At 40.8% G+C, this 114,226-nt stretch carries 124 protein-coding genes and 1 pseudogene (2 of these 125 running past the window's edge); 54 read left to right on the forward strand and 71 right to left on the reverse strand.

The annotated features are described in order from the left end of the window. Window positions 1–918 carry the 3' portion of an esterase-like activity of phytase family protein gene (locus TRESU_RS08330; RefSeq protein WP_013701809.1) on the forward strand. Its footprint begins 396 nt before the window's first position, so the window shows 918 of its 1,314 coding nt (coding positions 397–1,314); the start codon falls outside the window, past its left edge; it ends in the stop codon at window positions 916–918. A gap of 178 nt (window positions 919–1,096) precedes the next feature. Here TRESU_RS08330 and TRESU_RS08335 read toward each other — a convergent pair whose 3' ends face one another. From TRESU_RS08335 to TRESU_RS08410, 18 genes are all read right to left on the reverse strand, one after another. Then, window positions 1,097–2,074 (reverse strand): NYN domain-containing protein, encoded by a 978-nt coding sequence (locus TRESU_RS08335; protein ID WP_013701810.1) that lies wholly within the window; start codon window positions 2,072–2,074, stop codon window positions 1,097–1,099. A 93-nt stretch (window positions 2,075–2,167) separates the two neighbouring features. Continuing rightward, window positions 2,168–2,386, reverse strand: coding sequence for a hypothetical protein (locus tag TRESU_RS08340; RefSeq protein WP_013701811.1), 219 nt, complete (start codon window positions 2,384–2,386; stop codon window positions 2,168–2,170). Then, window positions 2,373–2,552: a DUF3990 domain-containing protein gene (locus TRESU_RS08345; protein ID WP_013701812.1), complete on the reverse strand. Its 180-nt coding sequence runs from the start codon at window positions 2,550–2,552 to the stop codon at window positions 2,373–2,375. Before TRESU_RS08345 ends, TRESU_RS08340 begins: the two co-directional genes overlap by 14 nt. Continuing rightward, entirely contained in the window at window positions 2,549–2,773 is a 225-nt protein-coding gene (locus tag TRESU_RS08350; protein WP_013701813.1) for a DUF3791 domain-containing protein, read from the reverse strand. The genes TRESU_RS08345 and TRESU_RS08350 overlap by 4 nt, the downstream gene beginning before the upstream one ends. A 12-nt stretch (window positions 2,774–2,785) precedes the next feature. Beyond that, the gene (locus tag TRESU_RS08355) at window positions 2,786–3,556 is read right to left on the reverse strand and encodes a DUF1829 domain-containing protein (RefSeq protein ID WP_013701814.1); all 771 of its coding nucleotides are present in this window, start codon (window positions 3,554–3,556) and stop codon (window positions 2,786–2,788) included. Next, entirely contained in the window at window positions 3,553–3,996 is a 444-nt protein-coding gene (locus TRESU_RS08360; RefSeq protein WP_041612341.1) for a DUF6978 family protein, read from the reverse strand. The genes TRESU_RS08355 and TRESU_RS08360 overlap by 4 nt, the downstream gene beginning before the upstream one ends. 68 nt (window positions 3,997–4,064) lie before the next feature. After that, window positions 4,065–5,114 carry a sigma-70 family RNA polymerase sigma factor gene (locus TRESU_RS08365; protein WP_013701816.1) on the reverse strand — a complete coding sequence of 350 codons (1,050 nt, stop codon included), beginning with the start codon at window positions 5,112–5,114 and terminating at the stop codon, window positions 4,065–4,067. A 9-nt stretch (window positions 5,115–5,123) separates the two neighbouring features. Further along, window positions 5,124–5,660 (reverse strand): hypothetical protein, encoded by a 537-nt coding sequence (locus TRESU_RS08370; protein WP_013701817.1) that lies wholly within the window; start codon window positions 5,658–5,660, stop codon window positions 5,124–5,126. A 2-nt stretch (window positions 5,661–5,662) separates the two neighbouring features. After that, the gene (locus TRESU_RS08375) at window positions 5,663–7,663 is read right to left on the reverse strand and encodes an AAA family ATPase (RefSeq protein WP_013701818.1); all 2,001 of its coding nucleotides are present in this window, start codon (window positions 7,661–7,663) and stop codon (window positions 5,663–5,665) included. Then, the gene (locus TRESU_RS15155) at window positions 7,654–7,830 is read right to left on the reverse strand and encodes a hypothetical protein (RefSeq protein WP_013701819.1); all 177 of its coding nucleotides are present in this window, start codon (window positions 7,828–7,830) and stop codon (window positions 7,654–7,656) included. The genes TRESU_RS08375 and TRESU_RS15155 overlap by 10 nt, the downstream gene beginning before the upstream one ends. Further along, on the reverse strand, window positions 7,820–10,054 hold the full coding sequence (locus TRESU_RS08380; protein ID WP_013701820.1) for a DEAD/DEAH box helicase family protein: 2,235 nt from the start codon (window positions 10,052–10,054) through the stop codon (window positions 7,820–7,822). Before TRESU_RS08380 ends, TRESU_RS15155 begins: the two co-directional genes overlap by 11 nt. A gap of 11 nt (window positions 10,055–10,065) precedes the next feature. Beyond that, window positions 10,066–11,226, reverse strand: coding sequence for an aminotransferase class V-fold PLP-dependent enzyme (locus TRESU_RS08385; RefSeq protein ID WP_013701821.1), 1,161 nt, complete (start codon window positions 11,224–11,226; stop codon window positions 10,066–10,068). A gap of 10 nt (window positions 11,227–11,236) precedes the next feature. Continuing rightward, entirely contained in the window at window positions 11,237–15,085 is a 3,849-nt protein-coding gene (locus TRESU_RS08390; RefSeq protein ID WP_013701822.1) for a hypothetical protein, read from the reverse strand. Beyond that, window positions 15,082–16,011: a DUF4007 family protein gene (locus TRESU_RS08395; protein WP_013701823.1), complete on the reverse strand. Its 930-nt coding sequence runs from the start codon at window positions 16,009–16,011 to the stop codon at window positions 15,082–15,084. Before TRESU_RS08395 ends, TRESU_RS08390 begins: the two co-directional genes overlap by 4 nt. Window positions 16,012–16,162: 151 nt before the next feature. Further along, window positions 16,163–17,872, reverse strand: coding sequence for a phosphoadenosine phosphosulfate reductase domain-containing protein (locus TRESU_RS08400; protein WP_013701824.1), 1,710 nt, complete (start codon window positions 17,870–17,872; stop codon window positions 16,163–16,165). Further along, window positions 17,869–17,991, reverse strand: a complete 123-nt coding sequence (locus TRESU_RS15815) for a hypothetical protein (protein ID WP_013701825.1) — start codon at window positions 17,989–17,991, stop codon at window positions 17,869–17,871. Before TRESU_RS15815 ends, TRESU_RS08400 begins: the two co-directional genes overlap by 4 nt. A 67-nt stretch (window positions 17,992–18,058) precedes the next feature. Next, complete coding sequence (locus TRESU_RS08405; RefSeq protein ID WP_013701826.1) at window positions 18,059–18,343, reverse strand: BrnA antitoxin family protein; 285 nt, start codon at window positions 18,341–18,343, stop codon at window positions 18,059–18,061. Next, complete coding sequence (locus tag TRESU_RS08410; RefSeq protein ID WP_013701827.1) at window positions 18,294–18,605, reverse strand: BrnT family toxin; 312 nt, start codon at window positions 18,603–18,605, stop codon at window positions 18,294–18,296. The genes TRESU_RS08405 and TRESU_RS08410 overlap by 50 nt, the downstream gene beginning before the upstream one ends. A gap of 111 nt (window positions 18,606–18,716) precedes the next feature. Between TRESU_RS08410 and TRESU_RS08415 the strand changes: the two genes are divergently transcribed. After that, entirely contained in the window at window positions 18,717–21,323 is a 2,607-nt protein-coding gene (locus TRESU_RS08415) for a DEAD/DEAH box helicase (protein WP_169309752.1), read from the forward strand. Window position 21,324: 1 nt separating this feature from the next. Further along, window positions 21,325–22,020 (forward strand): class I SAM-dependent methyltransferase, encoded by a 696-nt coding sequence (locus TRESU_RS08420; protein WP_013701829.1) that lies wholly within the window; start codon window positions 21,325–21,327, stop codon window positions 22,018–22,020. Here the strand turns inward: TRESU_RS08420 and TRESU_RS08425 are convergent. Both TRESU_RS08425 and TRESU_RS08430 read right to left on the reverse strand, forming a co-directional pair. After that, window positions 21,945–22,628, reverse strand: a complete 684-nt coding sequence (locus TRESU_RS08425) for a DNA-3-methyladenine glycosylase I (protein ID WP_013701830.1) — start codon at window positions 22,626–22,628, stop codon at window positions 21,945–21,947. The genes TRESU_RS08420 and TRESU_RS08425 overlap by 76 nt on opposite strands. After that, on the reverse strand, window positions 22,625–22,981 hold the full coding sequence (locus TRESU_RS08430; protein WP_013701831.1) for an arsenate reductase family protein: 357 nt from the start codon (window positions 22,979–22,981) through the stop codon (window positions 22,625–22,627). Before TRESU_RS08430 ends, TRESU_RS08425 begins: the two co-directional genes overlap by 4 nt. Before the next feature lie 79 nt (window positions 22,982–23,060). On the opposite strand from TRESU_RS08430, the gene TRESU_RS15820 reads away from it, so the two are divergent. Together TRESU_RS15820 and TRESU_RS15825 are read left to right on the forward strand one after the other, a co-directional pair. Next, a complete protein-coding gene (locus TRESU_RS15820; RefSeq protein ID WP_215904930.1) occupies window positions 23,061–23,273 on the forward strand; it encodes a GNAT family N-acetyltransferase in 213 nt (70 codons plus the stop codon). Continuing rightward, the gene (locus TRESU_RS15825; RefSeq protein WP_215904931.1) at window positions 23,270–23,608 is read left to right on the forward strand and encodes a GNAT family N-acetyltransferase; all 339 of its coding nucleotides are present in this window, start codon (window positions 23,270–23,272) and stop codon (window positions 23,606–23,608) included. The genes TRESU_RS15820 and TRESU_RS15825 overlap by 4 nt, the downstream gene beginning before the upstream one ends. A 64-nt stretch (window positions 23,609–23,672) precedes the next feature. On the opposite strand, the gene TRESU_RS08440 is transcribed toward TRESU_RS15825, so the two are convergent. From TRESU_RS08440 to TRESU_RS08460, 5 genes are all read right to left on the reverse strand, one after another. Further along, window positions 23,673–23,903, reverse strand: coding sequence for a hypothetical protein (locus TRESU_RS08440; RefSeq protein ID WP_013701832.1), 231 nt, complete (start codon window positions 23,901–23,903; stop codon window positions 23,673–23,675). Continuing rightward, the gene (locus TRESU_RS08445) at window positions 23,896–24,405 is read right to left on the reverse strand and encodes a DUF3990 domain-containing protein (RefSeq protein ID WP_013701833.1); all 510 of its coding nucleotides are present in this window, start codon (window positions 24,403–24,405) and stop codon (window positions 23,896–23,898) included. The genes TRESU_RS08440 and TRESU_RS08445 overlap by 8 nt, the downstream gene beginning before the upstream one ends. Then, complete coding sequence (locus TRESU_RS08450) at window positions 24,402–24,626, reverse strand: DUF3791 domain-containing protein (RefSeq protein ID WP_013701834.1); 225 nt, start codon at window positions 24,624–24,626, stop codon at window positions 24,402–24,404. Before TRESU_RS08450 ends, TRESU_RS08445 begins: the two co-directional genes overlap by 4 nt. 122 nt (window positions 24,627–24,748) lie before the next feature. Further along, window positions 24,749–24,964 (reverse strand): type I restriction-modification system subunit M, encoded by a 216-nt coding sequence (locus tag TRESU_RS08455; RefSeq protein ID WP_041612033.1) that lies wholly within the window; start codon window positions 24,962–24,964, stop codon window positions 24,749–24,751. A gap of 301 nt (window positions 24,965–25,265) precedes the next feature. Further along, the gene (locus TRESU_RS08460) at window positions 25,266–26,003 is read right to left on the reverse strand and encodes a TatD family hydrolase (RefSeq protein WP_013701835.1); all 738 of its coding nucleotides are present in this window, start codon (window positions 26,001–26,003) and stop codon (window positions 25,266–25,268) included. Window positions 26,004–26,125: 122 nt separating this feature from the next. Here TRESU_RS08460 and TRESU_RS08465 point away from each other — a divergent pair, with 122 nt between their 5' ends. Then, entirely contained in the window at window positions 26,126–26,347 is a 222-nt protein-coding gene (locus TRESU_RS08465) for a hypothetical protein (protein WP_013701836.1), read from the forward strand. Here TRESU_RS08465 and miaA read toward each other — a convergent pair. From miaA to TRESU_RS14280, 11 genes are all read right to left on the reverse strand, one after another. Further along, complete coding sequence (miaA, locus tag TRESU_RS08470) at window positions 26,344–27,300, reverse strand: tRNA (adenosine(37)-N6)-dimethylallyltransferase MiaA (RefSeq protein WP_013701837.1); 957 nt, start codon at window positions 27,298–27,300, stop codon at window positions 26,344–26,346. The two genes, TRESU_RS08465 and miaA, sit on opposite strands and share 4 nt — an antisense overlap. 4 nt (window positions 27,301–27,304) lie before the next feature. After that, window positions 27,305–28,552 carry a class I SAM-dependent rRNA methyltransferase gene (locus TRESU_RS08475; RefSeq protein ID WP_013701838.1) on the reverse strand — a complete coding sequence of 416 codons (1,248 nt, stop codon included), beginning with the start codon at window positions 28,550–28,552 and terminating at the stop codon, window positions 27,305–27,307. 113 nt (window positions 28,553–28,665) lie between these two features. Further along, window positions 28,666–29,937: a phosphoglycerate kinase gene (locus tag TRESU_RS08480; RefSeq protein ID WP_013701839.1), complete on the reverse strand. Its 1,272-nt coding sequence runs from the start codon at window positions 29,935–29,937 to the stop codon at window positions 28,666–28,668. Window positions 29,938–30,031: 94 nt separating this feature from the next. Further along, a complete protein-coding gene (locus tag TRESU_RS08485) occupies window positions 30,032–32,167 on the reverse strand; it encodes a tetratricopeptide repeat protein (protein WP_013701840.1) in 2,136 nt (711 codons plus the stop codon). Between the two features lie 30 nt (window positions 32,168–32,197). Next, a complete protein-coding gene (locus TRESU_RS08490) occupies window positions 32,198–32,980 on the reverse strand; it encodes a hemolysin family protein (RefSeq protein WP_013701841.1) in 783 nt (260 codons plus the stop codon). 8 nt (window positions 32,981–32,988) lie between these two features. Next, window positions 32,989–33,483 (reverse strand): rRNA maturation RNase YbeY, encoded by a 495-nt coding sequence (ybeY, locus tag TRESU_RS08495; RefSeq protein ID WP_013701842.1) that lies wholly within the window; start codon window positions 33,481–33,483, stop codon window positions 32,989–32,991. Then, window positions 33,483–35,291: an HDIG domain-containing metalloprotein gene (locus TRESU_RS08500; protein WP_148228281.1), complete on the reverse strand. Its 1,809-nt coding sequence runs from the start codon at window positions 35,289–35,291 to the stop codon at window positions 33,483–33,485. Before TRESU_RS08500 ends, ybeY begins: the two co-directional genes overlap by 1 nt. Then, window positions 35,272–36,204, reverse strand: a complete 933-nt coding sequence (locus tag TRESU_RS08505) for a PhoH family protein (protein ID WP_013701844.1) — start codon at window positions 36,202–36,204, stop codon at window positions 35,272–35,274. Before TRESU_RS08505 ends, TRESU_RS08500 begins: the two co-directional genes overlap by 20 nt. 69 nt (window positions 36,205–36,273) lie before the next feature. Continuing rightward, entirely contained in the window at window positions 36,274–36,876 is a 603-nt protein-coding gene (locus tag TRESU_RS08510; RefSeq protein ID WP_148228326.1) for a hypothetical protein, read from the reverse strand. 57 nt (window positions 36,877–36,933) lie between these two features. Continuing rightward, complete coding sequence (locus tag TRESU_RS08515) at window positions 36,934–39,672, reverse strand: valine--tRNA ligase (RefSeq protein WP_013701846.1); 2,739 nt, start codon at window positions 39,670–39,672, stop codon at window positions 36,934–36,936. Window positions 39,673–40,621: 949 nt separating this feature from the next. Continuing rightward, window positions 40,622–41,581: a formylglycine-generating enzyme family protein gene (locus tag TRESU_RS14280; protein WP_013701847.1), complete on the reverse strand. Its 960-nt coding sequence runs from the start codon at window positions 41,579–41,581 to the stop codon at window positions 40,622–40,624. A gap of 308 nt (window positions 41,582–41,889) precedes the next feature. On the opposite strand from TRESU_RS14280, the gene TRESU_RS08525 reads away from it, so the two are divergent. The 3 genes from TRESU_RS08525 (at window position 41,890) to TRESU_RS08535 (ending at window position 45,112) form a co-directional block, all read left to right on the forward strand. Further along, entirely contained in the window at window positions 41,890–43,674 is a 1,785-nt protein-coding gene (locus TRESU_RS08525; protein ID WP_052299560.1) for a DUF3427 domain-containing protein, read from the forward strand. A gap of 24 nt (window positions 43,675–43,698) precedes the next feature. Further along, window positions 43,699–44,151 (forward strand): (deoxy)nucleoside triphosphate pyrophosphohydrolase, encoded by a 453-nt coding sequence (locus TRESU_RS08530; RefSeq protein WP_013701849.1) that lies wholly within the window; start codon window positions 43,699–43,701, stop codon window positions 44,149–44,151. A gap of 262 nt (window positions 44,152–44,413) precedes the next feature. Further along, on the forward strand, window positions 44,414–45,112 hold the full coding sequence (locus TRESU_RS08535; RefSeq protein WP_013701850.1) for an SIMPL domain-containing protein: 699 nt from the start codon (window positions 44,414–44,416) through the stop codon (window positions 45,110–45,112). A gap of 116 nt (window positions 45,113–45,228) precedes the next feature. Here TRESU_RS08535 and TRESU_RS08540 read toward each other — a convergent pair whose 3' ends face one another. Beyond that, window positions 45,229–45,585 (reverse strand): arsenate reductase family protein, encoded by a 357-nt coding sequence (locus tag TRESU_RS08540; protein ID WP_013701851.1) that lies wholly within the window; start codon window positions 45,583–45,585, stop codon window positions 45,229–45,231. A gap of 124 nt (window positions 45,586–45,709) precedes the next feature. Here TRESU_RS08540 and TRESU_RS08545 point away from each other — a divergent pair, with 124 nt between their 5' ends. From TRESU_RS08545 to TRESU_RS08560, 4 genes are all read left to right on the forward strand, one after another. Then, a complete protein-coding gene (locus tag TRESU_RS08545; protein ID WP_013701852.1) occupies window positions 45,710–46,930 on the forward strand; it encodes an ATP-binding protein in 1,221 nt (406 codons plus the stop codon). Window positions 46,931–47,002: 72 nt separating this feature from the next. Then, window positions 47,003–47,587: a TIGR01440 family protein gene (locus tag TRESU_RS08550; RefSeq protein WP_013701853.1), complete on the forward strand. Its 585-nt coding sequence runs from the start codon at window positions 47,003–47,005 to the stop codon at window positions 47,585–47,587. 227 nt (window positions 47,588–47,814) lie between these two features. Beyond that, window positions 47,815–49,110 (forward strand): HlyC/CorC family transporter, encoded by a 1,296-nt coding sequence (locus TRESU_RS08555; RefSeq protein ID WP_013701854.1) that lies wholly within the window; start codon window positions 47,815–47,817, stop codon window positions 49,108–49,110. 191 nt (window positions 49,111–49,301) lie between these two features. After that, window positions 49,302–49,718, forward strand: coding sequence for a hypothetical protein (locus TRESU_RS08560; RefSeq protein WP_013701855.1), 417 nt, complete (start codon window positions 49,302–49,304; stop codon window positions 49,716–49,718). Window positions 49,719–49,981: 263 nt separating this feature from the next. Here the strand turns inward: TRESU_RS08560 and TRESU_RS15370 are convergent. The 4 genes and pseudogenes from TRESU_RS15370 to TRESU_RS08580 all read right to left on the reverse strand — a co-directional run. Next, window positions 49,982–50,644 (reverse strand): annotated as a pseudogene (locus tag TRESU_RS15370) (HaeIII family restriction endonuclease); the annotation flags it as partial. Window positions 50,645–50,656: 12 nt separating this feature from the next. Continuing rightward, window positions 50,657–51,163: a hypothetical protein gene (locus TRESU_RS08570; protein WP_013701856.1), complete on the reverse strand. Its 507-nt coding sequence runs from the start codon at window positions 51,161–51,163 to the stop codon at window positions 50,657–50,659. Beyond that, window positions 51,160–51,402 (reverse strand): hypothetical protein, encoded by a 243-nt coding sequence (locus TRESU_RS08575; RefSeq protein WP_013701857.1) that lies wholly within the window; start codon window positions 51,400–51,402, stop codon window positions 51,160–51,162. Before TRESU_RS08575 ends, TRESU_RS08570 begins: the two co-directional genes overlap by 4 nt. Then, on the reverse strand, window positions 51,396–51,785 hold the full coding sequence (locus TRESU_RS08580) for a DNA cytosine methyltransferase (RefSeq protein WP_013701858.1): 390 nt from the start codon (window positions 51,783–51,785) through the stop codon (window positions 51,396–51,398). The genes TRESU_RS08575 and TRESU_RS08580 overlap by 7 nt, the downstream gene beginning before the upstream one ends. A gap of 486 nt (window positions 51,786–52,271) precedes the next feature. On the opposite strand from TRESU_RS08580, the gene TRESU_RS08585 reads away from it, so the two are divergent. Next, on the forward strand, window positions 52,272–52,982 hold the full coding sequence (locus TRESU_RS08585) for a DUF6261 family protein (protein WP_013701859.1): 711 nt from the start codon (window positions 52,272–52,274) through the stop codon (window positions 52,980–52,982). 111 nt (window positions 52,983–53,093) lie between these two features. On the opposite strand, the gene TRESU_RS15160 is transcribed toward TRESU_RS08585, so the two are convergent. Further along, on the reverse strand, window positions 53,094–53,252 hold the full coding sequence (locus tag TRESU_RS15160) for a hypothetical protein (protein ID WP_169309753.1): 159 nt from the start codon (window positions 53,250–53,252) through the stop codon (window positions 53,094–53,096). A gap of 198 nt (window positions 53,253–53,450) precedes the next feature. Here TRESU_RS15160 and TRESU_RS08590 point away from each other — a divergent pair, with 198 nt between their 5' ends. From TRESU_RS08590 to TRESU_RS08600, 3 genes are all read left to right on the forward strand, one after another. Further along, on the forward strand, window positions 53,451–54,104 hold the full coding sequence (locus tag TRESU_RS08590; protein WP_013701860.1) for a class I SAM-dependent methyltransferase: 654 nt from the start codon (window positions 53,451–53,453) through the stop codon (window positions 54,102–54,104). A 143-nt stretch (window positions 54,105–54,247) separates the two neighbouring features. Then, the gene (locus TRESU_RS08595; RefSeq protein WP_013701861.1) at window positions 54,248–55,033 is read left to right on the forward strand and encodes a type II restriction endonuclease; all 786 of its coding nucleotides are present in this window, start codon (window positions 54,248–54,250) and stop codon (window positions 55,031–55,033) included. Window positions 55,034–55,046: 13 nt separating this feature from the next. Further along, window positions 55,047–56,237 carry a site-specific DNA-methyltransferase gene (locus TRESU_RS08600; protein WP_013701862.1) on the forward strand — a complete coding sequence of 397 codons (1,191 nt, stop codon included), beginning with the start codon at window positions 55,047–55,049 and terminating at the stop codon, window positions 56,235–56,237. Window positions 56,238–56,257: 20 nt separating this feature from the next. Here TRESU_RS08600 and TRESU_RS08605 read toward each other — a convergent pair whose 3' ends face one another. From TRESU_RS08605 to larE, 16 genes are all read right to left on the reverse strand, one after another. Further along, complete coding sequence (locus TRESU_RS08605; RefSeq protein WP_013701863.1) at window positions 56,258–57,616, reverse strand: sensor histidine kinase; 1,359 nt, start codon at window positions 57,614–57,616, stop codon at window positions 56,258–56,260. Between the two features lie 3 nt (window positions 57,617–57,619). Next, a complete protein-coding gene (locus TRESU_RS08610; RefSeq protein WP_013701864.1) occupies window positions 57,620–58,321 on the reverse strand; it encodes a response regulator transcription factor in 702 nt (233 codons plus the stop codon). Between the two features lie 3 nt (window positions 58,322–58,324). Further along, complete coding sequence (locus TRESU_RS08615; protein WP_013701865.1) at window positions 58,325–59,239, reverse strand: hypothetical protein; 915 nt, start codon at window positions 59,237–59,239, stop codon at window positions 58,325–58,327. 73 nt (window positions 59,240–59,312) lie between these two features. Continuing rightward, window positions 59,313–60,191: a DNA-methyltransferase gene (locus tag TRESU_RS08620; protein ID WP_013701866.1), complete on the reverse strand. Its 879-nt coding sequence runs from the start codon at window positions 60,189–60,191 to the stop codon at window positions 59,313–59,315. Window position 60,192: 1 nt separating this feature from the next. Beyond that, a complete protein-coding gene (locus TRESU_RS08625; RefSeq protein ID WP_013701867.1) occupies window positions 60,193–60,723 on the reverse strand; it encodes a hypothetical protein in 531 nt (176 codons plus the stop codon). Window positions 60,724–60,731: 8 nt separating this feature from the next. Further along, window positions 60,732–61,202 carry a restriction endonuclease gene (locus tag TRESU_RS08630; RefSeq protein ID WP_013701868.1) on the reverse strand — a complete coding sequence of 157 codons (471 nt, stop codon included), beginning with the start codon at window positions 61,200–61,202 and terminating at the stop codon, window positions 60,732–60,734. Between the two features lie 21 nt (window positions 61,203–61,223). Continuing rightward, window positions 61,224–62,084, reverse strand: coding sequence for a type II restriction endonuclease (locus TRESU_RS08635; protein WP_013701869.1), 861 nt, complete (start codon window positions 62,082–62,084; stop codon window positions 61,224–61,226). Between the two features lie 10 nt (window positions 62,085–62,094). Then, window positions 62,095–62,634, reverse strand: coding sequence for a hypothetical protein (locus TRESU_RS08640; RefSeq protein WP_013701870.1), 540 nt, complete (start codon window positions 62,632–62,634; stop codon window positions 62,095–62,097). A 12-nt stretch (window positions 62,635–62,646) separates the two neighbouring features. Beyond that, the gene (locus TRESU_RS08645) at window positions 62,647–63,543 is read right to left on the reverse strand and encodes a DNA adenine methylase (protein ID WP_013701871.1); all 897 of its coding nucleotides are present in this window, start codon (window positions 63,541–63,543) and stop codon (window positions 62,647–62,649) included. A 323-nt stretch (window positions 63,544–63,866) separates the two neighbouring features. Further along, window positions 63,867–64,142 carry a hypothetical protein gene (locus TRESU_RS08650; RefSeq protein ID WP_013701872.1) on the reverse strand — a complete coding sequence of 92 codons (276 nt, stop codon included), beginning with the start codon at window positions 64,140–64,142 and terminating at the stop codon, window positions 63,867–63,869. A gap of 98 nt (window positions 64,143–64,240) precedes the next feature. Continuing rightward, a complete protein-coding gene (locus tag TRESU_RS08655) occupies window positions 64,241–64,783 on the reverse strand; it encodes a fasciclin domain-containing protein (RefSeq protein WP_013701873.1) in 543 nt (180 codons plus the stop codon). 387 nt (window positions 64,784–65,170) lie between these two features. Beyond that, window positions 65,171–65,485 carry a hypothetical protein gene (locus tag TRESU_RS08660; protein WP_013701874.1) on the reverse strand — a complete coding sequence of 105 codons (315 nt, stop codon included), beginning with the start codon at window positions 65,483–65,485 and terminating at the stop codon, window positions 65,171–65,173. After that, on the reverse strand, window positions 65,485–65,901 hold the full coding sequence (locus TRESU_RS08665) for a hypothetical protein (RefSeq protein WP_013701875.1): 417 nt from the start codon (window positions 65,899–65,901) through the stop codon (window positions 65,485–65,487). The genes TRESU_RS08660 and TRESU_RS08665 overlap by 1 nt, the downstream gene beginning before the upstream one ends. A gap of 205 nt (window positions 65,902–66,106) precedes the next feature. Next, entirely contained in the window at window positions 66,107–67,486 is a 1,380-nt protein-coding gene (larC, locus tag TRESU_RS08670; RefSeq protein WP_013701876.1) for a nickel pincer cofactor biosynthesis protein LarC, read from the reverse strand. Continuing rightward, window positions 67,483–68,184: a nickel pincer cofactor biosynthesis protein LarB gene (gene larB / locus TRESU_RS08675; protein WP_013701877.1), complete on the reverse strand. Its 702-nt coding sequence runs from the start codon at window positions 68,182–68,184 to the stop codon at window positions 67,483–67,485. The genes larC and larB overlap by 4 nt, the downstream gene beginning before the upstream one ends. Next, window positions 68,181–69,329 carry an ATP-dependent sacrificial sulfur transferase LarE gene (gene larE, locus TRESU_RS08680; protein WP_013701878.1) on the reverse strand — a complete coding sequence of 383 codons (1,149 nt, stop codon included), beginning with the start codon at window positions 69,327–69,329 and terminating at the stop codon, window positions 68,181–68,183. Before larE ends, larB begins: the two co-directional genes overlap by 4 nt. Before the next feature lie 438 nt (window positions 69,330–69,767). Between larE and TRESU_RS08685 the strand changes: the two genes are divergently transcribed. The 32 genes from TRESU_RS08685 (at window position 69,768) to TRESU_RS08825 (ending at window position 87,463) form a co-directional block, all read left to right on the forward strand. Beyond that, window positions 69,768–69,986 carry a hypothetical protein gene (locus tag TRESU_RS08685; RefSeq protein WP_041612035.1) on the forward strand — a complete coding sequence of 73 codons (219 nt, stop codon included), beginning with the start codon at window positions 69,768–69,770 and terminating at the stop codon, window positions 69,984–69,986. A 165-nt stretch (window positions 69,987–70,151) separates the two neighbouring features. After that, on the forward strand, window positions 70,152–71,063 hold the full coding sequence (locus TRESU_RS08690) for an MATE family efflux transporter (protein WP_013701879.1): 912 nt from the start codon (window positions 70,152–70,154) through the stop codon (window positions 71,061–71,063). Between the two features lie 318 nt (window positions 71,064–71,381). Next, a complete protein-coding gene (locus TRESU_RS08695) occupies window positions 71,382–73,244 on the forward strand; it encodes a methyl-accepting chemotaxis protein (RefSeq protein ID WP_013701880.1) in 1,863 nt (620 codons plus the stop codon). Window positions 73,245–73,423: 179 nt separating this feature from the next. Further along, complete coding sequence (locus TRESU_RS15585; protein WP_245535658.1) at window positions 73,424–74,005, forward strand: ISAs1 family transposase; 582 nt, start codon at window positions 73,424–73,426, stop codon at window positions 74,003–74,005. Between the two features lie 29 nt (window positions 74,006–74,034). Continuing rightward, window positions 74,035–74,232, forward strand: coding sequence for a hypothetical protein (locus TRESU_RS15590; protein WP_052299563.1), 198 nt, complete (start codon window positions 74,035–74,037; stop codon window positions 74,230–74,232). Next, window positions 74,213–74,584: an ISAs1 family transposase gene (locus TRESU_RS15595; protein ID WP_052299565.1), complete on the forward strand. Its 372-nt coding sequence runs from the start codon at window positions 74,213–74,215 to the stop codon at window positions 74,582–74,584. The genes TRESU_RS15590 and TRESU_RS15595 overlap by 20 nt, the downstream gene beginning before the upstream one ends. An 82-nt stretch (window positions 74,585–74,666) precedes the next feature. Then, a complete protein-coding gene (locus tag TRESU_RS14705) occupies window positions 74,667–74,873 on the forward strand; it encodes a hypothetical protein (RefSeq protein ID WP_013701881.1) in 207 nt (68 codons plus the stop codon). A 109-nt stretch (window positions 74,874–74,982) separates the two neighbouring features. Beyond that, a complete protein-coding gene (locus TRESU_RS08710) occupies window positions 74,983–75,261 on the forward strand; it encodes a hypothetical protein (RefSeq protein WP_013701882.1) in 279 nt (92 codons plus the stop codon). A gap of 388 nt (window positions 75,262–75,649) precedes the next feature. Further along, a complete protein-coding gene (locus TRESU_RS08720) occupies window positions 75,650–76,423 on the forward strand; it encodes a ParA family protein (RefSeq protein WP_013701883.1) in 774 nt (257 codons plus the stop codon). Window positions 76,424–76,462: 39 nt separating this feature from the next. After that, window positions 76,463–77,608, forward strand: coding sequence for a ParB/Srx family N-terminal domain-containing protein (locus TRESU_RS08725; protein ID WP_013701884.1), 1,146 nt, complete (start codon window positions 76,463–76,465; stop codon window positions 77,606–77,608). Beyond that, window positions 77,605–77,997 carry a hypothetical protein gene (locus TRESU_RS08730; protein ID WP_013701885.1) on the forward strand — a complete coding sequence of 131 codons (393 nt, stop codon included), beginning with the start codon at window positions 77,605–77,607 and terminating at the stop codon, window positions 77,995–77,997. The genes TRESU_RS08725 and TRESU_RS08730 overlap by 4 nt, the downstream gene beginning before the upstream one ends. A 4-nt stretch (window positions 77,998–78,001) precedes the next feature. Further along, window positions 78,002–78,346, forward strand: a complete 345-nt coding sequence (locus tag TRESU_RS08735; RefSeq protein WP_013701886.1) for a hypothetical protein — start codon at window positions 78,002–78,004, stop codon at window positions 78,344–78,346. Between the two features lie 14 nt (window positions 78,347–78,360). Beyond that, entirely contained in the window at window positions 78,361–78,510 is a 150-nt protein-coding gene (locus TRESU_RS15165; protein ID WP_013701887.1) for a hypothetical protein, read from the forward strand. Next, on the forward strand, window positions 78,507–78,698 hold the full coding sequence (locus TRESU_RS08740; RefSeq protein WP_013701888.1) for a hypothetical protein: 192 nt from the start codon (window positions 78,507–78,509) through the stop codon (window positions 78,696–78,698). Before TRESU_RS15165 ends, TRESU_RS08740 begins: the two co-directional genes overlap by 4 nt. Window positions 78,699–78,786: 88 nt before the next feature. Beyond that, a complete protein-coding gene (locus TRESU_RS15170; protein WP_013701889.1) occupies window positions 78,787–78,927 on the forward strand; it encodes a hypothetical protein in 141 nt (46 codons plus the stop codon). A 3-nt stretch (window positions 78,928–78,930) separates the two neighbouring features. After that, entirely contained in the window at window positions 78,931–79,713 is a 783-nt protein-coding gene (locus tag TRESU_RS08745; protein ID WP_013701890.1) for a hypothetical protein, read from the forward strand. Window positions 79,714–79,726: 13 nt separating this feature from the next. Beyond that, window positions 79,727–79,951, forward strand: a complete 225-nt coding sequence (locus TRESU_RS08750) for a hypothetical protein (RefSeq protein ID WP_013701891.1) — start codon at window positions 79,727–79,729, stop codon at window positions 79,949–79,951. Beyond that, window positions 79,948–80,331, forward strand: a complete 384-nt coding sequence (locus tag TRESU_RS08755; protein WP_013701892.1) for a hypothetical protein — start codon at window positions 79,948–79,950, stop codon at window positions 80,329–80,331. The genes TRESU_RS08750 and TRESU_RS08755 overlap by 4 nt, the downstream gene beginning before the upstream one ends. Continuing rightward, window positions 80,328–80,645, forward strand: a complete 318-nt coding sequence (locus TRESU_RS08760; RefSeq protein ID WP_013701893.1) for a hypothetical protein — start codon at window positions 80,328–80,330, stop codon at window positions 80,643–80,645. The genes TRESU_RS08755 and TRESU_RS08760 overlap by 4 nt, the downstream gene beginning before the upstream one ends. Window positions 80,646–80,667: 22 nt before the next feature. Further along, window positions 80,668–80,904, forward strand: coding sequence for a hypothetical protein (locus TRESU_RS08765; protein WP_013701894.1), 237 nt, complete (start codon window positions 80,668–80,670; stop codon window positions 80,902–80,904). Window positions 80,905–80,937: 33 nt separating this feature from the next. Next, window positions 80,938–81,174: a hypothetical protein gene (locus TRESU_RS08770; RefSeq protein WP_013701895.1), complete on the forward strand. Its 237-nt coding sequence runs from the start codon at window positions 80,938–80,940 to the stop codon at window positions 81,172–81,174. After that, window positions 81,171–82,364, forward strand: coding sequence for a hypothetical protein (locus TRESU_RS08775; protein ID WP_013701896.1), 1,194 nt, complete (start codon window positions 81,171–81,173; stop codon window positions 82,362–82,364). The genes TRESU_RS08770 and TRESU_RS08775 overlap by 4 nt, the downstream gene beginning before the upstream one ends. Continuing rightward, window positions 82,361–82,597 carry a hypothetical protein gene (locus TRESU_RS08780; protein WP_013701897.1) on the forward strand — a complete coding sequence of 79 codons (237 nt, stop codon included), beginning with the start codon at window positions 82,361–82,363 and terminating at the stop codon, window positions 82,595–82,597. Before TRESU_RS08775 ends, TRESU_RS08780 begins: the two co-directional genes overlap by 4 nt. 29 nt (window positions 82,598–82,626) lie before the next feature. Beyond that, window positions 82,627–83,097 (forward strand): single-stranded DNA-binding protein, encoded by a 471-nt coding sequence (locus TRESU_RS08785; protein ID WP_013701898.1) that lies wholly within the window; start codon window positions 82,627–82,629, stop codon window positions 83,095–83,097. A 2-nt stretch (window positions 83,098–83,099) separates the two neighbouring features. After that, window positions 83,100–83,378, forward strand: a complete 279-nt coding sequence (locus TRESU_RS14930; RefSeq protein WP_041612039.1) for a hypothetical protein — start codon at window positions 83,100–83,102, stop codon at window positions 83,376–83,378. Then, the gene (locus tag TRESU_RS08795; RefSeq protein WP_041612040.1) at window positions 83,375–83,719 is read left to right on the forward strand and encodes a single-stranded DNA-binding protein; all 345 of its coding nucleotides are present in this window, start codon (window positions 83,375–83,377) and stop codon (window positions 83,717–83,719) included. Before TRESU_RS14930 ends, TRESU_RS08795 begins: the two co-directional genes overlap by 4 nt. Then, window positions 83,716–83,949: a hypothetical protein gene (locus TRESU_RS08800; protein WP_013701899.1), complete on the forward strand. Its 234-nt coding sequence runs from the start codon at window positions 83,716–83,718 to the stop codon at window positions 83,947–83,949. Before TRESU_RS08795 ends, TRESU_RS08800 begins: the two co-directional genes overlap by 4 nt. Next, a complete protein-coding gene (locus tag TRESU_RS08805) occupies window positions 83,950–84,246 on the forward strand; it encodes a hypothetical protein (RefSeq protein ID WP_013701900.1) in 297 nt (98 codons plus the stop codon). A 13-nt stretch (window positions 84,247–84,259) separates the two neighbouring features. Next, complete coding sequence (locus TRESU_RS08810) at window positions 84,260–84,625, forward strand: hypothetical protein (RefSeq protein ID WP_013701901.1); 366 nt, start codon at window positions 84,260–84,262, stop codon at window positions 84,623–84,625. A gap of 38 nt (window positions 84,626–84,663) precedes the next feature. After that, window positions 84,664–85,521: a hypothetical protein gene (locus TRESU_RS08815; RefSeq protein WP_013701902.1), complete on the forward strand. Its 858-nt coding sequence runs from the start codon at window positions 84,664–84,666 to the stop codon at window positions 85,519–85,521. Between the two features lie 185 nt (window positions 85,522–85,706). Further along, window positions 85,707–86,981 carry an AAA family ATPase gene (locus tag TRESU_RS08820; protein WP_013701904.1) on the forward strand — a complete coding sequence of 425 codons (1,275 nt, stop codon included), beginning with the start codon at window positions 85,707–85,709 and terminating at the stop codon, window positions 86,979–86,981. Next, window positions 86,969–87,463 carry a hypothetical protein gene (locus tag TRESU_RS08825; protein ID WP_013701905.1) on the forward strand — a complete coding sequence of 165 codons (495 nt, stop codon included), beginning with the start codon at window positions 86,969–86,971 and terminating at the stop codon, window positions 87,461–87,463. Before TRESU_RS08820 ends, TRESU_RS08825 begins: the two co-directional genes overlap by 13 nt. A 223-nt stretch (window positions 87,464–87,686) precedes the next feature. Here the strand turns inward: TRESU_RS08825 and TRESU_RS08830 are convergent, their stop codons facing one another. The 5 genes from TRESU_RS08830 to TRESU_RS08850 all read right to left on the reverse strand — a co-directional run bounded on the left by TRESU_RS08830 (window position 87,687) and on the right by TRESU_RS08850 (window position 102,177). Next, window positions 87,687–90,506, reverse strand: a complete 2,820-nt coding sequence (locus TRESU_RS08830) for a hypothetical protein (RefSeq protein WP_013701907.1) — start codon at window positions 90,504–90,506, stop codon at window positions 87,687–87,689. Between the two features lie 22 nt (window positions 90,507–90,528). After that, a complete protein-coding gene (locus TRESU_RS08835) occupies window positions 90,529–99,234 on the reverse strand; it encodes a MuF-C-terminal domain-containing protein (RefSeq protein WP_013701908.1) in 8,706 nt (2,901 codons plus the stop codon). A gap of 39 nt (window positions 99,235–99,273) precedes the next feature. Continuing rightward, a complete protein-coding gene (locus tag TRESU_RS08840) occupies window positions 99,274–100,206 on the reverse strand; it encodes a hypothetical protein (RefSeq protein WP_013701909.1) in 933 nt (310 codons plus the stop codon). Between the two features lie 4 nt (window positions 100,207–100,210). Then, on the reverse strand, window positions 100,211–101,320 hold the full coding sequence (locus tag TRESU_RS08845) for a hypothetical protein (protein WP_013701910.1): 1,110 nt from the start codon (window positions 101,318–101,320) through the stop codon (window positions 100,211–100,213). 110 nt (window positions 101,321–101,430) lie between these two features. Next, window positions 101,431–102,177 carry an ArdC-like ssDNA-binding domain-containing protein gene (locus TRESU_RS08850; RefSeq protein WP_013701911.1) on the reverse strand — a complete coding sequence of 249 codons (747 nt, stop codon included), beginning with the start codon at window positions 102,175–102,177 and terminating at the stop codon, window positions 101,431–101,433. A 224-nt stretch (window positions 102,178–102,401) separates the two neighbouring features. Between TRESU_RS08850 and TRESU_RS08860 the strand changes: the two genes are divergently transcribed. The 5 genes from TRESU_RS08860 (at window position 102,402) to TRESU_RS08880 (ending at window position 105,755) form a co-directional block, all read left to right on the forward strand. After that, window positions 102,402–102,863, forward strand: coding sequence for a hypothetical protein (locus TRESU_RS08860; RefSeq protein WP_013701912.1), 462 nt, complete (start codon window positions 102,402–102,404; stop codon window positions 102,861–102,863). Next, on the forward strand, window positions 102,860–103,567 hold the full coding sequence (locus TRESU_RS08865; protein ID WP_013701913.1) for a PilZ domain-containing protein: 708 nt from the start codon (window positions 102,860–102,862) through the stop codon (window positions 103,565–103,567). Before TRESU_RS08860 ends, TRESU_RS08865 begins: the two co-directional genes overlap by 4 nt. A gap of 65 nt (window positions 103,568–103,632) precedes the next feature. Next, a complete protein-coding gene (locus TRESU_RS08870; protein WP_013701914.1) occupies window positions 103,633–104,373 on the forward strand; it encodes a hypothetical protein in 741 nt (246 codons plus the stop codon). 28 nt (window positions 104,374–104,401) lie between these two features. Beyond that, window positions 104,402–104,659, forward strand: coding sequence for a hypothetical protein (locus TRESU_RS08875; protein ID WP_013701915.1), 258 nt, complete (start codon window positions 104,402–104,404; stop codon window positions 104,657–104,659). Window positions 104,660–104,864: 205 nt separating this feature from the next. Beyond that, entirely contained in the window at window positions 104,865–105,755 is an 891-nt protein-coding gene (locus tag TRESU_RS08880; RefSeq protein ID WP_013701916.1) for a hypothetical protein, read from the forward strand. 61 nt (window positions 105,756–105,816) lie between these two features. Here TRESU_RS08880 and TRESU_RS08885 read toward each other — a convergent pair whose 3' ends face one another. The 8 genes from TRESU_RS08885 to TRESU_RS08920 form a co-directional block, all read right to left on the reverse strand. After that, entirely contained in the window at window positions 105,817–107,772 is a 1,956-nt protein-coding gene (locus TRESU_RS08885; RefSeq protein ID WP_013701917.1) for a type IV secretion system protein, read from the reverse strand. A 20-nt stretch (window positions 107,773–107,792) separates the two neighbouring features. Then, window positions 107,793–108,758: a hypothetical protein gene (locus tag TRESU_RS08890; RefSeq protein ID WP_013701918.1), complete on the reverse strand. Its 966-nt coding sequence runs from the start codon at window positions 108,756–108,758 to the stop codon at window positions 107,793–107,795. 26 nt (window positions 108,759–108,784) lie between these two features. Beyond that, window positions 108,785–111,358 carry a TraG/VirB4 family ATPase gene (locus tag TRESU_RS08895; protein WP_013701919.1) on the reverse strand — a complete coding sequence of 858 codons (2,574 nt, stop codon included), beginning with the start codon at window positions 111,356–111,358 and terminating at the stop codon, window positions 108,785–108,787. Next, the gene (locus TRESU_RS08900; protein WP_013701920.1) at window positions 111,358–111,624 is read right to left on the reverse strand and encodes a VirB3 family type IV secretion system protein; all 267 of its coding nucleotides are present in this window, start codon (window positions 111,622–111,624) and stop codon (window positions 111,358–111,360) included. Before TRESU_RS08900 ends, TRESU_RS08895 begins: the two co-directional genes overlap by 1 nt. A gap of 71 nt (window positions 111,625–111,695) precedes the next feature. Continuing rightward, window positions 111,696–112,121, reverse strand: a complete 426-nt coding sequence (locus TRESU_RS08905) for a TrbC/VirB2 family protein (protein WP_013701921.1) — start codon at window positions 112,119–112,121, stop codon at window positions 111,696–111,698. 161 nt (window positions 112,122–112,282) lie between these two features. Beyond that, the gene (locus TRESU_RS08910) at window positions 112,283–113,260 is read right to left on the reverse strand and encodes an ATPase, T2SS/T4P/T4SS family (protein WP_013701922.1); all 978 of its coding nucleotides are present in this window, start codon (window positions 113,258–113,260) and stop codon (window positions 112,283–112,285) included. Continuing rightward, complete coding sequence (locus tag TRESU_RS08915; RefSeq protein WP_013701923.1) at window positions 113,257–113,697, reverse strand: hypothetical protein; 441 nt, start codon at window positions 113,695–113,697, stop codon at window positions 113,257–113,259. The genes TRESU_RS08910 and TRESU_RS08915 overlap by 4 nt, the downstream gene beginning before the upstream one ends. Beyond that, window positions 113,694–114,226 carry the 3' portion of a putative barnase/colicin E5 family endoribonuclease gene (locus TRESU_RS08920; protein WP_013701924.1) on the reverse strand. It continues 412 nt past the right edge of the window, so only the last 533 of its 945 coding nucleotides appear in the window; its start codon lies off the right edge, out of view; it ends in the stop codon at window positions 113,694–113,696. The genes TRESU_RS08915 and TRESU_RS08920 overlap by 4 nt, the downstream gene beginning before the upstream one ends.

The raw sequence follows: 114,226 nt of genomic DNA on the forward strand, positions 1-114,226 counted from the left end.
AAAGAAATAACCGGTCTTCCAAACCCAAACGGAAAAGGCGCGACTGGAGAAATTGCCTACGACCTTGACGGAAACATTCTTGGAACAGACGAATACGGGCTTGACAGCGAGGGAATCGTTGCGATGAAAGACGGAACTTTCTGGATTTCTGATGAATACGGTCCGCACATTGTCCACTACAACGCAGAAGGAAAGCAGATTGAAAGAATAAGCCCGTTCGGAATGGACACAGGAAAAAGGCATCTTCCGGCAGTTCTTGCGCGCCGCCGTGCAAACCGCGGAATGGAAGGTCTTGCAATAACTCCGGACGAAAAAACTCTTGTAGGAATCATGCAGTCCATGCTTTTCAATCCTTCAAAGAAAGAAATTTCAAACAAGCAGCTTGTTCGCATTGTAACTTTTGACATTAAAACTGGCAGCACAAAGCAGTACGCTTATATTCAAAACAAGGAGACAGATTCCACCTGCGGAATTACGGCGCTTTCGAACACAGAATTTGTCGTAATTGAACGCGACGGAAAGTTTTCCGGCGAAAAAGAAGCCCATAAGTATCTTTTCAAAATTGACCTTAAAGACGCGACAGACATAACAGGAGAAAATCCTGAATCGAAGGACGGACTTCTAATAAACGGAAAAACTCTTGAGCAGTGCACAACAGAAGAGATTGAGGCCGCTGAAATTAAGCCTGTAAAAAAAGAATTCCTTGTTGACCTTGTGGAATATCTTCCGAACAAATATCCGCACGACAAGCTTGAAGGTCTTTGGATTTTGGACAGCAATACAATCGCCGTGGCAAACGACAACGACTTTGCAATCAATGTTGAAAATAACCAGCTTGTGCAGAAAAAACTCCCGGGAACAGGCAGAATTGATAACGATGTGATTTACGTAATAAAACTTCCAAGGAGCTTGAGGTAAGGCTTTTAGAAAGATATTTGCTCTGGCTGCGGGCTACTTGGTTTTTGCAAAAACCGAGCTTGCAGCTGGAGATGACATAAAATGGTAATATACCTAGTCCGTTGGGTAAATATAGTGACTTTATTTTGGGAACTTAGTTACTTTATTTTTTATGATTTTCTAGACAAAAGGTGCGATTTTAGCCAATAACTTTGACATCTGTCGCCCGGCCGTTTTTATTTTCAGAATCACTGGCTTTTGGAATATCAACAACTTGGAAATCAACTTTCGTGCCTTTGTCCAATTTATTACTTTTAAACCTAGGATTTATCTCACCCATGTAGAAGAAATAGTCTCCACTTTTATCGTCAGCTGAGATAATCCTGTAGTTCTTTATTCTTCGTTTTATAACTCCAGTTTTCCGAATTTCATTTTCTTTTAAATCTGTTTTTTCCACGAAAAATGTTCTTTGTGGCTTGCCGTCATCTGTCAATTTGAATTTTGAATTCAGTTTTAGAATTAACTCTCTTGGGGATTTTACTCCATAATCTTTTACATTAAAATCAGATTTTTGACGGTAAATCGTTTCCCAAATTTGCGAAAGCAGTTTTGTGTTTGTTCCATTATAAAATGGAGTGGACTCAAACGCAGTTTCAATAAATTTTTCCAGTGAAAAATCCTTTAGATTTACATCCTCATCATTTTCGTTTTTTTCACTCAAAAGAATATCTTCATCTTTTTCATCTAAGTCTTCCAAATATGAAAATTCATTACAAGATTTTATCCAGATTGGGTTGCACTTCGCCTTTTCACCGATTCCAATAACACGTTTTCCTAGCTCACGCAATCGTAATGCCAATGAATGATAACCATTATCAGAAGCAATAATCGCAAACAAATTTATATCTGCGTGGTTTATCGCCATCTCAATAGCATCCATCATTATAAGTTTATCAACGGCCTGTTTTTCGTTATGATGGAATTGCTGAATAGCTGTAATTGGCGTTTTATTCAGCTGGTCTTTCCATGATTTTGTATTGGAAACAGACCAGTCCGCATACGCACGCTGAAAAAGAATATCACCTTTTCCAGAAAGATAATCAATTATCAAGGGAACTTTATCAGCCGGAACATTCTCAGAATCAAAAAACACAGCTATTTTAAATATTTCTTCCATAGGTATCTTCTCCTTACAAATAATTTATCTGCAATTTTCGCAAAACTTTGAAATACACTGAGTCAGATTGCATTTTTTCTGTCTCCTGGTTATTTAAATTTCCTGCTGAATGATTCGGCCGTTTTCTTTTTCTGATTTATAAATACCATAAACATAAGAAGGACTTTCAAGATACAAGCCTGTTTCAATATTTTCTGATGTGTAAAGCCACTGTATTGCCTCAATAATCGGAATTTTAAAATCTTCCATTATAAAAGAAACCAGATCGTCCGTGATGTATTCAATCAACTGTTCCTGCTTAGAGATTTTCAACTCCGGTTTTTAAAAGATATGGCAACGATTTTTCTGTATGAAACGAATACTGGTTTGTCAGTTTTTTGAATTCCATTTCTTTTACCAAGTTTTCAACATAAATAAGCCCGTCGGAAAACTGCCTGAAAAGTGGAATATCAACATTTGAACCGTGATAAAGCGTCATTGAACCTTGCCTCCGTTTTTCTGGCAAATCTGCGTCATATCAGAAACCGCGTCGTCAAAAGAAAGCGTATGCTCAACATCATAAAATTCCGTAAGAAAATCCAATGCTTTGTGCTCCAGCAGATACAAAAATGCCTGAGTTTTTGAAAGCGACTTAGCCCGTGCAAATTCATTTACACACGCGACCGTATACCGGATTTGATTTTGTTCCTGATTTGACATAAGCAGATTCTTTTATGAAGCCAACTTTTCAACAAACTTTTCTTTTTCAGACCAAGGAACAACATTTATTCCATAGTTTGAAAACGCCTCATTAACCTGAGAAGCAATAGCTTTCTCAGAATCATTTAACATTGCAAATAGAACTGACTCTGCCGGCCGCTCATCTTTTGTATCAATCCACTTAAAAACAAGATTCATAGAATTTTCTTTTGATGGATTCGTTATAGTCTGCACAAGCCTTTCTGAATATTTTCTTGACTTTGGTATGCTAAAATCAAACATATTGTCAAAACCAGTTTTCCCTGAAAATTTTACTTTCTGCACATAACGAATATCATTTTTATCAAACCAAGCGACAACATCATCAAAAAACAGATTCTGCACTTGAGGCTTAGAAAGATAAAATAAATCATTGACAGCAAGCATAGCCTGAATCAAGTCATGCTTTTTCTGAGGAAAATTTTCTGCTAAAGTTTTTACAATCAACTGATTGTCATCCAGCAGAACACCAAAACCACGAAGAGTTGTATTCAAAATTTCTTTTCGTCTAGGAGAATCCAAATAGCAGCCACAAGTTTTCAAATCATCGATAATATAACCGTCATCTGAAAGAATAATCTTATCGCCTTCTTTTTTGGCATAAATCTGAAGGCAATCATTGTGCCTGTCTAAATACGGTGTTGTTATTTCAGACCAAGTATCATTTATGATTTTTGAAGAAGTATTTTCTTTCAGCCATTTAAAATAACTATCAATAAGAGTATCTATTTCTGTTTTTTTCATACAAATAAATCCTCCTCGATTATTGGCTTTTTTATAATATGGCAATAATCCATAAACTTTTCAAGAAAATCTCCCGGACTTTTACAATCCGTAAACTCGCCTGGTAAGGAATACGCAAATTTATCATTATAACCTTCTTTATAAATATGAAGATGTGTTCCGGCCAGCTGCTCCCCATCAGGATTTTTATGTGGTGCAGAATTAATATCAAGTCTTACAAGCGGAATCGTATTTCTAGCTCGATTTTGAAATTTTGTTCTTGTCAAATCAATATGAGAACGCCAAACATCTAACAAAAAGTCTTCCTTCTTATCGGTTGATGATAATTCAATCTCTATTTTTCCGCCTAAACTTGGAAAAATGTATTTTTGTGAAGATTTACAATTCTTTTCAAGGTTAAGAAGATATTCAATTTCTGCTTTTGAAATTTTATCTGACATATTTATATTATAAACCATTAGATTTTAAGTGTATATAAAGGAATTTGCTAAACAGAAAAAAATCATTTTTAATAATCTATATAATCTCTAAGTCCGCTTGCTCGATGAGGATGCCGCAATCTTCTAAGAGCTTTTTTTTCTATCTGGCGGATTCTTTCTCTTGAAACATTGTAATATTTTCCAACCTCTTCAAGCGTCATCTGTTTTAAATTATTAAGTCCGAACCGCATTTCTAACACTTTCCGTTCCCGCTCTGGCAATGTATGTAAAACTTCATTCAATTGCTCTTTTAATGATTCATAAATAATATCATCTTCAATATGGATATCAAAAGCAAAATTTTCATACGAAATAGCGTCTAAATCAAGATAAGGCAAAAAATACATTTTTAATTTTGGATTGATTTCTAGGTAAAAATCGTCAGATATAATCCCAATGCTTTCTTCTGGAGTTTTTCCTTTTGCAAGATATTTTGAAATTATTCCTAAAAATTCAAAGGTCTTTTGTGAAAAATGAACTGGTAAATCAAAAAAAGAGTTTTTTACGCTATACTTCCGCTGCATCTCACTTAATACTGAAAGAGAATAATAACTAGCAAATGAGTTTGGACTTGTTACATCAAAGTTTTTTATTGCCCGGATTAAACCTATTGTGCCGTTTTGAAAGGCCTCCTCAAAATCACAATAATTTTCCTTTGCAAAGTTATAAGAAATGCGTAAAACCCCTCGCAAATACATTTCTGTCATTCTGTTAAAAGCATAAACGTTTCCGCTTTGAGCTTCATAAATAAGATTTTTCCATTCGCGATGCTGCGGAGGTTTTATGCTTTTTATATGTGCCACGATAATTTTAAAGTCTGGATATTCAGTTAAAACCGTATCAAAAAATTCATCATAATCAATTTGAGCTTTATCATAAATGTCTTCTTCCTCATAAATGATTTCACCTTTTTTCTCTGAAAACAAAACTTTCTTATCTATAAGGAACTGCATGACTTCGTCAGTTTCAAAGAAATCTAGATTATTGCAAATACAGCAATCTGTAATTTCATTCTCAGACAAAAAGCCTTTATTTCGATATTGAGAAAAAAGAGAATTTTGAATTTCTGAAACAGTCATTTTATGATGTTACTCTCTGGCGATTTGTTCCAGTTTTGCCAAAAAGTCTTGGCTTGAATCTTGTTCAGCCTTGTAACGTTCGTGAATTTCTGCAAGAAAATTATTGAGATTGCTAATATAATCATCTTCAGAAGACGGATTATCCTGCTCAATCAGCTTCTCATAAAGAACGTCAATTCCGCCAAGAAGATATTTTTCAAAGATTTCAAAATCTTCTTCCGCTGTTCCTTGCACTTCTCCATTGAAGGCTTTATTAACTCGTTCATTTAGAGAATATTTTTCCTTTTGTGCTGCGAGCATTACAAGTCTGTATGTAAAATACACATCATTATGGTGATTTGTAAATTGACCAGGAAATATTTTCGTAGTTTCATTTCCAGAGTCACTATTTGACATTCTGTTGTAAAGTATTCCTACAATTGGAGCCAAAACAAAAACATCGATGTTGCGTTTAAACAGGCTGTTTCCAGACTGAGGAAATTTTGCTGTAAGTTTATTAACTTTTACTGCATGAGCTCCCTTGAATGAATATTCATTATCAAACATATCTACCTCGCTTCAATTCTAGTTTCCAGTTCATTTATTTTTATGAACTCGTATCTTTTTCCAATTTTTGCACTCATATTTTCTTCTGCGACTTCTGCATCTTTGTCATAGGAAAAGAAAATAACTTGCTCTGCAATTTTAGGAAGAGTTTCGCAAACGTTTTTTACACGTTTCTTGTCAAAATTTGAAAGGGGGGCATCCATTACAAGTGGATATGGTTCTGATTGTAAAGACATATCAGAATTTCTATTTTTTGCATTTTCACGAGCCATTTTTATAACACCTGCAATAAAAGCAAAAATGACAGACATACTTTGCGCCGTTGAAGTTTCAATCATGCCGTTGTAACTTGCAAATTCATCAAGTCCAACTTTTATATTGTATTTTTCATCTACTTGCAATGAAAGTTTTCCGTTGTAGATATTCTTGAATATCTCATTGATATTTTCCTGAAGCCGTTCCCTTACTTCCTTTTCCCGTTTTGAATAGTCATCTTTTAACAACTGATACATATATATTGCATAGGCTTTATACACTGCAATTTTCTTATTGCTGTCACTTTTTAAAGCCTGCTCATCAAGAGAAGATTGAGCTCTGCTTTGCTGTTCTGTTTTTGCGCCTTTTTCTTCAAGCAAAGAAGACTTTTCCCCATTAAGCTCTACAATCTTTCTTTTGTTTTCTTCAAATTTTAGTTGCAAATCTGCCGAAGACTTAATATTTTTAAGCCGTTTTTCAATTTCTGAAATTTCCGAATTCAATTCTTCTAGTCCAGAATCTTTTTCTCTGATTTCTCTGTACTTTTTAACAATGGAATCTTCATAAAAATTTTCAGAGTCAGCAAGGCGCTGCTTTGCGCTTCCGCTAAAATCTGAAATAAAATTTCCAAGACTTTTAGGCGGAATAAATTTCAATAATTCATCAAATGCTTCAAGTTCTTTTGAGTTTTCTTTTAAGCAAGTTCCGCAGATACAAAAGCCTCTTTGCTTTAGATAATCTATTGTTTTCGCAGTAATGTCAGGAATTCCTTTATCAAGACTATCCGTCTCAGCAAGTTCTGTTAAAACATCTCTGATAATTTTCCTTGAAAACCAAGATAAACCTTTGCTATTGAAAATGTCAACAAAACTAGAAATCGTATCACTTTTTTCTTTTTTTAATTTTTCAATAGAAACTTCATAACAATTTTTCTCTTTTATAAGGTTTTCAGAATCTTTGTTTGCTTCCATTTCTTTAGAAAGTTCTTCCTGCTGTTTTTCAAGATTTGATACATCAGCATCGATTTCTCTGCTTCTTTCATCAATTCTATCAAGTTCTTTATTCAAAAAATCAATCTTATCTTGTAAATCTGCAATCTGGGAATTTGCTTTTGAATCAAAGTCTCTGTTGTAACTTTTTATCACAGAAGAACTTGAACGTCCATTTAAATGGTCGAGAGTGATTGTAAAGGCGGAAAGCCCCAATAATCGTTCTACAGCATCTTTGAATTCAGCACTCTTTCCATCATTTATTTCTTTGCTCATATTTTGTATTCGTTCACCGTCAAAGAAAAAATAATTAGAAAGCTCGGAAGGAAGTATTTCCTTTATTCTTAAATCAACTTCTCTTTGTTCAACAAATTTAGTATTTCCCTGTGGATTTCTATACTTGATTTTCAATTCAGAACTGTTCGGCGTATTCAGTTCTCCTGTCGCATTCGTTGTGTATTTTTGTTCCCGAGTTATTTCATATTGCGTATTGTTATGTATAAGCTGTAGTGAAACTCTTACAAAAGATTCTTTGTTTGGGCCTAGATTTTGAGAAATTTCCTTATTCAGCAAAATAGAATCTGTAAAAGTTGTTTTTCCATACAAACACCATCTGAATGCTTGAGCAAAAGTTGTTTTTCCGGCGCCATTTTCACCAAGAATAATCGTGATATTTTTCACATTGTCTTCTGAAAATTCTACAGACTGAAGGCCTTTAAACTGTCTAAAATTTTCGAGCGTGATTTTTTTTATAAGCATGCCACTTCCTCCGCAATTTTCTTTTTTATATCCTTAATCATTTCTAAATCGCCTTTTTCTTTTGTGGAAATATTCTTCTTTTCTGCAACCAAAATGGATGTAAGAATGTTTCTTGCCTTCTTAACATCAATTTCAATTCCGTCCTCTACAACTTTATCACTGCTCATTTTCAAAATCCTCCTTAAATATTAAATCCTTATCTGTAAGTTCATACAGTTTTTTTATTTCTTCAATTCTTTTCATTGCTGAAATCTCTGTCATGGAAAGACGTGCAAATTCTATTGCCCTAACCAGTTCATTTATAACCAAAGTCCTTCCTTTCTTTTTCTGTTCTTCTGTTTCGTAAATAACTTCTGTTAAAGGACGAGGAAGCGTTATAAAGTCATAAATTTCTGCAAAATCTTTTCCGTCTGATTTTCTTAACACACGTCCACGCCGCTGAATGTACTCTTTCGGATTTGTTGTGCTTGCTAGAATGAAAGCTGTTTTTATAGCAGGAATATTCACTCCTTCGTCGAGACATTTTATTGCTATAAGCGCCTGTAGATTTTTTCCTTCTGAAAATTCTTGTTTTATAACTGCGCGTTCCTGCATATTTTCTTTTGAAGTAAACTGAGCTACTTTCATTCCAAGAAGATTTCCAAGCAAATCTGTAACAACTTCTATTTGCCTTTTTCCTTCTGAAATTTCATCATCGTTAGAATCATCAAGTCCAGAATTTTCATCGAAAACTTTTGTAGCTCCGCAGTAAACAAGAATGTGATTATCATTTATATAAGGCATTATCTGTTCTTTTAAAGCGCCAATTTTATTTGCCGCTCCTGCGACAAGTCTTGCCCGTTGCAATGCAATTCGCTTGCCTTTTTCATTCAGCTTTAATTTTCCATTTTTTCCTTTTACAACGCACTTTGAAATTTCACGGGAATATTGTTCATAATAAACAAATTCATCATCTGTTAGTGAAACAACAACCGGATAGTATTTATATCTTGTGAGCTTTTTCTCTTTGATGGCTCGCTCAAGACCATATTCAATGCACTTTTTTCCAAAATAATCATAAAGTGATTGAGTCCCTTCTTTATCGCCATGCCGTTCCAATGTAGCGGAAAGTGCAAGACGATAAGAAAATTTATTGCTCAAAAGTTTTCTCAAATATTCCGCACCGAAATTATGAGCTTCATCAACAACAAGCAATGCGTTTCCATGCAGTTTAGAGATTTGGTTTTGAACAAATTCGGAAGAAAATGTAGCGTTTGTAGAAATAAAGCAAAAAAACGTTTTATTTTTTATCTCTAGATTAAAATCTTCAACAGCATATTTTAGCAATGATTTCCAGTTTTTCTGTTCTGAAGAACTATAGCCGATAATTGGTTTCATTCCGAATTTTTCAATATCTTCAACCCATTGTTCAACTAAATGCTGATAAGGACAAACTATGAAAACTGCAAGCCTGTCATTTAAAACTTCGCTCAACTTTGAAACCGCACCTAAACCTGTGAGCGTTTTGCCAGTTCCTGTTGCCATATCAAAGATGCCTTTGTAATTTTGTTTTTCCCATTCTGAAATCGCCTCGTTTTGATAATCAAAAAGAGTTATATCTAAAGGAATCCTTGGAATATTCATTTTGTTTTCAATTTCCCCATTCTTTATTTTTTCAATCTGTAATTTTTTATTTTCTGAAATGAACTTGTTTTCGATCCCTTTTGAGAACGAACGACAGCCTATATTTGTCTTTAAAACTGTATAAATAAAGATTTTTCCCCAAGACTTACTGTTCTTCCATTTTTCATCAAACCAGAAGATATGACCTTTTACAGAAGTTCCGTTTTCAGGACGCACGACGACATTAGAAGAATTCATTTCTAAGTAATTCAACTCTGAATTATCTTCAAGTCCTTTCTTTGTAAAATTGGAACTTCCTACAATCGCGCAGGAATCATTTTTGCCCTTGAATATGTAGCACTTTGCATGAAGAAAGCTAGAGTGATTAGAATCTTGATAAGTATGAATTTCAAACTTTGGATTTTCTCCGATACAATAGTTTAAAAGTAAAGAAATCGCATCCTCATAATCAGCAACAACAGGAATATTGTCCAAATGATACTTGATGTAACTAGCCGGATAATCATTTAAGTCAATTTCATCAGCATGGCTCAATTGATAATTCTGAACTTCTGGGTCTTTACCAAGCAGAAGTTTTATTTTTGTATCTGGCCGTTCAAGAAAATTATTGAGTTCCTCAAAAATAAGTGCAACAGATGGAATATCCCAATAACCGGTCGCTATATAAAACTCATTATAATTTTCATCTAGCAACAAAGTTTTTATATATGAGCTAAGCTTGTAATTTTGAGAATTATCAATTAAAGGATTTTTGAATTTCTGTAACATTGATTTCTTCCTCACCTATTTTCCTCTATATACCCCATCGCCTTTTCCAGAGCGCAAAAGTCTTCTTCGCCTGTAAAATATCCCACGCTGAAGCGCACTGTGCCTGCCGGAAATGTTCCCAAGAATTTGTGTGCGAGCGGAGAGCATTGAAGTCCTGTGCGCACGGCGATTTCCATTTCATCAAAAACGTTTCCGATGTCTTCCGCCGCATAGCCGTCAAAAACGGTGGAGACAACGCCGATGCATTTTGTTTTTTCTGAAAATCTGTCCGCCGGACCTGCTATCTTCACAAAGTCATACTGCCGCAGAATCTCTAAAAGCCTGCGGTGATTTTTTTCTTCGGCAGCGCGGATTTCGTCCTGATTCTGCAAGAACCATTGTGCCGCCGCATGAAGTCCTGCCACCGCGCAGATGTTCTGGCTTCCCATCTCGTAGCGGCCCGGAATATTTTCGGGCATTTCCTGGTTCGCCGAATCAACGCCTGTTCCGCCAAAAAGGACCGGCTCCAGCGCAACATTACGGTTTTTTGCAAATCCGCCGATTCCGAACGGTCCGTACAACGTCTTGTGCCCGGCAAAAACCGCAAAGTCAACCAGGTCGTTCGCCACATCCAAAGGGACAAGCCCTGCCGTCTGCGCTATGTCGGTCACGGTAAGCGCGCCATACTTTTTCGCAGCGGCAAAAATTTCAAGAACCGGTGCGACAAGCCCTATCACGTTGCTTGCATGGCTTACAATCACAATGTCCGGCGGAATTTCTGCAAACTGTGCGTTGATTTTTTCAATGTCGTATTCAAAATCAGGAGAGACAAAAAGTTGCCTTACACAAATCTTTCCGACCTTTTCAAAATGATGCAGAACGCGCGTTACCGAATTGTGCTCAAACGGCGAAATGTAAACGGTTTTCTTCTTTTCATCCGCAAGCAGCCCCTGAATCACCATGTTCAGCGCAACAGTCGCGCTCGGAGCAAAAATCACGTCCTTGTTCGGAGAGCAAAGAATCTTCTGGATAAAACCACGTGTTTCAAAAATTATCTTCGATGATTCTGCCGCCAATTTGTACTGGCCGCGCCCCGCATTTCCTCCGTGCTTTCTGTAAAAAGAATCCATAGAAGAGTAAACACATTCAGGCTTCGGAAAGGTTGTTGCCGCATTGTCAAAATAAAAACTCATTTATTCTCCCCTAGCACAGTTTCTCCAGCAGGCTCACCAGAACCTGCCGCTTTTCTGCGTCCGTTACGGACTGCCCCATTTCCTCGATTGTCCGCCAGATTTCCTCTTCGAGTAACACCGCCCGGCGGGAACATTCGATCTTCTTGAAGGACTTTGATTTTGCGTTTTCTGTTCCGCTCTGGGCAAATCGGATCTCGTAATTGGCAGCGGAATTGTATTCACCAGCCGCTCCGTCAACGTTTGCAGCCGCTGGGTTTTCAGTATTATCAGCCAGGTACTGAGCCTGCCGAAGCGCCGACATATTTCTTTTATCCACTGAACGGTTATCAAAATCAAGAAGCGTTCCGTTCAGTTCTGAAAGCCGTTCAAAAAACATAGTCACGCTCTCATCGTTCCAGTCGTCAATAGAAAGGCCTGTAAGAACTTTTGACATTTCCATCACGATTTTTTTCTCATCGTTTCCGGCGGACTTGTAAATCCTCAAAAGCGAATGTGCTCCGTTTTCAAAAACGTGATTTTCCGTCTGAAGGTTCAATTTCTGGCAAAAATCCGCAATAAGATTTTTAAGCGACCTTTCTGCGTTCGTATCAAAAACATTTTTTATTTCTTCAACTATTTTTGATTCAAAATTATCCAGCACAGAATCAAAAAAAATTTTTGCATTTGCCACATTTTCAAAAAAATCAAAATCTTCCGCACTCTGCCCGTTGCCGAACGCAAAAGGCAGCTTTTCAAAAAGAATTTCATTTGCCCCAAATCCTCCTGAGCGCAAAATGTTCAGGAACGCGGAATATTCTTTCTGAATGGCGGCAAATTTTATTTCAGCAAGCCCTGAGCCACCGCAATAAACCTTTTTCATCTGCTTTGTGTATTTTGGAAGCGAGCGGTACCAGCGGAGCATCGCATTTATCAGGTACGAATATCCGTTCGCTTTTTTTTCCTCATCAATTACAAAGTCAGAAAAAAGTTTTTCCAATGCAAGAATATAATTTTCTTTTTCGTCGTTCCATTTTTGAATCCGAATTGTAAAGTCAGAAGGAGTTTCCGCAATTTCCGCCAAGTTCTGAGCATTCACAGGAACTTCAATTCCGCGTTTTTTTAGGACGATATTCTTTACACGCTCACAAACCGCGGCCACAATGTAAACAGGAATCACACCACGCCTAAGTCCAATTCCATTCTCAGGTTTTACAAGAAGGTCAAAAAGCTTTTCAAAACTGGCTTCTGTTTTTTCCGCATTGGAAAGAAAACCGTTCATCATGCAAAAAAGATTCTTAAAGTTTTCGTCATTTTTTGTGTCTCCGGTCTTTGGCGACAGATTGACGAATTTCTTTTCGGAATTTTTTTCAAGAATTCCCGTGTGGACAAGCGCGCTTTGCATAAACGAAACTTCCTGTCCGCTTCCGGAAAATCCCAGGTTGTTGAGCGGAAAATTCAGCATCGCATCCATAAGTTTTGCACGGCTTTTTGTGGCCGCTCCGGTAAGGCAATTTTTGTTCAGCATCTCATTGTTTATGACCGGCGTTCTGTAAAAAATCTCTCCACAGATTTGGGAAACCAGATTTGTAAGATCGGATTTTCTGTAAAGTTTCTTTTCCGCTCCAAGCGAGACGTAAAGAGCCAGTTTCCGCTCCGGCTGAATATACGAATGGACAATCTGTTTTACAACCTCGTACAAATCCTGATAAATTATGTCGTACTCGTCAAAGAGAAAAGAATCAGAAGTATCATCAAAAGAAGAAAGAAGCTCGTTTCTCAAAAAGGCGACAGAATCAAACCGGCGGAGCCTTTCAGAGAATTTTTCAACCGACTTTGAAAATATAAAGACAAGATTTTTTGTTTCGGAAGAGATTTTGCACGCCTTTTCTACAAGATTTTTTTTATCGTCCTGATTTTTTTCCGCGCTTTCAGAATCGTTAAAAACTGCAAAAACACAGCCGTCGGAATTGAAATTTTCAGCGGCATTTTTCCAATCCCCGCGTTCCATAAAATCGTTTTCAGAAATAAACGCAAAACGAAAGTAACGCGTCATCTTATTTTTAACGTTGTACGAAGTTGGATAAATAAATTTTTCCGTGTTGAAATTGTTCAGAATATCGACAATGCGAACCGACCTCCGCCGTTTTTCAACGCAGTCAGAAATCAAAGCTGGAATATTTGCGCCGGAATTAGCCTTGAGTTGAATATAATTGTTGTGAATGTTCAGATAAACGAAACCTTTTTCAGAAAGAGTCTTCACTGCGCCACGGATTTCTTCACGGGAATAACCTGCGTCATCATAAAGCTCAAAAAGAAAATTCAAATCCGGAGAAAGACGCTCAAACTGGTTAAGGCAGTAAATCAGCGAAAGAGTTTTTATGATTTTTGATTCAAGCGATTTTTTATCAAGCTGCCGCAGAATCGAAAGCGCCATAAAATAATGCTTTTTAATTTCGCTTGTGTAAGGCTCGTTCTGCATTTGGTTTTCAAAATAGTCAAAAAGAACGTCCGGCGTAAAAAGAATTATTTTTCCATCCGAAAGAAATTCATCCTCCGTCTTTTTAATCAGAGAAGCAAATCCGTTCTTGTCATTTCCGGAAAGAAAAGTAAAAAGAGTCCTCTCGTTCTGCGCAACTTTTTCAGAAAGCCGCGGCAAAATGTAGCTTGTGACCGGATGCAGCGGATAACAGCCAAAAAGAATCGTCTGTCCCGCATCGCAATCAAGATTTGAAAAAAGCCGGAAGCTGCTTCCAAACCAAATATTCTTCAAATTTTCAAACTGAGCTTTGTTATTTGAACAGAATTTTTCCCATTCATCAGGATTTTTTATAATCGCCGCACGAATCAGGCTGTAGACTTCCGAATAATTATTGTAAAGGTGAATATGCCTGAACCGCTCAGAAACGCCTTTCCAGCCGTCAACTTTCTGCTTAGGAAGAATATCTATGTAGTTTTCAATTTCCTTGTGGCAAATCAAAAGCAAGTGAAGCTGATTTTTTCCGCTGCGGTCGCAACGCTCGGCAAAGTCCTGAAGAAGTTTTGTATCTTTTACTGTCGCCTGCGCAATGCTTGATTCAAGATATTTCCCGAATTCATCATAAACTACAAAAATGCCATCGTAATTTCCGGTCTCGCAAAGTTTTTTGCAAACTTTTTCGTAGACTTCAACAACATCAAGACCGCTGAACGGATTAAATTCGCTGCCCGAAGTAAGCGACGGATAAAGTTTTTCAAATTCCGCAAAAAAATCCGAATTATATGTTAAAAGCTGCCGCTTGAATTCCCCGGATTTTACGGAAGCCAGATTATTGAATTTTTCAAGAGTTTCAGGATATTCGTTTTCCCATTTTTCAATCATTTTTACCGCAGACTCAAAATGGGTTTCCGGCATAAGATTTTCAAATTCCTTATTTTTTAAAGTCAGATGAAGCGCATACAAAAACGACTGGGCAAGGCTCTGAGAATTTCCGTTTATCACAACAGGAAGAAGCCGTGTACCGCTTTTTACATACTGGCGCACATTTTCCGCCGTATCAGGATTTTTTTCCGCGATTTTTTTCGCAAGCGACTCAAAGACATTCTTCAAATCTGGATTATTATATAGAAGAGAAAGTGTTTCCAGCACAATGTACGACTTTCCTTTTCCGTAAGGACCGATTAAAATTCCTGCACGGTTTAAGGAATCGTTTTTTTCAGAAGTTTTTTCTTCCGTCTGATTTATGTTTCTTGCGCTTAGAACAGCCTCGTCTATAAACTTTATAGCTTCAGAAGTCGGAATAAAATCCGCAAGTTTCTGCGCATTGTCAAAATCAAACGCAATATTCACTGAAGTTTGAAAATTCTTTGAAGCGGCTATCATCCTGTTTTTTTGCAAACTCATATTTTCAGTTCCTTGTAATATTCTTCAACGCATTTCTTGTAAGATTCGCTTTCGTCCAAATCTTTCCAGGCAAAAAGCCGGACAACATCAAGTCCTGCCGTACGAACAACTTTCACAAAATCACGGCTTTCAAGCTCGCTCAGAATATCCATAAGCGTAATCACATCAAGATTAAAAAGTTTGCCGGCCCCATTTTTCCTGTTCTGAATGTCTGAAAGCGGAATTTCAAGATTTTTGTACGCATATCCGTCATTTGTGCTTTTTTCGCACATACGATAAAGCACTGCAAGAAAAACAAGCGACGGAATATTCTGCTTAGGAGGGATAACCTTCCGGTACATTTTCCGTTCGCCGCCCATAAAATCAACAAGTCCAAGCTCTGCAAACGGAGACTCAATATTGTCTTCCGGATCAATTTCCGACGCATTTTTAAAGCGGGAAACATAAGTACCCACAATACATTCAAAGTCGCTTTCAAATGAACTGCGCGCAGTTGAACCACCGCTGCTTTTGTCAAATTTAAAAAGCTCGGACACAAAATCATCCTTGCTAAATTCCGTCATATTGAATTCATTAAAGAAAAAATACCAGGAAGTCGCAAAATCCTTGTTTGAGGCAAGTTCCGCCTGCAAAAGCCAGAGCGATCCAGTTTCCTCAACATAAGGGTCGTGCTTGTATATAATTTTTCCAAGAGTCGAAAATACAGTTTCAGTTTTTCTTGTCTTCTCTCCTTTTTTTTCTTCCGTAAGACCAACCGCCTTCATCCAGTATCGCAGCGAAACAACCATATTCCGTCCAATCCCCAGTTCTTCCATAGGCTCCAGTGTTTTGTCCGTAAAAATTCCCGGATTTTTTTGAACCGCCTCAATCCCTTTCGCAAGCCAGTCTTTGCGGATTGAAAATGTCTCGTGTCCTCTGTATTTCATTTTATATTCCTTTTTATTCGGGCGTTTCCCTTCGCTTTCGCTCCGGGCCAGGCTTTGCGGGGTTCCGCTTTCGCTTCATTGCTTTGTTCTGGTTTCGACAAGCTCAACCGCCACAAAACAACGCTTCGCGCCCCTCCAATCCCTAACGCACTTATAAATCCTTTGTCCTTAAATATTTTTCCATCATGCAGCCGCCGGTCAGATATTTTTCTGTGACGCATTTTTTGCAATGAACGCATTTTTCCGGATTTATGTAATACTTATTTCCAGCAAGAGAAATCGCTCCAGAGCGGCAGACGGACTCACATTTCAGGCACTTTCGGCATGCGTTAAATTTCCTAACCTGATAGCCAATCATGCGCTGAAGGTCGTCGTGCTTTTCCACATTCATTGTTCGCACTTTTACGGCGTGCTCAAAACCGCTCTGGTTGAACGGCTGAACGGAAATTATTGGAACTTTTGTCTTTACGTCCAGAATCAGCGTTTCGTGAATCAACTTTCGGCCAAGCTCGGGAGCAAGGATTCCAAACGGAACAAGCATATTCAAAAAACTGTCGTCAAAAGCGCGTGTAAGCTGGTAGATTTTTGAGTGCTCTTCGCTCGTGCAGTTCGTAAATTTGAGTTTTACGTCTCCGGCAGCAGCAACTCCATTTCCCCCCTGACGCGCCTTCCATTTGCCTGAATCCACATATTCTTCCGCGTCGGGCTTTCCAATCTGCCGGGCAAAACCAACAAGAAAACTTCGCCAATTTTCGCTCCGTTCGCTCATGTAAATGCGTGAAAGAAACTGGGCGCGCAGATTGTTGTTCGGGCAGCACCAGCAGCCGACGCGGTCGTAGCCAAGCCGGTAAGCGTCGTTGAAGTCAACTTTTTCAGAAAGAAGATAAAGCCACACGTCCAAATCTTTCCATTCAAAAATCGGAGAAGCGACGGTCTGTTTCTGGATTTTTACAGTCTCGGTGTTTTCTGTAACGCGGCTATATTTTGAGCGGCTCACAGACTCGTTTTTTCGGATTCCGTAGAACGTAAGAATCTGCTTGTCGCCGAATTTTCGGTTCAGGACACGCGTAATCGGTCCTGTCTTGAACATCGAGCAGCACCATCTCATCATTCTTGCAGGCGGTCCGATTTCCTTGCAGACTTCATAAAAATTCTGGTCAGTGTTCTTCGCAATTCTGAATTCCGCCAACGGATGATTTTTTCTGTAGCGTTCTGCATACTCTATCGTCATAGGAAATTCTAGCGTGGTATTTCCAAAAAGATGCGTTATTTTCGGATTTGCAAGCGCTTTTATAACAACATCCGCAGTCGCAGTGGAATCCTTTCCTCCACTGAACGAAACAATCATGCGGTTTTCTGAGCCTGCTCCGTTTTTCTGGACAAACTTCTCCGCCTCGTCTTGAACAAAGTCAAAAGCATCGTCCTTTATGGAATCAAACCTGCTTTTATTCGCCTGAATAAATTTCTGTACTGTTGAATCGAAATATTTTTTTGAAACTTCAAGATTTTCTGCTGAATATTCGTTCAATTTTTCGCGGAGGAAATTGCAGTCGGCATTTCTAAAAACTGAAGACGAAATTGCAACAGATTTTCCGTCAATATAGTAACGGTTCGCAGAGTTCCACACCGAAGACGAAGCCAAACTGAACGGCTCTTTTTCAAGCAGCAGCTCAAGCAAAAGCCGCTCCTCCGGAAAAACAGGCCGCAAATCGCTGGAAAGATATTCAGTTTTTCCATGGCAAAGCGGACACTTGCAAACCGCACCGACAGAATTATTCTCATCAAAAACAGGAATTCTGCACGAAGCGCACCAATTAAGCTGCGCAGAAAAACGGTCGTTTTTTGTGACAGGCTCAGTCATTTTGCAAGTTCTCTGTATGCTTCAAGATTTTGTTTTATAAGGGCATCTGAAATTTTATGCACTTCATCATCTAGTGCAAAAACAAGATTTTCTTTGACATATTCAACTGCTGTAAACATAAACACCTCGATTTTGAGCCGAAATAATCTTTAGAATTATATCACATTTTTTAAATTCTGTTAATTTTCAGTTGAAAATCGCCTTTCTTAAAGCTGCGTTTATTTTTGTCTGATAGCCTTTTCCCAGTCTTTTGAATGCCTCGATGACATCTGCGTCAAGTTTCAGTGTAATCTGCTGTTTTTTAGGCTTATAGTATGCAGGATTTGCCGGAACGAACTCTGAAAGTTCCTTTTTTGACAATTTTGGAGCATCTTCATAGTTTATTTCGTGATTTTTTGCGGCTTCAATTTCCTTAATTGCATCAAATGTTGGCTGGTCGCCAATCTTGATTTCTTTTTTTACTATTTCCATAATAAAGCCTCCTTTCTTCTGCATCTGCTAACCGTGCCGAAATAATTCGATATGATTCAAATCTTTCTGTATAAACAACGAATAAAACATCTTCGACTTTTCCGATTGTCTGGAAAGAGTCTTCCTCACGGACATTGTTTTCCGAGTGATCGTAGCGTTCAAGTCTGAATGGGTCTGCAAAAACATAGCTTGCTGTCTCAAAACTTATGTGATGTTTCTGCTTGTTTTGCTGATTTTTATTTTCATCCCATTCGACATTCATAGGAAAAGTATATACTGAAAAGAAGTTACTGTAAACAAAAAATTCTGTCACAAAAAACGACCGTTATTAGTAGCAAAAATTATGGTAGAATCTTCATTTTTTAATCACTTAATGCCAAAAGAAACTGTGTGGTATTCAAACGGCGGCAAAAGTGATTTTTATGTCTTAAATAACAAAGTTGTCATAATTGACAGCGGAATCTGCCGGACAAATTCAAAAAATCTTATCGACATAAATTATTCGCTTTTGACGGACAAACAAAATTCATACATGAAAGAATTTTCAGAAGTCTATAGATTTTTGAAAGAAGATGAGGAATCCGCAAGAGACTTTTTATTTTCCGACAAAAACAAACACAGTGAAAATCCGGAAATAAAAAACGAAAGACAAAAAACGGCAGCAAGCCGCGAAGATTTTGCAGAAAGTTCTCCTCTGGAATTTTATTTTGAAGAAGAATTCTCAAAAGTCTACGGCGAATCCAGTTTAAGTTTTCTTAACAAAGAATATTCCATCACAGATGAAAACGGAGACACGTTTTTTCTTGATTATTTAGTACACACAGACGACGGCGACATCGCAGTTGAGGAAAACGGCATAAATTATCATCATCCGCAGATTATCGGAACAGAAAAATACAGAAAGCAGCTTGCAAAACAAAACGAATGCACAAAATGGGGAATAAAACTTTACAGGTTTTCAACAGAAGATTGCAAATTTGAGGAAAAAATTCAGGACGACATAAAACGCTTTTTTGGCTCAGATACAAAAAAATTCAATCAATCTGGAATTATTGCAAGCCGGGCGATAAAACTTTACGAGCATCAGAAACTGACGCTTGAAGACATTCAAAAATCACGGAAAAACGGAGTCAGCACATTTTTAGTCGTTCTTCCGACAGCCGCAGGAAAATCAAAAATAATCGAAGAAGATTTAAAGCATTTTTCAAAACAAACAAAAGATTTCAAAGCTCTGATTCTTGCGCCTAACAAAGACATAATTGAAGACTGGAAAAAACGCATATCAAAAAATCTCCCTGCTCTCACACAAAAAATCGACATAAAAACATATTCCTTTCTTGCAAGAAACTACAGAAAATTTTCCGCGAACGAATATTCATACATCGTTGCAGATGAGGCACACCATGCAGTTGCACCGACCTACAAACGCGTGATTCAATATTTTTTGCCGGACTTTCTAATCGGACTTACCGCGACCGACCAGAGGCCAGACAAAAAAAAGCTAGAATCAATTTTTGGAGCCTATAAAACTCAGCTTTCTCTTTCCGAGGCGATGAGAAGAGGAATTGTCGCCCAGGCGAATGTCTACAGAATAGAAACAAATGTTGATTTAAGCAAAATCAGGTTCAATGGAAAAGATTATGTTAATGCGGACTTGGAAAAATCAATCCGTGTAACTTCCCGAAACAAATTGATTGCGGAAATCTTAAAAAAATATTTTTCCTCGGGTAAATTTCAAAATGAGCAAGGCCTGATTTTTTGTGTGAACACAAACCATTCAAAAGAAATGGCAAAAATCTTAAATTCCTATGGAATTTCCGCTGCTTCCTACACAAGCAGAGACCTAGACGCCGAAAAGACGATGAAAGATTTTTCAGATGAAAAAATCCGCTTTTTATGCACCTGTAATATGATTAGCGAAGGCTGGGATTATCCGTCCTTAAAAATTATTGTGATGGCCCGTCCGACACTTTCAAAAGTCATGTACTTGCAGCAAATCGGTCGCGGACTTAGAAAAACTTCCACAAAAGAAAACGTTTTTATCATCGATGTAGTAGACGAATACGGCGCGATGGTTCAGCCTTGCACAATGCATTCAATTTTCGCAAATCCTTATTATGTTCCGTTCGGACTTATAACAAAAAACGATTACAAGCAAGGCGAAATGCTAACAGTTGACGGACTTTCAGAAAGGATTGAGCGTATTGTAAAAGTTGACATTGACGATTTTTCCGAAAAATACAAAGATTTTTTAAGCATTGAGCAGCTTGCAAGAGAATTTTTTGTAAGCACAGGAACAATAACTTTCTGGATAAAAGCAAAGAAAATCATTCCAGACGCAGTTTTTCCGTTCGGAACGAAAAAAATATTTATGTTCAGTCCGCAAAATATGGAAAACATCAGAAAAAAATTGAATATTCCTGAACACAATGAAAAAACTCTCCACAAGGATTTTTTTGATTTCCTTGACCAGCGAGACTATACACTTTCCTACAAAATGCCGTTTCTGCTTTCACTTCTAAAAAACGCAAATTCAATCGGCGAAGCAAAAATTGATTATGTACTGAAAGATTACATTCAGTTTTATAAGGACAGGTTAAATCTAAATCTTCCAGTTGATAAAAAATCTTGTCCGTACACAAGCGAATTTTTGAAAAACGAAAAACTCTGCAAAGAAAATATGATTACAAATCCTTTTGAAAAATTTGAGCGGAAACGGTTTATGTTCATTTCAAAAGACCTGGGAATTATCGCGATAAACTCTGCACTGTGGGATTCATTTTCAAAAAATGATATTCTAAAAATAAAAACACAGCTTCTTGAAGATTTAAGAAATTACTACAAAAATCTAGGAAACATAATAGAAGAAAATCAACTTGTAAACTTTGCAAAGGGTTATATTTATGCAACAAAGGTTGTTCAAAAAGAACCAGAACTTCTTGTCGCGGACAGCACGAATCTCAATTCTGGAGAAAACTAAAATGAAGCATAAAAAAGACTACAAAGAAAAAACTCTTGAATATTACAACCAGAATAATAAAGTTTTTATAGACGGAACCTTGAATGTGGATTTTTCTGAAACACAGGATAAATTTCTTTCATTCTTAAAACCCGGCGACAAGATTTTAGACTTCGGCTGCGGCTCCGGACGTGACACAAAATATTTTTTAGAAAAAGGATTTGAAGTGAGTGCAATTGACGGCTCTAAGAAAATGTGCGAATTTGCAAGCCAGTTTACAGGAATAAATATAACTCAACTTGATTTTTTAGATTTTTACGAAAAAGAGCGTTACAACGGGATTTGGGCATGCTCTTCAATTTTGCATTTGAATTCAAAAGAACTTTTACGCGTACTAAAAAATATTTCTGCAGCGCTAAAACCGGACGGAATCTTCTACACATCATTTAAATATGGAACTTTTGAAGGTGAACGCAACGGAAGATTTTTTAATGATATGACCCAAACCAAATTTTCAGAATTGCTAAAAAAAATCCGCTTTTTAGAAGTTTTGGAAAACTGGGTAACCGAAGATGTCCGCACCGGCCACAAAAATGAAAAATGGTTCAATGTTATCTGCAAAAAACTTTTCCTAGAAAGCTTTTATCTTTCAATTCCAAACAAAAAGCAGCCTTCCTCATGCGAAAAAATCACGCCGATTGCCTGCAAGAATGAGTAGACAATCGTGCTGCCCATGAATTTCATTCCGCGTTTTTTTAGTTCCGCGGAGATTGCGTCTGAAAGGCCGTTCGTTGACCTGCCTGTTTCGTGAATTATTTTTATGCCGGAAAGAGCGTTTTTTTCCGCAATGTTCCCTGCATTTTCCATGCCGCGGCTTTCTGCACAGGCGTTTTTACACAAATATTCGTCCAGAAACTTTCTTATAAAATTAAAGAAACTTCCGTACTCAAGGCAAACCGCCCTGAAAATTCTTGCGTTTGAAATGCTTGCCTTTATTTTCAAGCGGTTTCTAACGATTTTGGGATTCGCCAAAAGCTCAGCGATTTTTTCTTCACCGTAGTCGCAGACTTTTTCAAGGTCGAACCCATCGTATGCAGAACGGAAATAGTTACGCTTGTTCAAGACACATTCCCAGGAAAGCCCGGCCTGAAAACTTTCGAGCGTCAGCATTTCAAAAAGATATTTGTCGTCCGTGCTCTTTTCAGAAAATTTTCCCCATTCATTGTCGTGGTAGGCGACATATTCTGGATTTTTCAGGTTGCACCAGTTGCAGCGCGGAAGATTCTTGTCAAAAACTTTTTCCGGTCCGAAGTTTCCGGGCGTCATTTCCACCCTTCCCAGATTTTCACTTCAAGACCGCAGGTGGCGGCATTTTTTCCGTTGCGGCAAACAGGAAGTTTCAGAAGAAGCTGGCTTTCAAAAAGTTTTTCTTCCTTGTCATAGTCATCAAGATACGCGAACGATGCGTAATCCTTTGAGTTTTTGTCCGCCAAAAGTTCAACCGCCTCTGCCCTGGAGCCGGCCGCACGCGAAACCGATTCCACTACGCTTTCAAATTCGCCGCGGCTCATCTCTTTTTCCTTTAAATCCACAAACTGAAAAGGAATCCTCCGCTCCTTGAACCACATCTGCGCTTTTTTTGTGTCAAAATTTTTCGTTGTTCCAAAAATCTGAATCATGCGGACATTATAGCAAAAAATCGGGATTTTGGCTAAAAAAATTGACAGGCATCTCTAAACTTTATTAATATGAGCATAAATGGAAAAAACAAAAATCCTTACCGAACGCCTTATAATCCGCAATTACGAAGAAAAAGACCTTAACGACCTTTATGAATACCATTCAGATGAAGAGGTCGTGCGCTTTGAACCTTACACAGCAATGAATCTTGACGATGTAAAGAAAAACCTTGAATGGCGAATTTCTTCCGATGAAATATTCGCGCTTGAGCTAAAAGAAAACAAAAAATGATTGGCAATATTTTTCTTGGAAAAAGAGAATGTGAGACTCTGGAACTTGGCTACGTGCTGAACAGTAATTTCTGGGGCAATGGCTACGCATTTGAAGCGTGCAGCGCAATGTGCGGCAACGTTTTTTCAAAAGGCATTCACCGCCTAGAAGCGAACTGCGACCCAAATAATGCCGCCTCGTGGAAGCTCCTTGAACGGCTCGGCTTCGTTCGGGAAGGTCATCTGCGCAAAGACATCTACTTTAGAAAAGGCAAAAACGGAAACCCGATTTGGAAAGACACATTTATATATTCAAAGCTAAATGATAGAGAGCGACAGAATAATATCTGGCTATAAATGAAACAAGAGTTTTTTGAACCAAAGATTTAAGCCGGATTGCATTTGACTGTCTCAGGTTTATTTAAATTTCCTGCTGAATGATCCGGCCGTTTTCTTTTTCGGATTTATAAATATCATAAACATAAGCGGAACTTTCAAGATACAAGCCTGTTTCAACATTGTTCAGCTTTGAAAAAGTTTCTGATGTGTAAAGCCGTTGCATTGCCTCAAGAACCGGAACTTTGAAATCTTCCATTATAAAAGAAACGATGTCATCCGTGATATATTCAATCAGTTGTTCCTGCCTAGACATTTTCAACTCCAGTTTTTAAAAGATAGGACAACGCTTTTTCAGTATAAAACGAATACTGGTCTGTCAATTTCTTGAATTCCATTTCATTTACCAAAGTTTCAACAGAAATAAGCCCGTCAGAAAACTGCCTGAAAAGCAGAGCCAAATCATCATTTGCAATCGGTCCGCAGACAATATCATAGCGGCTATCAAAATTATTATCGCCTTCAACTGTTTCAATTCTCTTGTAATTCCGGTTTGTGATTACAAACTTCGCCCATTCTTCAGATGGCTTTTCAAAAATCCTGACATTCAAGTTTCCTCCGAAAAGAACTTTTTCATTAAAAGAATAAATATTTACAAAAGGAGTCCTGCCGTACATTTTGGAGACACGCAAAGCCATGCGTTCAGCCTGCTCTTTTATACTCGTAAGATAAAATCCTTTTCCAAAGTCCTTGTTCGGTCTGCATTTTGAAAGCTCGATTTTCTGAATATCAACATTTGAACCGTGATAAAGCCTCATTGAATTTTGCCTCCGTTTTTCTGGCAAATCATTGTCATATCAGAAACCGCGTCATCAAAAGAAAGCGTATGCTCAACATCATAAAATTCCGTAAGAAAATCCAATGCCTTGTGCTCCAGCAGATACAAAAATGCCTGAGTTTTGGAAAGCGACTTAGCACGCGCAAATTCATTCACACATGCAACTGTATATCGGATTTGGTTTTGTTCTTGATTTGACATAAGCAGATTCCTACAGAAAAATTATAACACACTTTGTGGTATTGGAAAATAATGCGAATTATTTTGTCTGGTAAATTACAATACCGCCCTTGTTCTCATTTTCCATAATCATCCCCTACAGATTAATCTCGTAGCCCAAATTCTTGAACACACTGAGCAAGGCAAGTTTTTTTTTCTTGATTGAGCAAATCTGCAAGTTCTGATTGGAGATTTTTCATTGTTGTGTCAAAATCCAGAGTTTCATCTCGGTCTTCAAATTCAATGTATCGACTTGGAACAAGGTTGTAGCCTTTTTCTGCGATTTTTTTTTGTTGCGCTGTAGCAGAATTCCGGCACATTTTTATAAGTTTTGTCTTTATCTATTTGCAGCCAGGCATGAAAATAAGAACCACATGCTTATATTCTGCCGGCTCAACCGTTCCTTCGCGCAAACTTTACTTAAATTATTTATAATGCGTTTGCCCTGCCCCAATCCGTTGAGTAAATATAGTAACTATGTTTTAAAATAAAGTAACTAAATTTGGAAATATAGTTACTTTGTTCGGGGAACTTAGTTACTTTATTGGTCAATGAAATTTTTTAAGTCCTTGCAAACTTTTATACATTACAAATACTCCTGATAAATAAAGCTATGTATTGCTAGAAAATATTACCCGCAATGCCAAACGCATTAAAAAAATTCTTCAGCACGCAATTTTCAAGTTCTTCCATATTCATGCCGCGGATTTCGCAAGTCTTTTCATAAACCTGCTTGATTTGAAGCGGGGAAGTTTTTTCTTCTCCTTTTGAAGTCTGGTATGGAGCGTCTGTTTCTAAAAGAATTCTTTCTAGCGGAAGTTCTTTTACACACCCAATTGATTTTTTATTTCCGTTCATCAAAGGCTTTCCAAAAGAAAAGTATGCGTTTATTCCATGGTTCAAAATTGAAACAGCATCTCTTGCAGTAAAAGCGAATGAATGAAAAACAACTGAAGTGCATTTTTTCAGAGCGGAAGAATAAAAGAACACAAGATCCAGCGCCTTTCTGTCATGGATTACAAGAGAAACTTTATGCTCCGTGGCAAGTTCAAGGCACATTTCAAATGCCTTTTTCTGCTGAACTTCGCAAGATTTTAATTCCGGCGTAAAAAAGTCAAAACCAGTTTCTCCAACTGCAAGAATTCTTTTTTGAACCAGAAGGCTTTCCAAAAAATCAATATTTTCAAGCAAAGTTTTCTGCGGATGAAGACCAAATGCACATAAAACTTTTCCACCGCTTTTTAAAGCAATTTCTTCCTGAATAAAAAATTCTTCTTTTGAATGAGCGCATGAACAGCAAAAATGCGCCGGAACAAAATCTTCACATTCAGCGATGTGCAAATGGGAATCGCAAAACATTAAAGCCTCCAAATAAATAAAAAGCTAAACACATTCATTAAAAAACCGAAAATATAATAAAGCTAAGGAATTTTTCCGTATTCAAGCAGCATTGCTTATAATACCAAAGCGAGGTGCAATTTATGGCATACTACACACTTAAAACCATAGCAAAGACAAATGATTACATGGCAGTCCTAAGAGAAACAGAAGATGGATACGTTGTGCGCATTGTAAGAGATAAAGACGGATACGATGAAATAACAACAGACTTCATCTCCCGCACATTGTTCGAATCTTGCCTTAGAACCGGTTATCTTACAAAAATTGAAGAGCCTGTTGCAAAGATGGCAGTAAACGCCTAAAATTCAGGCACATACTTTTCAATTAATTCAACAGCTGAAAAATACCTAGCTTCCTTGCTTGTTTCGCGGGGAAGCCAATGTATTTTTACGCCTTTACGCTCCATTCCGCGGAACCAAGTTTCCTGCCGTTTCGCAAAATGACGTATAGAAGCGCACAGCTGGCTTTCCATTTCTTCTTTTGAACTGATTTTTCCCTCCAGATAGAAACTTACCAATCTGTACTCAAGCCCGAGTTTTTCAAGGCGTTCCCATGAATATTGCTTGTGAAGATTTTCAACTTCATCTATCATGCCTTCTTGAATTCTCTGGCGCAGGCGGATTTCAATATTTTTATAAAGCTCATCCCTGTTTAAAGTTGTGCCGATTACAAGAGGCTCAATTTTAGGGCGGCTCAAAAGCTCACTTCTTGCCTTTATTCCTTCTGGACTTGTTTTGAAAAGTTCAATCTGCAAAGCCTTTACCACACGTTCCTTTATAGCAAGATCGCTTTTATTGTGCAGTTCAGGCTTAAGAGACAAAAGCATAGCTCCAAGCTCTTCAAGAGATTTTTCTTCAAGTTCCTTTTTTTGCTCAAAGTTTTCTGGAACGGTAAGAAGATTGTAGCCACGCACAACGGAATCAAGATACATTCCAGTTCCGCCTGCAACAAACGCAAATTTTCCCTGAGCCTTAAGAGAATTGAAAGTCCTATAAAAATCCTGCTGAAAACAAAAGACATTGTATTCAGAGTCCAAAGTCACAATGTCTATAAGATGATACGGAATCTGCCTTCCATTCACGAAATATTCAGACAAATCTTTTCCACTTCCAAGATCAAGACCTTTATACACTTGCCTTGAATCCGCGGAAATTACATCCCAGCCGAATTTGTCTGCAAGGCGCACCGCAATGGCAGTTTTTCCCACGGCGGTAGGTCCAAGCAGAACTACGCAGTTTACATTTTTTTCCTGCATCAAATTAAATCACCCGGCACACAGCGCATTTAAGATATTCGCTCTTAGAATAGCCAAGAAGAATTGGATGGTCAGGAGCCGCTCCAAGTTTTTCCAAAACCTGAACACGTTTATGACTATCCATCGCTGAATGCATTAGCATTGAATAAAATGTATTTTCATCAAAATAATGAGAGCAAGAGCAAGAAACAAGAATTCCACCTTCATTAAGAATTCTCATGGCACGCAAATTTATTTCTTTATATCCGCCGTAAGCCTTTTCAATTTTTCCAGCTTTCTTGGTAAATGCCGGAGGATCAAGAATAATCACATCGAACTTTTCGCCGCTAGCTTCATACTGCTTAAGAAGATCAAACACATCAGCGCAAACAGCCTTCATCTTTTCTTCAGCACCATTAAGCGAAATGTTTTTTTCAACCATGTCCACGGCTTCCTGCGAAATATCCACGCTTACAACTTCGCGCGCGCCAGCCTTTACAGCATTAAGACCAAACGCTCCTGTATGCGTAAAAGTGTCCAGAACTTTTTTTCCGTGGCAGAACTTTTTAATTTTTTCCCGGTTGAATTTCTGATCAAGGAAGTAGCCGGTTTTTTGTCCATGGGCAATGTCAACAAGCAAAAGCACACCGTTTTCTTCTATTTCAATTACTTCCTGTCCTGTCTTGCCAATCCAGCCTGCTTTTTCTGCAAGCCCTTCTTTTTCCCTAACAGCGGCATCGCTTCTTTCATAAATAAAATCAGGCTTTACAAAATCTTTGAGCGAGCTAAGAATTTCATTTCTGAACTTTTCACACGCAAGAGCCAAAAACTGGACAACAAGATACAGTTTGCCTTTTGAAACATACTTTTCCACGATAAGCCCAGGAATAAAATCAGCCTCGCCAAAAACAAGACGGCAGCTGTCATCGCTTTTAAAGCTAAGATTTCTGATATTAACAGCATCCCGGATTTTCTTTGCCCAAAAGCTTTTCATGTTTTCCAAAATTTTATCCGCATGCAATGAAGAAATCATGCGCACAGTAATTTTTGACTTTTTGTTTATTACTCCGCTGCCAAGAAATCCACCGGCATTAGAATAGACTTCAACAATAGTTCCGTCCTCTACAGCGCATTCTTCAAGAGACGAAGTTTTCATGCCTTCTTCAAGCGGAAACTTTACAGTTGAAATTTCATTATCGTAAACCCATGGAAATCCCTGAGAAATCTCACGGTCTTCTTTAGGCTTTAACATAATTCTTACAATTTTATTCATTTTTTATATCCCTTAAAAAAAAGCCCTGCGGCTTGCGCAGAGCTTTACTTTTTCTGCCGGATTCCCCTGTCATGAAGGAGAATGACATTATGTTTTTAAACGGAATTCCGCAATTACTTTGTAGCCAAAATAGCTATACCTGGCAATGTCTTTCCTTCGAGAAGTTCGAGTGAAGCGCCGCCGCCTGTTGAGACGTGGCTCATCTTGTCCGCAAGGTGGAACTTGTTTACAGCGGCAACAGAATCTCCGCCGCCTACAACTGTCATCGCGCCGCGTCCTGTGGCTTCCGCAACAAGATGTGCGACTGCTTCAGTTCCCTTTGCGAACGCGTCGAATTCAAATACTCCGACAGGTCCGTTCCAAACGATTGACTTTGCCTCGCCGATTGCCTTCTTGTATTCCTCGACAGTCTTAGGTCCGACATCCATCGCCATGAGGTCAGACGGAATGTCAACTCCGTCAACTGCGACAGGTTTTGCATCCGCGCTGAATTCAGTTGCTCCCACGTGGTCAACAGGAAGAAGAATCTTCACGCCCTTTGCGTCAGCGTCTGCAAGAAGCTTCTTTGCCGTGTCGATAAAGTCGTCCTCAACAAGAGATTTTCCGACATTGTGTCCCTGTGCCTTGAGGAAGGTGTATGCCATTCCGCCGCCGATAACAAGATACTTTGCGTTTTTGAGGAGTGATTCCAGAACGGCGATTTTTGAGGAAACCTTTGCGCCGCCGATAATGGCAACCATTGGCTTTGGAGGATTTGTAACCATCGGCTCAAGATACTTAACTTCTTTTTCCATGAGGAATCCGCCGACAGGCTGCTCTTTCATGAATTTTGCGATTGTAGCTGTGGAAGCCTGATCGCGGTGTGCTGTTCCGAAAGCGTCGTTTACGAAAATATCGCCGTAAGTCGCAAGTTCTTTTGCCATTGTCTCGCGTTCAGCCGCATCCTTGGAAGTCTCTTCCTTGTGGAAGCGCACGTTCTCAAGCATTGCGACAGCTCCTTCTGGAAGCGCGTCGATTGCAGCCTTCTGTCCGAGTGCGTCAGGAAGGAATGCAACTTCTTTTCCGAGCTTTTCAGAAAAATATTTTACGACTGGAGCCATGCGGTTCTTGCCGTTGATGAATTTTTCCGAGTCAGCGTCAGTCCAAGTCTTTCCGGCTTTCTCTGCCTTTTCCTGAGCCTTCTTGACATCCTTTTTAGGATCTCCGAGGTGGCTCATAAGAACAAGCGAGCGCGGATTCTGCTCAAGAATATATTTGATTGTAGGAAGAGCCGCCATGATACGTGTATCGTCCTGAACAACTCCGTCCTTCATAGGAACGTTGAAATCAACGCGCATGATGATGCGTTTGCCTTTAAGATCAACATCTTTTACTGTCTTAATCATATAAAATATCCTCCATGGAATTTTGTACTTAGGTTGCAAAAATAATATAACAAATCCGCAATTGTTTCAACTTTTCAATATGAAGAAACTCATGCTAAATAATCGTTCTTATCAAGTGAATCAAATCGCTCTCTCTTGAAGCCGGACGAAGCGATTCTTTTAAAGATTCAAGTTCAGCTTTTCTTGCTTCTTCTGTGGCAGGCTCTCCGCTTACATTTGCAGCCGGCCGGTTATCCAACGCAGAAGTTTCTTTTTTTTCAGGATTCTTTGTAAGAACAATCTCATCACCAACATTCAGCGTGTCATAAAATCCGTTTTTCTTATAAACACCTTCTGAAATTTCCTCATCCGAATTTTCAACCTTGAATGTTCCAAGAAAATCTTTTTTGTTATATGAAACTCCAGATCCTGAATCTTTTGTAATAACACATCCCTTGCGGACAATATCGAACTCTGAATCCTTTGAAACTCCGTCATTTTTTCCAAGATCAACAAGAAGCTGACCATGAACATTTCGCAAAACTTTTCCTCGGATTGGAAGAATATCCAAAACACCCTGCCGGAATCTTTGCAAAGCGCGCGCCATGCAGTCGTTCCCAGTTCTGTAAACGTGAACTTCGGAAGTCTTCGTTCCTGTTCTAGCCGAATAAATAACGGCATCAAGCGAATATGTACGTTCAGTTTCAGAAGCAGTAAAAATAACAAAATAGTCGCGCCCGGAATTTCTTGCAAGCCGGAACGCCTCGCCGTAACCGCTAACTGGCTCAGATTGAACATCAACATAAGCGGAAGGAACTCCGTTAAAAACATCTTTTGCAGCTAGCGCGGAAATTTCCTCTAAGTCAGTATGGAACAGCTGGACTGGCTTTTTTGTATAATAAATTCCTATGTTCCATCTTGTCTTATCCAAATAAAACGGATCCACATTCCAGCGGGAAGCAATGTTATTCCGCAAAAGACTTTCATAAACTTCAATCGCATCATCATTCTTTATCTGCTCACGCGTTCTTTTTGCCGCAGGTGAATTTTCGTTTGTCTGAATTTCTGATTCTGCGGAAGTTTCATTTTCTCTTATGAATTTCAGCTGCTGAAGATAAAGCTCGTAGTGTCCGTCGCGCTCAAGCATATCGGCAAACGACTGCCTGATTTTATTGTTAAGCGGAGCAACTGAAAGCGCCTTTTGATACTCGTAGCGTTCTGCAATTCCATCAAAGTTGCGACCATATTCTTCTGCCTTTGCCGAATGAAAAACAGCCCAGATGTTCCGCCTTGAATCTTCAATTGAAAGATAGCTTCCTGCAAGCTGCTCAAGAGCATTCCGCATAACTTCATCTTGCGGCGCAATTGAAAGTCCAGTTTCGTAAGTTTCAATCGCATCTTCGTTTTTGCCAAGTTTTTGAAGTGAAAGACCCTTTAAATACCAAGCGTCAACAGAATCTCTGTTCCGTCCGATTCTAAAATCACAAATATCAATTACTTCATTGTATCGTTTCTGCGCATAAAGAATTCCAGCCAAAATAGAATATGCCTTGTCAAAGTTTCCGTTTATAAGAACTGCGCTTCTTGCACGTTGCTCTGCTGTTTTGTAGTCGCCGTTTTTTGCAGAAAGGTAAGCCGCCATGTAATGAACTTCCGGCTCTCCGCTGTAAAAAGAAAGCGCCTGCCTTATATAGTTTTCAGAAACTTCTGGCTTTCCCATTTCCGCGCTTACAAGAGCAAGACTTAAAAGAGCTTTTCTATTCGAAGCGTCGCGTTTTAAAGCATCCTGATAACGGCTTTCCGCAACAGTAAGACGACCGTCAAGCAAATCTAGCTCGGCAAGACCGAATCTCGCGTTCACATCGTTTGGATATTTTTTTAAAATCTGACTGAAAACATCTTTTGCCTCGTTCACTCTTCCAAGCGAAATCAAAGACAAGCCTTTTAAATTCTGAATATCGCTGAAGTTGCGCGCATATTTAGAAGCCTCATCCGCATACTGAACGGAAAGATCATAGCTTCCAAGCGCATAATGGCAAAGCGCAAGATTGTAAAGAGCGTCTCCGTACTGTGGATTCAGCAAAAGAGCTTCCTGATAAAGGTCAACTGCGTCAAACCACCTGCTCTGCTGCTGAAGTTCCTGCGCCTGATTAAAAAGCTCCAGGGCAGATTTCTTTTGGGCGCATAGAGGATATGCAAAAATCAAAAGCAGAAAAGCAAGCGTAAAACTATGAAAAATATTTCTTTTCATTTTAACTCCGTGGAAACTCTTAAAAATAATTTAGTCTTCTTTTTTCCGCATTATTTTTATTGTGTCAACCTTGTGTCCTTCCATTTCCTGAATAATAAAATCCCACTGGTTCCATGAAATTTTTTCAAACTTTACAGGAATTTTTCCGAATAAATCGAACACAAATCCGCCTAAAGTATCAAAGTCCTCTGTAGGAAAGTCCGAGCCGATTTCTTCGTTTAAAGTGTCAAGGTCAACACGCGCATCGCAAATCCAGGCATTTTCAGAAAGCGAAATTATGTCCTCATGCTCATTATCAAATTCGTCCTGAATGTCACCAACAATTTCTTCTATAATGTCTTCCATGCAGACAATCCCAGAAACTCCGCCGTACTCGTCAATACTAACAGCAATATGAACGTGCCGTCTTTTAAATTCACGCAAAAGGCTGTCGATGTGCTTGCTTTCTGGAACAAAATAAGGCTTGCGGATTATTTTTTCCAAGTCAATTGGAAGTTTTTCCGCAAGAGTTTTTATCAAGTCCTTTACATAGAGAATTCCAACAACATTATCTATTGAGCCGGAATAAACCGGAATGCGTGAATGCCCGCTTTCTGTAACTTTCTTTAAAAGCTCTTCTTCTGGAGTTTCCATTGAAATAAAATCAACATCGATTCTAGGAACCATTACTTCCTTTACAGTCGTTACCGCAAGCTCTTCAACTCCCTGAATCATATCGTTTTTTTCTTCAGCTAAAATTTCCTGCTGGGCTTCTTCTGCGGCAGAGATTTTCTGTTCGTTTTTCTTTGAATTTTCTTTTTTAAGTCCAAACATACAATTTCCTATTTTTCAGTTTCTTCTATTAAAATTTCCTGCTCAAAGTCTTTCATCAGTTTTTTTTGAAAAACAAGCATTTCGCATTTTGGCTCCACGTTTTTTTCAACGTGTTCTTCTCCGTGGTCATATCCGTTCAAATGAAGAATTCCGTGGATTATAAGCCGCTTTAATTCCTCATTCTGGCTCACTGCAAAATACTCTGAATTTTTGGGCAAAGTATCAACGCTTATCGCAATATCGCCAGCCTGAAGCCAAACAACATTGTCTTCGTCAGTATATTTTTCGCCGTTTTCAAAGCTCAAGACATCAGTAGGGTTATCTATATTTCGGTAAGTTTTATTTAAATACTGAATATATTCATCGGAACAAAAAAGAATAGAAAACTCCTCGCAGTCCCACCCGCATTTCTGCATGACTTTTTGCGCAAAAGGCTCAATTTTGTCTATCCAGACAGGAGAATTTTTTCCGTCTTCCATGCCCACAAAAATCTGGTTTCCCATTACTTTTTTTCCTTTATGATTTTTTCAGCCTTGTCTTTTAAAGACTTCTTGGAATTTTTTTCTTCCTTCACGCTTTTATCTTTTTCTGCGGAATCTGAATTCCCCTGATGCTGAACTTGCGTCTGAGGAGGAAGCGGAATCTGATGAACTTCGTTTGTATCAGGGTCTTTCTGGTCAGGATACTTTGTGCGGCTGTGATAGTAGCCTGCAAGAATCTGGACAAAAGCATCGTGAATTTTTGTAATATCTCTAAATGTAAGATTGCAGTTTTCAAGCTGCTTATGCTCGATTTTTCCGTAAATCAATGTAGTTATAAATTTTTCAAGGCGCGGAACAGAAGGTTTTTCCAAACTGCGGCAGGCGGCTTCAACAGTATCGGCAAGCATGACAATCGCGCTTTCTCTTGTTGTAGGCGGATTTCCAGTGTAAGAATAATCTTCCGGGTTTGCATCCGGGTCAATCGCTTTTGCTTCATTGTAAAAATACGCAATAACCTGATTTCCATGGTGTTCGCTTATTATGTCGATTATATGCTTTGGAAGACGCAACGCACGTGCCTTTTCAACACCGCGCTTAACATGGCTTCTGATTATACTTACAGAAAGCGACGGATTTATTTCCGTATGAATATTTTCTCCGGCAGTCTGATTTTCCACAAAATACTCAGGGTTATCAAGTTTTCCAATGTCGTGGTAATATGCGCCGACTCTGGCAAGAAGAGGGTTCGCCCCCACCTCATTGCACGCAGCTTCCGCAAGGCTGGCAACCATAAGCGAATGGTTATAAGTTCCGCTCGCAGTAACAAGCATTTTTTTCATCGTAGGATTATTCAAGTCGCTCAAATCCATAAGGCGGAAAAGAGAAGCCGAGTTAAGCAAAAGCTCCAAAGGCGTAAGAAGTCCAAGGCAAAGAATGCCGGAAAAAAATCCGTTCAGGGCAACACCAACTATCGCGCCAAGCCCGTCATACAAAGAATCGCTGAAAATAATCTTGAAAATCATCAGGAAAACAACATTCAGCAAAGACTGAAGCACAGAAACCAAAACCATGTCTGTTCTTCTGTTGATTTTTCTTACAAGACGCGCGGAAGCAAAAGAAGTTGAAAGCACAAACAAGAACGGAACAATCTGATAAGAAGACGCATTTAAAACTGAAAGCGAAATAATCAGCGAAAAGAAAACCGCATTGAGCTGCCCGAACAAAATCGCCACAAGAAACACGCAAACAGAAGACGGAATAACAGCGCAGATTGCATAAGGAGATGCAAAGTAAATGGACTTGGAGCCAAAAATCACGGAGCTAAAAATTATAATATAAAAGCAGCATTCGGTAACAAGCTCCTTGAATTCAATCATCTTGGCTTTAAAATAAATTTTACTGCAGCAAACGAAAAACAATGCGCACATCAATATATGGTAAATTACAGAATTCGCAAAAGCCCTGTAGTCAACGTAAACGGCAGACTCCGACATTTTCTTTAGCTTTGCATAGCCTTCTTCAGTAATCGGAAATCCTTTTCTTATGACTTTTTCGCCAGCTAGAACTTCAACTGGATTTTCATAGTCAGAAGGAAGCGACTTTACAGCCTTTATTGTAACATCGGAAATTTGCCCGATTTCATAGTCGTTTATATTAAAAGAAGAAACTGTCGAGGATGTGGAAATCTTTACAAAGACAAGTGCAACTGTAATAAGAAAAGTCACAAGGGTCAAAACAACCATCGGATAATTCTTCTTAAGATATTTTGAAAACGCTCCTGTTAAAACAGAAAAAAAAGTCTGTGTATTTTCATCTTTCTTCATTTTCATAAGCCTGTATAATTTTTTTAACCAACCCGTTTCTTAAAACGTCTTCCGAAGTCAGCTCAGCAACCGAAATTCCTTCCACGCCTCTAAGAAGATTCAAGGCATGAAGAAAACCAGAAGGAGTCCTTTTGGGCAAGTCAACCTGCGAAGGATCTCCTGTTACAAAAACTTTAGAATTCTCTCCCATTCTAGTTAAAAACATTTTCATCTGCTCAGAAGTTGTGTTCTGGGCTTCATCAAGAATTATAACGCTATTGCTTAAAGTCCGTCCACGCATATAGGCAAGCGGCGCAATTTCTATTATACCGTTTTCTGTAAGTCTTTTTATAGTATCTGAAGGTAAAACCGCATTTATTGAATCAAACAGAGGCCTTATATACGGATTTATTTTATCCTGCAAATCTCCCGGAAGAAAACCAAGACTTTCGCCGGCTTCAACAACAGGACGCGTCAAAACTATGGAATTTACTTTGTGGGAAAGCAAAAGACGCAAAGCTTCCGCAACTGCAAGAAAAGTCTTTCCAGAGCCTGCAGGACCACTTGCAAAAACCAAATCAAAAGTACGCATCTTTAAAATCAATGAAGACTGGCCTTTTGTACGCGGAAAAACTTTTTTTGTTCCGCCCGGAATAGAAATAGACAAATCCAAAGCAGCGTCATTATTCAAGACAGACTGAATCAATTCTGAATCGGAAACATTTTGGCTTGCCGCAGAAAATTCATCAAGAATGCGGTCAACTGCAAAACGGAACTGCTGCTCAATGTAAGAATCTCCGCAGTCAATAGAAAGCTCGTTTCCTCTGGCAAAAACAGGAACTCCAAGAAAAGATTCCATGAGTTTTAGGTTGCTGTCATTTGTTCCGCAGATACGGGCAAGATAGGATGAATCTGGAACAATAATCGTATACGAGGACACTGCGCAAAAATCTCCGTTTTCTATTTAAAAAATTGTAGCATAAGAATTTGGAGAGCGCAAACAAAAGGACTACTCATCCCTTTCTTCTTTCCTGTCGAAATAGCCGGACTTTTCAAGATGCTCGCGGCGGCTTACAACAAGACTTATAAGCTCCTGGTACATATTGAAATCAACTTCAACGGCAATAGGAAGAATAAAATATTCAGTTTCATCGCAATAGCGTTCAATAAATTCATTGCTCGTTACAAAGCCAAGGCTTATCATGTTGGAAATTCTGTCGGCGCATTTTAGAATTTTTGCGCGCTGGCTACCATTGTCTATAATCGACTTTAAATATTCGCTCTTTAGCTGCCCCGGCCTCTTTGTAACTTCCTTTACAAGCTCAAGAACTTCAGGACCGTCAGAATCCGCATTGCGGATAAGATTCTCATCAAATCCAGGAATGTCTTCTATTGTATCATGCACACAGCTTGCCTTCAAAAGGATATTGTCGATGTAGCCGTAGTCAATGAGAATGCTCATTGTATCAAGCTGATGGCGGAACATATTTCCCCCTGCGAACCTTGCCTTGCCAATCAAAGCCGTGGCAATCTGCATATAAGGCGCAAGATAGATGTTCTTAAGCTGAAGCATGTGCTCGTTGTCCATCTGCTGTGGCTTTTCCACCGCCATTTCGTATTTTCTTTTCATAAGAATCCTCCTGAAGGCAAATCTTTTGAAAAAGTTCCGCTACAAATTCTTCAAGTACGAATTAAGCTTTTCTATGCGGCGCTGGGCTTCTTCCATGCGGTTTCTTTCTTCCTGAACAACTTCGGCTGGAGCGTGCTCGGCAAATTTTCCGTTCAGCTTGTTTGTGCTTCTGCGGACATTTTCCGTTTCGTATTCAATGTCGCGTGTAAACTTCTGCCTTAGCTGCTCTTTGTTCACACTTTCGTCAACCAAAAGAAACGCTTCGAATCCTTTTCCTACAGCGCCGATTGATTTTTCAGGGTTCGACTCCACAAAGTCAACCTTGCTGATTCCTGCCAAAAGGCAAACCATGTCTGTCTTTTCTTTTATTACTTCCGCGCTTGAGCCTTTGGAAATTTTTACGGCAATATGGAGCTTGCTTGCAGGATCAATTCCGCATTCAACACGAAGTCCGCGCAAAGTTCTGATAAGTTCCTTTAAAGTTTCAAAACGCTCTGTGATTTCTTTGTTTATGCGGCTTGATTTTTCCTCTGGATACGGAGCTGTAACAAGAAGTCCTGTGTATTCTTCGCAAGGAAGAATTTTCTGCCCGCCGGCTTTCTTGCGGTTTTCTACAATCTGAGCCAAAGGCAGCTTGGAATAAATTTCTTCTGTAACGAAAGGAATATACGGATGAAGCAAACGAAGGCTCTCTTCAAGAACATTAAGCAGAACAGAAACCGCCCGGTCTTTTTCGTGGTCATCGCCATTCTTAAACGAAAGTTTTGTAGCTTCAACATACCAGTCGCAGAAATCGTTCCAGAAATATTCATAAATTGCAGAAGCTCCATCGTTGTAACGGTAGCTTTCAAAAGCAGCCCTTGCATTTTTTACGGCATTGTCAAGGCAAGTATAAATCCACTTGTCAAGCTCGTTAAGGTCTGAGTCAGCAACAGGAATAAGTGTTCTGTCTTCAAGATTGCCAAGAATATAGCGGCTTGCGTTCCATACTTTGTTGCAGAAGCGGCTTCCCATCTTGAATGAATCCTTGTCTACAAGAACATCCTGTCCCTGCGCACACATATAGCTCAAAGTGAATTTAAGGGCATCCGCGCCGTAAAGGTCGATAATCTCAAGCGGGTCGATTCCGTTTCCAAGCGACTTGGACATTTTTCTGCCCTGCTTGTCGCGAACAAGTCCGTGAATATAAATGTCATGGAACGGAGATTTTCCTGTAAACTCAAGGCCTGCCATAATCATGCGGCTAACCCAGAAGAAAATAATATCATAAGCTGTAACAATAGCTGTAGTTGGATAAAAATGCTCAAGGTCGGAAGTTTTTTCAGGCCAGCCAAGAGTACTGAACGGCCAAAGCCATGAAGAGAACCAAGTGTCAAGAACATCAGGATCCTGCTTTAAATGGGAAGCATCCGCGCCGCACTTAGGACATTTTACCGGGTCTTCACGGCTGACAATTGTTTCTCCGCACTCGCAGTACCATACAGGAATTCTGTGTCCCCACCAAAGCTGACGGCTTATGCACCAGTCGCGGATATTTTCCATCCAGTGAGTAAATGTGTTTTCCCATTTGCGCGGATAAAAAACAAATTCCTCATTCTTCCAGGCGGCAAGAGCTTTATCTGCAAGCGGCTTCATTTTTACAAACCACTGGTCGCTCAAATACGGCTCTACGACAGTTGAACATCTGTAGCAATGGCCAACTGAATGCTTGATTTTTTCCTCGCCCTTGTAAAGTCCAAGCTCCTTTAAATCTTCTATAATAAGCTTGCGTGCTTCTGGGCATTTTAATCCGCGGTATTTTTCCGGGCAGTTATTGTTTAAAGTTCCGTCTGGATTTAAAATGTTTATAACTTCAAGATTGTTTCTTTTTCCAACTTCCCAGTCGTTAGGATCGTGCGCCGGAGTGATTTTTACCATTCCAGTTCCAAATTCCTTGTCAACATAAGAATCTGCAATCAAGCTGATTACACGGCCGGTAAGCGGAAGCTTAAGTTTTTTTCCAACGACAGACTTGTAACGCTCATCTTCTGGATTTACAGCAACCGCAGTATCGCCAAGCAAAGTTTCCGGACGGGTTGTGGCAATTTCAATTTTTCCAGAGCCGTCTTCAAATTCATAATAAATGTGATACATGAAGCCGTCTGTGTCTGTGTGCTCAACTTCATCATCAGCAAGAGCAGTTCCGCAGCGAGGACACCAGTTTACAAGATAGTGTCCTTTATAGATAAGGCCGCGCTCATAAAGAGTAACAAAAACATTGCGAACAGCCTTAGAAAGACCTTCGTCCATTGTAAAACGCTCGCGGTTCCAGTCAACGGAATTTCCAAGCTTGCGCTGCTGCTTAACAATTGTGTTATGATGGTCTTCCTTTACCTTCCAAGTGCGCTCAAGGAATTTTTCACGTCCAAGGTCATTGCGGGTCTTTCCCTCTTTTTTAAGCTGCTTTTCAACAACATTCTGAGTGGCAATTCCTGCATGGTCAGTTCCAGGAATCCAAAGAGTGTCGTCGCCTTTCATTCTGTGGTAGCGCACAACAATATCCTGCAATGTATTGTTCAGCCCGTGTCCCATGTGAAGAACACCTGTAACATTTGGCGGAGGAATTACGACCGTATACTTTGAAACAGAAGATTTTTTAGACTTGTTCAAGTAACATTCATGCACCGGAGAATCCTTGTCGGACGCAGGCTTAAAGCATCCTGTCTGAACCCATTCAGCATAAATTCTATCTTCAAAATCTTTTGGATTGTAGGATTTTTCAAGTTCAATAGCTTTCATCGTAACCTCTATCTACACACAGACTTGTGCAATTTTTTTATAGGGCAAAATTATAATATTTTTTTTTGATGTTTGCAATGAAAAGATAAAGATGAGAACAGGGCAAACGCATTATAAATGTATTCAGCATAAAACTGGCTCCCAGACACGGTTTTATGGTTCAAAATCGCGCAATAATGCGCCACACGCTGATTGTTGCAAAGTAACTATAGAATTGAGCGCTCACGCGGTCGCAGCAATCAGCGTGTTTTTGCCCCAGAAACCGTTCCTTCGCGCAAACTTTACTTAAATTATTTATAATGCGTTTGCCCTGAAAGATGAGACAGAACCTCAATACAACAAAGAATCAAAAAGAGCAAAAAGTTTTGTGAATGAATATCAAAAAATGACAGAAAGGCTTCCTGTAAGCCAAAACCTGATTTTTGGAACACAGGATAAAGATATCGCAGAAAAACTGCATTTATTGTACAAATAAAACACTTGATTTTTCTGACTTTCTTTTGTAATCTTATAAATGAATTGAGTTAGGATGTCTTCGGACACTTAGCTGTGGGGGCAGAATTATTCGGTCCCTTCATTTTTTTAAATCAACTCCTGCCTATTTTTTATAATATTCAACTGCTCAACCAAATGACGTTCAGCCATAGAATCATTCATGTTATAAAACCAGTTATGATTAAACCAGTTCATTGTTTCTTGATTTCCGCCTGAACCGATTACAAGACTAAAAAAATCTGTATTTGGTCGAATGTCGAGTTTTTATAAAAACAGCTACTAAACAGTTATTCCTATGCTAACAAGGCTGTCATTCCCGTGCTTGTTTGTATGTCATTCCCGCACTCGTTGCGGGAATCTATCTTTTTTTTTACAACAGCGCCTGCTCGCTGCCAGTATTACTTGCCTGTTCCGCTACGGCTTAACGCCTGCCCTGCACCGCAGTAGCTCGCCATTACTTGCCTGTGGAGCGGACAATGCGGAAGCCCAAGTTGTTGCTGGTGATATTGGCGTTGAGCCAGTACTTGTAGTCCACCTCGCAGCCGTAGGCGTTGCTGCACCAGCTGCCGCCGCAGTTGCAGCGGTACTCGCTGATGTTGGGGTTGGAATCCCAGCACCATTCCCAAACGTTACCGCTCATGTCGTACAGACCGTAGTCGTTAGGCTTTTTCTGTGCAACTGGATGTGTCTTTTTTCCACTGTTTTCGCTATACCAGCCCACTTCGTCTAAGTTATCGCTTCCGCTATACTTGTAGTCCTGTCCGCCCTTTGCCGCATACTGCCATTCTTCCATTGTAGGCAGGCGGTAGCCGTTTGCGTTTTCATCTTGGCTTACGGTTCCTGTTATTATATTTCCTTTGTGAGGAGCATAGCTCCATTTTTCTACATCAGGTTCACCATCAACAGCATAGACTGGAGTCAAACCGAACATATCACTTAATTTGTTGCAAAAATAAACTGCGTCATACCAACTCACCTGTTCCACTGGAAGATTCTTTTCTTCCTTGAAGTTGCTAGGATTCTCACCCATTACAGACTTATTAAGCTCCTGTGTAACCTCAGTTGCAAGAATAGAAAATTCCTTTCCTGGAACAGCGATCATAAGCTTGTCAACATTTTCATACGTAACGCCCTCTGCCAAGGCAGCCTTGACAGGCTCTGGCTTTGTTTCGCCAGAATTTGAATCATCCTTGCCATCATTTGGTTTTATTTCACCGGAATTGTTCTTGTCAACATCCGCCCCCCCCTCAAGGGTTGCCCCAACAGTTGAATCTCCATTGTCGTCTTCTGAGTCAGAGCATGAAATCTGCAAGGGAACTGCAAACAGTATAATTGCGCAGATAGCAAAAGTTGAAAAAGACAGCCCGCTCTTGCGGCCGCCAGCCAAGCTAAAACATTTTTTCAAGGTTTTCATTTTTTACCCCCGTATAATCTTTTGAAGCCACCATTTAGATGTAATATGATTTCTGTATTGATTGTCTCTGTCATTGTGGCAACATTTTCAGCAACTGCTTCAAAACTCATTTTGCGCCTCCTGACAAAAGGATACTATACAAATTTTACAGTGTCAAGAAAAATAAAATAATCCGCTTGAATTTTAACAAGAGCTTTATAAATTAAAAAGCATTTCATGCATTCCATAAGATAAGAGTCTTTATATCCGGCTAAGGGACGCGCTTTCGCATGATTTAGTCTGCCCTTTTCACTATTTTGGGCTTACAGATGCGGAAGGAATCGACTATTCAAAAATTAAGGCCGAGCCAGGAACAAGCAAATATTATAGAAGAAATTGCAAATATGCTCATGGTGAACCGCCGCGTTGATTACATCATTGAAAGAATGAATTTCTACGGACACGATGGCGAAAAGACAAAAGCTCTTGGATTCTGCGCGACTGTAAAGCATGCTAAATACATGGCGGAAGAATTTAACAAAAGACTTTCAAAAAATAATGGACAAGTTGCGGTTGCTCTTTCAGGAGATGACAGCGTTGAAGTCCGCGAAAAATATGCACGTCTTTTGGAAGATGACAATTCTCCGCTTCAATACATTTTTTCAGTCGATATTTTTAACGAAGGAATTGATATTCCATCAGTAAACACAGTCTTGCTGCTGCGTCCTACTGACTCTTCAATAATTTTTATTCAGCAGCTTGGACGAGGCTTGCGCAAACTGGGCGGCAAAGAATTCGTAACAGTTCTGGACTTTATCAGAAACTACAAAAAGTCTTTCTTGATGGCGATTGCCCTGAACGGAAAGCAGGATTACGACCGCGATTCATTGAAGCTTGAAGTTGCAAATGATTTTGCGGACTTGCCGAACGGAACTTACATTCACATGGACAAAATCACAAAGGAACAGATTCTGCGCCAGCTTGAAAATGAAAAATTCATGTCGCTTAAATATATGAAAGAATCATATTTTTCGTTTAAGCATGTATGCGGCGGAAAAGTCCCGTTTCTTGTTGATTACTTAAAGCATGACGGAAGCACTGATCCTGTGCGGTTTACGGTTTTCAGCCCGAACTACAAGACGTATTTCGATTTTGCCGCATACATTGAAAAAGAATCGCATCCTGAATTTTCTCTGATTAACGAAGACGAATCTTTCAGGCAGATTATGCAGCTTCTAAGTTTTTATTCGCCTGCAAGACGCGCGGAAGAATGGATTATCGCAGAAACAATTTTTAATTCAGAAAATTACTTTGCTTCTGTTGATGAAATTGCAGAAAAGGCAAGAAAATACCTTTCTTTTGTGAATAAAACTTCTATCGTTCATGCCTGCCAGACGCTTAGCGGAACATATTTTGACACAAGCGAAAAAACACGGTACGAAAAGGCGATTTTTAATTTTGACGGAACTTCAGTTTCATTCAATAAAAACACGGTCGATTCCCTTGAAAATTCAAGATTTTCCGCACAAAAGAAGCTTTGGGTAGAAGACTTGATTCAATACAATCTTTTGCGTTACCAAAACGAATTCGGCTCAGATGATTATTCTGAAAACGGAACTTTGCCGTTTTTAAAGCTTTACCAAAAATACACGATGCGCGACGCGGCTCTTTTATGCGACTATACAAAAATCCATTCTTCGTTCCGCGGACAAGGACTTATAACTTCCGCAAAGCCAGATTATTTTCTATTTGTGAACCTGCACAAGGATGCGGACATAAAAGATTCAATAAATTATGCTGACAGATTCATAACGCCGGACCATTTTCAGTGGCAGTCGCCAAACAGCACAACGCAAAATTCTGAAGTCGGACAGAACTTAATCCGCAACATCGAAAGAAAAATCCGACTTCATCTTTTTGTACGCAAATTTGAAAAAGTAGAAAACATAACCCAGCCGTTCATTTATCTTGGTCAGGTTTCAACTTTTCCGGGCAGCGCGGAAGGCAACAAGCCAATCACAATGAAATTCGCGCTTCATAGCCGTGTTCCTGACGAGCTTTTCAACGACTTTATAACACGCACCGACAAAATGGGAAAAAACAGCGATAATTGACTTTACAAAAAAAGGACTGAAAAAATGAACAACGCAAATATAACAAAAAACGATTGTAAAACCCAAACTACACCGCTCAAGCAAATCCACGTTTCTGCGGCGGTAATTTTCCGTACTGTGGCTGGCGGCGAAAAGCTGGTTTTTGCGACGCAGCGTGGCTACGGAGAATGGAAGGACTGGTGGGAGTTTCCGGGCGGAAAGATTGAAGATGGAGAAAGCGCGGAACAGGCGGTTGTGCGGGAAATACGCGAGGAGCTTGCGACGGAAATCCGGGCAGAACGAAAACTCTGCACGGTTGAATACGACTACCCCGCTTTTCATCTGACAATGGAATGTTTTTTGTGCTCAATTGTTTCCGGGAAGCTTACTCTGCTTGAGCACGAGAACGCGGCATGGCTTTCCGAAGAAAAGCTTAAAAGCGTAAAATGGCTTCCTGCGGATGTGGAAGTTCTAGAAAATCTAAAGGAACTTTTTTAGGCGGATGCGGTAGCGCTGGGAGCAATGCCGGAGGCAGTCCGAACAAAGTGAGGACCGCGTGCAGCAAGTTGCGGACATAGCGACAGTCAAGAGTCTTAGGCTCTTGACTGACCGCCCATAAACATTCTGTTAAAAAACTGTCGCAACCTTTTTCACGCGAAGTTGTTCAATAGACATAATCCAAAAAATTTTATATTTACGTTTCATGGTGATTTTTTAGATTCAATTTATTATATTTTTAGAAAAACATTCGGAGGAAAAAATGAAAGAACTAAAGGCATTAATTCTGGCGGTATCGGTTTCGCTTGTCGTGTCGGCGGCGATTGTTTCCGTGGGGCTTTCAAAAATAGCAAGGCCTGACAGGACAGTTACGGTGCGCGGACTTGCGGAAAAAGAAGTTGATGCCGACCTTGCGCTCTGGCCGCTCACATTCACGCTTGGAGCAAACAGCCTTACGCAGCTCCAGAAAGACATTCTTGCAAAAACTCAGACCGTAAAGGAATATCTTGCGGACCACGGACTTTCAGAAGAAGACTACACGGTTCAGTCGCCAAGCATAACGGACAACACAATCAATCCGTATATGGACCGGGACAAAATTCTCTACACTTACCTTGCGCAGACGGTGATCCTCGTGCGCTCGTCAAAAGTCGCTGAAGTGAAAAAAGCGCAGGACGATTCCCTTGACCTGATGAGCAGCGGAATCGCAGTCTCAAAGGACTACAACAGCAAGATTTCATTTGAATTCACAAAGCTGAATGACATAAAACCGCAGATGATTGCGGAGGCGACAAAAAACGCACGCACAGCAGCAGAGCAGTTTGCACATGACTCCGGAAGCAAAGTCGGAAAAATCAAAACCGCAACTCAGGGATTTTTCAGCATAGAAAATGCCGCCGAAGACCTTCAGGAAAAGAAGACAATCCGCGTGGTAACCACAGTCGAATATCTTTTAAAATAGAAACAGACTGACCGGTCTGGAAAATCGGAATCCGCCTAGGAAGAACACACTGCGGCGGATTATTTTTTTTCAATCACCCCCTGAACAAAAAGCAGCCTTACAGCACTTCAAGAAATCTACTTCCACCCTTCCCAGATTTTCACTTCAAGACCGCAGGTGGCGGCGTTTTTTCCGTTGCGGCAAACAGGAAGTTTCAGAAGAAGCTGGTTTTCAAAAAGTTTTTCTTCCTTGTCAGAGTCATCAAGATACGCGAACGATGCGTAATCCTTTGAGTTTTTATCCGCCAAAAGCTCAATCGCCTCTGCCCTGGAGCCGGCCGCACGCGAAACCGATTCCACTACGCTTTCAAATTCGCCGCGGCTCATCTCTTTTTCCTTTAAATCCACAAACTGAAAAGGAATCCTCCGCTCCTTGAACCACATCTGCGCTTTTTTTGTGTCAAAATTTTTTGTTGTTCCAAAAATTTGAATCATGCAGACATTATAGCAAAAAACCGGAGAAAATTATAGACAGGACAAAGCAAACTTCGCAGATTTTTCAAAATAAACTTTGAAACAACATTGACTTACAGGATTTTTCAAAGTACACTTTGAATAAATGACAAGAAACACATATTTTCAAAGTATAGAAGCATTCAAAGACAAGCAGGTCATAAAAGTTCTGACAGGAATACGCCGCTGCGGAAAATCCGTGCTCATGGAACAATTCATGCAGAGCCTTTTGGAAAGAGGCGTTTCAGAGAGGCAGATTACTTACATCAGGCTTGACGACTTGGACAACGAGCTTTTACTGGAATATCACAATCTTTATGCGTTTATAAAATCCGCGCTTTTGGAAGACAGGATGAACTATGTTTTTATTGACGAGGTTCAATTGTGCAAGGATTTTCAGAAGCCGGTAGAAACACTTTTCAACTGCAAAAACGTGGATCTGTATCTTACAGGCTCGAACGCGGACTTGCTGTCTGGTGAACTTGCCACTCTTTTAAGCGGAAGATACGTTACGATTGACATGCTTCCGTTTTCATTTTGCGAATACCTTGAATGCATAAAGGAAAATAATTTTCCGGCTCAGACGACCGAAGAAAACTATTACGACTACGTAAAATTCGGAAGCATGCCGTTCACAGTCCAGCTCAAAAAGAACACAGAAAGCGTATATCAGTACCTGAACGGAGTTTACAACACGATAATCGTAAAGGACATAGCAAGGCGGCATCAGATAAAGGACGTCGCGGTTCTTGAAGCCGTAATAAAATTCATGTTCCAGAACTGCGGAAATTTCTGCACCTCAAAAAAAATCAGCGACACACTTACAAGCTCCGGAAGAAAAACAAGCCAGCCCACAGTCGAAAACTATATGCGCTTTCTTGAGGAATGTTTTCTAGTCTACAGGGTCGAACGCTACGATGTGCGCGGAAAGGAGCTTCTGAAAAACATCTCAAAATACTACATCGCCGACACAGGACTGCGGAACATGCTTTTGGGCTACAGAAATATCGACATGGGACACATCCTTGAAAACCAGATTTTTCTTGAGCTTAAGCGGCAGCATTTTACGATTTACACAGGAAGAAACCTCGACGCCGAAATAGACTTTGTGGCAAAAAACCAGACCTCACTCTTCTACATCCAGGTCGCAGAAACCGTAAAGGACGAGGAGACGCTGAAACGCGAACTTGCCGCCTTCAAAAACATTCCGGACTCGTACCCAAGAATTCTTATCACGATGGACAGAAACCTGAATTCAGACTTCAACGGAATCCGAAACATAAACGCGCTCGATTTTCTTACAGGAAAGGAGAAGCTTGTTTTTTAGAAGCAGGAAGGGAAAAAACTCTCTGCACAAAAATAAAAATTGTGATACCATTCTGCCCATAAGGACAAAATTATGAATCAGAACGAAAATAAAACGACAACGGCGGAATCCCTTTCTGAAATTTCCGCTCAGCTTGAAAAGATAATTACAGAACTGCTCGATTCGCATCCGCAGAAAAAAGGCTCGGTTTTTGTAATCGGCTGCTCGACGAGCGAAGTTACCGGCGGCTCAATCGGAAAAAATTCCAGCGAGGAAACAGGAAAAATAATTTTTGAGACAGCGAACCGGGTTCTTTCTTCAAAAGGAATTTTTCTTGCCTGCCAGTGCTGCGAGCACTTGAACCGCGCGCTTGTTGTTGAGCGTGAGTGCGCCGAAAAATTCGGTCTTGAAGAAGTTTGCGTTGTGCCGTGGATTCACGGAGGAGGCTCGTTTGCGACGGCGGCATACTACGGCTTTAAGGAGCCTGTTGTGGTTGAGCACGTAAAGGCTACAGCAGGACTTGACATCGGAAGCACGCTGATTGGAATGCATATAAAAGAAGTCGCAGTTCCTGTCCACCCGGAACAGAAATTTATTGGAAAAGCTTACATTACGGCGGCATACTCAAGACCAAAACTGATTGGCGGAGAGCGGGCAAGATACACGGCAGAAAGATAATTGAAGCGTTAGGGATTGAAGCACCTGCGGAGCAGTTCCGAAACGAAGTGAAGGAATGAGCGGATAGCGAAGTGCGAAAAGCCCGGCTTTACGACCTTTGCATCGAAGTGGAAAAGGACTGTCAGTTTGAGAACATATCCTGTCAGATATTTGACCAACCACCCGAAATATTATACTCTTCGGAATAGGGGACGCACGTTCCCGCATTTTATTTTTTGGGGGATTTTATGCCCGACGGGTCGATACCCTTACTTGTTTCTCTTTTTGTTTTGATTGCTTTTTCCGCTTTTTTTTCTGCAACGGAAACTGCATACACCAGCGCCAGCAGAATCCGGCTCAAGTCGCTTGCAACGGGCGGCAACAGAAGGGCTGAAAAAGTTCTTGCGCTCTGCGAAAATTCCTACGACAAGCTTCTAAGCACAATTCTGATTGGCAACAACATCGTGAACCTTTCGGCTTCAACAATAAGCGCGCTTTTTTTTGCAAAGATTCTTTTTGGAAGCCGGCTGAATCCGTCCATAGTTTCAACCGCGGCGATTACGGTTGTTGTGCTGATTTTCGGCGAGATTACGCCAAAGTACATCGGCAAATTCTGCGCGGAAAAACTTGCGATGGCGGTCTATCCTTTTATTTCAATTCTGATTTTTTTATTTTATCCGCTGAACATTGTGTTTTCCGGCTGGAAGAAGCTGATTGTCAGGATTTTCCGCTTTAAGGCTAAGGATGTGATTACCGAAGAGGAAATTATAACCATGGTTGAGGAGGCCGAGGAAGACGGCACGATTAAAAAGGAAGAAACGAACCTTATCCGCTCGGTGATTGAATTTGACGACCTTGATGCGAAGGACGTTCTTGTTCCGCGCGTGAATATCTGCGCGGTTGAGGCCGGCAGCGTGCCGGAAGAAATCATGAGGAAATTTGAGGAGAGCGGGTTTTCAAGGATTCCGGTTTACGAAGGCGACATCGACACAATCATCGGAATAATCCACGAGAAAGATTTTTTCAGAGCGTTTCAGGCGGATGAGAAAAACAACTCAAAAGACAGCGAAAAATCCAGCGGCCTGTTTATAAAGTCAATTATGCAGAAACCGTTCTTTGCCATTGAAACAACAAAAATTTCCCTGCTTTTACGAAAAATGCAGAAAGAGCGGAACCACATGGCGATTGTGATAGACGAATACGGCGGAACTTCGGGTCTTATTACAATGGAAGACATTCTTGAGGAGCTTGTAGGCGAAATTTACGATGAGCACGACAGCGACAGCGATTCCGGCTGCATAAAGCCCTGCGGTGAAAATGCTTTTATTGTAAGCGGCGAAACTTCAGTGAGCAAGATGATGAAATATTTTGAGCTTGACGAGGACGAAACCAGCGGCTCTACCACGGTCAGCGGCTGGATAACAGAAAAACTGGGAGACTTTCCGGAAGAAGGAAAAAAACTCCGCTGGCAGGACAAGATTGAAATAGAAGTCCTTAAAACCGACAAGAACACAATCCGAAGCCTAAAGGTTGTAAAACTGTAAGCCCGACACGGTGGCGGTCGGAGTACAACTAATTGAAATGAAGACCGCTGCCGAAGCCCCGAAAAAAGGGACAAACATTATATTCATACTTGATTCAGGTCAAAGCAAAGAAAAAGTTTTACTTGACAATTTCCATGAAAAGAAATAACAATAGAGGCGTAAACCAATCTAATATTTTTTCGGAGCTTATTATGTGTTTATCAAAAAAATCAAAGATTGCATTGATTTTGATTATGATTACAGCATCTGCTTGTTTTGCCCAGAAATGGAAAGGTATTGTAAAAGGAATTGAAAGCAGAACCGGCGGAAATAACAACTCTCAAGCAATAGAAAAAAATGAACCGAAAGAAACGAACAATGCCAAGAAAAATACTGCAAAACTCTCAAACAATCCTCAAGTCCAGAAAAAAGCCGCTTACCTTACAAAGGCCGAAGTCGCACTAAATTCAAAAGATTACAATACAGCCGCAGAAAACTACAACAAAGCTGCAAAAACAAAACTTCCGTCGAACGTTGACAAATCTGACGCCGACATACTTAACACCTGGACTAAAGAAATTTATGCAAGGCTTCAGTACCAAAATATCAAAAGTTTAAAAAATAGATAGCATTCAGCTCCCGGCTTTACACAATGTAAACCGGGATTTTTTTGCGTTCCCTGCCTCACGGCAGGTCGGGCTTTCCGCACTTCGCCGACTAACCGCGGCTCATTCCACCACTTCGTTCCGGAACTGCTCCGCAGGTGCTACAATCCCTAACGCTTTAGCGTTAAGACGTACGCCCAAGCGTACACGCCAGATAAACGAGTTTTGCGCCAGCAAAATCTCGCAGCAAACCGTAGGTTTACAAATCCCTAACGAAAAATGCTACATCACAGCCAATAACTGTTGATAGTAATAATACTTGCAGGCATTCCAATAATCTGAATATCAAACTTCAGGCTTGATTCGACTTTTGTTGATGCATTATGAATTCTGAAACTGAACTGCCAGCCGTTATCAAGGTACATTTCCAATGTATTTGAAGAACCTGTTTTAAAATCAAAGGCTACAATTTTTGTCGGCAAAGTTGAAATCGGAACAATCTTTTTAGGCTTTTGCTTTTTTGCAGGTTTATTTAAAGTTCCGTGCATATTATACGTCTGCAATTGCGTCATCTGCTGGCTGTCAACACTTATAACTTTATAGAAATCATATTCACCTAACAGATATTCAACGAGTTTTTTAGGAAGATTTTTATCTTTTAAATAAGCATTTTTTATTTCCGTCTCGAACGCATTCAAAAGAGGAACGTAAACTTTGCTATCTTTCTATTCCATCTCTCGCCATAACATTCCAGTTTTCTTACATTCGTCAAGATAATCAAAAATCGGATTTACAGTCTGCCAATATTCATCTGAGCATTTGTCACTGTACCATTTATGTCCAAAATCAATAGTCCTGCTTAATCTGCTGTGTTTTACTGCAAAATGGTTGTGTTTAATGCTAAGTCCGATTTCCCATTTTATACCGCTCCGGATAATCAGAATATCTCTGACATCGCCCTTTTAATATCCGATAAGTAATATACCCTTTAATGGTAATTTTATTCTGTTTGATATATACATAGTTTCAAGGAAAGTATGAATTATTTCAAAATCTGCGTGACTCCTATAAACATTCCTGACAGCAAGAACTAAATACTCAACGTCAAACATCATACACGCTTCAAAAATATCTTTTAAAAATTGATTATTTTCTGTAGCCCTTCCAGCTTCAACTTCTATTACAATCCTACCGTCATTACTTAAAGCATCTGCATAAAAAGATTTATCAACATTGTTATTTTTTCCGAAAAGAACTGGAACATCAATTTTTTCACTTTTACCTTTTCCGGTTTCTACAGTGAAATTATTCTTTTCAAGTAAAGGTCGTACTTTTTTCAAAACATCATTAGATTTTAATTCATTTAAAGTTGAATCAATTTCTTTTTCAACTGACAAAAAAGATTTTATTACTGCTTGAATTTCCGATGTTATTCCTTGAGATCTTGGAAAAAACTGATATTGTATCAAATTGATTCTCCTATAAACTTTGAAATATACTCATCGTCCATCAAAAAAATTTCCTTTGGAACATAAAAAAAAATCTTTTCATCAATTTCCATTGCTGTTTTTGAATGATAAGTTTCTCCGTCTGGCAATAATTGCGATTCAAAATCCTCAGTTGCAATTATATAATTACAATTAAAATTACTAAAATAAACAGTTTTATATGGATATTTATGATTTTTATATTCAAAAAAATCTAGCATAAGCCTCTCTTTGCCTCCGAATGCCGCTTTGCCAACATTCCGCTCACATTTTCCGCAAGGAAAAATTTCGGTCTTTTGTTTTTTAGGATTCTGATATATTCATAAAAAAGTTTTCCGCGAGGATCATCAATTCCGCGCAAAGAACCAGCTTCTGACCAGGACTGACAAGGCGGACCTCCGATAATTCCATCAATCTCATCTGGAAAATCTTCTTCCTTTATATTTCTGATGTCGCCACGGATAAGTTTTGTATTCGGATGATTTTTTTCAAAAGTTGCCCAAATTGACGAGTCAAACTCATTTGCAATCGGAATTTCAAATCCCGCTTTTTCAAATCCCAAATCAAGACCGCCACAGCCACTGAAAAGACTTATTACTTTCATCTGGATTCTCCAACAAAAAAAGTTAATTTATTGTAACAATTTTTATGGCTTTTTGCATTAACAAAAATTTCATTTCTACCCCAACGCACTTTCTGCTCGTTCGAAAATCTTTACACACCGCCCAACGCAATTGTTAGTCATTCGAAAACTTTAACGCTTCGCCCAGCGCACTTTCAGTTCATTCGAGGACTTTAACGCGTTGCCCAGCACATTTTCAGCTTGTGCGAAAACTTTAACGTGCTTCCCAACGAAATTTCAGCTTATTCGAAAATTTTTATTCACGGCCCAAGCCGTTTTTGGTTTATAAAATTTTTGGAAAATGGCTGTCTGCTTGTTGTCGGTCTAGGCATTTTCCCTGTATCATTTTCATACAGAGTTTAATTCCAATTCATTGTAGAAACGGAGGAAACTATCGGGATTGTACATTTTGGCTTCTTTCAAAATGACCAATCAAATTCTTAGCCATTTTTTTTCATAGGAGTCAAAATGAAAAAAATCAATTCTAATATGCGTGTCGCAGAATTGGACACGCTTTCTGACGTTCTTATACGTATGTACAAGGATTCTTCCGCTGCTGAAAACGCGCTTTCCAAGGACACGAACCTTTCGCTCATCATGGCGGAAGTTGAAAAGCTTTCTGCGGACATCACCACGGCAATCAAAAGCGACCGTGTCTCAAGCACTCTTGACGAGGCGGACATTGCGCGCGACGGGATTATCAGGAATCTGGGCGACGCTCTCACAGGCTACTCGGCGATTCCTGTCGCGGCGAAAAAGGATTCCGCCCAGAATCTTCTTGCGGTTTTCAGCAAGTATGGAAAGCAGATTACACAGAAAAACTTTGCGGAAGAATCGTCTTTGATTGAAAGCATGCTTGAGGACTTTGGCGCGGAAAATCTTTCTTCTGACATCGCGGCTTTGGACGGCGTGGGAGAGCTGGTTTCGGAATTGCGGACGGCTCAAGACAGCTTCAACAAGGCGAACGATGAGTACACAAAAGCGAGCGTGAACAGGGGCGAAAGCGCGACTTCGGTAAAGAAGAGCCTGATTTCCGCCCTGAACGACAAGTTCGTGCCGTACCTTTCTGCGGTTGCGCCTCTTGCGGACTACAAGGACTTCGCCACAAAGTGCGAAGCTGAAATCATAAAGGCAAACGCGACTGTCAGCGGAAGAAAAAAGACTGATAAGGCTAAGTAGATTTTTGTGATACAGCTAAACATTAAAATTAGCTAGCGAACGGCGGAATTTCATGCCGGATTGAGCTTTTACAGAAAGTTCATCTTGAGTTGGAATTCCGCTTTTGTTTCTTTAAATCTCCACCGCAAAGCACACGCACGCATCGCCCCTTTCGTTCGTCGCGTTTTGCACTTCGATTTTTCCGCCGTGTAGGATTGCGATTGCCTGCGCGATTGAAAGACCAAGTCCTGAGCCTGCCGTGCAGATGATTTTTATCCGGGTGTTCGTCAAGTTTTTTTCGGCTTCAGTTCAGTTACGACTTTCGCCTCCCCTCCTGCGCTACGCTTCGGAACACGCCTATGGCGTGCCCCAACAATCCTTAACGCAAAAAGTGTTTTATTAAAAAAAAGTATTTACAGAGCCTTTGTTCATCCGCTCTGCCAGATGTGATATACTCAGCTCAGCAAATCAACTTTTGGAGTAAATCGCATGGCAGATAAAATACAGGACGCTTACGAATCGTCAAAAAATATATATGACGGTGTCCTTACGCAGGGGAATTTTTTCAGCAGGATGTATATCAAGCTGTTCTGGAGCGGAACGGATGACAATGAAATCGCGCGGAAAGTCTTGTCATACATTCCTGATGATTTTTCAGGAAAACTTCTTGATGTTCCGGTCGGAACTGCCGTGTTCACGCAGCGCAAATGGTCGACCCTGAAAAATGCACACATCACTTGCCTTGATTACAGCACGGATATGCTTGAGCAGGCAAAGAGGAGGCTTGACGGCAAGGCGCATATCAATTTCATTCAGGGCGATGTGGGAAACCTGCAAATGGACGATGAATCTTTTGACATCGTTCTAAGCATGAACGGTTTCCATGCGTTTCCAGACAAACAGAAAGCATTCCGCGAAACCTTCCGCGTACTTAAATCCGGCGGTGATTTTATCGCCTGCTTCTATATCAGGGGAAAATCCAAAAGGACGGACTGGCTTGTAAAAAACATTCTCGCAAAGAAAGGCTGGTTCACTCCTCCGTTTCAGACTGAAGAAGAACTGAAAAATACTTTGCAGAAAATGTACAAAGAAGTCGAACTTCACGTTGACGGCTCTATGGCGTATTTTCACTGCGTAAAATAGCTTTGACTTGAACAGACAGCAAAGTTTCGTCACAAAATTGCTTCATTAAAAAAACTCCGGCAAGGCAAAACCACTATGGAAGTTTTGGCAGAAATTGTGTATAGTAATTTTGCAAGCAGTAATTATTTTGGGAGAATAAAATCATGAACATTTGGATTCAACGAAGCATTGAACTTGCAAATAACAAAAACTATCTTGACAAACTTTTTGATGTTTACCCGATGATTCCAAATAAAATAAGAAAAATAGATGAAACATACTGGGACAGTATAGTCCAGGCGTTTAACAATAAAGACGATATCTGCTTAATAAAATATCTTCTTTATCTTGATTTGTTTCCAATAAAAGATTCTTATATTCCTTTTCTAAGAAGAGACACAGCAAATGCGCTCAAAAATAATCCAGAAACTGTAAAACGTCTTTGCAATAGACTTTATAAAATGGGACTAGATAAAATCCGTGAAAAATGCACAGAACCAAAAGAAACAAACAGGCAGATTGGACCTCTTTTTAAAAAATGGTGCAAAAATAGCTTCGATAAAACAAAACTCCTCTCAGTAACAGATTTTGAAAAAACAAATGAAAATGCAATTTTAGATGCCACTGACAAAGAAATGATGGATTGGGCTTTTAGGACAGTTAATTACAAACGAAATAAAGGCTTGGACTTTGCAGGTCGTTTTAATGGTAAATACTTAATTGGAGAAGCAAAATTTTTATCTGATTTTGGTGGTCATCAAGACGCACAATTAGAAGATGCTGTTCTTACCCTAACAGCTCCAAATGTAAAGGCTACAAAAATAGCAATTCTCGATGGTGTCTGCTGGTTAAAAACTAACAACAAAATGTACAAAGCAATAACCGAAGAATACTGTGAAGAAAATATAATGTCTGCTTTGCTTTTGAAAGATTTTATAAAAAGTCTGTAAGGAGGCAAAAAAAATGGAACTTACTTACAACGGCAAAAAATCGAAAAAAGAAATCCTGGGAATTCTTCCAACATCATACTTTTCAAAGCCGATTTCAGAAAAAGAAAATATTTTGATTAACGGCGACAATTTGGAAGCATTGCGGATTCTCGTTCACAATTCAAACTTAAAAGGCAAGATTGACCTAATTTATATTGACCCGCCTTTTGCAACCAACGGAACTTTTACAATCAGTGAGGAACGCGCAAGCACAATAAGCTCTAGCAAGAAAGATGAAATTGCTTATACGGATAATCTTCTTGGCGAAAAATTTTTAGAATTTTTGAGGGAGCGTCTTATTTTAGCACGTGAACTTTTAAGCGAGCGCGGTTCTATTTATCTTCATATTGATTACAAAATCGGGCATTATGTGAAAATCATTATGGATGAAATTTTCGGAACTAAAAATTTTAGGAACGACATAACAAGGATAAAATGCAATCCGAAAAATTTTTCACGCAAGGCTTACGGAAACATAAAAGACTTAATTCTTTTTTACTCAAAGGCAAGCAATCCTATTTGGAATGAGCCATTTATTCCATTTTCAGACGAAGATAAAACTCGTCTTTACAAAAAAATTGATGAACAGGGCAAATTTTACACAACAGTTCCACTTCACGCTCCAGGCGAGACAAAAGACGGAGTTACAGGCGGAACTTTCAGGGGAATGTTGCCACCAAAAGGCAGACACTGGCGCACATCCCCTGCAGAGCTTGAAAAACTAGACGAGCAGGGATTGATTGAATGGTCAAAAAACGGAGTTCCACGCAGAAAAATCTTTGCGGATGAACAGAAGGGAAAAAAACTACAGGACATTTGGGATTTCAAGGATTACCAATATCCAGTTTATCCAACAGAAAAAAATCTTGACCTTTTAAAGCTTATTGTTCAGACTTCCTCAAATCCTGAAAGTTTGGTCATGGACTTTTTCTGCGGTTCAGGAACAACTTTGATTGCAGCCCAAGAACTTGGCAGAAATTGGATTGGAATAGACAAATCCGAAAAGGCGATAGAAGTTACAAGAAAAAAAATAACCAAAGAAAATTCTTCTCTTTCCAAAGCAGATTTTGAATCAGTTAATCTTTTAGAAAAACAAGACCAGAATTCGCATAATGAAAATATTCTTGTTATGCAGAAAACTCCAAAAGTGTTAGTAACTGCATAATTTCCCGCCAACCTCTCTCCTTACACCATCACCGCAAAGCACACGCACGCCTCTCCCTTTTCGTTCATCGCATTTTGCACTTCGATTTTTCCGCCGTGGAGGATTGCGATTGCCTGCGCGATTGAAAGGCCAAGCCCTGAGCCTGCCGTGCTTCTTGAGCGGTCGCCGCGGTAAAGGCGGTCGAAAACGTGGGGAATGTCCTCCCCGCTGATTGCGCCGGTGTTCAGCACGGAGATTTTTATGCGGTCCTCCTCAAGTTTTTCCGTGCAGAGCGTAACCTCGCCGCCTTCCGCCGTGTACTGGAACGCGTTCTGCAGAAGGTTCGAGACGCATCTCATGAGCAGGAGCGGGTCCGCCTTAAAGTTAAAATCCTCCGCGCATTTCTTCTCCACGCTGAATTTTATTTTTTTCTTTTCCGCAAGAAGCGCGAACCGGGCGGAAACATCGTCGGCAAATTTCCAGGCGTTCACGTCCGTAAGCGCAATTTTCATTTCCGGGGACTCAAAGCGGCTCAAGTCCTGAAGATTCCACACAAGTTTTTCTATTATCGTAAGCTCGGAATAAAGGGCCGCAAAACGCTCAGCCGTCGCCTCAAGGACTCCGTCGTTCATTCCCTCGACCTGCATTTTTACCGCAGTAAGCGGAGTGCGCAAATCGTGCGAGATGTCCTGCATCCACTGACGGCGCAAAGTCTCCTCGTGCAGAAGCCGGTTTTTCAGCTTTTTTACCGAATCCAGAATCCTGTCGAACTCGTTCACACCGAGAGCCGGCATATTTTTTTTCATCAGGTCCGGAGACGAAATGTAGTCCGCCAGCGAGCGCGCCTTTTTTGAAAGCACTGTCGAAATAAAAAGCGAAAGCGCAAGCGTGATTGAAACCGCGATTGCGATTCCGGCGAAAAGCCCTTTTTCCATAGTCGAAACAAAAATTCTGTTCGCCTTGTACGCCAGAAACCCAACGTTGTCCGCGCAAAGATAGCCGATTGTCTTGCCGCCGTCTTTTATCTGGACCGGAGAATTAAGAGCCATAAAAGTCGAAAGCGAGCCGACCGATTTTTCAACATCTTCCTGCGTGCTGACCTTTCCTTTTTCAAGAAGCAGAACCGGTTTTTTGTTTCCGTCAAAAATATAGATGTAAAGCGAATCTGTCGTGTAAGGCATCACCGCGTTTTCAAGAGAAGATGAAGAAAGGCTTCCTTCAAGTCTGTATGTCTTTGAGATTGCCGGAAGAATAAGGGCCACAAAGTCGTTTCTTTTTCCAGCATTCCACTCGTTTATGGAACGGCTTACCGCCACCGTAAAAATCCCGGACATTGCGGCAATCAATGCAAACGAAACGGCAACAAAACCTGTAAGAATTCGTACAAAAATTGACTTCATTTTTTACTTTTTTGAATCCGCCTTTATTCCGCTGAACCTGTAGCCGAATCCCCTTACTGTTGAAATCCACTGCTGCCCGATTTTTGAGCGCAGGTTCGCCATGTGGGTATCTATCGTCCGCTCCGAGCCCTCAAAAAAATAGTTCAGGCATTCGCCCAAAAGCTGCTCGCGCGAGACAACCTGCCCGGTGTTCGACGCAAGATACAAAAGAATCTTCCATTCTGTAGACGTAAGTTCAATCGGATTTCCGTCAACGCTAACGCTGTGCCTGCCTTCATCTATAAAAACCGCAGAATTTCCGCTCTGCCATTCGCCCGAAGCCGCGCTTTTTCCGCCGTCAGATTTGCCGGTTCGTCTTAAAAGCGCGTGAACACGAAGAACAAGTTCCTTTGCAGAAAAAGGCTTGCAGATGTAGTCGTCAGCGCCAAGCTCAAAGCCCAGAATCCTGTCAGACTCAGAGTCCTTCGCGGTCAGAAAAATCAGCGGAATGTCACTCGCAGCCCTGATTTCCTTTGCAAGCGCAAAACCGCTTCCATCCGGCAGCATGACGTCAAGAATCGCAAGGTCGCAAGTCTCCCTTTTTACCGCGTCAAGCACTCCTGAAACTCCGCCAAACTCAAGCGTCTTGTAACCGTCAAGCTTAAGGTAGCCGGAAACCGCATCGCGAATCAGAGAGTTGTCCTCAACAATTATCACGCAAGCCATTTTTCAGTTTTCCTTTTTTTCCGCCGCATCAGGCGCGCCATATTGAAAATTCCTAAGGATGATTCCAGAAGAATTCTTCTCCAGCGCAATATTTCCGTTCCAGTCGTAAAAGAATTCTTTTTCAGAAACAACTTTTCCTTCCGCATTTTTAAGCACGGAGCGGATTAAATTGTCCGCAGAAAAAGTCCTTGTCTCCTCGGTTTTAAGGCTTCCGTCCGCGCCCAGCGTCCTTACAGAAACCGCCTTTCCCTTTGAATACGAATAATTCACGCTTTCGTAAAAACCACTTGCGTCATAATTTTTTTCCTGCGCCAAAGAGGAATCCGCATTGTAAAAATACTCAACACGCTTAAAAAGTTTCCCATCCGCATAGAACGAAGAATAATCCTTTATGCGTCCGTCCTCGGTGTAAATGTATTTTTCCGTAAAGTTCAGAGCGCCCGCTGCTGAATAAGTCTTGCATTCAGAAACTTTTGACTTCGCGTTATACGAATATTCCGCGCGCCACTCAACCTCGCCGCTTCCAGAATAAGAAGTTTCAGTTGCCAGAAGCCCCTTTTCGCTGTAGCCGTATGAATAACGCCACTTTACGTTTTTTGAAGAATCAATCCCTGAAATTTCAGAAATTCTTCCGTCGTTCAGAAATTTTCTTTCAACAGAAGTTTTTTCAGAACCGTCGTCGCCAAACTGTTTTTCCCTTAAAATCCGTCCGTCCGCAAATTCAAGAACACTGAACTTTTTAAGACTGTCCGGCGAATTTCCCCTGAATTCCGTAACCACAACCGGCGAGCCATTAAATTTTGAAGATTCCACCAAAGCATTTTTTGAAACTGAAACTGTGCTCTGCGAAAAAACTTTTGCGGCTCCAGCAATAAACACAGAAGCAACCGTAAAATAAAAAAGACGAGATGATTTCATTTTAATCCTCATTGCGTGATTTTCTTCTATTATATAAATGCTGAAAAACGCTTTCAAGATACAAAAAAAAATCCTAAAACGGCAGGTCTACACCAAAGTACGGAGTGTCCTCGCGAATCTCCACAATTCCACGAATCGGCTTGTCGGAATATTTCAGAATTTTATCGCGGTAGTTCTGCCGAATCTGCGGATTTTCAATTTCCTCGCGCCGCGCCTTTGAAAGTTCCAGAAATTCAGTTTCACGGTCGATTCCCAAAAAACGGCGGTTCAAAAGAGAGGCGGCAATTCCTGTTGTGGAGCTTCCTGTAAACGGATCTAAAATCCAGACATTTTCTTTTGTGGAGGCAAGAATAATCCGCGCAAGGAGCGGAAGCGGTTTTTGGGTCGGATGTTTTCCGCAGGATTTTTCCCACTTCGCAATTGCAGGCAGAATCCACAAGTCGCGCATCTGAGTTCCACCGTTGATTTCCTTCATAAGCTCGTAGTTGAAATAATGCGGAACTTTTTTGCTTTTTCTAGCCCACAAGATAAACTCAGTTGAATGAGTGAAAAAACGGCACGAAAGATTCGGCGGCGGATTCGTCTTCGCCCAGGTGACGCAATTCAAAATGCGGAAATCCAGTTCATTCAGCATCAGCGCAACCGAAAAAATGTTGTGGTAAGTGCCCGAAATCCAGATTGTGCCGTCGTCCTTCAAATGCGAGCGACAGGCAGAAAGCCATTTTCGATTGAACTCATTGTCCTTTTCAAAACCGTGAGATTTGTCCCAGCCGCCCTTGTTCACGCTCACCTGCTTTCCAGATTGAACAGAAATTCCTCCATTGGAAAGAAAATAAGGCGGGTCGGCGAAAATCATATCGAACTTGAAATCAAACTGATTTAAAAGCTCAACGCAGTCGCCTTGAAGAAGTGTAAAGTCGCGATTCAGGGATTTGTATAAGGAATGGAGCATTTTATGCTAAATCTTCTTTTTTCAAATCATTCATGAACATATTGCGTCCAGACCAGTTCCAATATGAAATATCTTCTGATATAAAAAGCCATTTTATAGCTAATAGAATAATTATTATTGGGTGTTTATTACCTTCAAAATCTTTGAATTGCACATTTTTTAGTTTTGAAAAATTATAAGTATCAACATTGAAAATTTTATTTATTTCATCTTTTACAAATGGATAATCATCTGGAAAATGCTTTTTTGCATAATGTAAAGCATTTTCTATGTCATCAAAACTAGGATTTATATATCTTCTATTCTTTTTGAAATAAAGACCTCTTATATTAACTGTGAAATCAAATCCTTTTTTAAAAACTCCTGGTCGTTTTAAGACTATTTTATAATCACCATATTTTTCAACATTATATTCATACCTTGAAGTTTCTTCTGATGAACCAGCCGATTCTTTTAGAAATTCGATAACAACTTTTTTTCTAATATCAGCTCTACTTTGAGCCATTATTTCATATAAATCTATTATGTTCATAAAATTTCCTAATTTATGTTTTTAAAACGTGAAAAATCATCTGCTAAGTATTTGTTAAACTTGTCTTTTGGATATTCTTTTTTTTCTCCATTTTCATCAGTTTTGCACCCATTAAACCAAATGCTTCTCTTTCCAGAATTTTTTCCAGCTTTGTTTGTTACACATTCTTTTAAGAATTCTTCTGATGACATAATCCACTTTTTTTGTAAACGCTCAGAATAAAAAACAAAAAAATAATTTTCTCTTTTTTCATGCTCCAATGCAGCGAATAAAGCAGCGTCTCCCATTTTTACATCATTTGATCTAGCTTTTATTTGAACTTCAATGAAATGTCCATTATCTTGACGTATTACACAATCAATTCCATCATCATCAACTAAAGGAACATAACAATCTAAACCTTCCTTTAACATTAAACCTATTATGTAATATTCTATTCGCTTTCCAAAACCCGCACTATGTCTAAATGTAAATGACATCTTATTAAACTTCCTCCCCTTTTATCCAAACACTTTTCCAACCACACCGTTTTCCATGTCTTTTATGCAGTAGATATTCTCCATCACATCGAATGTTTCCTCAAGGTTATGCCGTGCGCTTTGCCAGCCGTTTCCGTCTGTAAACCAGACAAAAGTTACTCCGCTTATCGTGTCAATTTCGCCTGATAAAGTTTTGTAGCTTCTTGCAGTTTCATTCAGTTTTGAGCCGCCACTTCCGTAGAAATTCGTTTCAACAACATAAATTTGTTTTTCAGTCTTTACAACAAAATCGAACCGTTTTTCCATTTTTCCATGATTTGAGATTGCGGATAAATCAACATTCCATTTTTCCGTGATTTCATGAATATACATTTCTTTAAAATAATTTTTATCCTTTTCAAATCCAGCTTTTTTTATATAGCTTTCAACTAAGTCTTCCATAAGATGGCCGCCGCGATTTTTTCTGCCATTTGAATCAAGTCCGGTTTCAACGCCTGTAACATAATCAACGAGATTATTCACAAGATGGTTCTGTAAAAGGTCAAAGAGTCCGGACTTTTTCATAAAATCAGAATATTCAGAAACAGTTTGCTTTGAAGTCGAAAAATCAAAAACAAAGCTTCCATTTTCATCAGAAACTGAAATTTCAGAATTGCGGACGGCCAAAAGAATTGGAATGCACTTCAAAGTCTCTGGATATTTTGAAAGAATATTTTCAAAGTCTTTTTCAATTGACTTTGAGCCAATCAGAGAATTTAAAATATTCAGCTCAATTTTTATATTCTCAACATTTCCATAAACTTTTCCAAAGTCGATATAATAGGAATAAGTTGCAATGCTGTCTCGAAAAGTTGAAAGCCACTCTGTGAAATTTCGTTTCATAAAACCTCTCTTAATTAAAAAAGTTTGACAAATCCTCTTTTTTCCGCTTTTTATTTGAAATCATTTTTACTTTATCTACATTAAATAAAACAAATTCTTCGCCAGTTGTGCATGGATCGAAATAGCGGATTCCGTCAAAGCCAAGTCTTAACGTGTTTTTGTTCAAATAGTTTTTATCTGATGATTTTCCATATTTTGCAATTGCTTCCTTTTCAAACTCTTCAAATTTTTTTGGTTCTGTTAAATCGATGAAATTTGGACTGCCTTGGTAAATTTCAACTTCATCTCCAAATTCTCCTTCGCCATTATAAAAGTTATGAACAGCATTTTTATCTTTTCCAAGGTATAACCCCTTGCCAACTCCAATCTCTGAAGTTCCGCCGGTGGCATGATAAAAAATATCATCTTTATAATTCCTTGTTTTAGCAATGTCTTTCTTGAATTTACTTTTTGCATAATCATCATTGTCTGGATTACCGATTTCTGAAATAAAAATCTGTTTGTATTCAGGAAGATTAAAAAGTTCTTCTGCAGTAAATCTATATTTCATTTTTATTCTCTCCTAGAAAACCGATGCAATATTGCTTATTAAAAGCTCGCTGATTGCCCCGCGTTTTTTTGCGTTTGAATTTATCATTCTTGAAGCTGTGATTCTTTCGATTTCAAAATTTGAATACAAGTCATCAAAAAAATTGTCTTCCTTGTTTGTATTTTTTGGGTCGGAGTTGCTTGCAAGAACCTTCGCGCCTTTGCTGGAAATTTCAGTTATAAATTTTCCAAGTTCGAGTTGCTCTTTGTCGGAAAAGTTATTTTCTGAATACGACGTGAACGCGGAAGTTTGCGTTAGAGGTCGATACGGCGGGTCAAGATAAACAAAAGTTTCTGAATCAATAAAATTCTTACAGTCGGAATAATCGCCGGTTTTCATCTGCACATTCTGCAAAAGTTCTGAACACGCTCTTAGATTTTCTTCATCACAAATAAGCGGATTTTTTGCATTGTTGAACGGAACATTGAATTCGCCTCTTTTGTTCACGCGGTAAAGTCCGTTGAAGCATGTTTTGTTCAGGAAAATAAATAGCGCGGCTTTTTCAAGATTTTCAGCATCGTTTCTGTTTATTTTTAGTTCGTTGTAGCGAAGGCGTTTTTCATAAAAAAGAATTTTGTTTTTTTCCAAAGACTGACTTTTATAGTCCTGTTGAAGTTCAGAAAGTTGTTCTATCAAAAGATTGCAATCAGTTTTTATCTGCAAATATGTTTTTATCAGTTCCTCATTCACATCGTTCACAAGAACTTTTTCCGGGCGGCATTTTTGAAGCACATCAAACAGCACAGCTCCACCGCCGACAAACGGCTCGCAGTATTTTTTTATTCGGTGAGGATAATGTTTTCTGATTTCTGGCAGAAGCTGAGTTTTTCCGCCTGCCCATTTTACAAAAGGATGTGCTGTGCTTTGCATAAAATTACTATACACGTTTTTTGGTAAAACTTCCATAGGAATTTGCAAAACGAAGTTTTGCGGCATGAGCGTAATCTGCAAAGCAGATGAAGCGAACGCACGTTAGGGATTGTAGGGGCACGCCGCAGGCGTGTTCCGAAGCGTAGCGAAGGAATGGAGGCGAAAGCCGTAACCCCGGAAAGCCCGACCCATGCGGCGGTTGAGTTTATCGAAACCAAAGCATGGGTAACGCCCAAATAAAAAAAACAGCAGAACCGGATTGGAGACTTGATCCGGCTCCGCTGAAAAAAAGGATGGATTTTTGTTGTATTTAAAGATGATTTCTACTGTGCGACTGGAGCAGAAACATCGTTGTTCTGTGGAAGTTCCTCCTGAACGGCGGCTGGATTTTCACCCTGCAGAGCGTCCTGTCCGGAAAGATTTTCTTCTGCCGGAGTTTCAGCTGGAACTTCTGCCTGTGGCACGCTGTCCAATTCATGCTGAACCGGAGTTGTTTCCTGTGCGGCAGGCGCATTCTTGTTTGTTCCGGCGCAAGAGAACATCATTGCGGCGAATCCAATCATTGATACGGCGATAAAATCTTTTTTTGTTGTTTTCATAGTTTTCCTCTTGTTTTATAGTTTCTTTTGTCAGTGCCGGGCTTGAGCCGGCAATCCTGGTTACCGATTTTTTTCTACTCTGCAAGCGCTACAGAAGTTTACTCGCTGAAGTTGTTTGCAAGGCGAAGAACCGCGACCTTATCATCCGCGCTTTCTGCAAGACCTGCGACTTCAACGTTGTTTATAAGAACCGCAGAATCCTTCACTTCAACCGAGAGTGTTTTGCCTGAAAGTGTCTGAACGGAACTCTTTGCCTCAAGGTTTTCCTTTGTGAGTTTTTCAGGAACGATGTAGTCGGAAATGCTCTGGGTGATTTTTCCTGTGTCGGCGATTGCGTCAATCGGGGCAAGAACTGTAACGCCGGAATCAGATGCGACTTTCTGGATTTTGTCGGAAGAGTTTTTTAGGATGTTGGCAAAGATTTTTATTCCGTCAACTTCTTCAATCGACTTTGAGATTTCCTGAGCGGAAAGAGTTTTGTCCGCTGCGTTTTCAGAAAGAGCTTCCTGATTTGCACCTGCCTCGGTGTTTGGTTTTGCGTTAAGCCCGTCGAGCACCGATGAAGAAGAATTGAATTCCTGCGCAAAAAGCGCAGCCGCGACCAATGCCGATACACAGAAAGTTAAAACTGTCTTTTTCATAGATTTTTCCTTGTCATAAAACAGAAAGCTTTTGCAACGGACTTTGACGCTCAGGCATCTGTTCCATCCCCCTCTCTGCTTTTGACATCGCCATAGTAGAATTCCTGTTTCAAGATTTTCTTTCGGAAATGTCAAGATTGTGTGAAGATTTAAGAGAAATGAGGAAAAATAAAAAAACAGCCCCTGCTATAAGACAGAAGCTGCCTGAAAAAATCAAATCCATGTGAACAAATCCGCAACACGCAAGTGAGAAATCCACATCCACGCATTGCGAATTAAAATATCACAGGACAAAACCAAAAGAAAACATAGAATGAGATAAAAAAAACGTTTCATATCAAAATGAAGTTTTCTGCAAGTCAACTGTCATTTTCCAAAGTTCTTATCTTATTCCTTATGATTTTTTAGATTCCGCAATGCAAGAACTGCAAAAAGCGCGGCTCCGCACAAGGCGACAATCACTCCTAGAACAGAATCCTCTTTGCTTATTTCCAAAAATGGCTCGCCTCCCAAAACGTTCGCAATTCCGTCTACGCTCCACATTATTGCGGCAGCCCAAAAAGCGAGCGCTGTTGTAAAAAGAGGCTTGGTAAATTTTCTTAAGCGGGAAGTTTTTGGATTTTCCGCGCCGTCATTTTTTTTTGAGACAAAGAACAGCACGGAAAACACAATCGCCGCGGCAACTGCAATCAGAAGGCACATCAGACAGCCGCCCCGGAAAGTCCAATTCCGTCTGCTGATTTTTTCTTCAGATTTTTCACTAATGCCGAGATTCCGATTCCTGCCGCCCAGACCACAGTTGTAAGCAGAGCCATTCCAACTCCTACGGTCGCCATTTCACGCAGCATTTCAGGAATTTCAGCCGGATTTTTCATTGCCGTTAAAAATGGCGGAACAAGGCTGATTTCACCGTGATACAAATGCTCGACTGCAAGAAGAAAACTTCCGCCGTAAAGCATTTTCTCAAGGATTCTGAATTTTTCTTTAAGCACTGCGATTTTCTGATTTTTCGTCATTTCCGCCTCATTGATGACAGAATCCGCATTACGCTTAAAAGCAATTTTCTTAACGGCTGTAAGAACAACAGCCTCCGCCAAAGGAACAGTAAAACACGCCATAATTTCCTCCCAAAAAAGACTCAATGAGAAAACTTCAATTTTCGATTTGAGTTTTTTAGTTTTTTCGCAACGCAGTGAACTCGCAACGCAAGTTTCCAGCGAAAACAACAGTTGATATATAAGTTTGCAACACAAACTTGTAAACAAAAACCTTGACGCTATCTTGGGCAAAGTTTTTGTTATTCCTCCTAATTTTTATGAAATATCATTTAGTACAAGCGCACTCATTCACAATTTTGTTGTAGACTTCGCCGAATGGCTTTTTTGTTTTTTGCGCAATCCGCGAAACTCTTTCGTATTCCGGATAAAAACGTTTTTCGCCGTACACGTCCACGACTTTCACTTCCGCCTTTTCTCCAAAAACTTCTACCGAACACTCCGAACGAGCAAGGCAGGTACGTTCCATTTGCGACATTCTGATTCCGATTGTCGTTGTATGCATAAAAATGATTTTTTCCATTTTCGCCGCATCTTCAAGCCTGCAAAGCACAACCAGAAGCCACGCCGGCCGGTTCTTTTTCATAAAGCACGGAAGATAGTGAACATCAAGCGCACCCGATGCAAAAAGCTCGTCCATCACAAAGCCCAATGCCTCGCCGGTTGAATCGTCAATGTTCGTCTCAAGTTTTATAATCTTGTCGTGAAAAGCGGAAGTAAGCTGATTTTCAGGATTGTTTTTTTCCTCCGTTTCAACAAGCATCGCACGAACAATGTTCGGAACGCCGTAATCCCGTTTCCCTGCTCCCATTCCGATTTTTTTAAGCACAAAATTTTTCGGCAGACTAAATTCCGTTGCAACCGCAGCAACAAAAGCCGCCCCAGTCGGAGTAACAAATTCGCCGCGCTCCCCAGTTATTTTTAGCGGAACGTAATATTCCTGCATAATGTTCGCGACCGCCGGAACTGGAACAGGAAGAATTCCGTGCTGACATCTTACAGTTCCCGTTCCCTCGCACAAAAACGGAACAAAAACTTTTTCAACGTGAAGGCTGTAAAAGCAGACCGCAAGCGCAATCACGTCAACGACAGAATCGACCGCGCCGACCTCATGAAAGTGAACTTCCTCAACCGGCTTTGAATGAGCCTTGCTTTCCGCCTGTGCGATTATCTCAAAAATTTTATGCGCAAGTTTCCGCGCGTTTTCTGTCATCTCTGTCTTGTCGATTATTTCAAGAACGTCATGCAGATTCCGGTGCTCGTGGTTATGAACTTGTTCATAGTGAACTTGTTCACCGTGATGAATTTCATGCTGTGCCGCGTGAGAATGTTCTTCTGCCTCAGAATGATGATGGGTATGCCCGTGGAAATGTTCGCCATGCCCATGATTATGTTCCGCGCTCTCATGTCCAAAAAGATAGTTCATGTCGTGATCGTGGTTTTCGTGTTCTGAATCCAAAATCACATTGAAATCAAGGCAGAAAACGCCGTTTTTTTCCACGCGCTTTATTTCAGTTTTAAATCCTTTTACCGGAATGCTCGCCAAAGCCTTTTCAAGAGCCGTTCTGTCCGCACCTGCATCAAGCAAAGCTGCAACCGCCATGTCGCCTGAAATTCCATAGTTACATTCAAGATATAAATCGCTCATTTTCCACCTGCCTGATTTTTTACGCTTCCACCGATTGCAAGACGGTTTATCTGCGTCGCGATGTAGCCAGCACCGTAGCCGTTGTCTATGTTCACAACGCTGATTCCGTTTGCACACGAGTTTATCATTGACAAAAGAGCCGAAATTCCGCCCAAATTCGCGCCGTATCCCACCGAAGTCGGCACTGCAATAACAGGAACACTCACCAAGCCGCCAACAACGCTTGCAAGCGCGCCTTCCATTCCGGCAATCGCGACAACGACATTCGCCTTTTCAAGTTTTTCAGTCTGAGAAAGCAGCCTGTGGATTCCAGAAACGCCGACATCAAAAATGCGCTCGACATACGAGCCGAAAAATTCCGCAGTCTGGGCAGATTCTTCTGCAACAGGAATGTCCGCAGTTCCAGCCGTGCAGACCGCAATGTTTCCAATAAGTTTTTTCTTTTCGCCCTGAACTTTTATAATTCTTGAAACGCTGTCGTAAGTCGCCTGCGGAAGAATTTCCTTTACAAGCTCAAACTGCTCTTGCGTTGCACGAGTTCCAAGAACTTCGCCATTCGCTTCAAAAAGCCTTGAAAAAATATCTTTCAAAAACTCATTTCTTTTTCCATGGCAAAAAACAACCTCGCCAAATCCAGTCCGCTCTTTTCGTCCTGTGTCGAGCTTTGTAAATCCCAAGTCGTAAAAGGAATCTTTCATTTTAAAGCCTCGTTCATTGCGCCGGTTCTGTAGCCCTGCAAGTCAAGCGAAACGTACAAGAAGCCAAAACTTTTTAATGCACCCATAATTTCTTCCCGGAGCAAAAATGCCTTTTCCATTTCCGCAGGGGAAACTTCGATTCTTGCAAGGTTTTCACCGTGGATTCTTACCCTAAGCTGACAAAATCCTTTGTCGAGCAGAAACTGTTCCGCTCTGTCAACCATCAAAAGTTTTTTCTCGCTGATTTCTTCGCCATAAGGAAAGCGCGAAGAAAGGCACGCGAACGACTGCTTTTTCCAAGTCGGAAGATTCATTTCCTTTGAAAGCGCGCGGATTTCTTCCTTGTATAAATTGCAATAACGCAGCGGACTTTTTACACCGAGTTCCGCAACCGCCTGCAAGCCAGGCCGATAATCTCCGTTGTCATCCATATTACTTCCCTCGCACACAAAAGTTATTTTATTTTCTTTTGCAAGCGCAATGATTTTTGTAAAAATCTCTTTTTTGCAGAGATAGCAACGGTTCTTTGGATTGCGGCGGAATTCCGGAATATCAAGCTCCTCAGAATCCACACTTATATGACGGATTCCTTCTTTTTTACAAAATTCTTCCGCCTCGTCTGCCTCGCGCTTTGGGAAACTACAGGATTTCGCCGTAACAGCAACCGCATTTTCGCCAAGAACATCGTGCGCTACTTTCAGCAAAAACGTTGAGTCGACTCCGCTCGAAAACGCAACAATCACGCTTCCAAGCGAACGAAGATAATTTTTAAGATTTTCAAGTTTTTCGTGGATTTCCTTTTCAGACATAAATTCTCCGTCATCTACAAAATCAGACTCACAGCAAATCCTGTAAAAAATTAAAACAGAATCACGTATACAATATAGAAGAAAAAATGCTTTGTTCCAAGCGCAATTTTTGTCAATCACTTTTTCCTTTCCGCCCAGAACGTCAAGAGCCGCAAGATAAAGCCGCCTGTTCCTGATGTACTCGGAAGGCGTCATCTCCGTCAGAATCTTGAATCCGAGCTGAAAATAAAACGGAGACATAAAGATTTCCGCCACAACGTCATCGGCCGAAATGTCATCCAAAAGATGCGCCTCCATAAAATCAATTGACTTTTTTATCGCCGTAAGCCATTCCATTTTTTTCTCCTTGCTGAAAAAGAATTTGATTCATGCCACGAAAGCACAATAAAAGAATACAGTGGAAACAAAATCTGCTCCTGACATTTTCTGCACAGTTTTGTCATGCGCAAAAGGAAATTTTACGGGCGTTTCCCTCGCTCTGTTTCGGCAAGCTCAACAGCCGTTCGGGTCGGGCGTTCCAGCCTTCGCTAACGCTCATTCTTCCGCTGCACTTTGTTCCGCTACAGAACTTCGGGCTTTCATGCCCTAACGCAAACTCAAAATCAATTATCTTGCCAAAAACATTGACACAATAGTTTCAGAGACAGAAAACACATCGGGCAGCACGTAAAAATTTTCGAATGAGCAAAAAGTGCGCCGGGCAGCAAATGAAATATTTTCGCGCCATCTGCCATACGTTTTCTCAACCGCAAATATCTGCTATAATTTTTTGTTATGATTCCACGGGAGACAATCAACAAGGCGATTGACTACATTCTTCTCCACCTGACCGCGCAGATTAAGGAAATCTACGTGGCGTACCAGAATATGTACAACGTGTGGTTTCCAAAAGACGGCGCAAGATTCGCAGACCGAATGGGATTCGACAAATACATCTACGTGAACGCCGACGCAACCTATATGGAAATCGACCTGTGCTTTCCGGTTGAATAGAAGTTCAAACTGACATTGCCACACTTGATACGACAATCCATTCTAAAAAAGCAAGAATTCATAAGTATTAAATTATTTTCTTCTGTAACATAAGAAGCGTAAACGATTCCGGCTCGCCAAAATCAATTCAAACAATTTTCTCTTGTTTTTTACTTAGAGGTATTTATGAATTCTATGAACGTTGATTCAATCCGCGCGGGAAAAACTCGTACGATTCTGGCTTTTTCGGTTCCGGCGATAATCAGCATGGTGCTCACTTCTCGCATAAACGTGGCGGACGGATTTTTTATGGGAAACTTTATCCACAAGGACGCGATTGCGGTGGCTTCTCTTGTTTCGGCTCTGCTTGGATTCGCTTTTCTTCTTTTTTATTTTCTGAAAAAGGCGCGAGTGTTCAGATTCGTCAGGTTCCGCTTTGACCGCAAAGTTTTCCGCGACACAATGCTCAACGGACTTTCGGAATTCATCGGCGGGCTTTCAATGTGCATCAGCATGGCGGTTTACAACTTTGTGATTATGAGACGGATTGGAGTTGACGGCGTTACGGCGTTTACGGTCGTTGGCTACACAACTTATGTTTTCAGCATGGTTGTGTGCGGATTCGGTCAGGGAATGGCTCCTCTTTCAAGCTTTGTCTACGGCGCAAAAGGAAAACTTCTGGCACGGAACCTTTTTACGCGGACAGTTCTTCTTGTGCTTGCGGCAGGATGCGCGACAGTCGCGCTCGTCGGATTCGGCTCATCACTCTACAGCAGAATTTTTGTGGACGACGTGGCAGTTCAGCAGATGATAAAAAGCGGAATCCTGATTTTCATGTGGAGCTACATTCTCTGCGGACTAAACGCAATCGCCTCGTTCTACTTCACGTCAATCGGAAAAGCGAAAGAGTCGGCGGTGATTTCAAGCGCACGCGGACTTGTGATTCTTCTTGCGGCAATCTTTGTTCTTCCGGCAATTCTTGGCACGAACGGAGTGTGGCTCGCCTCGCCCGCAACTGAAATTCTCACGCTCGCAATCACTCTGTTCTACCTGAAAAAGGACAGAAAGGACATTGACGACGCAAAACAGGCGGAATAATTATAATCCCAAGATGACTTTGCCACGTCCGTTGCATGAAAAAAAATTACGGATGTTGCAAAGTTTTTTCAAATCAAGCAGAATGAATTTTTCCGTTTTCAATAATAAAACCATAGGTATTTTTCTGCGAGCTTCCCTGAATCAATGCGATTTTCAAAATAAAACTCCTTTTTAACATTGCGCTGATAAAATTTTAACTCAATTATGAAGATATTTATAAACAATTATACAGTTTTGGAGTTTTTAATTCTATTCAGTAAATATATTTACAAAAACATTGCCAAGATATATTATCTGCTTTGAAGGTAGAATTTACAAATGAAATCTATAAAAACCATTGTTCTTACATTTTGCATTTCACTCATAGCAGTTGCCAGCATCGGAATAATAGGCACGTTAAAAGTTGGAATTGGAAAAATTCAAAAGTTCAGCACAGAAAGCGTAAGATTTGAGCGAATGAAAGGCTACGATGATTCTGTGAAATTTCAAATCCAAAATGCCATTTCAATTTTAAAGACTTTTTACGAAGAAGAGCAAAACGGAACACTTTCACATGAGCAGGCGCAAAAAGAAGCAATAAAAATTATAAAAAATATCCGCTACGGAGATGACAGTTCCGGCTACTTTTGGATTGACGCAACAGACTGCACACTCATCGCCCATCCAATTCTTCCACAGAACGAAGGTCAAAACCGAAAAAATCTTAAAGACAAAAACGGCGTAACAATAATCAAAAAAATTCTTAGTGTTGTAAATGAAAATAAAGAAGGCGGATTCAGTGAATTTTATTTCACAAAGTCAGACGGAATAACTGTCGCGCCAAAAAGAACATACTCAATGCTGTTCAAGCCGTGGAACTGGATTGTAAGCAGCGGAAATTATTATGACGACATAAACGTTGAACTTCAGCAAATTGAAAATGAAGTTAGAACGCACTTTTCAAAACTTTTGCTTTATATTTTTGAAACAATGGCAGTTGTGCTGGTTGCCGCAATTTTTGTAAGCCTTTTCTTCTCCAAAAAATTTTCCAAGCCGATTGAAGAAACCGCACGCATTCTTGAAAAAATGGCGGCAGGAAATCTTACGCTCAGACTTTCAGCAGAAAAAGGAAAAAATGAAATCAGTAAAATGCGGCGCAGCATAAACGCTTTCACGGAATCCATAAACAAGATGGTCGCAGTTTCAAAGCAAAATATAATTTCATTAAGTAAAGTCGCAGAAAACCTGAATGAAAACAGCTCGGGAATTTCATCAGAAATAAAGCAGATTTCAGACAATTCATCGGAACTTGCAGACCAAGCAAAAACGCAGCTCGAAACAGTTTCACTTACAGTCGACACAATGGGAAAAATGACTTCAATTACAAATCAGCTTTCTGCACAGATTCATGATCAAAACAACGACCTTTCTCAAAGTTCTGCGGCTGTAGAGGAAATGATTTCAAACATAAAATCAATCACTGAAAATATCGATAAATTCGGAAACAGTTTCAACCAGCTTTCTTCAGATTCAGAAGACGGAAAAAACAAAATCGAAAATGTAATCAATCTCATAGAATCAGTTTCTGCTGAATCTAAAAAACTTCTGGATACAAACAAAGTAATTGAGGACGTTGCCCAGCAAACAAATCTTCTTGCCATGAACGCCGCAATTGAAGCCGCTCATGCCGGAGAAGCCGGAAAAGGTTTTGCCGTTGTAGCCGAAGAAATCCGCAAGCTTTCTGAAAGCACAACGAAACAGTCACATTACATAAAACAGACACTTTCTTCAGTAATTGAAAATATAAATGAAGTTACAAATGCGGCAACCAGCGCAGGTCTTACTTTTGGTGAAATCGTAAATCAAATTTCAAGCGATGATTCTTTAATTACAGAAATACGTTCTTCTATGGAAGAGCAGTCAATCGGAAGCAAGCAAATTGTAGATGCGCTTGGAAACATAAAAGAAACAACGCATACTATAATTGAAAATTCAAAGCAAATGAATTCTGGAATTGAAAATGTTGTTGCCCAAGTAAAGGAACTTGAAAATGCCGCTAAGAATTTATCATCAAAAACTGATGAAATAAAAAAGTCTACACAAATAATAAATTCCAATGCAAACAAACTCATCGGCATGGCATCTGAGAACAAAAAATTTGCAAAGGAACTTTCAGTTCAAACAGAAAAGTATATTGTGTAACTAAGTTTTCAAAAGAAGCATACGTTTTAACTTTTCGTTAATTTTACTTTTAAAGTCAAAACTAAACAAAAATTTTATAACCTAGATTCAGACAGCATCAAGCATTCGTATTTCAGGGCAAACGCATGTAAAAATTTTTTGTTTTAAATCTCTAAACTACTATTTAAAAAATGCACAAAATGGTAAAATTCCCCTTGGGTGGAATTATGCTTTTAAGAGAAAGTCTGGAAGAAATAGACGATTTTAGAGTAAAAAGGTGCAGGAAGTTTGAACTGGCTGATATTTTCCTGCTGGTTTTGTTCGGGCTGCTAAGCGGCATCAAGGACATTGAGCACATAGCTGAATGGGCGGAGGAAGCGGAAGAGTCCATCAAGGGGCTGGTGAAGTTTGAGTTCGGTCCGCCAAGTGCCGACACAATTCTCCGGGTTTTCAGAAATGTGAACGCAGATAAAATCGAGAAAGTTTTTATAAAGTGGGCTCATGGAATTTACGAGAAAGTAAAAATTGAACCGGACAGAACAATTGTTGCCATCGACGGAAAGACGATGTGCGGCTCAAACAAGGTCACGGGAGCAAAGGGAATTCACATTGTAAGTGCATGGGCAGATGAACTGTCCCTCATTCTTGGGCAGGTAAAGACAGATGAAAAGTCAAATGAAATCACTGCAATTCCTGAGCTTCTGGAACTGATTGATATAAGGGGAATGATAATCACAATCGATGCAATGGGCTGCCAGAAAAAAAATCTGCGAGAAAATTAAGGAAAAAAAAGACAGACTATGTTCTTTCTTTGAAAGGAAATCAAAGCACGACACACGAAGCCGTAAAAGACTTTTTCTCTATGGATGAAAAGGAGCTTGCAAAATACGGAGTTATAAAAAGCGAAAAGGAATGTAATCCTGACCATGGACGAATTGAAAACAGGCAGTATTACCTCTGCACGAACCTGTCGTGGCTGGAGAATAAAGATGAGTGGCCGGGGACTTAAGGCTGTTGCCATGGCACGGGAAGAACGGACTGTAAATGGAAAAACTTCCACAGACATCAGGTTTTTTCTAACTTCACTTGATAACATTGAACTTGTGAAAAAATCAATTCGACTACACTGGGGAATTGAAAACCGCCTTCACTGGTGTCTTGATATGACTTTCAATGAGGACTACAAAAGGCACCGAAAGGATCATAGTCCGGAAAACATGACAGTTATGCGCCGGCTTGCATTAAATATCTTACGCCAAGCAGAAAAACCGGAGAATAAAAAACAGGACAGTTTAAGCAAGCGCACGATCTGGTTTCGGGAAAACCGCCAGTTCCGCCAAACGGTTTTAAGGCTCCTTTAAAATTTCACACTTTCTGTAATTTTATCAGAAAGTGTTTTTACATGCGTTTGCCCTGAGGAGTCATTCGGAGAGGAGACAGCCTATGATAAAAACAGGTGTACCTTATGGAAGTGATGTATCTGCAGGAAAATACAGATGTGATGACTGTGGATACATTTATACAAATCAGTCTAAAACCTCTTTACCACCATGTCCGCGGATTAATCAAATTCCACATTATCGGCATTCTTGGACGATATTAAATGGACAAGGTGATGCAAAAATTGATCCATATCCTTATGGCCGATAACTAATTTTTTAAGGATGGAAGATATAGACTCCTTGATATATCTTGCGTCCTTAACATTTCAGTCTTTTCAGCATCAGAAAAAATGTTGCTATAATTGAATAAGGAAATTATGTTTTGTGAAGATTATTTCGAATTAAAATTGCCAAAGCGAAAACTCCAGGAACTAAATGAAAGACTTACAGGTTGCGAATATTGTAATTCTACTTATGATAGAGAAGATCATGAAACATACTTCTATGAGCCACATGAATCCTTTTATGATTTGCTAGAAGATATAGGATTCACAGATGAACAAAAGATAATTATTTATCAGAATATATCATGTCCAAATTGCGGATGTGATTTAGATGCATATTCTGAGGTTACAGAAAATGAATACTTTCGATAAGAAAGATATCATAAACAATTTATTGAAAAAATTGCAAATAATGCAGCAACAAAAATAAAAGAGTTTTATGGTTAATTGTAATATCAAGTTGAAACAAGATATTTAAGCAGCATTTCCATGTGAAGCGCGGCTTTATCTTGGAATCTGCTTGCTTCTATATCTTTTTTCTCAATTTTGAACAAGAAGACACCCTCTTTCAGGCAGATTCAGGTTGTTTTCTTGTTTTTTTTTGCCCATCTCATCTGAACGGAGATTCCCGGGTTCGAGTCCCGGAGCTGGGCTTAGGCATTTGCCTAGAAAATTTTCTCTTTCATAAGGGCGGCTAAAAAACGTCTTGGGCGGGCAGAAACGGCCAGCCTTTTGAAAGAGTCTTTCGGAAGGAAATATTATGGTAATCACGTACTCAAGCATGAAAGGCGGAGTCGGAAAGACAACAGACTCCATTCTGACGGCGACAAACCTCGCGGCAAGAGGCTTCAAGGTTCTTTATTTCGACCTCGACCCGAACAACTCAGGAACAATGTACTTCACGGCAGGAATTGAGAACATCGCCGAGACAATCGAGCGGTGCAATGTCTTTGAATCGCTCAGCCACAACAGCATAGAAAACTACGCGGTCAAGTCAAGGGTCAAGAACATCGACATAATTCCGAGCCACCTGAACATATACAAATTGAGAGGAATCGGATACAACGAGCTTCAGAAGACACTGCGCGGAAACGGATACGACTACGTTATAATCGACACAGCTCCGACCTACGACAACATTGTCATAAACGCACTGATTGCCGCGGACATAATTCTCACGCCGCTTGAATTCACATCCTTCAACCTGACAACAACAAAATTTCTTCAAAGGCAAATCTACGACGACTGCCCGCAGCAGGCTGACAAGTGGTATCTGCTTTACTCTCACTGGCAGGAAAAAGTGGCTATGTTCCCCACATCAACGCAGTCCCAGTTCGTCCAGGTCTTTGAGAGCGAGTTCCAGAATATCCTTGACGTTCATATCCCACAGACATCCTCCGCCGACAAGTATGTCCAGACAAACGAGAAAATCAGCACGAAAAGCAGACTTGTCGGAGCAAGACGCCTTGCCACGGAAATCAACAAGCTCGTGAATATGCTGGCGGAAGGCAGCGGCGAGGTTGACACATTCTAGACCGGCACGTGTCGGCTGATTTTTACAGGAGAAAAATCTATGGCAAAAAAACTCAGCATAATAACAGCAGGCGGAAATCTTCCGTTCGCAAACAACGGACTCAAGCTGTCTGAAAATATCCTCATCGAGAAAATCGAGGAGCACGAGAAATTCAAGAGTCTGTTCTCGATAGACAAGACCCTTCTTGACCGCATTGCGTCCGACATGGAAAAGAACAGCTTCGACTCAAGCCAGCCGGTTCATATCTGGGTTACAAAAGGTGATGACGGAAAGGAACATAATTATCTTATAGATGGCTATACAAGAGTTGCAGCCAGTAAAATGGCAGGAATAAAAATGATTCCTTATTTCAAGCATACATTTGAAAGTTTTGAGGAAGCCCATCGTTATGCTCTTCATCTTCAGACTGACAGAAGAAATCTTAATGGAATAGACCTTTTGAAAAACATCCAGGAGCTTATGGGGAGCGACTACATCCAGAGCCTTGAGGGGAACAAGAACGAGGCTATAGGAAAAGAGCTTGGAATTTCGGAAAAAACAGTTGAACGCGCGAACAAAGTGAACAGCATGGCAAGCGACGAGCAGATTGAAAGAATCGAGAACGGAGAGGCTTCGCCGAATCAGATTTACAACGAAATTATCAATCAAGAAACCGTTGACGAGGAGGCGACCGATGAGCAGCGAGAAAGGATTGAATCAGGAGAAGCAACGATAAAGGACATCTGCAAGGAAATCAAGGCTGAGAAGAAATCCCGAAAAGCGTCTAAGAAGAAATCTTCCGATGATGATATTTCCGAATCCCTCTCCACAAACGAGGGTACTCCTGCAGGACTGAACTTCAACCATTCAGACGGAATCGAACGGCCGTCATACAGACTTTCCCCGGAAGAGGATTCCGAGCGCACAAAGGAACGAAAAGCGGCTTATGAAGCTGGACTGAAAAAAGGCAGCGACCTTGCCTACGAAATCTATGACTTCATTCTTTCGGAAATTGAGAGCGGAAAATCTGCCGAAAAAATCCGCAATGACAGCCATTTTGACGATTTCTCTGTGGCAAGAATCTACAGGGCTTTTAATCTGTCTGATGAGCAGAAACAGGAAGAAGAAAAATCCTCTGATTCTGACAACGGTGATTCAGGCATTTCTGATTTTGATGATGACATCATCATGGGAGAATCTGTATGACTTTTACAATGACCTTCAACGATGGCGATTTTCTTGAGCAGATTGAAAATATCAAAAGAGACGAGTCACTCTGCCTCATTACGAACAAGGAAAAAGCTTTTATCTCAAAGGAAAAATTAGAAGAAAAGGGTTTTGAGAACTACCACTTTTTTGAACTAGAAAACAGCGAAACCTGCAGTAAAGAATTTCTTGACCTTATAAAAACTATCTTCAGAACTCCATGCTTTACGATTGTCATGGACGGTGTTGACATAGGCAAAAAACCGATAAAAGACCAGCTGGTTAAATGGGTCTATGGTTATGCCAATACGTATGGTCTATTTCACATAATATGCAATATGTCATTGTATAGAAGTTTTCTCATGCAACTCACAGACGAAACGGAGTAAAAATATGGCAACTGACTTAATTTTAAGACTTATTTTTCATTTTTTCATGACAATTGGAATCTGTATTTTGATCCATGTCTTCTTTTCTGGGTTTGACTTGTATGAAAACTTCTTAGCTATTTTTATACCATTAATATTCTTTGCTGTATCGACTACTCTTGCTTTTATCGCGGTCCAAAACTACATCCAGTCAAATTCTGAGGAAAAAAACTGCTATGAAATAACTGTCAATGAGAAGTCATTCAAAACATCTGATTTCAAGACAAAACTGGACGGCTCAATAGAGTTCACAGCTAACGACGGAACAGTAATCCGCGCGTCTGAATATGAGATAAAAAAACTAAATTAGCAAGGAGAGAACAAATGTTTAAAGCTTTCAATTCAATAAAAGAAATTCTTCTAGTATTTTATCAAGTTCTGTTTGTAGAGGCAAAAGAAAGATACGAGATTACAGAATTTTATCTGGAGAAATGCGGCCACAACAAAAAAGTAAGGAATCTAATAAAAAAATGACCGCAGGACAGTTTGCAGATATTGTCGCCGAGATGAGGGCGGCGCAGAAATGTTATTTCCGTACTCGTTCACAGAAATCTCTTGAAAAGTCAAAGGAGCTTGAGAAAAAAGTTGACGACATTATCGCCAAAAGAGAGGCAATGCAAAAAGGAAAACAGCTGAATCTGTTCGAGGAGATAAAAGAATGAAATGGCATATTCTTTTTTATTCAACGCCTTTGTAGCTGCGGACATTATTTCTGAAATAGCCAAGCGAAAAAGAAAAAGGAATCGCTAAATGCCCCTAATAATCATAAACAAAAACGGCATAGACTTGGAGGAAATCGAGAGAATGCAGGACGAAAAAGATACATATGTAATTTCTGTCTCAGAATCTGTCCCAAAAGAGATAAAAAGAAGAGTTGAATCAGGAGAATAGACAATGACAAACGAAGAAATCAAGAAAATACTTCTTTCTCTTGAAAAAGCAGACATAGACTTCTCAGTCACGCAAACAGGAAAAGTTTCTAAAAAAGTGAATGGGCTGTATGCACCTGCGACATTTGAAATTTTCCTTCACAACAAGAATTTCGCCACGGAAAATGAGCTTATATACACGGCAATCCACGAATATACACATCACCTTATAAACTGTAAGCAAAAGAAGCTCGGTATTGAAGTGAAGAATGGTGGTAAAAGCCACACAGCGGAATTCTGGGCGAAATTCGATGACCTTCTGGAAAAAGCTGTCGAAGCAAAAATCTATACGAGAGAACGCTCTAAGGATTTGTCTGCTTTAATTGAAGAAGCAAAGGAGATTGACCGTGAAATCGTAAACCTAAAAAAGAAGCTCGGAAAGATTCTTTCAGAAATACATGAGAAATCCCAGGAAGAAAGCATCAGATTTGAGGACATACTTTCGCACGACTTGAACATATCCAAGAATACGGCAGAAAAATGCCTTAAAAGCAAAAATATAGAAGAAAACTTCGGTCAAGATGAAATGGAAACAGTCCTCAAAGTAAAGGATTCACAGACTCAGCAAAACATAATAGACGGACTGAAAAAAGGTAAAACAATAAACCAGGCTTCTGCTTCCATAAAAAAAGACAAAAACTCATCGCCGTATGAAAAACTCACAAAAGAAAAAGCCAGGCTGGAAAAAACAATTCAACAGCTTGAAGAGCGACTGGAAATAGTTTCAGAAAAACTGAGCAGAATGTAGGAGAGCAGCCAAAATGAAAGAAATAAAAAGCCTTCCTGATAAAAAGACAAAAAAAAACGCAATTTTTATAGCCACAAAGATTGCTCTTACAGTTCTTTTTCTAATTCTAAATATCTCAGTTATGGTTACCAAGGGAGAAAATCTACTGCTATTAATTTCCTCCATTCCGGTAACTCTTGCCTGCATTGCACTGCAAATAATTGAGCATATCAGAGAAATAAGGAGTTGCAAGCAATGAAAAGCACATCCCTAACATTCTTGGTTTTTATAATTTCAATGCCATTTTTCTCATGCGATTCAGTGCCAGTGCAATATGGAAACTACGACAATGTCAAAGTGCTCAAAGCGACGGACTGGGACAGCAGATATATCATAAAAACTGATTCTGATGAATACATAGCATGGAATGTCAGAAACTGCCTGTACAAAAGCCAGGACTATCTAAAAAGAAATACTGTTTCTTTCAGGAAAGGAAACACGGAAATAACTATCGTACAGGTTGACGAGCCTACTGACATGAAAAGCGTTACAGCCGTATGCAGCACAGCAACAAGAATAACAATCTATTCGACAATTCTTGACGTTAAAGAGATTTTAAGCAAGGAGGATTCAGAATGACAGAAATTGAAAGAAGACTTTACGGCAAATGCAGAACCGCCTTTGAAAGCTCGTGCGGAGCGGAATTCCGTCTTTATTCGAATGGAAAATTCTCCGCAGAAGCAATGAAAATTCTCAAATCAAAAGACTTTTCTTTTTCACTGGAAGAATCAGAGGAGAACCAGCAATCCTGTTTTTCAGCAGTTCTTTCCACAAAAGAATCCTATGCCTGTCTCTGTTTCATAGCAAAAATACGGCACGAGGAAAAAATGGAGCAGGATTTAAAGAAAATCATTGATGCGCTTGCGAAGAATACAGAGAAAGACAGCGAATAGTTTATAACAAGGAGAATAACGAATGAAGAAAAATGAAAAGGAAACTGCCATTTTGATTGCTGTATGTGCCTTTATCTCATTGCTTATTTTGAGTCCATTTATGTTTTTTCTACTTAGCAATGAACACAAGACGGAAACAGTATATTCAAATTATATGACCATCAAGAACAAATATACAAAAGTAAAACCAGCAGAAAAAGAGGCGTTTGCAATTCTAGGTGGTATCAGTTATCTCAACTTTACAGAACAAAATTCTTGACATTGCTGAATACAAGCAAGACAGCGAGCAGCCATGAACTACATATCTACACTCCAGCAGAAAGGATACATCGAGACTCTCTCAAACCGCACGGAATCAGCCCATGCTCAGAAGCTCACAGATGACGACTTCGCAGCAAGAATAACGTCCGTCTTTCTTCCTTTTATCGACGTGGACATTCCGGACGGAAAATTCATTCTGCTGCAGGAAAAAATAAAAGAAATTCTCCGTGAGCACGGCAGAAATCTTCAGAAGGAGGAAAAGGCATGAGGTTCTCTGTCTTCGCATACTCGCAGGAAAAACTTCTCGAATACGGACTCGATGTGACAGACGCGCTGATTCTCGACTGGTTCGCGAATTTCTTCATCGGAAAAATGGAGAAGCGCATTTTCAAGGATTTCTCCGACAATTCAAGGATTTTCGGCTGGGTGAAAATCTCAAAGATAATGGAAGACCTTCCTGTAATCGGAATCACATCTGAAAAAGGAATCCGGCGCAGATTCGACGCGTTTGTGGAAAAAGGACTCATGCAGCGCGAGACAGTCATAACACAGGGCGGAAAACGTTCGTACTACAGAACAACAGAACTTTACGACACACTCCTGAACACAAAAGCAAGTGAAAAAACAGAAGCAAAGAAAGAAGAATCTTCTTGCAACGGAAAAATTCCGCAAAGGAATTCCACTACCTTTGCGGAAAATAAGAATCCGCAAGGGACAAAAACGACACATGCGGAACCAGAAAAGACTCCTGAAAGTCCGCATAGGAACTCCGCTACCTTTGCGGAAAGGAACGGCAATACCCATGCGCAAGGGAACTCCAGTTCCTATGCTTTAAATGATTCTTCTACCAGTGATTCTATGTTTAATGATTCTTTAATTTACGAATTCAAAAGGTATGCTGTTGCTTTAAACAATGCCTCTGAAAAAATTTTCGGAAAGAGCGCATTTGATGAGACCTTCCCCGAAAAAGCAGCAGCATTTTTTATACAGAACAAAATGCAAGCAGAATCCGCAGAAAACTACCTCGAGTTCATCAGAAAGCGTGTCGCGGAAAAGAAGCCTGCAAATCCGCGAGGACTTGCGTACAGACTTTTCTTCCAGAACGACATTCTTCAGGAATTCAGAAACTGTCAGACAGAACTTTCAGAAAAAGCTGCCGAGAGCGAGAAATATCTCAGCGTCTGCCCGGTCTGCGGCAAGGAAAAAGTCAATATATATTCAAGCTGCCCTGAATGCGGTTTTGACATGACAACCGCAAACGACGATGAAAAACTTGAAATCGCGCGGAAAATATGGAATCTCCCGCCGGAAAAGAAAAAACTTTTCAAAATAGACGAGGAGAATTTCATCAGACGGAAACTGTCGCTCGGATTCGCAAGACTTGCGGACAAGGCCACAAGAGAGCAACTCAAAACGGAGATGAGCGAGATTTACAGAAAATACGGAATAGAGGCATGAAAAAAAAGAAAAAGCGGATTGACGAATTTCTGAGCTTCTTTGAAAGCAAGAAATCAGGCGATGAGAACGAAAATCTTGCAGTCCTTCAGCGGATAATGAACTTTCTGAAAGATTTCAAAGGTCAGTCGCTGCGACACAAAATTGTATGGACTGTGAGAATAGTGCTTTGGGCAATACTAGTCTGCGCTGCGGTGCTCGGCATTGCGATGCGGATTAGAAGCAATATCAGATAGACCGACACGTGTCGGTCGAGGAGCAAAAAATGGAGCTAAATGATGTGAAACTTTTCGGACGTGTAGTCCGGGATGCGGAGATGAAAACCATGCCGAACGGCATGAAAATCGCGACTTTCAGCATAGCGACGAACAGAAGCTACAAGAACGAAAAAGGCGAATTCGTGCAGGTCGGAAATTTCTTTCCGCTTTCCGTGTACAACCAGTATGCGGAGAAGGTTCTTCCTTACCTTACAAAAGGCAGAAAGGTAATAATCGACGGCTACCTTAAGCAGGACAGATGGGAAAAGGACGGCGTGAAAAAAAGCGCGACAGCAATCGGCGTAAGAAACATCCAGCTTATTTTCGACGCAAAAGATTCTGCAGAAAAGAGCAGCGTTCCGGCTTCCGAAAACAGCGCAGTTCCGCAGCCTGAGAGTCAGAATGAGGAAAGCATGATTTATGAGGACATGCCGGACTTTGACACTGACATCTACTCAGACACGGAGGAGCTTGTCTGAAAATGAACAGGATTCTGTCAGCTGTAAAATCGTCAGGCATAATAAGAATTCTCAACGCAAGGCTGGCATATATCCTGCATTTTCTGAACCTGCGCTTCACGCCGCTCGCACTTCTAGTTTTCATAACCGCAGGAAGCGTTCTGATTTTCATAACATCATACATCTTCCGCTACAGCCATTATGACTACTGGACTTGGAGAAGAAGAGCGGTGTCTAAGGCGTTCTGCTGGTGCATTACGCTCATGGCAATAAAAATCACATTAAGGAGCTTGGCAAATTGAATTCCATAACTTTACACGGAAAGATTGTCTCCGACGCGCAAATATCTCTCGTAAAGACATCGGCGGGAGAGATTCCTCTTGTAACATTCAATGCACAGGACGACGGACTTCCATACCAGAAGAGCGAGCCTCTTATTATTGAAGTCCATTTTCTGAAAGAAGTCGCAAGCCACATCTTCGACTATCTGAAAAAGGACAAGGAGATTGTTGTTTCTGGATTTCTGCGGCAGAAAAAATACGTGACACTGGAAAATCCAGACCAGGAAAGAATCAAATACTACATTTCGGCTGAATATATAACTCTATGCCCGAAGTACATCAAGAAGGAGGATAAAAGATGACATCAATGACAGTTCCTTTAAGGCTCACAAAAAACGACATCGCGGTTCTTGCAGACGAGCTCAACAGCTGCGGCTCAGGCTCTTCGGAGCTTGCGGAAATTCTGGAGCGGATTCTGAAGTCCGCCCACGAGACCGGAGAAAAACAGAAGGACATCGCAGAAGAAATCAACAGCGAGAATCCTTTCTCAAAGCCAAAGACAGACAAAAGCAAAATGATAACGAGGTTTTAGATGAAAAATTTCAAGCAGTACCAGTACAGACGGATAATGACAAAGGAAAACAAGGTTGCGGACGGCGACTATAAAATAGAAGATTCTGTAACAATCAGGGTAAAAAACGGCTTCCTGAACGACACTACAGACGAGGAAGGAAATCTTCTGCCAGCAATCGAGACAACAGACGGAACTCACATCGAGCACTGGAAAAACGGAGTTCTCCACTGCGACAACGAACCTGCGGTTATCGACCACATCGACAACTACGAGGAATGGTGGCATAATGGGCTTCAAGTGCCATCAAAAAAATAGCAAGGAGCAAGCAATGACAGAAGAAGAGATTGAGCAAAAAAGAGCCGAATTCACCAAGAACGACCTTTTCAAGGAGTCAAGCTCGCCGTTCAAGGAATTCCAGATGGAGCAGTTTGTCATGGACGGAATTCCGCTGAACGGACAGAACAGCAAGTCCATGAAGATAAACGGAGCTGACACGCTCGTGATTTTCAACTTCAAGAACGGGCTTATCCATTCTGAAAATGACGAGCCTGCCGTTGAATATCCGAACCACTGGGAATACTGGAATGACGGATTCATCGAGAAAATCGTGGACGCAGGCGGCGACACAGAGGAATACTGGGAAAACGGCGTTCCTGTCAGAATCGAAAAAAATCTTTCCGAAAGAAGAAAATAAAAATCCGGCCGGCACGTGTCGGTCGAAAGGAAAAATGGATGGCACTTATTCAAAACTTCTCGAATCAAAAAACAGAAAACCAGCTTGACACAAGCACACAAAAGACTGAAAAGCAAGGCGCAAAAATGGTGACGATTCCTCAGGCGGAGTCTGAAAAATTTCTCATCGCCCTTGCGGAAACTCTTGACGATGTCCAGGATTTAAAGGAAATCGCAAACAGCCTTATCACATCAAAGAACATCGAGCTTGAGCATTTCCGCGATGACACAATCACAAAGTTCAATGCGCTGATTGAGTTAACCACAGACCTGAAGAAAAAACTTGACACGGCGGAATCCTATGAGAACTATCTTGAGGAGCGTGTAAAAAACGCAAATCTTTCGGCGGAAGTCGCCGCGCTTGAAATACAGCTCCAGAAAGAAAAAGCGGAAATCTCAATTTTTATCCAGATGATGACAAAAAGCATGGACACCTGCACATCAGAAATCCACGCAAAAATCACGGAATTGAAATCTGCCGATGAAATCATAAAGAACAGCATCAAGGAATTTAAAGACGAAACCGAAAAAGCCTCGACAAACTACATGAACGAGGCTGAAAAGAAAATCGCAGAAGTCTCGACAACGCTTCTTGCAAATTCAAAAAACGAGTATGAAATCCTTAAAACTCAGTCATCAGACATGATAAAAGCCTACACCGAAAAATGCCAGGCACATCTTGAGACAATAAAAAAGCAGTCGATTGACTTTCTGAAGCAATGCGCCGCCGAGAACAAGAAGCTGATAGAAAGCGTTCCCGGCGTAAAAAGCAAAAAACTTTCCGTAAAGGACATGATTATCTACGGAATGTCTGTCGCCTCAATCGCAAGCATGGTTGTGCAGATATTTGTGAGATAAAAATTCTACAGGATAAATAAAATGAACAAAACCAAAACTATCGATGTTATTATTGAAAACGGAACTGAAGAAGAGAGAGGTGCTAATACCTTTGCAGTTAACCACTTTGATAAAATGTAGTTCCAAATTTTCATATTTTATAATATAATTTGTAAATTCTAATAAAAATTATTTTGGAGTTTTCTATGCCGCAGTTAAGAGTAAAAAATTTTGGACCAATAAAAAATGGATTTACAGAAAATGACGGTTTTATGGAAATTTCTCCTGTAACTGTAATCTGTGGCAATCAGGCAACTGGAAAAAGTACAATTGCGAAACTGTATTCGACTTTTACTTGGCTGGAAAAAGCTTATTTAAAATCTAACCTCGAAAATAATAAGTTTTTGGATATAGATTTTGTTTCTTATTGTTCAGAACAAAGACTTAGCGAATATTTTACTGACAAGACAGAAATAACCTACAGTGGCTTTATTTGTCGCTTTGAATATAAGAATAATCAATTTACTCAAAATGCAATAGATGATTTTTATACAAAATTAAAAAATTATAATCGTCCAAAAATCATGTATATTCCATCTGAAAGGAATTTGCTTACAGTTGTAGATGATGCTGAGAATATAAAAAATTTACCTTTAATGTTATCTATTCTTTTAGAAGAATATAATAAAGCAAAGAAAAATTCTGAAACTGGAATATTTGGACTTCCTATATCAGATATAAAATTACAGTATGACAAGCAGACTCTTTCTACAAAAGTGTTGACTAATACTGGAACTGTGGACATATTGAATTCATCTAGCGGAATACAGTCAGTTGCTCCCATTTCTTTGGTAACAAGGTATTTGACAAAAACAGTTACATCAGATTTTGCTAAAAATATAAAAAGACTAAGCCTTAACGAAAGAAAGGCTATAAAAGATTGGTTGGGAAGAATGTCAGACAATAAATCTGAAATGACTTTATATTATCTTGATAAAATTTTTTATGGTCAAAAAGTTGATGAAAATATAGAAAAAAGAATTGAGGTTTTAATACATTTCTTTTTTAATACTCGTTTTATAAATATAGTCGAAGAGCCAGAGCAGAACCTTTATCCAGAATCTCAGGGCAAGGTTTTATATGAGCTTCTGGAATGTCTGAGCTCAAATAAAGATAACCAGCTGATTGTTACGACTCATAGTCCATACATCCTTTCATATTTAACCTTAAGTGCAAAAGCTGCTGAGCTTTTTAACAAAGGAGTTCCTGCTGATGAAATTGAAAAAATTGTTCCTGAAAAATCTGCTGTTGACGGAAAAAAGATTACAATTTATGAAACCAAAGAGGACGGTTCTATAACAAAACTTTCGCCTTATGAAAATCTTCCTTCAGATGAAAATCTTTTGAATAAGGCTATGGCAGAAGGAAATGAAAAGTTTTCTAAACTTCTTGATTTGGAGGTGGCTTTTTGTCAAAAATAGATTTTTTTGAATATTCTAAAAAAGTAAAGCCAGTTCCAGAGTTTGGTTTAATAGATAAACAACCTGCTGATATAGATTATGATGATAAAGAAAAAGATAAATGGAATGCTATTGTAGAATGTAATAATAGAAGGGATTATTTATTTTCTCCGTTAGATAAAAAAATAAGAATTCCAAAAGGGCAAGGCGAAGAAGAATCTCTTTGCGAGTGTATTTTAAACACAAAAGATACTATCGCATTTGTTGAACTAAAGGATGATAAAACTTCGGATTATAGACGCAAGGCTGAAAAGCAGCTTGAAAATACTTTAAGGATTTTCAAGCAAAACAATGATATTGATAAATATATCTATAAAAAAGCCTATATTTGCAATAAAAGGCGACCTTATTATAATGTAACTAAAAATTCGATTTGTTCAGATTTTGCTAAAAGGAATGGTGTTTCATTGCATATTGGAATAAATATCGAAGAGTTTGAATGATTATCATTTTTCATATATTAATAAATAAAATTGTAATTCTTAAAATTCTATTTTCAGTTATACTTACTTTTAAACTAACAGAAAACTGATGAAATTGCCTTTTATTGCAACTAAATGAATAGAAAACTTTTAAATCATGTTTGGATAATGGAGAAATAAAAACTCTCGAAAAAAAATGTCAAGCCAGCACATCAAAAATTAAGTGCCGGCTGTCATGCAAAAATCACCTGTAGGAAATTTCCATGCTGTTGCGGCGGCTATGAGCCTGCTGATGTTTCATTTCTTTAAGCTGTTGCTCCTTATAGGCTTTAAGGACTGTATCACGCGGAATTTCTATGAAGGATTTTTCCTTGTCCATGAGAGTTACGGTGTTTCCCTCCTTTGAGGCGGAAATTACTTTCAGCTCAGAAAAATGAACTTTTTCCTTTCCGTGTCCAAAAATCTTGTCTGACTTAATATCAATGTCTTTTAAAGTATCACCGATTTTAAGGTTGTAATCCTTGTCAGTTCTCAAAAGCTGCGTGTCGGTGTCGATTTTCTGTCCGTCGGTGGAAAGCGTGTCATAGAACGGACGCGCAATCCGGTTTTCAGGCTGGTACTGCTTTATGTACTCTTCATTCAATGGAACTTCTTTTATAGCCTCGTGGTAAGTGCGAACTATAAGCTGGTTCAGACTCTCGCCTTCCCTTGCGATTTTCTTCAGCAGCTTCTTTGTCTTGTCCTGCTCTGATGGAGACATTTTCTGAATGATTCCTTTTGCAACTTTCAAGGCATCGCACGGAGAATTCGCCTCCTTTCGGCAGAAAACTGATAAATTATGCCTGAAATTATAGGCGGTGTTTGAACGTTCCTTGAAAAAATCCTCGTACTGGGTCTTGAGCATTTTCTTGTAAGCCGGAGTATTCTCATCGAATTTATTCTCAAAACGTTCCGGCGAAGTTATTTCCTTGAAACGCTCTTCCGTAACGGAAATAATGCTGTCACCGTTCCGCAACGTATAAGTCTTGTCGCTCTCATTGAACTTTGTAACGACGCAGTCCTTGTAAGTCTGCAATCCGTTCTGCGTCATAAGAGAGAATTCCGGGATAACAGTTCCCTTCACTCCTTTCTCTGGATTGTCAAATACAATTCCGTTGCCTTCCATCTGGAAAATTTTTTCTTCCTGCTGCTCCTTGTACAGACCTGCCGGATTCAAAAGAGTATTGAAAGTTTCACGCGGCAGGGAAAGTTTTTCATTCTCGTTCTCAACCAAGTACGTTCCGCTTTCATTGTCATAGCTTTTGACAACAAAATTCTCGCAGGTTTTAAGATGACCGTCAGAAGTCATCGAGGCAAAAGGCGGAAGAATTGTCTTTCCATATATGACTTTTCCTGCGGTGTAATCCTGATAGGAAACATCTTCTTTTTGAGTTTCCATGTTTTTTTCTTCTTCTGAATTTTCTACAGACTCCGGTTTAATTTCTGGCTCATCATCGACGATTCTTGCATTGTCAATCTCTTTTTTCATTCTTTCAAATTCTTCCGGAGATTTTACATTCGGAGAAGGCTGAAAATTTTCTCTTGCTTCATTCTCTGCAAAGTCAATTTTTTCAGACGGCTCTGATATTCCTGTCAGCTTCTCAATCCGATTCAGAAGCTCGAACGCCTCCTTGTAGTTATCAGAATTTATATCAAGGGAGCTGAGTTTCTGAGCAGCCGACTCAAAACGGTTTTTCACGGCATTGTCAAAAGAGCTTTCATTCTGCTGATTTTTCTCAGCTGTTTTATCATTGACAACGGAATTTTTCTTGTGTATATTTAATTCAGAAGCGACTGCGCCCACCTGGTCGTATATTTCGAGAAAGCCAGGCGTGTATCCATAGCGAGCGATCCCCGTACCTATGGAATCGGTCGCCTCACGTTTTGTATCTATATAATCAAATCCGCTTACAACATATTTTCCTTTCTTATCTTTTCCGATTAAGGTTTTGATTCCGTCTTTGTAAATAGCATATCTTCCGTTTTGCTCTTTAACAGCAGGGGCTTTATCAATATTGTTCAGGGCAAGAAAAAGAATCGCTGTTGTTTCTCTTTGAGCTTCTTCCATTGAAAAACCATTGTTCAGACGTTCTTCCATCCTGTGCTTTATAAGATGCCGGAGTCCTGTCGGCTGGATTTTCTCAGGATTCTTCTTGTCGAACAAATCGCCGAGTTTTATTTTTATTTCGCCGTCAATATTCACATTTCTTCTTGTGAAAACATCGCCTTCAGAAAGAACATCTGAAATATCAGACATAAGTGCAAAATCTTTTTCCTCGTCAAGCTCATAAGACAACGTGCCTTTTAGAAAATCAAAATTATCGTTTCGGAACGATTCTATCTCATCAGAAAAACGGTTTTCAAAAAGGTCTTTTTCCTGTCTATCAGAACTGTAAACAAATTCAAGAGGAACAAGAAAATCATTGTTCAAGGCTGTATAAAAAGTGCCTTTTTCCCGGCAATAGAAAATATCCGCGTCAAAACTTGAAGTTTGCAGGAACTCAGCCCTGTTGAAAACTTTTAAAGCTTTCTCAAAATTCTGCTCTGAGACCGGCTTCTGGCTTTCAAGAAATCCTGCATAATACAACGCGTTTTTTGAGAGAAGCTTTTTATTCTGCTCGTTGGAAATTACAGAATCCACAAAAGCTCTTTCCTCTTCCGAGAATTTTCTGACAGCGACAAAATTAAAATCGTTGTATGTGAACATACGGGCGGAAAAATCTTCTGCTTTTTGGTATTCCCTTTCATTTTCCGCAACGATATTTTCTTCCTCATCGAACCAGTGGGGATTGCCGTTCTCGTCAAGATAGTCAGGCCTTGAATTCTGTTCAGCCTCATAGTCCGCTTCCATTGCCGCCTCAGACATTCCGCCGTTTCCCTGGACTGATTCTATTCCGCTGTCAATGATTTCATCTTCAGAAACTGAAATATTTTCAGGTGTGATTTCTGAATCAATGCCTTTTGCCTTTTTTATTGCTGCAATCAGCTCCGCAATTTTCTGCTTTTTCTCGTTTTCTTCATTCATGTTTTTTTCTCCTGGTAAAATTTTATCTTTCAAATGCGACTTCTTTTTTCCGCATTGTTTTCTGTTCCGGCTCGCTGAAAAGCGCGGGATTTATTCTTGTCTGCCAGGTCGCCTCGATGTCTGGATTTTTCAATTTCGCTCCGTGGACATCAAAGTATTGTCTTCCGGGAAGAATATTGAATTTCTCCGTAACAGTTGATTCCGGCAAGGCTGCGTCGATGAATGCGCTGTGCTCAACAAGATTTTTCAGTTTGTCCTCGAACAGAAGTTCGTCAACAGCGGACATTGTTTCAGAGAAGTTCTTTGTAATGACTGGAAAAGCCTTTACAGAATTCGCCTCAAGACCAGAGAACTGAAGCTCGTTCCTGATTTTCTGCGGCTCGTTGTCAAAAAATGACTTGTCGTACAGTTTGATTCCTGAAACATGGTTCAATGAATCAGCAAATACAACAGGAATAAAATTGTCATTCCAGTTGTTCTTGTCGTTTATCTTCTTCGCGACATTTTCAAGTTGCCAGGTATAGTCAACAGAATCCTCTAAGAATGCAAAATTCCTGTTGAGCAGCTTATCCTCTGAATTTCCATAGGCATTTGAATTCAGCTTCATCTTCCAGCCGTTTTCCGGCGTGTAGAGATTGAACGTGTCGTGGTCGAGAATTATGTGTCCTGCAAAACGGCACAATCCGTTTCCATTTGTGAGATTTCTCTTCAAGGATTCTGTCAATTCCGTATCAAAAGAGCTTTCAACCGTGTTTCCGCTCGGATGGTTGTGAACAGCCGCAACCATGCAGTCAAGTTCCTCCGCGCGTGTTATAACCTGCTTTATTGTCTGCAAGTCAGGAGTGGAAACTGCGCAGCGGTTTGGAGAATACGACTTTACCGCAAGCTGATCTTTTATCTCGCCGTTCTCACGTCCAATCAGAACATAGCGGAATGTCTCGAACTGCTTGTTTCTGTAGATTTCCATCGCTGACTGAAGCTGATTCCATCCTGTCCCGGAAATTCTGCCGAAATCGTCAACCTCAACAGTTTTTCCCTGAACATCAAAAACACCGTGCTCGGCAAAAACCTTGAATGCCTTGTACATTCCTGACTCTTTTCCGTTCAGAACAGGAAATATAATCTCGTCGCGCTTCAGTTCTGATTCTGTGAGCTGGCGTTCTGTTATTGAGAAATCGTCATACGGAAGCGTTTTTCTGTATTCGTTTTCCAGTGAATGAACAGACAAAATGTCAGAATCATCAAATCCAAAGAAAAGGCTTCCTGAATCTGAATAAAGAGAATCCATATTCTGTTCAGGCTGTTTTGCAGGCTCTGCTTTTTCAGCAGCTTTTTTCAAGTCTTTCTGCTCTGGCTTTTCAACAGCTGCATTTTCTGAGACATTTTCGTTTTTAACAGACACAGTCTTGTCCTGTTCTGAAATCATCTTTAGAAGCCGCTCTTCCGGATTCATAAAATTGAAGCGGAAGCCGTTTTTATTTGCTGCTCCAACATCTTTTGGAATTTTCGCAGTCCTATAGAAATCCAGTGCGTCTTTCGGATTGTCAAATGATTTCTCCTGGTACTTCCAGCCTTTGCCTTTTTCGCCGCGCTCGTCCGCCCAGTGTCCGCCGTAATAGACAATGATTTTTTCAATATCGTTTTCATTTTTAATAAAAGAGTTTTCATTGGCGGCTTCATTTTTCACGGACTTTTCTTCCAGAGATTCAATCTCTCCGTTCAGCCATTTCTCGTATTTTTCATACCCGGCATTTTTGTAAAGCCTGAATTCGCTCTCCGTGATTTCACCGGCTTTAAGTTTTTCAGAAAGCATAGCCTCGTGCCGCATTGTCTTAATCTCATACTCGACTTCCTTCATAGGGCGGAGATTGTTTAGAATGTCGGCTTCAAGAATTTCACGCTGTTTTTCAACAGGATATTCGATGAGCTTCTGTTCCATTCTTTCTATCTCAAGTTTTTTGAGAATCTGCGACAAAGTTTTTTCAATATTATTGATTTTTTCCTCGCAGGCGTGCTTCTGACTGTTCAAATTGTGGATGTATTCCGCTTCTTTTTCGGAGTCTGTAATCTTAAGGGAAGAAAGTTTTTCATTGACTTTTTCAAGACCTGCTTCTGCCTTTACGAATTTCTTGTTGCAGTCTTTTAGCTCTGACTTTATCCATTCAGGAACTTCAAGACCGCTTCCTTTGTAGGATTCAATCTGCTTCTTCTGATAGTCAACAGTTTCCTTCGCATCCGAAAAATCAAGCTCAAGCTGCTTGCGCTTTTCAATAATCTCATCAAACGACTTTATTTTGAGGTTCAGCCTTGAAAGTTCCGCGCGAGCCTCCTTTGTCTCTTCCTGTAAAATAAGTTTTGCTTTTTTATGCGGATCTTTTATAAGGTCAAGCTTCAAGTCTTCCGGATTTATATCCTCGACATTGAGAGAATCGCCCTTGTAGTTCCAAAGTTCGTTTATTCGGCTTCGTTTCTCATCGTGCTTCTGATAAAGGACTGAATCGATTGAATCGTTCATTACCGGGTAGACAATGTGGACATTTCCCTGAAGATTTCCCTGCCTCCAGATTCTTCCTTCCGCCTGAATTGTCTCGCTCGGATTCCAGCCCAAAGAGCAGTTGTACATGACAAAGCTGTTTCCATTCAGGTCGATTCCTTCGGAAGTGTTTTTTCCGCCGATAATGATTTTGCAAGGATTCTTCTCGTCATTGAAGCATGAAGTGATTTTTTCTTTCTTTTCAGGAGTATTGTTCACTTCGCCGTTTATGATTTCTACAGCATTCTTTGGAATTCCGTGTGCGACAAGATAGTCCTTTATTATTCCGTGGCTTTCTTTTCCAAGCGGAACATACATGAACTGCCCTTTTTCAGGATTGCCCTTGTACATATCGATTATCGCGTCGCATACAAATTTCAGCTTCGGAGAAGTTTCGACAAGCTTTGAAAGCGGAGGAAGCTCAATGCCTGGATACATGGCAGGATTTGCAAGAGCCGGAGCAACGCACGAAAGACGCATATTGTTCATTGCGACAATAACAGCCGCGCTGTTGCCTTCCTTGACTTCCGCCATGCGCTCCTCGTCAATCTCGCGCATTTCCTTCTGCAAGTCCGACATATCAAGCGGCTTGACATGGGTGAACTTGTTCGGGCGAATAATTCCAGCCTCCTCTCCGTCAACCTTGTCAATGAATTCCGTAAGAATGTTCTGCAGTGCGGAAAGCTCCTTCCAACTTTTCATAACCTGCTTTGTGTCGATATTTCCTGTCGAGGTTACGCCAAGCTCCTGCTTTGTCTGTGCAAATTCATCGAAGAACGCTCGCAACGAAGTGATTCCAGCCTGCTTCAGGCGCTCGCGCCCTACATACGAAAGCATTGAGTAGACTTCCGTCGGACTGTTTGTGAACGGAGTTGCCGTAAGCATGAAAACGTTTCTGTCGTCATTGTGCCTTTGGGTAAGCTGCGTCATTCCATACATTTTTAGAGCACGTGCGGACGGCTTTCCGCTCGGAATTCCTGCATACTCATTTGACTCGCCTTTTTTCTTCGGACGTGGAACAACCCACAGATTCTTGAAGTTGTGCGCCTCATCCACTGTAAGATTGTCAAATCCGCAGTCCTCATAGAAGAAATAGCTCTCGTCCTTAACATGGCTTGCAGAACCGATTATCCCCTTGATTTTGTCGGAGCTTTCCGCATTATCCCTTGCACTTCCATCCATATCTGCGCTCAGAAGGCTTGCAAAATCCTCGTAAAGTTCATTTTCACAAGATTCGTCTGTAAAGGTGATATTTTTCAGGGCTTCGTAAGTGCAAAGCGAAATAGAGTTCTCTGGAATATTCAATCTGTGGAGATTTTCAGAATCAATATATTTTTCAACGGAATCTTTTCCAAAATTATAGAGGTCGTTCACTTTTATATTCGGGAAAAGCTGTCTTATATCCGTGTACCATTTTGAATAGACTTGGTTCGGAACAACGATAAGCGGCCGGCTGCTTCTTCCTGTCTGAATCTGGTTCACTGTCGCGACAATTCCTGCGGCGGTTTTTCCAACTCCTACATCATAAGCAAGGATTCCGTTTCCCTTGTTGCACAAAAATGAAATTCCTTTTATCTGCTGGTCGTACAGCTTGAATTTCGAGTCGCCCTTGTATGCGCTCATTCCGTCAACAAAAAGAGGCAGTTTTGAATAGTCAGGCGCTATATAGGAGTTGAACCGCCGGTTGTATTCAGCGGAAAGTCTTTTCTTGTCAGATTCTGAAAGTCCTTCATGGAGATAGCGGTCAAACAGGCGGTTTGCAGTGTCGCTGCGTGCCTGGCGTTTAAGGTCGGCTTCTTTTCTTCGCTCCGCTTTTTCCGCAGCCTTCTCCTCTTCGCTCATGTCATAAGTGCGCCAGCCCCTCACTGCCTCGGCTTTTACAGGCTTTCCGTCGATATAGTTCACGATGTCATAGAAAGTGAGTTCCTCGCCAAGCTCCTCTCGTGAGATGTTCGCTGTCGCAAAGTCGATGTCGCCGCGCCATTTCCGGTCTGCAAGTTTCGCGTTCTGCGCCCAAAGAATGAAAGATTCCTGAAGATTAAGATTGACCTTGTTTCCTTCCGCGTCGATATGCTCAACCGTAAAAGTTTCTGCAAGCGCGGTTTTCACGCCGAAATGAATCTTCTCAATTTCAAGCGGAGATTTCATTGCAGATTCCAACAGCTTTATGTTGTCCGCAAAAATCCTGTTTCCATCAGATTTCACATAAAGTTCTCTTTGCTCCTGTATCTTTGCATAAATATCGCCGCTTGTGAAAAGCTCCTTGTGAGTCCATTCGCCGAAGTTCTTTTCAACATATTTTCCGCTTTCAGAAAGATACTGTACGTCATAGCCGGAAAGTTTTGAGAGGTCGATATTGCCCTGCCAGTCCGTCGCCTTCCATATTGGAAATTCCCGTTCGTCAAAGTTGCGTCCGTAAAGATGTGAGAATTCCTCAGCAGACATGACTTCGCCTTTTGACTTTACGATGTTCAGTCTTTCTTTTCTGTCTTTTGGAGATGTGGAGTTTTGTTTTTCAGGCTCTAGTTTTTCGTTTTCGTTGAGCGGAGAAAGCATTTGCTCTGAGAAAACACTGTTGACAAGAGATGTTCTTGTGAGTATATTTGACTTATCCGATTGGAGAACCTCAATAGGGAAGTATACCCTTGCGACTGTACTCCAGTCGGTTATTTTTTTGTCGTCCACATATCTGCAAAGTCCGTCATCAGTCCATTTACGAATCAAATCAACGCCATTTTTAGCAACAACTGTCCTGTCATGAATAGAACGGATATTCTGAACTTCTATCTGCTTTCGATGTCCATTTTCCTGCTTTTGAACTGAATCATTCACATTTACCGCAAGCGCAACCGGATTTTCATCTTTGAACACATCTGTAAGAACAAGTTTTGATTCCACCTTGTTTTCTGTCGCATTTTTATCTGAATCAAAGACAAGTATCGGAGTTGCAAGCCTTGTCAGGGCATTTAGGATTTCTTTTTCTGATAGTCCGTGTGTTTCAACTGCCTTTTTTACAACAGAAACAGAGACTGTAACATCTGTATATTCGCTTCCTGTTTCCTGCAGAACACGAGGCGTTTTTCCTATAACAAAGCGGTCGTTTTCTGGGCGGACTCCGTTTTCAAAATACTCTGAAAGCTCCTTGCTGAGAGTTTTTATTTCAGAAAGCCTTTCATCAGTAACAGGCGAAATGTCATATCTTGTGTCCCCCGGTCCGACTGGTCCCCAGTATTTTCTGTTGTATTCATCAAGCTGCGTTTCAAAAGATTTTTCTGCCTCTTTTTTTTCAGTCTGATTGGCCTTTTTTATTTCATCAACAAAGCTGTCAATCTTGTTCAGCTCATCCTGAACGGAAAGACCTTCATGGACTGCGACATATTCCTCTTTCTTTCCGAACCGGTTTGTGCGTGTTTTCACCTCGCCCAAGATTTTTTCAGGGTGATTCTTGAACCATTCTCCGTCTGACAGAAGCTCGCTGGAGATATTTTCTCTGTCATCAAGGTTTTCTTTTTTCCGCATGATAAGAATGTCAGTTCCTACTTCCGTTGTGGAAAATGTTCCCTCCGGCAGTCTGTATGCATCTAAAATTTCTCCTTTCGAGGCGATGACTTTCTTCTGCCTGTCATCGGCTGTGCTCAAAAATCCGCTTGGAACGACAAACGCAAGAACCGACTTCTCATCTTTGAGAGCGTCCAGTCCCCTTGCAATAAAATATTCCTCGTAGCGGTCAAATTCTCTTCCCTCGCCCAAGCCCTTGTACTTGTCGTTGTATTTTCCATAAGGCGGATTTCCGATTACAACATCATGTTTGGACTGCTCGTACCCGATTTTAAGGAAACGCTCACCGTCATCAAGGAATTGCTTCTGAAAAGCTCCCTGAATCACATCCGCTTCCGGGTGAAGAATTTTGTTGATTCTGGCGGAAGTCTCGTCAAGCTCGTGCATTGTGAATTTATTATCCGGACGGTTATTCGCAAACTTGCCGACACCTGCGGACGGCTCAAGGACAGTCTTTGCGTCCGGTGCGTAAGCGTCCACAAGTTCCCAAACTTTCTCAATGAGATTGTCCGGCGTGTAGAAAGCGTTCAGAACTTCAGAATTTGTGCGTTCGTCCTCATTAAGTCCGCCTCCGCCCTCATACTGGGCAAGAATCTTCTTGTCATCTTCTGTGATTTCTGAATCAGGCTTTTTGAGAATTTCCCGGCACTGCTCGCGGAGTTTTCTTAAATCAGATTTTGTTCTTGGAGCGGAGATGTCTTGGGATTGAAGATTGCTTCTTACGTTTTCTCTTTCTTCTTTCTGCTGAACAGAGGAATGCCTGTCCACCCACATGAATGTTATGTCGTGGACATAGTCCATAGTCTCCGCATCTAAAGTCCAGGCCGGAACATCTCCCTGCATGGAAAGGCCAGTTCCTTTTCTATGCTCAAGAATAGTGCTTGCGTAATAGCTTGTGATGAACTGCCCTTTCTCGCCGAATTTTTCAGTGCCATTTATGTCGTAAAATCTTACAGTCCAGTCATCGCCAATTGTTTCTGATGAAAGCGAATTTTCCGCCGGAACAATCTCAATCGCAAAACGGTCGTTCACCTGATAATAATTTTCAGCCGTATATGAAATGTTACTTTCTAGCAGGTCGGACTCAAAATCCTCTTCATACACTGGAGATTCATTTTTGAAAACCGCGTTTACATAGTCGCCGCCGCGGATTCCGTCCTCGCAGACCAGATTGAAAAATTCATCGGCAAGGCTTTTCGCTTTTTCAGAAGCCTCGTCGTTTGCCCAGGCAGCGATTGTATGCTCCACTGGAATCACAATGCTGTCGTTTTCCCTTGCGCTGAAAATTTCAGTTCCGTCCTTGTTCTTGAGAGCAACTGAGTGAAGACTGTTTTCATATTTTGATTCAAGCGTGAAATCTGAATTCTTTATTTCAGAGACAATCTCATCAAGCCTTTTTGTTGTCTCAAAATCCTCGTCCGCTTTTTCCGCCTCGCGCTCGTCATTTTCCTGGGAATACTGCATTTTCTGCTCTTCATTCCATTTATGGAATTCATCAGGATTCATCATCTGACCGTTTTCGGCTTCAATCAGATTTTCATACTCGGATTTTTCCTTCTGGATGAACTTTTCGACAGTCATTCCAGCCGAAACATGAAAGTCAACTTCCATTCCCAGGATGTTTTTCAGCTCGTCAATATTGAGATAGCCCCACTCTGCGTTTTCCCAGTCATCGTTAAGACACTGGAAGCCGAACGCGTCTCCGTCATTTCCTATTTCTGTAACAAATGACTGAGTTCCGCTCGGATGAAAATAACGGAGAACGATTCTGTGCTCTTCAAGACCGTCCGTCTCATTGATTTTTGGAGCGTTCTCTACAGCGGCCGCAATTTCCTTAATCTTGTGTACAAAGAATTCACGCTCCTCGCCCTGCGCGAATTTCAACGTAGAGACATACTGAACCGTCGGAAGCACGGACTTTGCAATGGCAAGTTCCTTAGGAGAAACTGTCAGGTCGTCATCAGATTGCTTTTCTGAACTATGCAGAATTTCTTTTTCAGCCTGCGGCTCATCTGCCAGCGATTCTTTTTCCGCAGCTTCATGCAGGGAATCCAGCATTTCAGAAGTGAGTTCCATTGTCTCCGCAGGAATATTGATTTCAGACTGCTTTTCAAGATACGCCCTTTCTTCCGATTCGGTGAGAGTGTTTTCTTTTTCCCATTCAGCCTCGTCATCAAGCTCTGTTTGTTCCTGTCGCATTTCAAGTTCTGCTATATTTTCCTCAGTTTGATTTTCAAGGGCAGCCTCAAGACGTGAGATTTTTTCCTGGTCGCGCTTTCTTTCCTCTTTCAGCTCAGCAATAAGATTTTCAAGATATGCGATTCTGTTATCAATCGAAGCCTTGATTTCAATTGAGCCGTTTTCCAGTGCTGATTCCGCAAGCTGCTCAATCTGATTAGACTGGAAGTTTTTTTTGTTTTCAGAATAAAACTTTTCCGCAAATTCTTTCACAAAGTCCGAGTTTCTGTCTTTCGCTTCCTGTGTGCGCGGATACCATACGCCACCGTATCTTGTTGTAAAGCCGTATCCGTTCTGCTTCAGGAAATCTCTCTGTTCCTGTGCCGGAGCTTCTGAAAAACGGAGGTTCTTGTTTCCGAAATCAGCATTGTCAAAAATTTCAAAATGTATGTCTGCCATGTTTTTTCCTCTTAAAATATTTTTTTGCAAAAATGCTTTTTATCTCTCGACGTCTGAACGCCGCCTGTAAGGTCTGTTTATGTTCGCCTCGGCGACTTTCAGCTCCTCGATTTTCTTCGCGTTCTCAAGGTTGTAGTTTTTCGCGACTGCAATCCGCTGGAATTCAGTTCCGCTTTCAAGCGCGCGTGCGATTTTCCGTCCAGCTTCGTAGGGCTTGTACTCGCCGCTCTCGACTTTATTCACAAGCTCCATGCACTGCCGGTAGCATGAATTCCTGTTCGCTTCCCTGTTGTCCTTCAGTCCGTTTCCGATAGAATTCTGCAGGCAGTGCTTGAAGTGGCAGTCAACCGCGGCTGAAAAATCAATTCCGTCAATGCTGCTGTATTTCTTCACACGCTCGCGCGCCTTTGCAAAATTCTCATTGTGTCCGGGATTTTCAAGACAGTTTGACCTGAACGATTTCAGGTTTTCTTTCTGGTATGCGCTGTTAACTTCCTGAGTCCGCTCGTAGTATTTGAGCACGGCCTTGCGTGAACGCTCGTCAAGCGAATCAATGTTGTACAGATACTGATTCTTCTGTTTAGAGCCGCCTTCCGAAATGTAAAGGTTCTGCTCGTTGAGATGTGTCGCACCGAAATATTTTGTCTGGCACAGAACTGGAGAGGCATTCTTTTTCCAGTTGAGCGCTCCTGTTTCCTTTTGAATGCGGTTAAGCTCGTTTCCGTAAATCCAGACATTGGACTTGTACCCTCTTGAAGCCGCGACCTGCTCCAGGGCAATCAGATTCTCGTCGTTTATGATTTTCCCGGTGGAAAGCTCGCGCGGAACAGAATCCGGCTCTCTGCTGAAAAACGGCAATGTTCCGTTCCTTGTGTTCTCCGCAAACGACTTGTACAGCTGGTCATAAAAGAACTGGTCTGCGCTCAGTCCGTTGGAGTCAAAATTCTTCCAGTCCGAAGCGAAATTTGTCATGGATTTACCTCTCAATGTCCGTTTTCTTGTTTTTATTTTGATTCTGAATTTGATTTCTCAGCTTCTCGTTCTCATCCGCAAGCTGGTGGTTTACGTCCATAAGCCGGTCAACAAGCTTCACTGCATTCTTGAAGCCCTCAAGGACACCGTTTTTGCACTCGCGCTCCTTGCCGTTCACTTCAATTTTCACGCAGCCTTCAAGCAGATTCTGACTAAGATTTTCATTTGACTTTTGTGGAGTTTGTGGTGTACTATGCTCGTAGGAAGCAATGACAGCTCCCACCTGAGCGTACATATCGAGAAACTCAGGCGTGTAGCCATATTTTGCGATTCCCGCTTTTATGGATTCTGTCGCTTCCTCTTTGTTTTTCTTGTCATCAAATCCTGTAATGACAAATTTTCCTTCCCTATCTTTATTGATGATTGCCTTTATTCCGCCTTTTTCTATTTCCCAGTTTCCGCGTGGAGTTTGTGATGCGCTGCCCTTGTCAAGGCTGTCCGCCACAAGAAAACATATTGCCGTGATTTCTTTCTGCGCATCTTCCGGCTGCATCTGAACAGATTTGTTTAGGACACGTTCCTCATAGCGGCGGTTTATGATATGCGCAAGACCGGTTGACTTGTTTCCATGCCTAAGCTGAATTTCCCCAAGCGTCTTATTGCTCGCCGTGTAGACAGTTCCCTCGTCAAGAACGGTGGCAAGCCTTGAAAAAAGCTCAAGACTTTCTTTCGTTTCCAAATCTGAAAGCAGCTTCTCTTTGTTTTCATCTATGTATTTTTTTATTTCCTTTCTGAATGTCTTTACAGATTCTGTTTCATCAAGAGAATCGGATTTCTCATTCTTAAATGGATAAGGGATTCGGGAAAACGAACCGTGTCCATCTTCCTTTACAATTTGAACACTGAGGTCATAAGGATTCCATTCACCTTCTTTTTCCCAGTCCCGGAATTCAAATAAAAGTTTTTCGTCATTTTTCAACTCCCTGATGTCCAGCGCAATCTTCTTTCCAAAATCGCTGTCCGTTATAATCTGGTAGACAACACCGCTTATATTGCCGCTGTCGGAATATTCGAGAATTTCTGTTGCCTTGATTTTTAAGTCTTTTTCAGACACTGCATCCGCTCCTTGAAAAATAAAAAAAGTTATCCATCAGTTTCCACATGACGGAAGGCTCAAGAAAAAGCCTGTAGGATTGTGGGAACTGTGGGTAACTTCGCTTGTTTCTAATAGGTCATAGACTCGCTGCGGTCAATTTTCCGCTCGTCTTTTTTCTGCTGGGGAGCAAGCCCATTTTCCTTTTCAACGGACTTCACAATCTCGTTCGCCTTTACATCAGCGTTGTAGAGAAATTCATTCAGAGACGGCAAGCCAGGAGTTTTTTCTTCCGGCGTCTTTGCAAGCTCGTTCTTGCACACAGCCGAAATGTTCTGCTTGAACTGCTCCGCAACTTCAGGCGAAACCTCAACGCTCGCTCCGCTCTTGCAGGCGGCAATGTACATCGGAAGATAATTTTCTGCGGAGTCAATTTTCAGGGTCTCATTTTGAAGCTTGTTCGGCTGACGGATTTTCGCGCTTTCAGCAAGGCGTTCGGGCTGTTCAAGCTGCTCAGCAAAGAAATACTGCGAATGGCGGAATTCTCCTTCCTTGTTCTTGAAGTTGTAGAAAAGCCCCTTCTCACCTGACTTCACGCGTGTCCCGGCCTTGTCGATTGAATTTTTTGTCGCGACAATGTTGCTTTCATAACCGGCTTTCTGTCTTGTAATCTGAGCCGGAACAAGGTCTTTCGCATTCAGAATAAAGCCGTTGTTCGCGTTGTAAATCGGCTTGATTTCAATTTTTCCGTCCTTGTTCGGAAGAAGCGGCAGGGAATTGTCCTCGATTCCCTGAGAGATGAGCTTTGCTGTGTGCCTCGGAACAAGAGAACCGAACCACTCGTTTTTTGAAGGATTTAAAGTGATGGCGTCTGACATTATGCGCCTCCTTTCCACTATGGAATTCCAGCCGGGCTGCGCGCTAGGAGTGCCGGGCACAGCTGAAATGGGCTGGAAAACCGAAATATTCTTATTCCTGACAGGAATATTGCAAATAAAACAAAATATTTATTTTCTTACAAAACAATTCCTATATACTGCAATTTAATAAATATTTCAATATACTTTTTGTAATTCTGGAAATATTTTGATATAATTTTGCAATGAGATACAACATCACGGTCGATGTTCCTTACGGAAAGAAGCTGCCGTACACGCTTTATTCAAAGGGATTCCTTATAGACGTTCCCCATGTGGACGAGAATTCTGACTTTGTGCATTTCAAATACATCGGAGGCAGCGTCATCGTGCTTTTTTATACGTTCGAGCGTTTCCGCCGGGCGTACATTGCTACCTGCTGGGAATCGGAAAAGGACGGAGAGGCGGTTTCTTTGCCAGGAATAGACGCAAAACTGTGCCTGATTTTTACAGCAAGGGGGCGGAAAGTTGACCATCTGAAAAGATGCGTATGGCTTCTGACGCAAGAAGATGAGTACAAGGTATTCAAGTTTCCTCTTCTCTTCTGGTACAGGCTGGCGTTTCTGATTCAGTTCTGCGGAGCAAAAAGGAGCGATGTGATGTACCTGTATGAAAAATTCAAGAAACACGGAGGAAGAAAAAAATGAATATAACTAAAGAAATTCTTGAGTGGCTCAAAGTGTCGTCAATAGCCATCAGAAAAGACGGTGCGGACATAATGAGCTTTCTTACAAGATTCACTTCTGAAATCTGGACGCTTACAATGCTACAGAAGCACGACTTCCTGCAAAACGAGAAAATTTCAGTCCAGATAAACTTCACGGACGGAGAGAGCGAAGAATTTATTGCGACGGTCATTGAATCTGGCGAGGACTTCTGCGATATAAGAATTTCAGGCTCGGAGAAAAAAGAAAAGACTGCCGCGTTTATTTCAGCCCTTGAGAACCTTGACGAGAAATACATAAAATACGGACGCAGAAAGGAAGAGCGCATTGAAATCGGAAAGAGAAATTCTGAAAAGTTCGGGCTTTCATATCCTGAGCAGACAGTCTTTGTGAACGGAATAAAAAAGCAGCAGCCGTGCGCTGTTGTTGACGCGAGCATCCACGGAATCTGTATAATCACGCCTTGCACCGACCAGAGAATGAGGGACTGCGACAGCTTCAATGTGATGCTGAATTTCGTCAACCCGGAGCAGACAATCGTTTTAAAATGCCATAAAGTCCACGCCCAGTTGAAGAAAACTGAAAGCAAAATCTACGCAAGAATCTCATGCCAGCTGCTTGAACCGATTCATTTTGCCTGGAAAGAACGTGTCATAAAACTGCTTGAATCCGAAAAGAACTTGTAAATCAAGCCGTTTTTGCAATATATTGTAACTGAATCAATATTTAATTTTTTGCGGAAGGAAACAATATGCTGAAGGAAATCCCAGAACGAATCACTTATGCCCAGGAGAAGCTCATAAAGCTGATTGAGGAAAGAAAGCTCAGAAAATGGTGTCTTGAGAACGGACTGTCGCACTCGACAATCTACAAATTGGCGACAGGCGAAAAACTTCCGTCGTACCCGATTGTCTGCTCGATGTCGCACCTTGTTCCGCCGATTGAATGGCTCTTCTACACAGACGAGCAGATTCCCTACGAAACGCAGACAGTTCTTCCACTTGAGCCGGGAAAAGAATGCAGATATGTTGCCGCCCACAGAAAGGACTACAGGGAAATGGCGAAGAAATATGGTCTTACGGAAATTCAGGCGTACAACATAATAATCGGAAGAAAAAAGCCGAATCTTACGTTCATCAGACAGACTTGCGAAGAGGTGAATCCGATTGAATTCTTCATTCCGTCAGACGAGGCTGAAAAGAAAACTACAGTGCCGGAGCACGGAGACATCGCAAGCATAAAAGGAAAAAATTTCCTTGTTCTCTCAGAAAAAGAACAAAATGAAAAAAACGGAACTTTCATCGCCTGCCCGGTAGCGTCCGATGAAAACGGAATTCCGCTTGTATGCGACTGCAATGTGAGCGGAAATGTTCAGATGTGCGGAATCACTTCATTTCCGGTCAAAATAAATCCGTTAATTTTAGGGAAAGCAACAGCAGAAACTGTAGATGCAGTTACAAAAGAAGTCATAAATCTGGTTTCAAAAAAATGAAAATAAAAAGTTTTTACAGGAGACAAAAATGAAGCAATTCGAGTACATGACGCCGGAAACAGTCGTAAAGTCCTATGAGGATGCAAAAACTGGATACACGACAGCAAACGGCCGGCTTGAGCGTGTCGAAAAATTCACAGGCTCTTTCAACGCCTATCTTAACAAGCTAGGAAAAGAAGGCTGGGAGTTTCAGGCTGTAGGCGGAAACGGCTTCGGAGTTTTCGGAAAAAGGGAAATTCAGGAGCGGACAAACACAAACAGCTGGCAGAATTCAGTCTCAAGATAGCAGGCTGTTGTAAAACCTGTGGGAAAGAAAACATAGAAAAATTTACTTTTCCACAGACTTTTTTAGTATACAGAAAACTAAATAGCAATTAGAATAAGAAATCTTAGAATTTTATTTTCTGAAGTTTTATTTTGGCAACATTGCCAGTAATCCCTTTAATTATTATGGGCATTATAGTTTTTTTATCTGTATCGGCACAATTGTTATGAAAGAAAATCTCAAGAGAAAAACAAATTTAATAAAAGAATATTTAATTACACAAGGCATACTAGAAGAATCTGAATGCATTTTTAAAATGGATTTTTTCCCAGATTTTGAATATACAGATTTTCAGAAAGGAAGAATTCAAACTTATTACTTTCATGAAGAAATAAGTTTTTCAAATATATATTCTGACATTATTTCATATTCAGAAATAACCCCACATATATTCCCTGTAAATGAAAAACCAGATTTTTTAAAAAATATAACTAATCTGAAAAAGATAAATAATATAGATAAAGAAAAGTTTTTAGAAATAAAAATTCCTGATAAGTTCGATTTATTTGAGCTACAAAAAATACATCTTTATTCTGTTGACAACATAGAAAAAACATTGAACTATGATTGCACATGTAAAACAGAAGGTGCATTTATAGGGAATGACTTTATCGATATTTATTGTACCGTGCATTTATGTGGAATAACTAACAATATTAATTCATGTGATTTATACAATCAGCTTATAGTTGATAGCTATAGAAAATATCAGAGCAAAGACTATAGAATGGCTTTTTTTCTTATGTTTTCTGCATTTGAATGTTTTATAAATACTAAATTAGGAAAACAAGATGAAGAAAAAAGACTTAAAGAGAAAAAAAATGAATTGTTTAAGTCGATATTTCCAACCTTAAATGCAAATCAAATATACTCTTGCATTAATATTAAAAAACATGAAAAAATAAGAAATGAGATTGCGCATGGCAGGAAAGAACTTTATACAGAAAAGTCATCCGTTGATGATATTTATTTTGATTTTATTTCTTTGATTATTTCTTACAACGAAAAGATTGAAAAATTATATCAATGTTTCGAATACTCTATCTTAGAAAAATAAAATATATCACCAAAACCAGAAACAATCTTGATGATATATTCTTGAACTATTAGAATTCCAATTACTTATTCGCCCTTACTCCGTCAGTAACCTTGTCGCCAAGCTCTGATGAGCCGGAGTTCTTAGCGTTCTGCTGCTGATTTCTTTCCTCCTCGGCTGCAATCATCACTTTGAGAGCCGCATTGTCTCCAGCCATTTTTCCCTGCCTGTTTTTCTCATCCATGAATTCCTTATGCGTCATATTACGCTGACTTCCTGTGCGCTCATCAAATTTCGTGGCAGTCTTGAAATTAGAATTTGAAGATGTTCCAAATATTTCTCCAGCATGTCCTGCCGTAGAGCCTTGACCTGAGATTCCATGGGCACTAGCTCCTCCTGAACCGCCGGACGCTCCGTGTCCGCCACCACCAAGTCCAGTCATCTGCTTAACCTTATCCCAGCCAGGAATGGAATCGTGTCCTTTCGAGAATTTCTCGAATCCAGATTTTACACGGTCTTTTAAATCTGAAGTCGCAACCGCTCCCATCGCCTTGAAAGCCGCCATGTTGCCCTGCTTCCTGTTTCCGCCAAGCCGTGCGACCTGCCTTGCGGCATTTTTCCTTGCCGAGTTGAGTTTTCCGGCTTCTCCTGCAATGTTCGTGCCTGTGTTGACCGCGCCTCTCACCGCATTTGCACTGGCAGCCTTCATTCCGCCTGCCGTCGCAGCAGCAGTTCCAGCCGCCGCGACAAACTCGCCCATGCTGAGCTGAGGCTGGCCGGTCAGGATTGTCTGCGCAATCTTCGGAGCGTTCTGCGTCATCACGTAGCTCAAGACAGCATTGAAAGCCACATCCACAAGAAGCCACACAATATCGAATCCGTCCGATGTGATTGTATTTATAGTGAACTCTATTATCAGATAATAGACGAACATCAGGCACAAGGTTATGACAATCATCTTGACCATGAAGCTTATAAAAACCGGCACGAGCTTTTTCGGGATGTCCTTAGTACCGTCAAAAAGAAGCAGCGGAATGAAGATGACTCCGACAGCCGCCACAATCGTGAACTCAATCACAGTCATGATGTACTGAACAAGCGCGAATATCACGCAAAGCGCAAGCACAATCACGCAGAACCACACAACGATTCCGTCAAGAACAAACTGCATGCCGCTTTGAATGGTTCTTCCTGCAGAAACAAACGGATTCAGTTTCGCCGCATCGATTTCCTCATTTCGCTGAATAAAAGCCGAGGTGTTTTTCGAGTGCATTATATTCGCCGCAAGAAGCGTCATTCTTATAAGCGCGCCAGGAGACAGATAGAAAGTCTCATTGCCGTCGGCGTCCTTTATGAATATGTCAAGAGAAATGTACGTGTCTGTATTGTCGCCAATCTTTGTTCCGTCCAGATTTCTGTCGCCAAGAATCGCATTTATCGCCTTGAAAGTCTCAGCCTGAAAAAGGCTCTTGAATTTCTTATTCTCATCGTCAGATTTGTCATGTCTCTGCTCTGAAAGCTTCCTGTTCATCTCATTTGAATCCCATCTGTTGCCCCCTTTCAAACCCGGAATCGCACCTGAAGCTTTTTCAACAAAATCATTGTAGCTGTCCTTGTTTCCCAAAGACTGCGGAGAATGCTCGTCAAGCCTGGACTTTGCGTCCTCGTCATTTCCAGCCTCGATTGAATTCACGGTCGCAAGGTCAGCCTCTATAGACGAGCGCATGGCTTTCAGCTCGCTAACAATAGCGTCCTTCGCGCCGCCTGCCTTTATTCCTATCTCGCCCGCGATTCCGCCGATTCCAATTACAATCGCCGGATAAAGGTTCAAAAGAAGAAGATAGCCGACCCATTTAAAGATTGTGTCCCACCAGAAATCCTTGACTGTCATGCGCGACATCGCGACCTTGAAGCCTGACCAGGCAAGCCCGATGAGGCCGAACAGATTTCCGTACATTGCAGCCCACTTATATCCCTGCGCCATAACGCCGCCGAAATATTCAAGTGTCTGCACAAGAGGAAGGTCAAACGCGTCCATAAATCACACCTCCATCTGCACTATCTTTTGTAGCGCGAGTTAATTGTCTTCTTTCTGTAGTAGTCAGTTTCCTGCGCCTCTCGTGTGCTAGCCTGCTCCGCATCCGCCTTGTTCTGGTCGGCAATCATCTTCGAGGCTGTAATCGCGCAAAGGTCATTTATGCCGAATCCCAGCTGTGAAACTTCCTGAATAAGCTGGTCTGTAAGCCTGAGCTGTGCCTCGGCAATTCCGGCTTCCGTCGGGTTTCCGTTAGAGTCAAGGTTGCCCTCAAGAGCCGCCTGAAGAATCGTGTTGTTCTTCATGGCAATCTCCTCAAGTTTCATCCTTTTCGCCTCCTCCGTTGCCGCCGCCATAACCTCGCTGCACTGCTTCTTTACAGAATTCACACTCTGCTGCACAAAAGCGTAGTTCTGGGGGCTTATTCCATACTTCACCCAGATAGCCTTCTTCTGGTCTTCCTCAAGCCCATCCGTCAAACTGCTGACAGTCTTCTGCATTGTTTCGGACATAAACTGCTTATAGTCCCTGCAGGCAGTCAGAAGATTCTTGTCATTTTCCCACAAGTCGTCCTGATTGTTAGGATTTATTCCGCACAGGTCTGCGATTGAATACTTCACATTTCCGCAACTTATCGATGGAGTTGTCATCATCTTCTTTATGTTTCGTGCGGAAGTAAGAAGCCTGTTCACACGCTTTGTCGCGTCCCTTATGTCGTTTCTTATATCAAAGTCGCCGTCAAACGAGATATTGTCCCAATCAATGCTTTTAGCACGCTCAACCTGCTGCTGAATCATGTTGTACTGGTTCTCAATTTGGGTAATTGTGTTCATCACCATGTCATATCCCTGATATAATTGGTCAATTCCATTAAGCCAGCCCGAAACATCAAAAACCGGCCATCCTCCAGCCATCACATTCTGCGTCATGAAAACTGCCATTCCAAAGGAAAGAGCAATTCTGCTTATTTTTTTTCTGATATTTTCCATAATAAACTCCGTTTTCTGTTTTGTTTTTATGAGGAAAGAAGCATTTCCCTGTATTTTGAGTAATCAAGAGAACGCGCGTCTTTTCCGATTTTCTTGTATTTTTCCCTGACCGCATCAAGAAGCTCAAAGGCAAGTTCCCTTGTTGTGTTTCGTCCGTACTTGCTTTCAAGGTTGTCCAGAAGCTCGTGGTCGCTTGAAATCAGCGCGAGCTGGAACGCATCAAGGTCAAGGGTGAACATCCGGCTTCCGTTCGGGTTTTTGAAATAATAGTCCCTTTTCATGACCGCCTCTGACAGAGCGGCTATCTCGCTGTCTGTAAGCCCGAAATCCCTGTAGCTTTCTGCGGTCTGAGCCGCATTCTCGTCAGCAAGATAAATCTTTGTAAGGCACTGCTGGACTATCGTGTCGCGCAATGACGACTTACTAGCAGCACTGACTTCCTGTGTCGCGAATATACAGAACACTTTTTTCTTTCTTAAAGTTCTGAGCCATTCCTGTATAAAACCTGAGAAAACCGGATGCTGGAGATAGAGCCATGCCTCGTCAAGAAACAGAAAAGTCAGCGGCTGTCTCTCTCCATGCGGAACTGTCCAAAGCTTTTCAAGATAGCGGAAGATGTACATCAAAGCCGGAGCTACAGCCTTTTCTGAAAGGCGCATGAGGCTTCCCATCTCTATTGTCATCAGCTTGGAAAGATTCAGTGTCGTTTTGTCCGCGTCAAATATTGAGCCGAAAGCTCCACCTCGGCAGTACGGATCAAGTCCTGTTCTTATCGTGTTGTCGCCAGTGTCCGGATCTGTGTAGTTCACATACTGCTGGAACGATGTGAGGTCGTGCATAGAGCTGTCCTTTTCAGAAAGAAGCATAAGTGTCTCGCTTATCGCCTTGCTCATTTTTGGACTTGTCTCAATATTCTGCTGGACAAGAAGGCTTTCAATAAACTGCTGACACCACATCAGGCTTTCGCGGTATTCGCCTTCATTGCATTCTTCAGGATTCAGAAGCTCGCTCAGCGGCTGGAACGCCACATCGTCTTTTCCAGGCTCCACATAAATTCCGCCGGAAGCAACCATAAACGCACGGCTTGAAAGCTGCTTGTCAATACAGACAATATTCGCGTCCCTGTACTTTGTAGCCTGCGCCATGAGAAGAGCCATGAGCGTTGACTTTCCTGCTCCTGTCGGTCCGAAAATAAAAGTATGCCCTACATCGCGCACATTCAGATTTAAGAAGAACGGAGTTCCGTAGCTTGTCGAGCAGGTTACAAGAGGAACAGCAGAGCCGCAAGTTTCAAGCGTAAAGTCGTTGTAAAGCATCCCCTGCCATGCGGAGCTTAACGGAATAATGTTAGACATGTTCTGCGTGGATATTAGCGGACGGCGGATATTCGCATAGACGTTTCCGGGCATCATCCCCTCCCACGCCTCCATGTTGTTCATTTTTTCTTCCATGCACGAAAATCCGCATGAGCGCACAACCTGCTGAAGTTTCCTTGATTTTTCCTTTGCCACGGAGAGTTTTTTGTCCCAGCACATAAGGCTGCTTGTGTAATAGCCGAGAACATAGCTTCCCATCGCGATGTCCGCCTGAATCTGGTTAGCCTCACTTTCCATCGCGACAGCGCCTGAATTCTCGCGGTCAATTTCAACATTTGCGGCAAGTTCTGTGATAATCGTACCTGCGCTTTTTCTTGCGGAGTACATCCGCTTCTGGTACTTGTCCGCCTCTTTGGAAGACATCTCCTTGCTCATCGGAATGAACCTTGTCGTCCACCGGAACTCCTGCATTGTCCGGTTCAGCTTGTCAAAGACAGCAGGATAAGTGCTGCTCGGAAAATCCATCACGGCGATTATTGGAACATAATAGTCCCCGATTTTAAGCGGCATTGAGGTCTTCACGTCCATATCGCAGATGTAGTTGTCAAGGAAAAAGAAAGTGTTCTCAGGATAGAACATATCCTGCCGTCTCATGCTCACCGATGATTTTATGTAGCTGAAAAGCTCCGAGTCATCAAGCCTGTGGCACCAGATTTTTGTCGAGAGAGTTCCCATCGCCTTGTCAGTTTCGTCAAGGAAATTCTCGATTTCCTTTTTCATTCCGGAAAGATTTTCCGTGCCGTGAGAATGCTTCTCGTTTACACTCTTCTTATTTCCGCTTCTGAAAAAAATCGATGCAGCCTTGTTCTCGATGTCTCCCGGAAGCTGATACACAAACGAGATGTAATAGTCGGTCGTGAAATGCTCGCCGAACTTGTGGTAGTTCTCCGCGCGCCTCTGGTCTATGAGCCAGCCCGCAAGGTTCGAGAATTCGCCTGCTGGATAGTCTTTCGTCTTGTATCTCTTGCAGTCGAAAAAAATCGCCCAGCCCTCCTGCTGAGCCAGAGCCATTGTCGTGCGGTTGAACAGAGCCGCCATAGCTGCAGTTGAAGCCGGGGATGACGACTCAAGGTCGGGATATTCAACCTGGTACGATGTCATCAAAGCGCCATTCTTCAAAAGGCAGACACCGGGTGACATTATGAATGAGTAAGGGCTGATATATTTAAGCATATTCGCGCTTTCCTTGTTCAGCCTGAAAAAGTCAAGAAACGGCACATCCATCAGACCGCCCTCCACAAGTTAGGCTGCATGAGCCTGTCAAAAAGAATCGTCATCATATACGGGTCGTCCTTGCAGAGAATTTTCGCCGCTACAAATAGAACAATCCCGATTGGAAAGCACCAAACGCTCACAAGGTTCATCAGCACAATTGTAAGAACAAGAATAACCATAGCAGGAGTAATTCCGATTCCAAGCACGACATTCGGCTGAAGAAGCACACGGTGAACCGGCACTGCATAGTCATATAAGGTAGGTTCGTTTTCCAAGTTGTCCTCCAAGAAAATTAAGATTCAGACAGATAGCAGAAGTTCTAGCATCTGCCGTCCGTTTTTCCCCTTTATGCGATTCCAGCAGACAAGGAATTCACCGCAGGAATGATTTTTTCTGTCATTGAAATCTCAAAATTCAAGTCGCCGAGAAAGTAAGCGCAGATTCCTGACGAGCACAGAAGAATCAGAGTTCCGATTATCCACGGAGCGAACTTTTTGAGAATCTGTCCGCCTCCGCCCTGCTGCCCTGCGACAACCACGCCGATAGCCTCGATTATCAGCGCGACAAGAAGAAGGACTTTCACCCATGTTGACTGCAAAAGCGATAGGATTTTGTCGCCCCAGGTGTCAAGCTGCTCGATAGTGTCGCCGCTGCCGGCCGCGAATGTAGGGGCTATAATCATGAACAGCATGAAAACCGCCATGAGAAATTTTCTGTCTGTTACAAAGCCTTTTATTTTGAGAACGGCTTTTTCTGTTTTTTCGGACTTCATAAAATACTCCTGTATGTCCTGGACTGAATTTCTAGTTTCTGTTCGTGTTCTCAATTTCTGTTCAAAAAAAGGCTAAAAATTTCTATTCGTGAATGAGGCTCGCCTCATAAAAATGTTTCTGTTCGTAAGCCTGAAAATGTATTTTCCTGAGGAACCTCCTTTCAGCTGATGAGATTGTTGCTCTCAAGGTCTTCCATGAACGATGAGCTTCCCATCTGTTTCGTTTCGACAACCTCGCTCACAACCGGGCCGTTCCTTGTCGGCCTCATGTGTACAAGAAGCTGCACAGACTGAGCCACATCAGGGAGTTCTCCCGGAAGAACCTCTCTCAAAAGGTCTCGGATTCTTGAAAGCATAGACAGCGCGCAGTTCGCATGGACTGTTGTACATCCGCCTGTATGACCTGAATTCCACGCCTTCAAGACCTCATTTGTAACATCGCCGTAGCGAAGCTCACCAAAAATAATTCGTTCAATATCACATCTCATTCCGATTCCAACAGCTTTAAGACAATCCTTTCCTTCTGCCCAGATTGGAACGTAATCTCTTGCCCTACACTGAATCTCGCTTGCATCCTCGACAATGTAGAAGCGGTCATCCGGCGTGAATTCCCTCATTTTGTCTATAATCGCATTCAATAAAGTTGTCTTTCCGCTTCCAGTCTCGCCGCCAATGACAATATTAGAGCGTTTTCTTATATGCTCTATAAGCAGGTCATAGCGTTCCTTTGTAATCCGTCCGGCGTCAAGATAGCTTTCAATAGAGAAAATCTTTGCCGGAGGACGGCGTATAAAGTACATCGGATTGCGAGCGGCACGCGGAGGCAAAATTCCCTCAATACGAACTTTCCACTTTGGAAGAACGCCCTCCACAATAGGATTATGAGGGTCTATAGTAACGCCGAGAACAGCCGCCGTGGCATATATGATTCTTGTTGTGGTCTGGTCGTCAAAAAAAATTCCTGTAAACTTTTTCCCCATTCCAAAACCTTTGACAATAAGCTCGCCGTTTATTCCAATCGCGATGTCAGTGACGTTTCTGTCCTCGATAAACGGAACAATCAGCCTCATGTCGTCCTCAAGGTTCTTTATCCACTTGTCAATCTTAACCTGCTGTCCGAATCCGTCCATTCCTGTCATGATTGGTCGCCTCCCTGCTCGTAAGCGTCAAGAATCATGCTTTCAAGAACCCCTGAATGGTTGGACTTGAGAATCTTCGTGCAGTCCCTGACGAATCTTTCGTATTCAATGTTCACAAACTCGTCGCTGTTTATCTGCCTATTCGGAAACATCTTCATGATGAATTTCGTCTGCTGCATGACAATCAGTGCGAGAAGCTCTACTTTGTTTTCCAGATAGCGGATTTTTCTTGAGTTCTCCACCAGCGAGGCATGAACGATTTCTGAGTCGCTCATACTGCGGTTGATATAGTTGCTCAACGCCTGGCGGATAATCTCGCTTTCAGTCGTGTTATGCTCAAGAGCCTTGCTTTTTATTAAATTTTCCATCTGCTCCGTCATACGAAGTTGCTTCAGTACGCCGTATTTCACATAGCTTTCTTTCTTGTTGTTCTTCACCGCTCAATCTCCTTTTCATGATGATTCTTTGAATGGGATTTCTGCTCCAGTCTTTTGTGAAGCTCGATGTTTTCTTTTTTAAGCCGGGAATTCTCATATTTCAGCCTGTCAACCATTTTCACGGTATTCTTGAATCCGTCCAATACACCGTGCTCGCACTCGCGCTCAAGACCGTCAACATTCACGGTTGTCTTCCCGTACAGCACTTTGGATTCCGAGCTTTGTTCTGCTGATGTTGACTTTTCAGCGTTTTGTGTTATATTTGCTCGTGGAGGTTCGGCTTTGCCGTTCGCTCTGGTCGGATTGACCGTCACCAGCTGCTTGCCAGTTGCACGCTCAATCACTTGCCCGATTTCATCTGATGCATAAATCAGCTGCCCGGGCATTTTTATTTTTGCATTAACTGTTGACTTTTCATTAATTTGTGTTATCTTATCAATGGAAGCGATAACAGCTCCCACCTGTCTGCTGATAGAGAGGAATTCAGGTGCATAGCCATATTGCGCGTTCACCGCTTTTATGGCATCTG

The sequence above is a fragment of the Treponema succinifaciens DSM 2489 genome (genome assembly GCF_000195275.1).
GTDB lineage: Bacteria > Spirochaetota > Spirochaetia > Treponematales > Treponemataceae > Treponema_D > Treponema_D succinifaciens.

Coding starts and splice junctions, on each gene's coding strand:
- TRESU_RS08345 (WP_013701812.1), bottom strand. CDS start 2,552: ATGACGCTTTATCACGGTTCAAATGTTGATATTCCACTTTTCAGGCAG.
- TRESU_RS08390 (WP_013701822.1), bottom strand. CDS start 15,085: ATGAGTTTGCAAAAAAACAGGATGATAGCCGCTTCAAAGAATTTTCAA.
- TRESU_RS08690 (WP_013701879.1), top strand. CDS start 70,152: ATGAATTCTATGAACGTTGATTCAATCCGCGCGGGAAAAACTCGTACG.
- TRESU_RS08425 (WP_013701830.1), bottom strand. CDS start 22,628: ATGACGCCCGGAAACTTCGGACCGGAAAAAGTTTTTGACAAGAATCTT.
- TRESU_RS08650 (WP_013701872.1), bottom strand. CDS start 64,142: ATGAAAACAACAAAAAAAGATTTTATCGCCGTATCAATGATTGGATTC.
- TRESU_RS14930 (WP_041612039.1), top strand. CDS start 83,100: ATGAACAGGATTCTGTCAGCTGTAAAATCGTCAGGCATAATAAGAATT.
- TRESU_RS08740 (WP_013701888.1), top strand. CDS start 78,507: ATGACCGCAGGACAGTTTGCAGATATTGTCGCCGAGATGAGGGCGGCG.
- TRESU_RS08550 (WP_013701853.1), top strand. CDS start 47,003: ATGAATCAGAACGAAAATAAAACGACAACGGCGGAATCCCTTTCTGAA.
- TRESU_RS08410 (WP_013701827.1), bottom strand. CDS start 18,605: ATGAATGTCGAATGGGATGAAAATAAAAATCAGCAAAACAAGCAGAAA.
- TRESU_RS08580 (WP_013701858.1), bottom strand. CDS start 51,785: ATGAAAGTAATAAGTCTTTTCAGTGGCTGTGGCGGTCTTGATTTGGGA.
- TRESU_RS08365 (WP_013701816.1), bottom strand. CDS start 5,114: ATGACTGTTTCAGAAATTCAAAATTCTCTTTTTTCTCAATATCGAAAT.
- TRESU_RS08480 (WP_013701839.1), bottom strand. CDS start 29,937: ATGATTAAGACAGTAAAAGATGTTGATCTTAAAGGCAAACGCATCATC.
- TRESU_RS15825 (WP_215904931.1), top strand. CDS start 23,270: ATGATTGGCAATATTTTTCTTGGAAAAAGAGAATGTGAGACTCTGGAA.
- TRESU_RS08610 (WP_013701864.1), bottom strand. CDS start 58,321: ATGGCTTGCGTGATAATTGTTGAGGACAACTCTCTGATTCGCGATGCG.
- TRESU_RS08530 (WP_013701849.1), top strand. CDS start 43,699: ATGAACAACGCAAATATAACAAAAAACGATTGTAAAACCCAAACTACA.
- TRESU_RS08865 (WP_013701913.1), top strand. CDS start 102,860: ATGAATATAACTAAAGAAATTCTTGAGTGGCTCAAAGTGTCGTCAATA.
- TRESU_RS08450 (WP_013701834.1), bottom strand. CDS start 24,626: ATGTCAAATCAAGAACAAAACCAAATCCGATATACAGTTGCATGTGTG.
- TRESU_RS14705 (WP_013701881.1), top strand. CDS start 74,667: ATGATAAAAACAGGTGTACCTTATGGAAGTGATGTATCTGCAGGAAAA.
- TRESU_RS08695 (WP_013701880.1), top strand. CDS start 71,382: ATGAAATCTATAAAAACCATTGTTCTTACATTTTGCATTTCACTCATA.
- TRESU_RS08485 (WP_013701840.1), bottom strand. CDS start 32,167: ATGAAAAGAAATATTTTTCATAGTTTTACGCTTGCTTTTCTGCTTTTG.
- TRESU_RS08415 (WP_169309752.1), top strand. CDS start 18,717: ATGCCAAAAGAAACTGTGTGGTATTCAAACGGCGGCAAAAGTGATTTT.
- TRESU_RS08660 (WP_013701874.1), bottom strand. CDS start 65,485: ATGTGCCTTCTGATTGCAGTTGCCGCGGCGATTGTGTTTTCCGTGCTG.
- ybeY (WP_013701842.1), bottom strand. CDS start 33,483: ATGGGAAACCAGATTTTTGTGGGCATGGAAGACGGAAAAAATTCTCCT.
- TRESU_RS08725 (WP_013701884.1), top strand. CDS start 76,463: ATGGCAAAAAAACTCAGCATAATAACAGCAGGCGGAAATCTTCCGTTC.
- TRESU_RS08635 (WP_013701869.1), bottom strand. CDS start 62,084: ATGAAACGAAATTTCACAGAGTGGCTTTCAACTTTTCGAGACAGCATT.
- TRESU_RS08910 (WP_013701922.1), bottom strand. CDS start 113,260: ATGACAGGAATGGACGGATTCGGACAGCAGGTTAAGATTGACAAGTGG.
- TRESU_RS08350 (WP_013701813.1), bottom strand. CDS start 2,773: ATGTCAAATCAGGAACAAAATCAAATCCGGTATACGGTCGCGTGTGTA.
- TRESU_RS08785 (WP_013701898.1), top strand. CDS start 82,627: ATGGAGCTAAATGATGTGAAACTTTTCGGACGTGTAGTCCGGGATGCG.
- TRESU_RS08380 (WP_013701820.1), bottom strand. CDS start 10,054: ATGTTACAGAAATTCAAAAATCCTTTAATTGATAATTCTCAAAATTAC.
- TRESU_RS08355 (WP_013701814.1), bottom strand. CDS start 3,556: ATGAAAAAAACAGAAATAGATACTCTTATTGATAGTTATTTTAAATGG.
- TRESU_RS08830 (WP_013701907.1), bottom strand. CDS start 90,506: ATGAATGAAGAAAACGAGAAAAAGCAGAAAATTGCGGAGCTGATTGCA.
- TRESU_RS08685 (WP_041612035.1), top strand. CDS start 69,768: ATGATTCCACGGGAGACAATCAACAAGGCGATTGACTACATTCTTCTC.
- TRESU_RS15585 (WP_245535658.1), top strand. CDS start 73,424: ATGGTAAAATTCCCCTTGGGTGGAATTATGCTTTTAAGAGAAAGTCTG.
- TRESU_RS08905 (WP_013701921.1), bottom strand. CDS start 112,121: ATGAAGTCCGAAAAAACAGAAAAAGCCGTTCTCAAAATAAAAGGCTTT.
- TRESU_RS08420 (WP_013701829.1), top strand. CDS start 21,325: ATGAAGCATAAAAAAGACTACAAAGAAAAAACTCTTGAATATTACAAC.
- TRESU_RS08860 (WP_013701912.1), top strand. CDS start 102,402: ATGAGATACAACATCACGGTCGATGTTCCTTACGGAAAGAAGCTGCCG.
- TRESU_RS08645 (WP_013701871.1), bottom strand. CDS start 63,543: ATGCAAAGCACAGCACATCCTTTTGTAAAATGGGCAGGCGGAAAAACT.
- TRESU_RS08400 (WP_013701824.1), bottom strand. CDS start 17,872: ATGACTGAGCCTGTCACAAAAAACGACCGTTTTTCTGCGCAGCTTAAT.
- TRESU_RS15155 (WP_013701819.1), bottom strand. CDS start 7,830: ATGAGCAGTGATAAAGTTGTAGAGGACGGAATTGAAATTGATGTTAAG.
- TRESU_RS08760 (WP_013701893.1), top strand. CDS start 80,328: ATGACAGAAATTGAAAGAAGACTTTACGGCAAATGCAGAACCGCCTTT.
- TRESU_RS08815 (WP_013701902.1), top strand. CDS start 84,664: ATGGCACTTATTCAAAACTTCTCGAATCAAAAAACAGAAAACCAGCTT.
- larC (WP_013701876.1), bottom strand. CDS start 67,486: ATGAGCGATTTATATCTTGAATGTAACTATGGAATTTCAGGCGACATG.
- TRESU_RS08395 (WP_013701823.1), bottom strand. CDS start 16,011: ATGAAATACAGAGGACACGAGACATTTTCAATCCGCAAAGACTGGCTT.
- TRESU_RS08895 (WP_013701919.1), bottom strand. CDS start 111,358: ATGGATGTGCCGTTTCTTGACTTTTTCAGGCTGAACAAGGAAAGCGCG.
- larB (WP_013701877.1), bottom strand. CDS start 68,184: ATGAAAGATTCCTTTTACGACTTGGGATTTACAAAGCTCGACACAGGA.
- TRESU_RS08630 (WP_013701868.1), bottom strand. CDS start 61,202: ATGTCATTTACATTTAGACATAGTGCGGGTTTTGGAAAGCGAATAGAA.
- larE (WP_013701878.1), bottom strand. CDS start 69,329: ATGGAATGGCTTACGGCGATAAAAAAGTCAATTGATTTTATGGAGGCG.
- TRESU_RS15165 (WP_013701887.1), top strand. CDS start 78,361: ATGTTTAAAGCTTTCAATTCAATAAAAGAAATTCTTCTAGTATTTTAT.
- TRESU_RS08870 (WP_013701914.1), top strand. CDS start 103,633: ATGCTGAAGGAAATCCCAGAACGAATCACTTATGCCCAGGAGAAGCTC.
- TRESU_RS08385 (WP_013701821.1), bottom strand. CDS start 11,226: ATGAGTTTTTATTTTGACAATGCGGCAACAACCTTTCCGAAGCCTGAA.
- TRESU_RS08360 (WP_041612341.1), bottom strand. CDS start 3,996: ATGTCAGATAAAATTTCAAAAGCAGAAATTGAATATCTTCTTAACCTT.
- TRESU_RS08430 (WP_013701831.1), bottom strand. CDS start 22,981: ATGATTCAGATTTTTGGAACAACGAAAAATTTTGACACAAAAAAAGCG.
- TRESU_RS08475 (WP_013701838.1), bottom strand. CDS start 28,552: ATGAATAAAATTGTAAGAATTATGTTAAAGCCTAAAGAAGACCGTGAG.
- TRESU_RS08370 (WP_013701817.1), bottom strand. CDS start 5,660: ATGTTTGATAATGAATATTCATTCAAGGGAGCTCATGCAGTAAAAGTT.
- TRESU_RS08775 (WP_013701896.1), top strand. CDS start 81,171: ATGAGGTTCTCTGTCTTCGCATACTCGCAGGAAAAACTTCTCGAATAC.
- TRESU_RS08445 (WP_013701833.1), bottom strand. CDS start 24,405: ATGAGGCTTTATCACGGTTCAAATGTTGATATTCAGAAAATCGAGCTT.
- TRESU_RS08710 (WP_013701882.1), top strand. CDS start 74,983: ATGTTTTGTGAAGATTATTTCGAATTAAAATTGCCAAAGCGAAAACTC.
- TRESU_RS08625 (WP_013701867.1), bottom strand. CDS start 60,723: ATGAACATAATAGATTTATATGAAATAATGGCTCAAAGTAGAGCTGAT.
- TRESU_RS08455 (WP_041612033.1), bottom strand. CDS start 24,964: ATGTGCCGGAATTCTGCTACAGCGCAACAAAAAAAAATCGCAGAAAAA.
- TRESU_RS15595 (WP_052299565.1), top strand. CDS start 74,213: ATGAGTGGCCGGGGACTTAAGGCTGTTGCCATGGCACGGGAAGAACGG.
- TRESU_RS08720 (WP_013701883.1), top strand. CDS start 75,650: ATGGTAATCACGTACTCAAGCATGAAAGGCGGAGTCGGAAAGACAACA.
- TRESU_RS08805 (WP_013701900.1), top strand. CDS start 83,950: ATGAAAAATTTCAAGCAGTACCAGTACAGACGGATAATGACAAAGGAA.
- TRESU_RS08750 (WP_013701891.1), top strand. CDS start 79,727: ATGAAAGAAATAAAAAGCCTTCCTGATAAAAAGACAAAAAAAAACGCA.
- TRESU_RS15170 (WP_013701889.1), top strand. CDS start 78,787: ATGCCCCTAATAATCATAAACAAAAACGGCATAGACTTGGAGGAAATC.
- TRESU_RS08615 (WP_013701865.1), bottom strand. CDS start 59,239: ATGAAATCATCTCGTCTTTTTTATTTTACGGTTGCTTCTGTGTTTATT.
- TRESU_RS08835 (WP_013701908.1), bottom strand. CDS start 99,234: ATGGCAGACATACATTTTGAAATTTTTGACAATGCTGATTTCGGAAAC.
- TRESU_RS08890 (WP_013701918.1), bottom strand. CDS start 108,758: ATGGAAAATATCAGAAAAAAAATAAGCAGAATTGCTCTTTCCTTTGGA.
- TRESU_RS08545 (WP_013701852.1), top strand. CDS start 45,710: ATGACAAGAAACACATATTTTCAAAGTATAGAAGCATTCAAAGACAAG.
- TRESU_RS08840 (WP_013701909.1), bottom strand. CDS start 100,206: ATGACAAATTTCGCTTCGGACTGGAAGAATTTTGACTCCAACGGACTG.
- TRESU_RS08665 (WP_013701875.1), bottom strand. CDS start 65,901: ATGGCGTGTTTTACTGTTCCTTTGGCGGAGGCTGTTGTTCTTACAGCC.
- TRESU_RS08440 (WP_013701832.1), bottom strand. CDS start 23,903: ATGTCTAGGCAGGAACAACTGATTGAATATATCACGGATGACATCGTT.
- TRESU_RS08560 (WP_013701855.1), top strand. CDS start 49,302: ATGTGTTTATCAAAAAAATCAAAGATTGCATTGATTTTGATTATGATT.
- TRESU_RS08500 (WP_148228281.1), bottom strand. CDS start 35,291: ATGAAAATGAAGAAAGATGAAAATACACAGACTTTTTTTTCTGTTTTA.
- TRESU_RS08375 (WP_013701818.1), bottom strand. CDS start 7,663: ATGCTTATAAAAAAAATCACGCTCGAAAATTTTAGACAGTTTAAAGGC.
- TRESU_RS08535 (WP_013701850.1), top strand. CDS start 44,414: ATGAAAGAACTAAAGGCATTAATTCTGGCGGTATCGGTTTCGCTTGTC.
- TRESU_RS15820 (WP_215904930.1), top strand. CDS start 23,061: ATGGAAAAAACAAAAATCCTTACCGAACGCCTTATAATCCGCAATTAC.
- TRESU_RS08655 (WP_013701873.1), bottom strand. CDS start 64,783: ATGAAAAAGACAGTTTTAACTTTCTGTGTATCGGCATTGGTCGCGGCT.
- TRESU_RS08810 (WP_013701901.1), top strand. CDS start 84,260: ATGACAGAAGAAGAGATTGAGCAAAAAAGAGCCGAATTCACCAAGAAC.
- TRESU_RS08540 (WP_013701851.1), bottom strand. CDS start 45,585: ATGATTCAAATTTTTGGAACAACAAAAAATTTTGACACAAAAAAAGCG.
- TRESU_RS08585 (WP_013701859.1), top strand. CDS start 52,272: ATGAAAAAAATCAATTCTAATATGCGTGTCGCAGAATTGGACACGCTT.
- miaA (WP_013701837.1), bottom strand. CDS start 27,300: ATGCAGGAAAAAAATGTAAACTGCGTAGTTCTGCTTGGACCTACCGCC.
- TRESU_RS08745 (WP_013701890.1), top strand. CDS start 78,931: ATGACAAACGAAGAAATCAAGAAAATACTTCTTTCTCTTGAAAAAGCA.
- TRESU_RS08525 (WP_052299560.1), top strand. CDS start 41,890: ATGCGGAAGGAATCGACTATTCAAAAATTAAGGCCGAGCCAGGAACAA.
- TRESU_RS08885 (WP_013701917.1), bottom strand. CDS start 107,772: ATGGACGCGTTTGACCTTCCTCTTGTGCAGACACTTGAATATTTCGGC.
- TRESU_RS08780 (WP_013701897.1), top strand. CDS start 82,361: ATGAAAAAAAAGAAAAAGCGGATTGACGAATTTCTGAGCTTCTTTGAA.
- TRESU_RS08555 (WP_013701854.1), top strand. CDS start 47,815: ATGCCCGACGGGTCGATACCCTTACTTGTTTCTCTTTTTGTTTTGATT.
- TRESU_RS08850 (WP_013701911.1), bottom strand. CDS start 102,177: ATGTCAGACGCCATCACTTTAAATCCTTCAAAAAACGAGTGGTTCGGT.
- TRESU_RS14280 (WP_013701847.1), bottom strand. CDS start 41,581: ATGAAAACCTTGAAAAAATGTTTTAGCTTGGCTGGCGGCCGCAAGAGC.
- TRESU_RS08405 (WP_013701826.1), bottom strand. CDS start 18,343: ATGGAAATAGTAAAAAAAGAAATCAAGATTGGCGACCAGCCAACATTT.
- TRESU_RS08875 (WP_013701915.1), top strand. CDS start 104,402: ATGAAGCAATTCGAGTACATGACGCCGGAAACAGTCGTAAAGTCCTAT.
- TRESU_RS08490 (WP_013701841.1), bottom strand. CDS start 32,980: ATGTTTGGACTTAAAAAAGAAAATTCAAAGAAAAACGAACAGAAAATC.
- TRESU_RS08600 (WP_013701862.1), top strand. CDS start 55,047: ATGGAACTTACTTACAACGGCAAAAAATCGAAAAAAGAAATCCTGGGA.
- TRESU_RS08755 (WP_013701892.1), top strand. CDS start 79,948: ATGAAAAGCACATCCCTAACATTCTTGGTTTTTATAATTTCAATGCCA.
- TRESU_RS08590 (WP_013701860.1), top strand. CDS start 53,451: ATGGCAGATAAAATACAGGACGCTTACGAATCGTCAAAAAATATATAT.
- TRESU_RS08800 (WP_013701899.1), top strand. CDS start 83,716: ATGACATCAATGACAGTTCCTTTAAGGCTCACAAAAAACGACATCGCG.
- TRESU_RS08730 (WP_013701885.1), top strand. CDS start 77,605: ATGACTTTTACAATGACCTTCAACGATGGCGATTTTCTTGAGCAGATT.
- TRESU_RS08640 (WP_013701870.1), bottom strand. CDS start 62,634: ATGAAATATAGATTTACTGCAGAAGAACTTTTTAATCTTCCTGAATAC.
- TRESU_RS08460 (WP_013701835.1), bottom strand. CDS start 26,003: ATGTTTTGCGATTCCCATTTGCACATCGCTGAATGTGAAGATTTTGTT.
- TRESU_RS08770 (WP_013701895.1), top strand. CDS start 80,938: ATGAACTACATATCTACACTCCAGCAGAAAGGATACATCGAGACTCTC.
- TRESU_RS08465 (WP_013701836.1), top strand. CDS start 26,126: ATGGCATACTACACACTTAAAACCATAGCAAAGACAAATGATTACATG.
- TRESU_RS08515 (WP_013701846.1), bottom strand. CDS start 39,672: ATGAAAGCTATTGAACTTGAAAAATCCTACAATCCAAAAGATTTTGAA.
- TRESU_RS08880 (WP_013701916.1), top strand. CDS start 104,865: ATGAAAGAAAATCTCAAGAGAAAAACAAATTTAATAAAAGAATATTTA.
- TRESU_RS08735 (WP_013701886.1), top strand. CDS start 78,002: ATGGCAACTGACTTAATTTTAAGACTTATTTTTCATTTTTTCATGACA.
- TRESU_RS08820 (WP_013701904.1), top strand. CDS start 85,707: ATGCCGCAGTTAAGAGTAAAAAATTTTGGACCAATAAAAAATGGATTT.
- TRESU_RS08605 (WP_013701863.1), bottom strand. CDS start 57,616: ATGAAGTCAATTTTTGTACGAATTCTTACAGGTTTTGTTGCCGTTTCG.
- TRESU_RS08595 (WP_013701861.1), top strand. CDS start 54,248: ATGAACATTTGGATTCAACGAAGCATTGAACTTGCAAATAACAAAAAC.
- TRESU_RS08765 (WP_013701894.1), top strand. CDS start 80,668: ATGAAGAAAAATGAAAAGGAAACTGCCATTTTGATTGCTGTATGTGCC.
- TRESU_RS15815 (WP_013701825.1), bottom strand. CDS start 17,991: ATGTTTACAGCAGTTGAATATGTCAAAGAAAATCTTGTTTTTGCACTA.
- TRESU_RS08335 (WP_013701810.1), bottom strand. CDS start 2,074: ATGGAAGAAATATTTAAAATAGCTGTGTTTTTTGATTCTGAGAATGTT.
- TRESU_RS08510 (WP_148228326.1), bottom strand. CDS start 36,876: ATGGCGGTGGAAAAGCCACAGCAGATGGACAACGAGCACATGCTTCAG.
- TRESU_RS08620 (WP_013701866.1), bottom strand. CDS start 60,191: ATGCTCCATTCCTTATACAAATCCCTGAATCGCGACTTTACACTTCTT.
- TRESU_RS08575 (WP_013701857.1), bottom strand. CDS start 51,402: ATGCTAGATTTTTTTGAATATAAAAATCATAAATATCCATATAAAACT.